Raw genomic sequence first — 115343 nt, 5'->3', positions numbered from 1 at the left:
CGACCTTCGTTCCGCCGAGTGCGGGCAGCAGGTCGGTGGCGTCGTGCCAGCTGGGGGCGAAGTCCTCCGCGGTGAACGGCAGCGCGGACGGCATGACGGGCGCGTCGTCGAAGGCGGGCACGGTGTGCGGGTCGACGGGCATCGGGCGGTGGGCGTACGAGCCGATGCCGAGGCGGTCCGCGTGTTCGCGGAAGTAGAGGTCGCGGTCCTGGAAGCGCAGCAGCGGGCGGACCGCCTCGGCCCGCGGACCGCCGCCCGCGACGGCGAGTTCGGGGAGCGGCGCGGTCGTCGCGTACTGGTGGGCGAGGGGCAGCAGCGGGACGCGGACCCCGGCCATCGCGCCGATCACCGGGCCCCAGAATCCGGCGGCGGTCACGACGTGGTCGGCGGGGAAGGTGCCGCGGTCGGTGACGACGGCGGTGACCCGGCCGCCGCTCCGCTCGATGCCGGTGACGGTGTGCCGGTCGAGGAAGCGGGCGCCGCGGGCGGTGGCGCGGGCGAGCTGTGCACGGCAGGCGGGCACCGCGCGGGCGATCCCGTCGTCGGGGGTGTACCAACCGCCGTACAGCAGCGAGGTGTCCAGCATCGGCCAGTGGCGGGCGCACTCCTCGGGGGTGATCAGTGAGCCGCGGATGCCCCAGGAGGCGGCGAGGCGGGCCTTGCGGTGGAGGTCGGCCCAGCGCTCCTCGGTGGTGGCGACCTCCAGCCCGCCGACGGCGGTGAAGCAGGGCGCGCCGTCGGCCTCCAGCGCGGTGAACTTCTCGATGGTGTAGGCGGCGAAGCGGGTCAGGGTCCGGGAGGGGCCGGTGGCGAAGACCAGCCCGGGGGCGTGCGAGGTGGAACCGCCGGGGGCCGGGAGGGGGCCCTGTTCCAGGACGGTGACGTCGCGCCAGCCGCGGGCGGTGAGTTCGTCGGCGAGTGAGCAGCCGACGATGCCGGCGCCGATGACGACCACGCGGGCGTCGGTCGGGGATGCGGAAGGCATGTCCCTCCTTGGGGAGGTCGGGGCGGACGGTGCCGAGGCACGCCGAGGCGGCGGGGACGGACGGAGAACGCGGGGCGGAAGCGACCCGTGGTGTTGCGCACTGCACTATCGGTTGCGCGATGAGAGACATAGTGGGAACGCCGGACCGGCACCGTCAAGGGGCGCGGAGGGCGCGGCCGGGAATCGCCGAAGGGCCCTCGAAGGAACCCGGGGAACCGCTTGACGGGCCCGCGCCACGCCGGGATTCTGTTGCGCAGAACGCTCCGTCGTGCGCATCGCGAAACGCCGCCCGAGTGCCGGGCGGCGCGGCGTCCGCACGTCCGCACCGGCGCGACCGGCCGTCACACAACCGCCGCCACCACGGCCCCAGCTGCGCGGGACCTCGCGTCGCCGCAGGTGAGCCCCTGGTCACACGGCTTTGAGGAGGACGCCCCATGCACACCGTCACGGTCATCGGCGCGTCACTGGCGGGGCTCGGCGCCGCCCGTGCGCTGCGCGCCGAGGGGTACACCGGCCGGCTGATCCTGGTCGGCGAGGAGAGCCACCGGCCGTACGACCGGCCGCCGTTGTCGAAGGCGTTCCTGACCGGCGCGGCGGACGCCGCCGCCCTCGCGCTCGCCGACGACGAGGAGACCACCGCCCTCGACCTGACGCTGCGGACGGGCGTCCGGGCCGTCCGCCTCGACCCGCGGGCCCGGTCGGTGGCGCTCGCCACCGGCGAGGAGATCCGCACCGACGGCGTCGTCCTCGCCACCGGCGCCACGCCCCGCACCCTGCCCGGACCGGTACCCGGCGGGGTACACACCCTGCGCACCCTCGGCGAGGCGCGGGCGCTGCGCGCCGCGCTGACCGCCGGGCCGGTGCGGGTGGTGGTGATCGGCGGCGGGTTCCTCGGCGCGGAGACCGCCTCCTCGTGCGCCGCGCTCGGCCATGACGTGACGGTGGTGGAGGCCGCGCCGCTCCCCCTCGTACCGCAGGTGGGCGAGGCGATGGCGGAGGTCTGCGCCGCGCTCCACGCCGACCACGGGGTGCGGCTGCTGACCGGCACGGGGGTGGCGGAGCTGCGGGCGGACGGTGCGGCGGACGCCGTCACCGGTGTCGTGCTGGCCGACGGGCGGCTGCTCCCCGCCGAGGTGGTCGTCGTCGCCGTCGGGGTGCGCCCGTGCACCGGCTGGCTGGCGGACAGCGGGCTGCCGCTCGACGACGGGGTGTGCTGCGACGCGGGCGGGGTGACGCCGTTGCCGCAGGTGGTGGCCGCCGGGGACGTGGCGCGGGCGGCGGGCGCGCGCAGTGAGCACTGGACCGCCGCCACCGAACAGGCGGCGCTCTGCGCCCGCAACCTCCTCGCGGGCCGCACCGTCGCCACCTGCCGGTCGCTGCCGTACTTCTGGTCGGAACAGTACGGTGTCCGCCTCCAGTTCGCCGGCCGCCGGGCCCCCGGGGACCTGCCGCGTATCGTCGAGGGCTCCCCCGACGACCGTTCCTTCCTCGCCGTCTACGAACGCGACGGCCGCCCCACCGCCGCCCTCGCCCTCAACCGCCCCCGGCCGTTCGCCCGGCTGCGGCGGGAACTGGGGCGGGCGGCGGAGACGGTGGGGTGAGGCGAGCGGTCAGGCGTCGGCGCCACCGATCCGCATGTCCCGGCCCGCCTGGTACACCCGGGCGTTGCCGGAGGCGGTGGCGTGCTGGGTGACGGCCGGGGCGGGCGCCTCGGGCGGGGTGAGGTCGGCGACGAGGGCGCGGAGTTCGCCGGCGAGTTCGGGGTGGGCGGTGAGCAGGCGGCGCAGGCGCGACTGCCATTCCGTGCCGCTGTCCGCGGCGACGGCGTCCCGGCCCGGCCCCTCCGGCGCGGCGAGCAACTCCTCGCGGGTGTCGTCGAGGTCACCGGCGATGCCCGGTGCCCGCTCGGGGCGGGTGCGCTGCCACAGCGCCAGGACGCGGTCGCGTACGCCGTGCCAGGCGTCGGTGGCCAGCGCCCCGACCAGTGCCGTTCCCGCGCTGCTCGCCAGCGCCGCGATCTCCGGATCCACAACTCCCCCTCATGGTTGAACGGTTCGGACTCCCAGCGTACGGGGCGCCTGCGGCGGGCCGGTCGCCTTCGGCGGGCCGCGTAGTTCTTCGGCTTGCCCGCCGCAGGGCTTCGGCGCCGTTGCGCCTGCGGCGGGCTGCGTAGTTCTTCGGCTTGCCCGCCGTGATGGCTTGGCGCCGTTGCGCCTGCGGCGGGCCGCGTAGTTCTTCGGCTTGCCCGCCGTGATGGCTTGGCGCCGTTGCGCCTGCGGCGGGCGTGGGTTGTTCGGGAGCGGGGCCCCTCCTGCGGACTCCGTCCTCCGGAGGGACCCCTCCCGTGGGTGGGTGGTGAGGGCCGGTGGGGGTTCGCCACCGTCGTCACTTTCCCTACAAGCAAGGGGCCGACGGGCGCGCCACCCCCTCCGCACTCCACCACAGACCGTTCGAGCGACCCCACCCACTCAGGCGCGCCTACCCCACCACCCCAGCCCCCACCGTCTTTCCCCACCACACACGGAAGGGGCCGGACCGCAGGACGAAGTCCGGAGGTCCGGCACCGCAGCCGAAAAGCCTCGCGCAGCGACCACGCCCGCCGCAGGCGCAACAAAGGAACAGCAAGCAACGGACCGCACCGACGGGCGCCGCCCAGCGGCAGAGCGACAGGCGGGCCGCAGGCAACACACCCGCACCGCACAGCGGACCGGCACCGCGCAGCGGACCCGCGCAGCGGACCCGCGCAGCGGGCCCGCGCAGCGACCGGGCACGCGATCCGTCAGGGGAACGCGACGGGGTGCCCCCTTGCCAGCGGCCGATCGTACGTGTTCGGATTAACTCGGTCGGTGGCCCCGGATTTCCCCCGGGTGTCACCACTGATCAGCGCGTTTCCGCAGACAGCAGCCCGCCGTTCCCGGGTCCCGCGCGGCCCGGCCCCGCGTCATCCGCCCCGTACGCACACCCCCTCCGCACCGGCCCGCTCCGCCGCCGGCGGGCCGGGCCGTCCGAACAGGAGAGTCATGAAACCCGCCGCGTTCCGCTACCACCGGGCCCGTGACGCCGACGGCGCGGTCCGGCTCCTCGCCGAGTTGGGTGAGGAGGCCAAGGTGCTCGCCGGGGGACAGAGTCTGGTGGCGATGATGGCCTACCGGCTCGCCCGGCCCCGGCACCTCGTCGACATCGGGGGGCTGCGCGGCCTCGACCACCTCCACGTCGACGCCGACGGGGCGCTGCGGGTGGGGGCGCTGACCACCCATCACACGGTGGAGCGCGCCCCGGACTCCGTCCTCGGCGCCGGCTTCGCGGTGGTGCGGGAGACGATGCGGTGGATCGGGCATCTGCCGATCCGCACCCGGGGCACGGCCGGCGGCAGCCTCGCACACGCCGACGCGACGGCCGAGTGGTGTCTGCTCGCGGTGGCCCTCGACGCCGAACTCCACGTCCTCGGCCCCCGCGGGGTGCGCCGCATCGCCGCCGCGGAGTTCTTCCTCGGCCCGTACACCACCGCCCTGGAGCCGGACGAACTCCTCGTCGAGATCGTCTTCCCGCGCCCGGCTCCGTACGCCACCGTCACCGAATTCGCCGAGCGGCGCGGGGACTTCGCGCTCGCGTCGGCCGCCGTCGTGCTGGACCGGGACGGCGGGAGGGTGCGCGGCGGGCGGGTGGCGCTCGGCGGGGTCGGGCCGGTGCCGCTGCGGGCCGCCGCGGCCGAGCGGGTGCTCGCGGACGGCGGCACCTTCGCGGAGTGCGCGCAGGCGGCGGCCGGTGTGCTCCCGGAGGACGGCCCCGGGGGCGGCGCGGCGTACCGGCGGCAGTTGATCCGCACGCTGGTGCGGCGGGCCTGTGAGGAGGCGGACGCACGATGACGGCGAGGACACCCGAGGAGCGGCACGACGGACACCGCGGGCGCGACGGGCACGGGGTGCCGGACGGCGGCGGCCACCGGCCGGGCGGCGCCGGGCACCCCGACGCGCCGCCCGGGGACGGGCCGGGGCCACTGGTCGGCCGGTCGGTGGCGCGCAAGGAGGACCCGCGGCTGCTGAACGGGCGCGGCCGGTTCGTCGACGACCTGACCGAACCGGGGATGCTGCACGCCCAGTTCGTCCGGTCGGCCGTCGCGCACGGCGAGGTCACCACCCTCGACCTGGACGCGGTGCGGCGGGTGCCGGGCGTGGTCGCCGCGTTCGACGCCGCGGAGCTGGGGCTGGGCGACATCACCGCCCGGCTGCACCGGCCGCCCGAGGAGTTCGCCGAGACCGCGATGCCGGTGCTGGCGCGGCGCAGAGTGCGGTACGTCGGAGAGCCGCTGGCGATCGTCGTCGCCCGGGACCCGTACGCCGCCGAGGACGGTCTGGAGGCCGCGCGGGTCGGGTACGACGAGCGGGAGCCGGTGGTGAGCGAGGCGGCGGCGCTGGCCGAGGGGGCGCCGCTGGTGCACGAGGCGGCGTCCCGCAACACCCTGGTGGACGTCGCGCCGTTCGCGACCGAGGGCATCGACGACGTCTTCGCCGCCGCGCACCGCGTGGTGCGCGTCGAGGCGCGCACCGGACGGCAGAACGCGCTGCCGCTGGAGACCCGCGGCGCGCTGGCCTGCTGGGACGACCGGGCCGAGCAGCTGGTGCTGCGGACCTGCACGCAGGTGCCGCACCAGGTGCGGACGGTCGCGGCGGACTGCCTGGGTCTTGACGAGCGGGCGGTGCGGGTCGTGGTGCCGGACATGGGCGGCGGCTTCGGGCTGAAGTGCGTGGTGGGCCGGGAGGAGATCGCGACGGCCGCGGCGGCGCTGCGGCTCGGCCGCCCGGTGAAGTGGATCGAGGACCGCAAGGACGCGCTGACCGCCTCCTTCCTCGCCCGTGAGCAGCGCTACGACGTGCGCGCCGCGTTCGCCGCCGACGGCCGGATCCTGGGGCTGGACGCCGACATCGTCTGCGACATGGGCGCCTACTCCTGCTATCCGTTCACCGCCGGGATCGAGCCGCTGATGGCGGCGGCGGAGCTGCCGGGTGTCTACCGGGTGCCCGCCTACCGGGTGCGCGGCCGGGCCGTGACCACCAACAAGGCGCCGAGCGCGCCGTACCGGGGGGTGAGCCGCCCGCAGTACGTGATGGTGATGGAGCGGCTCTTCGAACGGGCCGCCCGGGAGCTGGGCATCGACGCGGTGGAGCTGCGGCGCCGCAATCTCATCACCGACTTCCCGTACACCGGCGTCAACGGCATCACGTACGACCCCGGTTCGTACCGTGAGTCGCTGGATCTGTGCGAGCGGACGCTGCGTGAGGAGGGCTGGTACGAGCGGCGGGACGCGGCGGCGGCCGGCGGGCGGCGGCTGGGCATCGGCTACGCCTGTTTCAACGAGCGCACCGGCTACGGTTCCGCCGCGTTCGCGCAGCGCCGGATGGACATGGTGCCGGGTTACGACCTCGCCGAGGTGCGGATGGACCCCGGCGGCGCGGTGAGCGTCACCACCGGCACGATGAGCCACGGCCAGAGCCATGAGACGACGCTCGCGCAGATCGCCGCCGACACGCTCGGGGTGGAGCTGGCGCGGGTGAAGCTCCATCAGGGCGACACGGACCGGGTGCCGTACGGCTGGGGGACGTTCGCCAGCCGGTCGGTGACGATCGGCGGCAGTGCGGTGCGGCTGGCCGCGGAGCGGCTCGGTGAGAAGCTGCGGCGGCTGGCGGCGGCGCGGTGGGACGTCCCCTGGGAGGAGACGGAGCTGCACCGCGGCACGGTGCGCCGCCGCGACGCCCCGGGGACGGCCGTCGGCTACCCGGAACTGGCCGCGCTCGCCCACTTCCGGGCACATCTGCTGCCCAAGGACGTGGAGCCGGGGCTGACCGCGACGGCGTCGTTCGACGTGTTCCACGACGGGACGTTCTCCAACGCCACCCACGGCGTCGTCGCCGAACTCGACGAGGAGACCGGCGGCATCACGCTGCTGCGGTACGTCTGCGTCGAGGACTGCGGGGTGGCGATCAACCCGCGGGTCGTCGAGGGGCAGTGCCGGGGCGGCATCGCCCAGGGGATCGCGGGCGCGCTGTTCGAGCAGATCACCTACGACGAGCGGGGCGAGCCGTCGGCGACCGGCTTCCTCGACTACAAGGTCCCCACCGCCCAGGAGATCCCCGACATCACCCTCTTCCACCTGGAGACGCCGTGCGCCTCCAACGCGACCGGCGCCAAGGGGGTCGGTGAGGGCGGCACGATCGGCGCGCCCGCCGCCGTCCTCAACGCCGTCAACGACGCGCTGCGCGCCACCGGCACCGAACTGGACACGCTGCCCGTCACCCCCGAGGCGGTGCATCGCGCCCTGCACGGCGCCTGACCCGCGCCGCCTCCCGTCCCACCGCCGACCCGACCCAGGAGCCCGCCGTGAGCGACCATCCGCCCGACCTGCCGCTGACCGAACCGGCGGACGCCGGGACCGATCCCGCGCTGGAGCGCCAGTTGCTGGTGCTGGACGTCAACGGCACCGCGCACGAGGTGCTGTGCGAGCCGCGCCGCACGCTGGTGGACGTGCTCCGCCACGATCTGGGGCTGACCGGCACCCATGTCGGCTGCGAGCACGGCGTCTGCGGCGCCTGCACGGTTCTGCTCGACGGCCGACCGGTGCGGGCCTGTCTGCTCTTCGCCGTCCAGGCGGAGGGCGCGGCGATCCGGACCGTGGAATCGCTCTCCGACGGGCGGGAGCTGAGCGATCTGCAGCGGGCATTCGCGGAGCACCACGCGCTCCAGTGCGGATTCTGCACCCCCGGGTTCCTGATGCTGGCGGAGGGCTTCCTCGCCGAGCGGCCGGAGGCGGACCGGGCGGAGATCCGCGAGCTGGTGGCGGCGAATCTCTGCCGCTGCACCGGCTACCAACCGATCGTCGACGCGATCCACGACTGCGCCACGGCCCGGCGCGCCGTAGGGAGGGAGAACTGATGCGGATCGGCAACAGCGTGCCCGTGGCGGCGGCGCCGGAAGCGGTGTTCGCGCTGCTCAACGACGTACACCGGGTGGCGTCGTGTATGCCGGGCGCGACCTTGGACGGCCAGGACGGCGAGGCGTGGCGGGGCCGGGTGACGGTCCGTGTCGGCCCGGTCGCCGCGGCGTACGGGGGCACCGTGCGGTTCCTGGAGTCGGACGCCGGGCAGGGCCGGCTGCGGCTCCAGGCGCGCGGCGCCGATGCGCACGGCCGCGGCAACGCCGAGGCGGAGGTGGTGCTGACGGTGACCGGTGACCCGGCGGGCGCCCGGCTGGACGTCGCCACCGACCTCGTGATCAGCGGCAAACTCGCCCAGTTCGGGAAGGGCGCGCTGGATGCCGTCTCGCAGCGGCTGCTCCAGCGGTTCGCGACGAATCTGGGCGAGTTGCTGGCGGCGGAGCGGGCGGGGGACGCGGAGGCCGCCGGGGCCGGCGCGGGCACCGCCGTGGCGAGCGGACCCGCGACCGCCGTGCCGGGCGCCCCCGCGGTCACGGTGCCGGGCGCTCCCGCCGCCGCACAGTCCCCCATGCCGGTCGCCACCGCCCCCGCCCCGCCGCCGACCGGAGCCGCCCGGTACGGCCCGCTGGTCGCCGCCTTCGCCTTCGGGGTCTTCGAGGGCTGGCTGCTGACCCGCCTGGGCCAGCTGCGCCGGGAGCTGGCCGCGGCGCGGCGCGGGTGAACGCGTGGGGCGAGCCGCCTCCGGAGGGCTCGCCCCGCGGCGGGGCCCGGCCCCCGCCCGACGCCCCCGGGCCAAGGGGCGCGCACCCCGGCCGCACGCGCCCCTCCCCACGCCCCGTACATCTCACCCCCACGCCGTTCGCGATCACCGTGATTGAGTGACCCCATGGCTGACGAGACCCCTGCGGGCACCGCACCCGCGCCCGGGCCCGCGATCCCTCCGGCGCTCACCGACGCCCCCGGCTATCAGGTGCGCCGGCTCCACCAGGCGTACCTCGCGCTGTGGGCACGCGAGGTCGATCCGACCCTCACCGGGCCGCAGTTCGCGGTGTTGACGGCGGTGCGGGCGGCGCCCGGCCGGGACCAGCGGTCGATGGCGACGGCGGTGGCGCTGGACACCTCGACCATGGCGGACGTCGCCCGCCGCCTGGAGAGCCGGGGCCTGCTCGTCCGCCACACCGCCGCGGCCGACGGCCGCCGCAAGCTGCTCTACCTCACCGAGGAGGGCGACCGCGCGCTGCGCACCGCCCGCGGCCACCTCGACCGGCTCGACGACCGGCTGCTCGCCCCGTACGGCACCGAGCGGCGCGCCGAGCTGATACGTCTGCTGACGTCCCTGGCCGACCACTGGGAGGACCTGATCCAGGATCCCTCCCGGTAATCGGCCCTTCCGGACGCGGGTCATTCCTCCATCGATACCGAATCGTGTCATTGAGGTGCGATCCGGCGGACAACCACGGAAGCCGACAAACCGTCTCTTGTAATGGCGGAACGTCCGCACGGTGCACCGTGCCCACGTTCCGCACCCGACTGTTTGCGCTCTGTGTTCTGGAGGAACCCTTGCTCGCCGCACCACGCCGTCATGCCGTCCGCTGGATACCCGTTCTGCTCGCGGCGGCCCTGGTGACCTCGTGCGGTACGGGCGCGACCGCCTCCCAGGCCCAGGAGCAGCCCGCGGCCAAGGTCACCGTCACCCCGGCCGCCGGCGGGAAGTCCGCGCCGCTCGGCGATCCGATAGCGATACGCACCGAGGGCGGAAAGATCACCTCCGTCGAGGCGAAGGACGACAAGGGCGCCGCGGTCCCCGGGAAGCTGGCGTCCGGCGGCACCACCTGGACCTCCGACAGCAGGGTCCGGCCCGGCACCACGTACACCCTCACCACGCACACCACGTCGGACGGCGGGCGGAAGGCCACCAAGAAGTCCGTCTTCACCACCGCCGAGGCCGACCGCGTCAACAAGCTCACCAACACCCCGGTCAACGGCCAGACCGTGGGCACCGGGATGCCGGTCTCGATCCTCTTCGACAACCCGGTCGACAAGAGCCGCCGCGCCGGGATCGAGAAGGCCCTCAAGGTCACCACCAGCCCGAAGGTCGAGGGCGCCTGGGGCTGGGTCACCGACTGGTCCGGCAAGGACCGCATCGACTGGCGTCCCAAGACGTACTGGCCGGCCGGCACCAAGGTCACCGTGAAGGGCGCGCTGACCGGCGTCCCGTCAGGCAAGGGCGGCTGGTTCGTCCGTGACTACGACTTCGGCTTCTCCGTCGGCGCCGACCACCGGGCCGTCATCGACGTCCCGTCGCACACCCTGACGATGTACGAGAACGGCAAGGCCGTCGGCACCGTCAAGGGCTCGGCCGGCTCGCCCGAGGCGCCCACCCGCGGCGGTGTGCACACCGTCCGCAGCAAGAACGCCGACGAGACGATGGACTCCTCCACCATCGGCTACGGCGACCAGTGGATGCTGGACGCGAAGTGGGTCACCCACCTCACCGCCTCCGGCACGTTCCTGCACTCCGCGCCGTGGAACAACTCCATCGGCGTGGTCAACAACTCCCACGGCTGCTTCGGCATGACCACCTCGGACGCCAAGCGGGTCTACGACTTCCTGCCGGTCGGCTCCACCGTCGAGGTCCGGGGCACCAGCAACACCGAGCGCACCGACGTCGGCAACGGCCTGGAGGTCTGGCAGGAGAGCTGGCCGCAGTGGCAGCAGCGCTCCGCCCTCGGCTGAGCCCCGCCCCTCCCCCGCATCCGGCCCGGCGCCGTCCCTCAGGAACTCCCCGATGCCTTTCGCGGAGTCCGGGTGGGGCGGTGCCGGTGTGCGGCACCGAGTTGGTGGTCAGAGGGGCTCGGGGTGACCGAAGAGGAGGTCGTAGCCGGCGGGGAGCTGGAGCAGGATCTGCCCCAGCAGGTCGTCGCCGGCGGTGTCGGCGACCGTGGACAGTACGGCGCTGACGTCCCAGGTCGCGGTCTGCTCGGTGGCGCCCTCGATCCAGGCTGCGGTCGCCCGCACGAACCGCTCCGGCGACAGCGGTTCGGCGCTCTGGAGCGGGTTGAGGAGGATCAGCGCGAAGTCCTCCGGCAGGCGTGCCGCGAGCTGGGCGCGGACTTCGCCGACCAGGTGCGCGCCGAGCAGGGCCAGCACCACGCGAGCCGCGCGCTCGGCTTCCTCCACGGTGCCGTACTCGCCGCGTTCCTTCACATGGTTGAGGAACGCCTCGCGTCGCAGAGTCATCTCAGCCGCCACCCCTTCCTGTCCTTCGGACCGCCCATGGGGTGCGGAGGGCGGGGCATGGGGGAGATCAGGTGCCCTCCGCACCCGTCCGGCCGGCGTCAGCCGGAGATCTCCTTGTGTCCGGATCCGACGCCGATGGAGATCTTGCGGGGCTTGGCGCGCTCGGCGATCGGGATGCGCAGGGTGAGCACGCCCGCGTCGTAGTCGGCCTGGATGCGCTCGGTGTCGAGGGTGTCGGCGAGCACGATCTGGCGGGAGAAGACGCCCAGCGGCCGCTCGGACAGCTCCATCTGCACCTCGTCGGCCTTCGCCACCGGCCGCCGCTCGGCCTTGACGGTGAGCATGTTCCGCTCGACGTCGATGTCGATCGCGTCCGCGGTGACGCCGGGAAGGTCGAAGGCCACCACGTACTCGTCGCCATCACGGTAGGCGTCCATCGCCATCGCCGACGGCTTCGACCAGGTACCCGGGCCGATCAGCGTCTGCGCCAGCCGGTCCAGCTCACGGAAGGGGTCGGTGCGCATCAACATCGTGAAAACACCTCCAGCAGGTTCAGGCAGTTACTGCCAATGCGCCTCACTGACACTGTTGTAACATGTCATCCAATGGATGACAAACCTGATGTCATCAGCCTGATGACAAACCCGAGGGAGGTGTCCGTGACCCCGGCCGACCAGCCGTCTCCGTCCCGCGCCGACGCCCACAGTCCGGTGTCGTTCCTTGCCGCCGCGGCAGCTCTTGACGCCATAGACGCCGCCCTGCGCGAAGCCCGGCACAAGGCCCCGAACGCCCCCGCCCCCGGTCCGGAACAAGCCCTGGCCTCCTTGTCGCTGCTGCGGCAGGTGCGCGAGCAGCTCGCCGGATGGGAGACCGGCCTGATCGAAACGGCCCGCGACGCGGGCGCCAGCTGGGCCGACCTCGCCCACCCCCTCGGCGTCGCCAGCCGCCAAGCCGCCGAACGCCGCTACCTGCGAGGCCGTCCCGGCCCGGCCGGGACCACCGGCGAGCAGCGTGTCCAGGCCACCCGTCAGGCCCGGGCCGCCGACCGCTCCACCGCCGCCTGGGCCCGCCGCAACGCGGCCGACCTGCGCCGCCTCGCCGGCCAGATCACCGCACTCACCGGCCTTCCCCCCGCCGCCCGCCGCCCGGTCAACCAGCTCCACGCGGCCCTCGCCCACGATGATCCCGCCGACCTCATCGCCCCCCTGACCGCTGCCCGCCCGCACCTGGCCGCCGCCCACCCCGATCTCACCGCCCGGCTCGACGCCCTCACACCTCCCTGACCCCGCCCGGCGCCCCGCAACAGCAACCCGTTCCCCATCCGCCCCCGGGCCCACGAGGGGAGACCTGGAGACCCACGCGGCCGGCCTGCGGGCCCACCTGGCCTGCTCCCTCCCCAAGCGGTGCCTGGACCCTTCTGGGCTCACCTCGGCGATACCCCCTCACGGACGGCGCCGGGCCGCTGTGTACGAGGCGTAACGCCACAAGATCGACCGGTGTGACACCGGGGAAACCTGAGCTCCCTACCGTCGTCGGCGTACCACGTCCGAGCACGGGAGGAGCCGCACATGACCGCACCCGAACCGCAACCGCGTCGCCTCCCGCCGGTGCGGACCGTCTGTTCGTACTGCGGGGTGGGGTGCGGCGTCGTCCTCGACGTGGCGGCCGGTCCCGACGGGCGGCGGACGGTCCGCCGGGCCTCCGGCGACAAGGCGCATCCGGCCAACTCCGGGCGGCTGTGCGCCAAAGGTGCCACCGGCGCGGAGCTGATGGCCGCGCCGGGACGGCTCACCGGGGCACTGCGCCGCCCGCGCCGCGGAGCGGCACCCGAGCCGGTCGCCATGGAGGCGGCGATCGCCGAGACCGCCCGGCGGCTGCGCGCCGTCGCCGAGACGCACGGCCCGGACGCGGTGGCCCTCTACGTCTCCGGGCAGCTGACGCTGGAGGCGCAGTACCTGGCGAACAAGCTGGCCAAGGGCTTTCTGCGCACCGGGTGGATCGAGTCCAACTCGCGGCTGTGCATGGCGAGCGCGGGCAGCGGCTACAAGCTGTCGCTGGGCGCCGACGGGCCGCCCGGTTCGTACGACGACTTCGCGCGGGCGGACGTGTTCCTGGTGATCGGCTCCAACATGGCCGACTGCCATCCGGTGCTGTTCCTGCGGATGATGGAGCGGGTGCGGGCCGGGGCGAAGCTGATCGTCGTCGACCCGCGGCGCACCGCCACCGCCGACAAGGCCGACCTCTTCCTCCAGATCCGGCCCGGCACCGACCTCGCGCTCCTCAACGGGCTGCTGCACCTGCTGGCGAAGGACGGGCACACCGACCCGGACTTCATCGCCGCACACACCGAGGGCTGGGCGGCGATGGAGGGCGTCCTCGCGGACCATCCGCCGGACACCGTCGCCGCGCTGACCGGCCTGGCGGAGGCCGATCTGCGGCGGGCGGCGGAGTGGATCGGCACCGCCGGGGCGTGGCTGAGCTGCTGGACGATGGGGCTCAACCAGTCGACGCACGGCACCTGGAACACCAATGCGCTGATCAATCTGCATCTGGCGACCGGCGCGATCTGCCGCCCCGGCTGCGGCCCGTTCTCGCTGACCGGGCAGGCCAACGCGATGGGCGGCCGGGAGATGGGCTACATGGGCCCGGGGCTGCCCGGCCAGCGATCGGCGGAGGTGGCCGAGGACCGGGCGTTCACCGAGGAGTTGTGGGGGCTGCCGCCCGGGACGATCCGGGCCGGCAGCGGCGGCCCCGGCACCGTCGAGATGTTCCGGCGGATGGCGCGCGGCGAGATCAAAGCGGCGTGGATCCTGTGCACCAACCCGGTCGCGTCGGTCGCCCACCGCCGCACCGTGATCGAGGGTCTGGAGGCCGCGGAGTTCGTCGTCACCCAGGACGTGTTCGCGACGACCGAGACACAGGCGTACGCGGATGTGCAGCTGCCCGCGGCGATGTGGGCGGAGACCGAAGGGGTGATGGTCAACTCCGAGCGGAACCTCACCCTGATGCAACAGGCCGTCACCCCGCCCGGCGACGCCTGGCCGGACTGGCGGATCATCGCCGCCGTGGCCCGCGCCATGGGGTACGAGGAGGCGTTCGCGTACGACAGCGCCGAGGAGGTCTTCGCGGAGCTGTCGCGTGCGCACAACCCGCGGACCGGCTACGACCTGCGGGGCGTCAGCCACCGGCGGCTGCGCCGGGGCCCGGTGCAGTGGCCCAGCGCCGATCCGGCCGGGCCGGACCGCAACCCGGTGCGCTACCTCAACGACGGTACGGCGCAGCCGCCCCGGGTGCGGGCGGACGGCAGCCGCCCCCGGTTGTGGTTCCCGACGCCCACCGGGCGGGCCGTCTTCCACGCCCGGCCGTTCCTCCCGGCCGCCGAACTGCCCGACGACAGCTATCCGTTCCTCCTCAACACCGGTCGGCTGCCGCACCAGTGGCACACGCTGACCAAGACGGCGAAGATCGCCCGGCTCGACGCGCTGGACCCGGGGCCGTTCGTGGAGATCCACCCGCGGGACGCGGCGTCCCTGGGCATCGCGGACGGCGACGCGGTGGAGGTCGCCTCGCGGCGGGGGCGTGCGGTGCTGCCCGCGAAGGTCGACGACCGCGTCCGGCCCGGCGACTGCTTCGCACCGTTCCACCGGAACGATCTGTTCGGTGAGTATCTGAGCGTCAACGCGGTGACGCATGACGCGGTCGACCCGGTGTCGTTCCAGCCGGGGACGAAGGCGTGCGCGGTGGCGCTGACGAAGGTGGCGACGGCGGCGGACGCGGGGCGGGGCGCCGACCCCGGTACGGCGCACGGTGCCGGGGCCGCCGCGGCGGTGGGCGCGGCCCGTGCGGAGGCGGCGGTGGGCGCGGCCCGCGGCGGAGCGGCCGGGGGCGAGAGCGTCGCCGGGGCGGTCGGCGGCGGGCGGGCCGGGGCTGCCGGTCCGGCCGGTGCCGTGGCCGCCGTCCCGTCGCCGCTCGCCGCGGTGGCGGCCGAGGTCTTCCACACCGGCGGTATCGCGCCGCCGGCCCTGGCCGAACCGGAGCGGCGCTATCTCGCCGGATTCCTCGCCGGGGTCGGCGCGGGCGCGCCCGGCGCCCCGGTACTGCCGGAGCGCACCCCGCTCACCCCGGACCACGCCCTGTGGGTCAACGGCTGGCTGGCCGGGGCGTTCTCCCGTACGACGCCGCCGGAACCGGAACCGGAACCGGAGCCGGAGCCCCCCGCCGCCCGGGAGGTGCTGGTGCTGTGGGCCTCGCAGACCGGGAACGCCGAGGCGGCGGCGGCCGAGGCGGCCCGCGGGCTGACCGGGCGCGGGCGCCCGGCGCGGCTGCTGCGGATGGACGACGGCACGCCCGCGGCCCTGCCGTCCGACGCCGTGCTGCTCCTGGTGACCAGCACCTTCGGCGACGGCGACGCCCCCGACAACGGCGCCCGCTTCTGGGCCGCGCTCAACGCCCCGGACGCACCCCGCCTGGACGGCCGGTCCTATTCCGTCCTCGCCCTCGGCGACTCCTCCTACGACGACTTCTGCGGCCACGGCCGCCGCCTCGACGACCGCCTGACCGCCCTCGGCGCCCACCGCCTGGTCCCCCGCGCCCAGTGCGACGCGGACGACACGGAGCCCGCCCGGGGCTGGCTGGAGGCGGTGTGGGCTGCGTTGGAAGGGGCGGACGGTGCCGCCGGGGCGGGCCCCGGCGGCACCGGATCCGGGCGGACCGTCCCCCGGCCGGACACTGCCGGTTCCGCGCCCGAGCCCCGGTCCGGGCCCGCGCCCACGGCCCCCCGGGGCGCGACCCGCCACGCCCCCGCCACGGCCCGCCTCACCGTCAACCGCCTGCTGAGCGGCCCCGGTTCCGGCAAGGAGGTCCGGTCCTTCGCGCTCGACACCCGCGACGCCGAGGTCCCCGTCCGCTACGAGGCGGGGGACGCGCTGGGCGTGCTGCCACGTCAGCGTCCCGAGGTGGTGGCGGAGTGGCTGGCGGTGACCGGCGCCGACCCGGCTGCCCCGGTCCAGGTCACCGGCGCCGGCACCGTCCCCCTCGCCACCGCGCTGGAGCACCACCTGGACCCCACCCGGATCACCACCGACCTGCTCCGGCTGATCGCCGACCGCACCGGGGACCCCCTCCTGGCGCGTCTGCTGCGCCCCGAGGCGAAGGAGGAGCGCGCCCTGTGGGCCTGGGGCCGGCAGGCGCTCGATGTGCTCGCCGCGTATCCGGTACGGGCGTCCGCCGCCGAGTGGGCCGCGGCCCTGCCCCGGCTGCGGCCCCGGCTGTACTCCATCGCCTCCAGCCCGCTCCAGGACCCGCGGCTGATCCGGCTGACGGTCTCCGTCGTCCGCTTCGACGGCCACCGCGGCCGACCGCGCCACGGAGTCGCCTCGGCACACCTCGCCGACGCCGAACCCGGCGCGCCGGTGCGGGTGTTCGTCCAGCGTTCCCCGCACTTCCGGCCCCCGGCCGACCCGGCGGCGCCGCTGGTGATGGTGGGGCCGGGCACCGGTGTCGCCCCGTTCCTCGGCTTCCTCCAGGAGCGGCGCGTCCGCGGGCACACCGGCCCCAACTGGCTGTTCTTCGGCGAACGGCACCGCGCGAGCGACTTCCACCACCGCGCCGAACTGGAAGCCCTCCGCGACGCGGGGACGCTCACCCGGCTGGACACCGCGTTCTCCCGCGACCAGCCGCAGAAGGTCTACGTCCAGGACCGGATGCGCGAACACGGCGCACTGCTCTGGTCCTGGCTGTCCGACGGCGCGCACTTCCGCGTCTGCGGGGACGCGTCCCGGATGGCCGGGGACGTCGACCGGGCTCTACGGGACATCGCCGTCACCCACGGCGGTCTCGACGAGGACGGCGCGGCCGCGTATGTCGCCCGCCTCGCCGCCGAGCGGCGCTACCTCCGCGACGTCTACTGACGTCCCGCGCCGCCCGGCGGCGGACGCCCCTACCCCAGCTCCAGGCTGGTCGTCCCGTGGATCCGCTCCTGCCGGACGGGCGGTACGGCGCCGGTGTACATCCGGGTGGACCGGGAGACCGGCACAAGACCGCGAGCCAGCGCCAACTCCTGGGTGGCAGGGGCCGTTTCGGGGACGTCGACGACGATCTCCGTCCCGGGCCCGGCGGCCGCGGCGAGTGCGTCGAAGAGCGCGGCGGCGTCCTCGGCGGTGTCGGCGAAGAGCGGGCCGATGCGGTGTCCGCTGCGGGCCGGGCGGATCACTCCGTAGCCGGTGAGGGCGCCGTCGCGGAGCACGACGCGGACGGTGTGGCCGGGCGCGGCCAGCCAGCGGGCGAGGAAGTCACGCCGGTCGGCGGGGAAGCAGGTCCGGTCGTAGGCGAGGACCGCGTCCCGGTGGCCGGCGGTGAACGGCTCGGCGGACGAGGGCCCGTCGGCCGGAGCGGGGCGCCCGGCGTAGCGGACGGACTCGTAGGCGGCTGCGAACCCGGCGCGCTCGTAGGTGGCCTTCTGGGCGGGGACCGCGTCGAGTCCGATGGTGCGGGTCCCGGCGTGCGGGACGGCGGCGCGCCAGGTGGCCAGGCCCAGGCCCTGTCCGCGGTGTTCGGGGTGGACGAGGTAGTAGCCGAGGAAGGCGTAGTCGTCGGAGTAGGTGACGACGGAGACGGCGGAGACGGTGCGGTCGCCGAGGCGGCCGGTGAAGAAGCCGGCCGGGTCGGTGGGGTGGAAGCACCCGGTGTCGGCGAGTCCGGGGTTCCACTCCTCGTCGGCCGCCCACTGCTCGACGAGCCGCCACTCCTCCACGGAGGCGGCGGCCACGGCGAGTTCGTGTGCGGGGGCGGAGGTGCCGGAGGTGGGCATCGGGGGCGTCCCTTCGGTCGGGGCCGGTGTGCGGCGGGGGTACGCGGCGGCCGTCCGGCGCACCGCGTACCCCCGGGGCGGGTCGGACGGGGTGTCAGATGAGGTCCATGGCGGCGACCTCGTCGGGGCGACCGTAGCTGACCGGCCCCTGGAAGCGGCGACGGGCGGTGGCGAACCACCAGACCGTGGCGATGACGAGGACCACCGCAAGGGCGATCGGCGCGTAGTTGAACGATGCCGGGGTGATCGGGGACGCCTGCGGGAGCATGAACAGCACATTGCTGATCACGATCCAGGTCACCGCGATGAAGGCGACGGGCTTGCCGAATCGGCCGAGGTTCCACGGGCCGGGCTGGAAGTCGTCGAGACGCAGCCGGAGGAATATCGGCACCCCGTACGCGAGGAAGAGACCGACGACATTGACGCTGACGACGGCGGTGAACGCGGTGTGTGACCACCAGCCCGGCAGCACCAGCACGAGCGGGCAGGCGGCGGCGAGCCATACCGCCTTGACGGGCGTACGGGTGCGCGCGGAGACCGAATGCCACCAGCGGGAACCGGGCATCGCGCCGTCGCGGGAGAAGGCGAAGATCTGCCGGGTATTGCTGGTCATGTTGGCGAGCCCGCAGAAGAGCATCGCGCCGATGACGATCAGCAGGAGCAGCTTGGCGATGCCCGGTCCGAGCGCGTCGATGAGAATCTGCACGGGCGGCGCGTCGGCGCTCGCCGCATGGCCGTAATCCTTGATCGCGTACACCAGTGCGAGCATGAGGATGAGACCGGTGAGCGCGGAGTAGCCGATGGCACGCATGATCCCGCGCGGGGCGTTGACGGTGGCCTTCACGGTCTCTTCCGACATGTGAAAGCTGCCGTCGAAGCCGGTGAACGTCCAGCTGGTGACCAGCAGTCCGAGCATTCCGCCGTAAATCGCGTTGGTGAAACCGGTGTTGTTGGCGAAATGGGTGACGAACGACGCCGGTTGGTGACTGCCGGGGATGATCATCAGGGCGGCGACGATCACCACCATGCCGATGAGCAGCCACCACACGGAAATGCGGTTGAACACCGCGACCAGCCGCACGGTGTACGTGTTGGCCAGCGCCTGGAGCAGCAGTATCACGGCGGTGATGGCGACGGTCTGCTGCGGGGTGGCGACGTAGGAGGGCCACTGCATGGCGAGGAACGCCTGGATGAAGGTGGCGGCGGCGAAGTTGGTGGCCGCGGTGCCGCCGACCTGTCCGACGAAGTTGAGCCAGCCGGTGTACCAGGACCAGGCGCCGCGGTGGCGCTTGGCGAGCTTTCCGGCGGAGAAGTAGAGGGCGCCACTGGTGGGGTAGGCGGAGGCGATCTCCCCCATGGCGGCGCCGACGAACAGCACCATGATCGAGACGCCGATCCAGCCGAACACCAGAACCCGCGGGCCGCCCGCGTTCATTCCGAAACCGAAGGAGGAGAAGATCCCGGAAATAATATTGATGATGGTGAAGGAGATCGCGAAGTTGTCGAAGGCGCGGAATCTTCTGGTGAGTTTCCGCGGATATCCCATCGCATGGAGCGTGGCATCGTCATCGAGCGTTGCGGAATCCGCCGGCTCAGGTGTATTCGCACGGGGCGGCGCAATGCGTTCGGACACTACCGCATCCTTTCTGACAGAGCTGATAGGGGGACTTCGGTGGGGGCGAACAGTCGCACTTTCGGCGCTATCGGTACACGTCGGATCTGACGCAGGTGTCCGCAGCAGAAGGGGAATTGCGCTCAGGCGGCTCCGGGGGTCGGGAGACCGCAGGAACGCCGGGCCTTCGTCAATTGTTCTTCGGGCGGCCCGAAAGCACTCCACGGCATACGGGCCGCATAGGGCCCCATCGCCGTGAAGACCTCACGCGCCTCGAATTCACGCTTCGCCATGAACAGCGCATGCGCGAGATAGGAGAGGTCGACCACCGGCACGAAGCGGTAGTCGGCCACATGGGGGAACCAGTGGCGGTGGATGCTCAGCGCGGTGCTGGTCCACTGCGGCTGCTCCCAGGTGCGGTCTGCCAGCAGCGCCGTCGGATCGTACTCGTCGACCAGCGCGACCAGCGGCAGCAGCCGCAACGGCGAGGAGGCCGCGGCGCGCTGCCCCAGGAAGGCGGCGACATCCCAGCTGGCGCTCGCCGAGCCGCCGTTGCGGCTGAAGAAGAAGGCGAGGAAGCGGTGGTGGGCCTCGCGGTGCCAGGGGTCGATCCGCAGGATGTGGGCGAAGAGGTACCACGGCCCGGTGGGCGCGGTGAGCAGGCCCTGCGGCGCCGGGTCGCGGGGGCGCTGGAAGCGTGAGAGTGCCAGCCGGCAGACCCATGGCGTGGGGTCGTCGGGCAGCAGTTGGGCGGCGCGCTCCGCCGCCGTCCGCGCGATACGTACCAGGGCTTCGTGCCGCCGGTCGTCGGTATCCGCCATGCGCAATGCCCGGATCATCGCGACCCGCGCCCACATGAGCGCGGCTTCCGGGCCGGGTTCTTCGGCTATCCAGCGTTCCGACAGATCCGAGTCGGCGGCTTCCGATGCCAGCACCAGCGACCTGTGTGCCCGGACCTCGAAATCCCCCCGAGCCTCTTTGAGTACCTCATGTGCGCTGAAGTACCGGCCGGCCCTGACATCCATGCACGCCTGCGCCAACTGCCGGTCATTGGCCGCCGGACTCCACACGTACTGCCCTTCGAATGAGCCAGCCGCCATGAGCCCCTCCTGGTCCTGAAGGCGTCATCGTCCCCCCGTTCACATTCCCTACGCGCCGAATTAAGCCGGATCGTTTCCCCCGATCCGGCTGTGGCGGGGCACACCCTACTCACCTCCAAGTGAGAGCGAAAATAGTCGCCGGGTATATCGACTTCCGTACCTTTTGCCCCACCCATTCGAGGGGTTATCCCGTCACCCTTCGAACCGTCGGACCACCCTTCTTCACCATTCAAGGAAGAAGCGCATCCACGGATTGGCATATGCGCTTCTTTTCAGACTCATCACATCTGATGATGCGTCACACCAGGTCGTCACCCCGACGCGGCGACGGACGCCCCGGCGCGCCGGACCACTCGACGAGCACGCAGGCCGGACGCCCCCAACGCACCGCGGCCATCACCCCGTTGATCTACGCGCACCCGCCGCGCCCGCGAGGCGGGGTCCGCCGCCACCCCTCCCGTCACACCGAGTGGCGGAATTGCGCCAAAGATGGCGCACCGAGCGGCATTCACCCGCCCGCCAGATTGCCGTTCATTGACACTCGCTTGGTGATCCTTTTACTTTCGAGTGGTGCGACGGCATCCCGCGCCGTCCGCTCCCACCCCACCCACGAACGCCCTGGAGGCCGACATGGAGCAGCTCATCAAGAAGATGGCGCAGGACGACATCTGGCAGAGCTGGCTGGCCGCCAACTCCGCGACCGCCGCGGCCAAGAACGGCTGTGTCAGCGCCACGCCGAAGACCGGCTGCATCAGCGCCGCCCCCAAGGCCGGCTGCATCTCCTGACCGCCCCCACCGCCCCGGGAGGCGACGGCCCCGCGCCCGTCGCCTCCCGCCGGGCGCCCGTTTCCGAGCACGAGTGAAGGTACGCAATGGAGTTGGACGGCCAGCCGACGGCCGAGGTCCGCGCGCAGATCAAGGACATCCCGATCTACCGCGCCTCGCTGGAGCGGGGGCACTTCCCGCTGCTCGACAAGCCGGAGATCGCCCGCGGCTTCCCCGACAACTGGATGACGCCCGCGCTGGCCACCGCCCTGGAGAACGGCGACGCCGAGTTCGTCCTGTCCACCGGCACCCACCACGCCCGGATGCAGATCATCCGGCCGCCCTACTTCCTGCTCCGCTCCTACTACCAACTGTGGAGCGAGCACCCGGACATCGCGCACACCTGGCAGGAGGGCTGCCGCCGGGTGTCGCTGACCACCGTCCTCGCCACCGAGCACGTCGCACGGGTCAACGCCGCCAAGCGCGGCACCGCGCCCGACCCCTCCCCCGGCCCCGACGACCGGCGGCTCGATCCCCGTACCTCGTACGTCAATCTCCGGCTCGACCCGGCGCGCTGGGAGCGCGACGAGGTCCTGCGGATGCTCGGTGAGATCGACGCGGCCCGGCAGGCGCATCCGCGCGGCTGGTACCACCTCGACTGCTCCGGCTACCACCTGGCGCATCTGCTGCTGAAGATCGGCAGGTGGGGCCTGTGGGACGCGTTCCCGCCGCCGGCCAGCATCATCCACGCGTACGAGTACACGCCGGTGAACGTCCGCCGTTTCCTGGCGCAGCACTTCGCCTGCCCGGTCATCGACCTCTTCGGCAGCACCGAGCTGGGCTACCTCTACTCCGGCGACCGCCGCGGCCGCTACCGCCCGCACCTGGACAAGATGAGCATCGAGCTGCTCCCCGTCGCCCCGGGCAGCGAGATCTACCAGCTCATCGTCACCAGCATCCGCAACCCGTACATGCCGCTGGTGCGTTACCGCTCCGGGGACTGCGTCCGTACCGAGGGCGGCGTGCCGGACCCGGAGCGGATCGTGCGGTTCTGCGGGCGCGAGAAGGAGCTGCTGGCCACCGCGCACGGGCCGGTGGCGCAGGGCGATCTCGACGACCGGATGGGCGCCGCCAGCCCGCGGATCTTCCTGCACCAGCTGCGGACCGGCGGCGACGGCCCGGCCCGGCTCGCGTACACCACGTTCGACGGGGCGCCGCTGAGCGACACGGAACGCACCGCGCTGGCGGACGGTGTCCGCGATCTGACCGGCCGCGACTGCCGTCCCGAGCACCACGACCATCTGCCGATCGGCGCCTCCGGCAAGTACGCCTGGCTCGCCACCGGCGCCTGAGCACCGACCGCCCCACGGGAGAACCATGACCGGCACCGCTCCCCCGCCCGCCGTCCTGACCGCCGACGACCTCACCGCGCTGCTCGGCGCGGAGCTGCACACCGAGGTGGTCGCCCACTTCACGCAAACCACCGGCGCACCGCGGGAGTTCGTCGAGCGTCAGGTGACCGAGTGCCTGCGCTACCTCTTCCTCGTCTCGCGCCACCACGACCGGCTCGGCGGTCTCTTCCTCCCCGTGGAGCAGGAGATCGACGAGATCTGGCACTACCTGATCCTCCAGACCCGCGAGTACCGCGCCCTGTGCGAGGAGCGGCTGCCCGGCCGGTTCCTCATCGAGCACCGCTCGATCGCGTACGAGGACTACCGGCGGGAGCCCGGCCGGGAGCAGGTGCTGGAGGAGGCGTTGCGCTGGATCCCGCTGTACTGCGCGGCGTTCGGCGCGTTCGACGAGGGCGCGCTGCCGCACTGGACGATCGTGCGCTTCCTGCACCGGCGGCTGGGGATGTCGCCGGCGGAGATCTCCGCCCTGGAACCGGCCGCCGCCTGACCCTCCGGGGCCGGGCACCCCGGCCTCGGAGTCACGGCGGCGCGCACCCTTCCGCCCGTTCCTCCGTTGATCCGTACATCCGACCCCGCTCGGCCGACCGGCCGACCGAAGACCGAGAGGCGATGATGCGCCGGGACAAGAACACGCCGGGCCGACACCGGCCGGCCGTACGACCGATGACCACGCTCACCGTGCTCCTCCTCTTCCTGCTGGGCGCCGCCGTGCCGACCGCCACCGCCGCGGTCGCGGCGCCCGCGACCGGCACCACCACGGCGGCACCGCCCGCCCTGGTCTCCCCGAGCTACACCAACGGCGAACTCGCCGAGCGCGAGACGGAACGCGGCCACGGAGTGCGACGCGGCCCCCGCCACGCCGTTCCGCTGCCGCCCCCGGGCGCCCCCGCCGCGCCGGACCGCGCCCCGGCCGTCCGGGTACCCGCGGCGAACGGACCCGGTGTGCCGCCGCGGACCGACGACGGCAGAGCGCAGCCGTCCGCACTCTCCGTCCTGCACTGCGTCTTCCGCTGCTGAGCGCCACGGACCGACCGCACCACGCGTTGCCGCCGCCCCCCGGGCGGCGTTCCACGGCCCACCCTCATCAGCAGGAGCCCTGTCCTCATGGACACCTTCATCCAGCACGCCCGGGGCCACAGCGCCCGTATCGCCGATCTCCAGGAGGAACGGGAGAGCTACGGCCGGCTCGCCGCCGGGCAGTCACCGCTCGCCCTCTTCATCACCTGCTCCGACTCCCGGGTCATCCCGTCGCTGATCACCGGCGCGCGCCCCGGGGAACTCTTCGAACTGCGCACGGCGGGCAACGCCGTGCCCCGCTACGCCCCCGGCCGGGCGGCGAGTTCCGAGGCCGCCACGATCGAGTACGCCATGCGGGTCCTGGAGGTCGCCGACATCGTCGTCTGCGGCCACTCGCACTGCGGCGCGGTCGGCGCGCGGTGCCGCGGGGAGGACCTGACCGCGGCGCCGGACGTCCGCGACTGGCTCAGCCAGGAACTCTCCGACTCGCTGCCCCATGACGCGGAACCGGCCGCGGCCAACGCCGTCCGCCGCCATGTCCGCGAACAGGTCGAGCGGCTGCGCGCCTACCCCAGCGTGCGCGAACGGCTGGCGAGCGGCTCCGTCGGGCTGCACGGCTGGTTCTACGAGGTCCACACCGGCCGGGTCACCGTGCACGACCCGGCCACCGACGCGTTCCTCCCGCTGTGAAGGCGGCTCCTCCCACCATGAATCGACTGACAGTGAACCGACTCCCGTCCCTCCGGGCGGACTTCGCCGCATCCCTCGTCGTCTTCCTCGTCGCCGTACCGCTCTGTGTGGGCGTCGCGGTGGCCTCCGGTGTCCCCGCCGAACTGGGTCTGGTCACCGGCATCGTCGGCGGTCTGCTGACGGGCCTGCTGCCCGGCAGCAGCCTCCAGGTCAGCGGCCCGGCGGCCGGACTGACCGTCCTCGTGTACGAAGCGGTGCAGGCGTACGGGCTGGGGACGCTGGGCGCTCTCGTGCTGGCGGCCGGCGCCCTGCAACTGCTCATGGGCGCGCTGCGGCTGGGGCGGTGGTTCCGGGCGATCTCGGTCGCCGTCGTCCAGGGCATGCTGGCCGGGATCGGGCTGGTGCTGATCGCCGGGCAGCTCTACACCCTCACCGACGCCGAGGCGCCCGGTGACGGGCTCAGCAACCTCGCCGGGCTGCCCCGGCTGGTCTGGGAGACGGCCCGGGACGGCGGCGCCGCCACCGCCTTCGCGGTCGGTGCGGCCACCGTCGCGGTACTGGTGCTGTGGCCGCGCTGGAAGCGGGCTGCGCGGCTGCTCCCGGCGCCGCTGGCCGCCGTGCTGCTCGCCACCGCCACGGTGTTCGTCCTGGATCTGCCGGTGGCGCGGGTCGAGGTCAGCGGGCTGCTGGCGGCCGTGCAGCCGCCAGGTCTCGCCGACATCGGGCGGCTGACCGAGCCGCTGGTGCTGGGCACGGTCCTGTCGTTCACCCTGATCGCGTCGGCGGAGTCGCTGTTCAGCGCGGCGGCGGTGGACCGGCTGCACGACGGGCCGAGGACCGACTACGACAAGGAGCTGATGGCGCAGGGCGCGGGCAACGCGGTGTGCGGGGTGCTCGGCGCGCTGCCGATGACCGCGGTGATCGTGCGCAGCGCCGCCAATGTGCAGGCGGGCGCGCGGACGAAGGCGTCACGGGTGCTGCACGGGGTGTGGATCCTGCTGTTCGCGGCGGCGTTCCCGGCGGCGCTGGGCGTCGTACCGGTCGCGGCGCTGGCGGGTGTGCTGGTGCACGCCGGGTGGAAGCTGCTCCCGCTGCGGGAGCTGCCGCCGCTGTGGCGCGAACACCGCGGTGAGGCACTGGTGTTGCTGGTGACGGCGGTGGCGATCGTCACGGTCAACATGTTCGAGGGCGTGCTGATCGGTCTGCTGCTGGCCGTCGCCAAGACCGCGTGGGACACCTCCCAGGTGCAACTGGAGATCACGGTGCCGGACGGGGACGCGCCGATCCGGGTGCGGGCCGTGGGCAACGCGACGTTCCTGCGGCTGCCGAAGCTGCTGGACCAGCTCGCCGAGCTGCCTCCGGACCGCGAGGTCGAACTGGACCTGAGCGCCCTGCGCCATCTCGACCACGCCTGTGCGACCGCGCTGCACAGCTGGTCGGAGCAGCGTCGCCGGGCCCGCCCGGAGCCGGTCCTGGCGTCCTGACCGCACGCGCCGGTGCCCCGGACCTCTCCGCGGAGGGTCCGGGGCACCGGCGCGTGCGGTCAGTCGCGGTCGCCGTCGACGGTGGTGAGCCGGGCGTACGCGGTCCGGTCGCGGCGGCGGATGCGCAGCGCCAGGGCGATCCCGGCGGCGCCGACGGCGGGCAGCGGGACGAGCAGGGCGGCGTTGACGCCGGACGAGGCGCCGGTGAGCAGGGTGAAGTTGCGGCAGACGAGGACGGTGAGCGCGGTCAGCCCGGCGCACGCCACCAGCGGCGCGGCCACCACCCGCCACCGGGGCAGCCCGCGCCGGTCGCCCCGGAAGAAGCCGAACACCGCCGCCGCGGCGAGCGCCTGGAGCACCATGACCCCGACGATGCCGGTGCCGCTGGTCCACAGGAACGTCACCGTGTACGGATCGGCCCCCGCCGTGGCGGTGACGGCCACGGTGACCAGCGCGCAGGCGGACTGGGCGAGGACGGCGACGGCGGGTGCGCGGGTGCGGGCGGCGACGGTGCCGAGGCGGCGGGGCAGCAGTCCCTCGCGGCCGAGGGCGTAGCCGTAGCGGGTGGCGGCGTTGTGGAAGGCGAGGGTGGCGGCGAAGGCGCTGGTGACCAGGAGGAACCGCATGGTGTCGGCGGCCCAGGGGCCGACGAAGCGGGTGGCGGCGGTGAAGAACAGGTCGGTGCCGCCGGGGCCGCGCGCGAGGTCCTGGACCCGGTCGGCCCCGTAGGCGCTGATGATCAGCCAGGTGGTGAGGGTGTAGAAGAGCGCGAGGAAGGCGACGGCGAGGCAGGTGGCGCGGGGGACGGCGCGGGCCGCGTCGCGGGTCTCCTCGGCGTAGAGGGCGGTCGCCTCGAAGCCGACGAAGGCACCGATCGCGAGGACGAACATGCCGCCGGTGCCGGGGGCGGCGAGGTGGGCGGGCGCGAGGACGGTGAGGTCCGGTCCGGCCGGTCCTCCGCCGTGCGCGAGGATCCCGGCCTCCAGGACGAGGAGGACCAGCACCTCCAGGACGAGGGCGGCGCCGAGCACCTTCGCGCTGAGGGTGACCCGGAGGTAGCCGAGGACGCCGATGGCGACGAGCCCGCCGAGCGCCCAGACCCACCAGGCGACGCGGACTCCGGTGAGGTCCGTGAACGCGCCCGCCGTGAAGTGCCCGAACGCGGCGAGCAGCCCGACCTCCAGGGCGTTGTAGGCGAGGAGCGCGACATAGGCGGCACCGGCCCCGGCCGGGCGGCCCAGCCCGCGGCCGATGTAGGCGGAGAAGGCTCCGGCGTTGCGGACGTGGCGGCTCATCGCGGTGAAGCCCGCGGCGAAGACGATGAGGAGGAGGCCGGCGGAGAGGTAGCCGAGGGGCACGGCCGGGCCGGCCATTCCGAGGGCGACGGGGGCGGCGCCCGCCATGACGGTGAGCGGCGCGGCCGCGGCGACGACGAAGAAGACGAGGTCGCCCGTGCCGATGGCGCCGCGTTCGAGGGTGGGGGCGGCCGGCGGGTCGGGGACGGCGGTGTGCGGCGCGAGCATGTGCGGTCCTCATCGGGCGTCGTCGGACGGCGTGCGGGGTGACCGTACGGGTTCGGCGGCGCCGCGCGGAAGAGCGCGGGGCAGGGCAACGGCCGTACACCCGCGGGAAATCGGGTGTGCCGGGCGGCCCGGTGAGCGATCATGGACCGCCGTCCGCCGTCCGCTGCCGAGGAGCCGCCCGCCATGCCCGTACCGCCCGATCCGACGACCCGCCACCCGATGCCCGGGCAGCCGCGGGTGGTGCTGCTGAAGCCGCTGGTGACGTCCCCGCTGATCGAGGTCGGGGAGTTCACGTACTACGACGACCCCGAGGACGCGACGGCGTTCGAGACGCGCAACGTGCTCTATCACTACGGGCCGGAGAAGCTCGTCATCGGCAAGTTCTGTGCCCTCGGCACCGGTGTGCGGTTCCTGATGAACGGCGCCAACCACCGGATGGACGGCCCCTCGACGTTCCCGTTCCCGACGATGGGCGGCACCTGGGCCGACCACTTCGACCTGCTCACCGGGCTGCCGAACCGCGGCGACACCGTCGTCGGCCACGACGTCTGGTTCGGCCACGGGGCGACGGTGCTGCCCGGCGTCCGCATCGGTCACGGGGCGATCATCGGCGCCGGTGCGGTCGTCACCTCCGACGTCCCCGACTACGGCATCGTCGGCGGCAACCCGGCGCGCCTCATCCGCACCCGCTACGGCGACGCGGACATCGCCCGCCTGCTGGCCGTCGCCTGGTGGGACTGGCCCACCGCGCACCTCACCGCACATGTCCGCACGTTGATGTCGGGCAGCATCGAGGAGTTGGAGGCGGCGGCGCCGCGGGGGTGAGGGTCCTTACCCCTTCTCCCACACCACCGCGTCGAAGGTGGCGCCGCCGTCGCCCACGTCGTACCAGAACTTGGTGACCTTCAGGCGGCCGATGCGGTGGTCGCTGGTCTGGAAGCAGATGACCTTGCCGGTTGCGAGGGGGAGATCTTCGGTGCCCCCGCCGCCCACGGCGTCGGCGCACTGCTGGGCGGTGGGGAGCCCGTCGCCGGTCCATTCGGCGACGACCGCGTGATGGGAGGTCTTCAGGAGGCCGTCCATGTCGTCCCAGAACCAGAGGTCCGCGCCGGGGTCGCTGTTCTCGACCACCGCCGGCGGCTTCGTGTCCATCTCCTTGCTCACGTCGGAGTTGTCCAGGCGCAGCGGCCCCTTCCACCGGACGGTGCCCGGCGCGGGTGAGGTGGGGCCCTTGCTCGGCGGCGGCGTGGTCGGGGCGGTGGTGGTGGGAGTGGTGGTGGTCGGGCCCGGGGTGGGGCCGTCGTCGGTGCCGTGCCCGCCGCCGGAGGTGGTGAGGCTGGAGAGCACCACGGCGAGGACCACCGCGCCGACGACCCCGCCCGCCGCGGCCAGGACGGAGGTGCGCGGACCGCGGCCGCCGCCCGGCGGCGCGGGTGGTGAGGTGGGCCGGGGCGGCGCACCGTAGTAGTTGTGGTGGTTGTTGATGACCGTCTGGTCCCGGCCGGCCTGGTTGGTGACACCGTGATCGCGCGCCGAGGCGCCCTGGTGGACGCCGGGTCCGCCCGGCTCCCCCGCTCCGGCCGACCGCCCGTTCCCCGCCTGCTCGTTGACCACTGCCGCTCCATCCCCCGTACCCCGTCGGCTCCGTCACCCCGAGGTTACCGTCCGGCGCCGGGGCAGCGGGGCCGGGCCCAGGTCCCACGGCGCGACACGACCGCCCGGTTGGGGAGTGAATCGCGGGGCCCCGGTGTTGAGTGGGACGGGCCGCCGTGCGGCGGCGCGAGTTGGCTGTGACGACGAGGACGAGGAGCCCCGATGCCTCTTGAAGGCGAGTACGAGCCGAGCCCGACGCCCTGGGTGCGCGAGCAGGTGGAGTTGATCGAGAGTTCCGGCGGGCAGCAGGGTACGTCGCTGCGCGGGATGCCGGTGGTGGTGCTGACCACCCGGGGCGCGAGGAGCGGGAAGCTGCGCAAGTCGCCGGTGATGCGGGTGGAGCACAACGGCCGGTACGCGGCGGTGGCGTCGCTCGGCGGGGCGCCCAAGCACCCGGTCTGGTACCACAATCTGGTGGCCGATCCCCGGCTGGAGCTGCAGGACGGCCCGGTGCGGCAGGACATGACGGCGCGTGAGGTGCACGGCGCCGAGAAGGCCGAGTGGTGGGCGCGGGCCGTGGACGCGTTCCCGGACTACGCCGACTACCAGAAGAAGACCGACCGGACCATCCCGGTCTTCGTCCTGGAGCCGGCCGAGCGCCCGCACTGACCGGACGGGCGGGCGGCGTCACAGGGCGACGAGGGAGACCTCCGTCGCCTTGACGCTCGTCCACACGGCGACGCCGTCGGCCAGCTCCAGGTCGGCGGCGGCCTGCGGGGTGACCTCGGCGACGAGGTCGGGGGTGCGGGGCGAGGCGATCTGGATGCGCAGCCGGGAGCCGGCGGCGGTGATCTCGCGTACGGTGCCGGGCCAGACGTTGCGGGGGCTGCCCCCGGGCCGCTCGCGGTGGACGGAGACGGCTTCGGGCGCCAGGATCGCGAGCGCCGCGGCTCCTGCGGGCAGCGGGTCGGCGGCGATGACATGGCCGCCGCCGTCGAGGGCGAGACCGTCGGCGGTGGCGGTGCCCGCCCAGGCGTTGCGGCCCAGCATCCGGGCGACCCACGGGGAGCGCGGGCTGCGGGTGACCTCGGCGGGCGGCGCGTCCTGGAGGGCCCGTCCGGCGTCCAGGACCAGCACCCGGTCGGCGAGCGACACCGCCTCCACCGGGTCGTGGGTGACGATCAGACAGACGCCGCCGAAGCCCGCGAGATGGCGGCGCAGGGTGTGGCGGACGTGGGCGCGGGTGGTCTGGTCGAGGGCGGCGAGCGGTTCGTCGAGGAGCAGCAGCCGGGGGCGGGCCGCCAGCGCCCGGGCCAGGGCGACGCGTTGGGCCTGGCCGCCGGAGAGCTGGCCGGGGCGGCGGTGGGCGAGCGCGCCGACGCCGAGCCGGTCCAGCCACTCCTGGGCCGCGCGGCGGGCCGCGGCGCGCGGTACGCCGTGGGCGCGCAGTCCGTACGCGGTGTTGCTCAGGGCGCTCAGGTGCGGGAAGAGCGCGCCGTCCTGGGGGACCCAGGCGACGCCGCGGCGGTGCGGGGGCAGGGCGGTGGCGTCGCGGTCGCCGAGGCGCAGGTCGGCGCGGGCGCGCGGGGTGAGGCCGAGCAGCGCCCGCAGCAGGGTGGTCTTGCCCGCGCCGTTGGGGCCGACGACGGCGAGGGTGGTGCCGGGGCCGGCGTCGAGGGTGAGGGTGGTGAAGCCGGTGACGTCGGCGTGGAGGGCGTGGCGGTCCTCGGGGTCCGGGAGCGTGGCGGCGCCCTCCTCGCCGGTGGCCGGGGGCCCGTCGGGGGTGGCGGTGGCGCCCGGCCGGTCGGCGGGGGCGGTGCGGCGGGGTGTGCGGCGGGCGGGGGTTCCGGCCCAGCGGCCGCGCAGGGCCACCAGGACGGCCATGGCGGTGGCGAGGAGCAGCAGGGAGACCGAGGTGGCGGCCTCCGGGGAGTCCTGGAGCAGCAGATAGACCTGGAGCGGCAGCGTCTGGGTGGTGCCGGGCAGGTTGCCGGCGAAGGTGATGGTGGCGCCGAATTCGCCGAGCGCCCGGGCCCAGGTCAGCGCGGCGCCCGCGGCGAGGCCCGGCGCGATCATCGGGAGGGTGACGGTGACGAAGACCCGTACCGGTGAGGCGCCGAGGGAGGCGGCGGTCTCCTCGTAGGCGGGGCGGAGTCCGGCGAGGGCGCCTTCGAGGCTGATGACCAGGAACGGCATGGCGACGAAGGTGGCGGCGACGACGGCGCCCGAGGTGTGGAACGGCAGGGTGAGCCCGAAGGCGCTCTCCAGCCAGGGGCCGAGGACGCCGCGGCGGCCGAAGCCGAGGAGCAGCGCGACGCCGCCGACGGTCGGCGGCAGCACCATCGGCAGCAGCACCAGCGACCGCACCAGCGCCTTCCCGGGGAAGGTGACGCGCGCCAGCAGCCAGGCGAGCGGTACCCCGAGCAGCAGGGACAGGCCCAGCGCCCAGCAGGAGACCAGCAGCGAGAGCCGCAGCGCCTCGGTGACGCCGGGGCTGGTGAGGTGGGTGCCCAGTTCGCCCCAGGAGGTGCGGGCGAGGATGCCGACGAGCGGCATCGCCAGGAACGCCACGGCGACCAGCGCGGGCACCGCGAGGGCCACGGGGGTACGGGCTCCGGGCCGCCGGGACCACGGCGGGCGGCGGGGGGTCATCGCGGCTCCTGTGCTGGGACGGGTGCGGGGGTTCGGTGGCGGGGTGCGTGCCCGGTCGGCCCCGCCCGTCACCGTGCCACGGAACCGCCGCGCCGCGGGCCGGGACCTGCCGTGGTCCCGGCCCGCGGCGGCGGTCAGGGCTGCTGGAATCCGGCCTTGCGGAGGATCTGCCGGGCCTCGGGGCCGGCGAGCCACTTCACGAACGCGGCGGCGCCGGCGGTGTGCTGCGAGGACTTCAGGGTGGCGGCGGGGTAGTCGGCGACGGCGTTCTGCGCGTCGGGCAGGGCGATGGCGTCGACCTTGCCGGGGGCGGTGGCCGCGTCCGTCCGGTAGACGATCCCGGCGTCCGCCTCACCGAGTTCGACCTTGCTGAGCACCGCGCGGACGTTGGGCTCCTGGGAGACCGGCCGCACCGCCAGGTGCTGCTTGCCGAGGACCTGCTCGCTGTACCGCCCGACGGGCACCTCGGCGGCGGCGAGCACCACCTTCACACCGGAGCCGGTGAGGTCCTTCAGCTCGTGGATCTTCTTCGGGTTGCCCTTGCCGACGGCGATGACCAGCCGGTTCTTGGCGATGACGGTCGGCTTTCCGGTGTCGGCGCGGAGCCCGTCCATCGTCTTGGTGTCGGCGGTGACCAGGGCGTCGGCGGGGGCGCCCTGGCGGACCTGGGCGGCCAGTTCCTGCGAACCGGCGAAGGAGAAGTGCACCGTGGTGCCGGGGTGCGCCTGCTCGTACGCGGCGCCCGCCGTCTTGAAGACATCGGTGAGGGAGGCGGCGGCGAGGACCGTCAGTTCGGTCTTGGCGGCGCCGTCCTCCGTGCCCTTCCCCTTGTCGTTGCCGCAGGCGGCGAGCGGGACGAGCAGGGCGGCGGTCACGAGTGCGGCGGCGGCGCGGCGGCGGGTCACGGCGGGCGGCATGGCGGACTCCTCGGGAGGCGGGGCGGGACGGGGCGCCCCGGGCGGGCGGCGCCGGGTGCGGGCGGGGCTCAGGCGCGGTCGATGTGCACGCTGGTGGCCTTGACCCGGGCGGTGGCCTCCGTGCCGACCGCCAGGCCGAGTTCCTCGACGGCTTCGCGGGTGAGCAGGGAGACCAGGCGGTGCGGTCCGGCCTGGATCTCCACCTGGGCCGCCACATCGCCGAGGGTGACGGCGGTGACGATGCCGGGGAAGGCGTTGCGGGCCGAGGTGTAGGACCCCTCCTCGGGGGTGTCGCCGCGGCCGTTCTCGACGGCGAAGGCGGCGAGGTCACGGCCGTCGATCATCCGGCGGCCGCTCTCGTCGCGGTGGGTGGTGATCCGCCCGGCGTCGGCCCAGCGGCGTGCGGTGTCCGGGCTGACGCCCAGCAGCCGCGCCGCCCGGCCGATGGTGTAGGACTGCATATGCGGAAAGATATGCGGGATTCTCACGCATCTGCAATCCCTTCGGGTGATCGACCAGGGCAGCTGCGAGGTTGTTCGGAGGTTTCTCCGGCGGCTGCCGGCGCGCCTGCCCCGGAGCCCGTACCTCCCGTTCCTACCGGCGGTCGAACCGGCGCCGGGTCTCCTCGTCGGCGGGCAGGAAGGTTTCCAGATGGAGCCCTTCCAGGGCGGCGTCGGTGGCGGTGCTGAGGGTGGCGGAGGTGCTGAAGAAGCGGAGCGGGTGGCCGTCGACGTCGATTTCCAGGGTGATGACCGGGCCCGTGGAAGCGGCGGCGCCGGAGGTGCCGCGGTATCCGGCGATCTCCGTGGCCAGCGCGCGGTGGCGCGGGTCGTGGGTGCGCTCGGCGCGGTGGCCGACCTGCTGGAGCAGATGGCCGCCCCACTCCGCGAGGTTGTGGATCCGGCGGGCCAGCCCGTCGGGGTGGAGGCAGACCCGGACCACGTTGACCGGCGGCTCCAGCAGCTCCGGCGCGCAGCCGGCCAGCAGCCGGTCGACGGCGGCGTTGGCATCGACGATGTCCCAGTGGTCGTCCAACAGGAGTGCGGGGTAGGGCAGATGGGCGTCGAGGAGGCGGCGCAGCCCGTCCATCACCACCGTGATCGAGGCGTCGTCCCAGGCGCGGTCCTGGTAGCGCGGGGCGTACCCGGCGGCCAGCAGGAGGCGGTTGCGCTCCCGCAGCGGCACGTCGAGGTTGTCGGAGAGGCGCATCAGCATCTCCGGTGTCGGGTGCGCCTTACCGGTCTCGACCCGGCTGAGGTGCCGGGTCGAGACCCGCGAGCGGTTGGAGAGCTCCTGCTGGCTGAACCGGCGGCGCTCACGCCAGGTACGCAACAGCGTACCGACCGGGGGAACTTCGACTGCGACGCTCATACCAGGAGAGTAGGCGTTCGTGTCCGGACGGCCATGACCTCCGAGGTCATGGCCCGGGCGACCGGACCGGGCCAGGATTTCGGTCATCAGCCCCACGGAACGAACGGGAGAAACACCATGCAGGCTGTCGTGCAGCAGTACCTGGCCACCTGGAACGCCACCGGTGCCGAGCGGGCGGAGCTGCTCGCCGCGCACTGGTCGCCCGAGGCCACCTACACCGACCCGCTGGCGGAGGTCGCCGGCCACGACGGGATCACGGCGGTCGTCGACGGCGTCCACGCGCAGTTCCCGGGGTTCGTGTTCACGCAGGTCGGCGAGGTCGACGCGCACCACCGCCAGGTCCGCTTCCGCTGGGGCCTGGGCCCGGAGGGCGCCGAGCCGCTGGTGATCGGCTTCGACGTCCTCGTGCTGGACGCGGCGGGCCGGATCCAGGACGTGCACGGCTTCCTGGACAAGGTGCCGGCGTAAGGGCGACGCGACGGGGTGGCGGCGGCCGCCCCCTCGCCGAACTCCTTTCACGGCTGCGCTCCTGACGTGGCCTCACCAAGTCGGGCGGCTCGTTCACCGCACCGGAGCAACGGCCGTCGGCAGGACGGCGGCAGCAGGCCCCGCACCCCGCGGTGGCCTGCTGCCGTGCGTCCGGGGCCCGGACCGGGGCCGTGGCGGGGCGGGCCTGACGCGTCGTCGCTCTTCCCGCCTTCCGGAACCCGAACGGGCGAATTGCCCGTTTCTTCGGATTGCGGGCGATTAAGGGCGATGTAAGAGTTGAGGCACTGCCGTAGAAGGAGATGATCCCATGAGCATGGATCGCACAGCTTCGGTCGAGTCGGTGACCCTCGCCGTGGAGGTCGAGGACCTGCTGGACTCCACCGAACCGGACGGCGTCTTCCGGGACACGCGCGAGTGTGCCGGGGCGGCGTTGCTCGCCGGCCTCCTGCTGGCGTCGCCTCCCACGCCCCGTCCCAAGCCGGACGCACGCTGAAAGGTAGTGCGTTGGTAGATCAGGCCGAGGGATCCGGATCCCTGAGCACTGTGATCGCCGATGCCGCATCAGGGGTCGCCCTCGCCCTGCGGGGTGAGGGCGGCCCTTATGCGCTCTCCCGTGTGCTGCGGCAGAGTGATGCGCTGGCACCGGCGGCCGTCCGCGTCCTGGGCGCCGACGCGCTCGCGCCGTACGCGGCGGACCACCACACCCCGGCCGCGGGGCACGAGGACCGCGGCGTCGTCCAGGCGGCGCTGGCCGCCTTCCCGCCAGGCGCCGACGCCTCGGCGGTCTCGGTCTGGAGCTACCGGGGCCTGGTCGAGGCGTCCCATGCGTTCCTGCCCGGCGGCCCCGACCGCTGGCCGCAGCCGCCGGACGCCGCATCGGGCTGGATCGACGCCGACCCCTGGCCCAAGCTCGCGCACCGCGCCTCCCAACTCGCCGCCCTGGCACTGCCGGGCCTCTCCCCCGTACTCGCCGACGCGCTGACCACCCGCACCGACGATCTCGCCCGCGGCTTCGTGCGCGCGGTACGCCGCCGGGACTGGCTCCAGGCGGCGGGGCTCGGCCGCTGGCTGGCGCGGCTGCCCGGGGTACCGCCGACGCTCGGGCTGGACGCCGGGCTCGCGTTCATCGGGCACATGGGCGGCGGTGACGCCCGGGTGGCGCTGCACCTCGTCGCCGCCCGGTGCTTCTACGGGCGGGGGGAGTGAGCGGCCCGCCGCCGGCGGCGGCCGACCCCGCGCTGCTCGACTCCGTCACCACGGGCGCCCTGGGCTGGCTCGGCGCGTACCGCGACCGCTTCCGGCTGCCCGCCGACGTCACCACCGACGCCGACCCCAACCTCACCCTCAAACCCCTCGGCGAACTGGCCGAACTCGCCCGGCTGATCCAGGAGCTGCACCCGCGCGCGGACGTGCGGGAGGCGGCCGCGGAGCTGTTCGCATTCGCCTGGGAACAGTTCGACCGGGGCGCGCTGCACGTCGCGTTGATGCGCAACGAGCCGCAGGCGGTGTACCCCGTGGAGCTGTACGGCGTCTTCGCCCGGGCCGGGCTGCGCCATCCGGCGGCCGACGCCCTGCTCACCACCGTCACCGGACTGCGCCGCTGGCGGGTGGCGGGCGGCGATCACACCCGTACGCTCAGCGTGCTGGGCGCCGAGCGGCGGATCGGGCTGCCGCTCCACGCCGACCCCGGCGCGGTGTTCGCCCTGACCGGTCTGGGAGTACGCGCCGAGCCCTGGCTGCTGGACCTCCGGGCCGCGTACGGCCTCACCCACGACGTCTTCCACCTCACCGACTGGGGGCGCGCCCGCCACCGGATGGCCGCGCCGTGCGCCGCGTATCTGCGGCTCTGGCTGCCCTGCTGGCTGGAGGGCGAACTGGAGCGGGAGCTGTGGGACCTGGTGGGGGAATTCCTCGCGGTCGCCGCCTGTCTGCCCCGGCCCTGGTACCCGGCGGACGTCTGGCGGCAGCTGGCCGCCGCACAGCGAGCCGACGGCGGTGTGCCGGAGCGGGGCGACACGGCGGACGGCCCGTACCGCGACGATCCGTTCCTCACCTGCTACCACTCGACCCTGGTGACCGCGTTCGCCGCCACGCTCGCCCGCGTCGGCACGGACACCGCCCCCGACGACTCCACCGGCGCGGCGTGCACCACCGCTCCCGGCCGGGAAAGCGAGGCAGCACCGTGACCGTTACGGCCGCGCCCCCGGCGCTGCTGCACCGCGTCGGCGACCGGGCCCTGGCCTGGCTCGACGCCCACCGTGAGCACTTCCGGCTGACGCCCGAGGACCGCGCCACCAACCGCGCGCTCCTGGAACGGCTCAAGCCGGTCGGCGAGCTGGTGATCAACATGCGGGTGCTGTTCCGGGAGGGCGTGGCCGGCTCGCAGCAGCGCGCCCGCGCCGGGCAGCTCCTCGACTTCGCCTGGCGTGAGCTGCTCGACGGCGGCAACGTCCTGGCCGCGCTCCAGCACGACGAGCCGTTCTCCCCCGTCCCGCTGGAGATCTACGGCAGCTTCCACGAGCTGGGCCACCGTCACCCCGGGCTGGAGCGGGCGATCGCGACGGCGCGGCAGACGCAGAGCTGGTCGGCGCTGGAGATGGTGCCCAACCGGCGCCTCGGCGTGCTCAACGCCGAACGTAAGCTGGGGCTGACGCCGAGCGGCGACTTCGGCCGGGCGTTCTCCCGCACCTGGCTGGCGCAGCGCCCCGAGCCGTGGACGGTGCAGCTGCACCTCGCCTACGACGTGACCCACACCGTCTTCCACCTGACCAACTGGGGCGCGGTGCCCGAGCGGATCCCGCCGCAGATCGCCGACTACCTCACCCGCTACCTCCCGGCGTGGCTGGAGGACTGGGCGGACCTGGGCCACTGGGATCTGCTGGGGGAACTCCTCGTCGTCGACGCCTGTCTGCCGCGTCCTTCGCTGGACGCGCAGGTGTGGGAGCGGTTCGCGGCGGCGCAGGACGCGGGCGGGGCGATGCCGCTCCAGCGGGAGATGCCGGACGGCGACGCCGCCGCGGTCTTCGACATCGTGCACCACCCGACGCTGGTCGCCGCGTTCGCCTCCGCGATGGCCACCTCACGGGCGCTGGCGGACGCGCTGTGACGGTGGCGCTCACGGACCGGGTGGCGGACGCCGTCGCCGCCATCAGGGCGCCGGACGTGGTGGTCGCCGTGACCCGCCACGGCGCCCGCACCGTGCTGAGCGGCGGCACCGCCCCGCCCCCGCCCGGCGGCCGCCACGCGCTGCGCTACGAACTCGGTTCGCTCAGCAAGACGTTCACCGTGCTGCTGCTGGCGGCGCTCGCCCACGACGGGATGCTCGGCACCGACGACCGGCTCACCGACCGGCTCCCCCGCCTCCCCCGCCACGCCTCACCGCACCCCACCGCGCACCGCATCACGCTGCGCCATCTGGCCACCCACACCTCCGGGCTGCCGCGGTTGCCACGCGAACTGCTGCCCGCCGGGCTGTTCCAGCCGTACGCCAACGGCTACCGCGGCTACGGCACCGACCGGCTGCTGCACAGCTTCGCCCGCACCCGGCCGCGGCCGCCCGGGACCCGCTGGCACTACTCCAACTTCGGCCTGGCGCTGCTGGGCTGCGCCCTGGCCCGCGCCACCGGGACCGCCTTCCCCGCACTGCTGACCCACCGGGTGCTGGCCCCGCTCGGACTGACCGGGACGACGCTGGAGCCCGGCACCACCGGCACCGACGCCATGGGACACCGGGCGGACGGGCGCACGCCCGTACCGGCCGGTCCGATGGGCGCGTTCGCCCCGGCGGCGGCGGTCCGCGCCACCCCCGGCGATCTGCTCACCTACCTGGAGGCCCATCTGGCACCCGGCACGACGCCGCTGGCCGGCGCGGTGCGCGCGGTGCAGGTGCCGCAGCTGCGGCGGGGCGCGGGACGCCCGCACACCCATACGCTGACGTGGTTCCGGCATCCGGCGCCGGGCGGCCCGCTCCTCTTCCACCTGGGGGCGACGTTCGGGCAGCAGGCGTTCCTCGGCTTCCATCCGGCGAGCGGCACCGGCGTCGCCGCCGTCGCCACCCGGCGCGGCCGCGCCTGCCGCCTGACGGAGACCGCGTACGAGTTGCTGTACGCGCTGGGCGGCGACGCGGCCGGCGGCTGAGCGGGCGTCAGCCGCCCGCGAGGCCCAGTTCGTCCGGGCCCAGCGAACGGAAGTGCCGGGCGACCTCGCCGTCGGTGACGTCCTTCAGGCACGCCGGTGACCAGCGGGGTGCGCGGTCCTTGTCGACGATGCGGGCGCGGATGCCCTCCACCAGGTCGGGCGAGGCGAGCGCCGCGCAGGCGATGCGGTAGTCCTGGTCGAGGACGCGCTCCAGCGAGCCGAGGCGGCGCACCCGGCGCAGCGCGGCGAGGGTGACCTTCAGGGAGGTCGGCGAGAGTTCCAGCAGGGACTGCGCGGCGCTCTTCGCGGCCGGTTCCCCGCTGCGCTCCAGCCGGTCGACGATCTCCTCGACGGTGTCGGCGGCGTAGCAGGCGTCGATCCAGCCGCGGTGGGCGTCGAGTTCGGCGGCGGGCGCGGGCCCGGCGAACCGGGCCACGGCCTCGTCCACGTCACCGGTGGCGAGGGCACCGGCCAGCTCCGGGAGACGGGCGGCGGGCACGTAGTGATCGGCCAGGCCGCAGAGCAGGGCGTCGCCGGCGGTCATCGGGGTGCCGGTGAGGGCGAGGTGGGTGCCGAGTTCGCCGGGGGCGGCGGCCAGCAGGTGGAGTCCGCCGACGTCGGGCACGAAGCCGATGGCGGTCTCCGGCATGGCGACGCGGGAGCGCTCGGTGACGATCCGGACGGCGCCGTGCGCGGAGACGCCGACGCCGCCGCCCATCACGATGCCGTCCATGAACGCGACGAACGGCTTGGGGTAGCGGGCGATCTGCGCGTTGAGGCGGTACTCGTCGCGCCAGAAGGCGCGGCTGGCGGCGCCGTCGCCGTCGCGGGCGTCGTCGTGGATGGCGCGGATGTCGCCGCCCGCGCAGAGCCCGCGCTCCCCCGCCCCGGAGAGCACCACGGTGGCGACGGCCGGGTCGTCCCGCCACGCGTCGAGTGCGGCGGACAGCCGGCGCACCATGCCGTGGGTGAGGGAGTTGAGCGCCCGGGGCCGGTTGAGGGTGAGGTGTCCGGCGTGGCCCTCGGTGCGGCGCAGTACGGCGTCGTCGGCGGCGGTCATCGGGCGTCTCCGGTGCGCTGCGGGGTGGTGAACGGCATCTCTCGTCGGTCCTTCCAGCGGTACGGCGCCCGCGGGCCGCGGACGGTCGGTGACGCCCCCACTCCATCAGACGGCGCAGGTCCGCGGGCGGGTGCCGGACGGATTCCGTGGCCGGGAGCCGCCGCCCGCGGGAGCGGCGGACCGTGCCGCCACCGGGACCCGATACCCCTTTCCCGTCCAAATCCGGCCATTTACGGCTGGGTTAAACTTCCGGGGCCGACAACGCACTGTTGTACGGCCGTCACCCGTTCCGCGGTCGGCGGCCGTACGTCCGGGACGACGGGAGGGACGGACATGCCGACCACCGCCGCTCCCCCCGTTGCCCCCGCCGCTCCAGCTGCTCCCGCCGCACCCGCCGCCTCCGGCGCCCGCCCGCACGGCGCCGGCTCCGACGCGGTCCGGCCGCGCCGGGTCCGGCGGACCTCCGCCCATGCGCACGGTTTCGTCCCGCACCGCAGGCCGCGCCTCGCGCCCTGCGCACGCAGCGGCATTCCCGATATGTCCTGCGCCGGCTGACGCCACCTCACCTCCTTCGGGGCCCGCTCCGCCCGGCCCCGGTCACCGGCGCCGGATGCTGCACAATGCCTGACCAGTGACGGCCGGTCCCACCGGCCCGTCCGGCCAGGGGCCTCACGCGCCCGCACGCTGTACGCACCCCCGCAGGAGCACCTCCATGGAGCCATCGGCCCACGTCGGCAAGACCGCCCTACCCGGGGTCGGCACCCGCTACGACCTCGACACGGACGGCGGACGGCACATCTCGGTCGTCGCCCACCAGGACGGCCGCCGCATCCTCGCCTTCCACGACCCGCAGGACGAGGACAGCTGCCAGGACTCCGTGGCGCTCGCGCCGCAGGAGGCGAGCGCACTGTCCAAGCTCCTCTTCCCCGACCCCGTCGCCCATCTCCACCAGCATCCGGAGATCGACCTGGTCACCGAGCACATCCCGGTCACCAAACGATCCCCGTACGCCGGGCGGACCCTGGGGGCCACCGCGGCCCGCACCCGCACCGGCGCGTCCATCGTCGCCGTTCTGCGCCGTACCGACGCCGTGCCCTCGCCCACCCCGGACTTCCGCTTCGCGATCGGCGACACCCTCGTCGTGGTCGGCACCCGGGAAGGCGTGGACGCCGTCGCCGCATTGATCACCGGAGGGTAACCGCCCGTGCACGACACCACCGCGCTGCTCATCGAACTCGGGGCCATCATCCTCGGCCTGGGCATACTCGGCCGGCTCGCAGGGCGGGTGGGATTCTCACCGATTCCGCTCTACCTGCTCGCCGGACTCGCCTTCGGCCACGGGGGGCTGTTGCCGCTCAACGCCAGTGAGGAATTCGTCTCCACCGGCGCCGAGATCGGCGTCATCCTGCTGCTGCTCCTGCTGGGGCTGGAGTACAGCGCCTCGGAGCTGGTCACCAACCTCAAGACGCAATATCCCTCCGGGATCGTGGACTTCGTGCTGAACGCGGTGCCGGGCGCGGTGGCCGCGCTGGTGCTCGGGTGGGGGCCGGTGGCCGCGGTGGCGCTGGCCGGTGTCACCTGGATCTCCTCGTCGGGCGTGATCGCCAAGGTGCTCGGCGATCTCGGCCGGCTGGGCAACCGCGAGACGCCGGTGATCCTCGGCGTCCTGGTCATCGAGGACCTGGCGATGGCGGTCTACCTGCCGCTGCTGACCGCGCTGCTGGCCGGGCTGAGCCTGGCGGGCGGCAGCCTGACCCTGCTGATCTCGCTCGGTACGGTGGGTGCGGTCCTGTACGTGGCGCTGCGGCACGGCAGACTGATCAGCCGGGCGGTCTCCTCGGACAACCCGGAGATGCTGCTGCTGGTGGTGCTGGGCCTGACGGTGCTGGTCGCCGGGGTCGCGCAGCAGCTCCAGGTGTCGGCGGCGGTCGGTGCGTTCCTCGTCGGCATCGCGCTCTCCGGTGAGGTGGCCGAGGGCGCGCACCATCTGCTGGCGCCGATGCGGGACCTGTTCGCCGCGGTGTTCTTCGTCTTCTTCGGCCTCAACACGGACCCGGCGGCGATCCCGCCGGTGCTCGTCCCGGCGCTGATCCTGGCCGTGATCACCGCCTGCACCAAGATCGCGACCGGGTGGTTCGCGGCCCGCCGCGCCGGGGTCCGCACGGCGGGACGCTGGCGGACCGGCGGCACGCTGGTGGCCCGCGGCGAGTTCTCGATCGTCATCGCCGGGCTCGCGGTCGGCGTGGAGCCCCGCATCGGCCCGCTGGCCACCGCATACGTCCTGATCCTGGTGATCATCGGGCCGCTGGCCGCCCGCTTCACGGAGCCGGTGGCGCGCCGCGCGACCCGGCTGCTGGGCCGCGCCCCGGCCACGGCGGGAGCGGTGCCCGCACCCGCGGCGGCGGCCGCCGAGGAGTCCCCGGCCACTCCGGGTGACACGGCCCGTACCCGCGGCTGACGGGTCCGCCCACGACGCCGGCCGGCGCCCGCGAGGGGTGCCGGCCGTCGGGCCGTCCGCACGGTCACGGCCGTGCGCACGGATCAGGTGCGGTGGCGGCTCCTGCCGGACACCGCGACGCAGATCAACCCCAGCAGACACGTCAGACCGCCGATGACGGCGTTGGTCCAGATCACGCCGCGGTCCGGGCCGCTGCCGACGATCCAGGGCGCGATGATCATCCAGACGCCCATCGCGCACATCGCCCAGCTCAGCCCGTACATCCGCGCCGGACGGGCGGTGAAGCCGAGGCCCAGGGCGGCGATGGCGATGCCCATGATCAGGTTGTGGGTCATCAGCGCCGGCTGGGAGGCCGTGAAGTGCACGATCCACGGCGAGACCGCGCAGAACAGGCCGACGAGGAACACCGGTCCGTCCACGAGGGCCACGTCGCGCCCGCCGAGCACCCGGTCGTACCGGGCCTGCATCTCCGATACATCGGGGTGACCCGCAAGGTCTCCCCTGTGGTGTGAGACGTCGGCCATCCGACTCGCCTCCTTCGTCCGCAAGCCTGGCCGTATCGCGTGGCACAGAACCACACACCCCTATTCTGCGCTTATGTCGGCTTTATGTGTAGGGGTGGCGGGCGGGCGTTCCGGCGGCGGGACGGCGGGACCGGGTCAGGAGCGTCCGAGCAGACCGTCCAGATGCGGCAGATCGTGGGCGAGCCGCTCCCGCTTGGCGCGGAGGTAGCGGATGTTCTCCGGGCACGGCTCCATCAGCAGCGGCACCTGCGCCGCGACGCCGATGCCGTGGGCCACCAGCGCCTCCCGCTTCAGCGGATTGTTCGACAGCAGGCGCACGGAGGCGACACCGAGGTCGTGCAGGATGTCGGCGGCCACCCGGTAGTCACGGGCGTCGACCGGCAGCCCGAGCGCGAGGTTCGCCTCGACGGTGTCCAGCCCCTCCCCCTGGAGTTTCATCGCCCGCAGTTTCGCCAGCAGTCCGATTCCGCGGCCCTCATGTCCTTGGAGATAGACCAGAATTCCACGGCCTTCGGCGACGATCTCCCGGAGCGCGGCCGCCAATTGCTCACCGCATTCGCAGTGCCGCGAGGCGAAGACATCTCCGGTCAGGCACTCGGAATGCAATCGGGTCAACGTCCGCCCCCCGGCGACCTCGCCGTGCACCAGCGCCAGCTGTTCCTCACCGGATATCCGGTCGCGATAGCCGACCGCCGTGAATTCCCCGTAGGCAGTGGGCAACCGGACCTCCACCACGCGTTCCACACCGGAGCGTTGAGCGGAATCGCGGGACACGACATCGTGTTCGGTCATGCCGGGATCGTACCTCCCGGAAGGGGAATTCCGCGGGGTGCACATGAACAGCGGCCGACAACTTCACCGCGGGGTACGGAAGATGCCCGGGCGCCCCTGCCGCCGTGTTCCGGCGGCGCGTAACCTGCGGGCGTACGGGCGCCCCGACACCCCTTCACCACACGCCTCCCGCGGGGCGGAGCGCGCCGCCGAACGGACGGAGAGAGGCCGCACGGCATGGACACACCCCGGCCCCCGGCGGGCCCGCTGCCCGCCGACACCACCGGCGACTGGGCCGAGCGGCCCGCCCAGGTGGCGCTGCTGCCCGTCGGCAGCTTCGAACAGCACGGCCCCCACCTGCCGCTGACCACCGACACCGTCATCGCCTGCACCGTGGCGCAGGAACTCGCCGCCGCCCACCCCGTCCGGCTGCTGCCGCCGCTGGCCTTCTCCTGCTCGCAGGAGCACGCCGCCTGGCCGGGCACGGTCAGCCTCTCCGCGACGACGCTGTACGCCGTCGTCCGGGACATCGCCCGCTCCCTGGCCGCCGCCGGGGCCCGCGGGCTGGTCCTCGTCAACGGGCACGGCGGAAACTACGTACTGCGCAACGCCGTTCAGGAATCGGCCGGCTGCGGGCTGCCGATGGCGCTCTTCCCCGGTTCGGCCGACTGGGGCGCCGCGACGGCACACGCCGGGGTGGAGACGTCGGGCCACAGCGACATGCACGCCGGGGAGCTGGAGACCTCGATCCTCCTGCACGCCCGGCCGGAGCTGGTCCGGCCCGGGTACGAGGACGCCGACCACCTCGCCGACGACCGCCGTCATCTGCTGACCCTCGGCATGGGCCCGTACACCGCCTCCGGTGTGATCGGCCGGCCCTCCCTGGGGACGGCCACGAAGGGCGCGCGGGTCCTGGACTCGCTGGTCGCGTCGTTCGGGGAGTACCTGGCGGCCGTCGAGGGGCGGAGCGCCGGCCCCGGGCGTACGCCCGGGGCCGCACGGTGACAGCGGGCCGCCCCGCTTGGTAGACAGCAGCAGTTCACCGACCGCAGCCGGTGGCGCGCCCCACCGGGCGCGGCCGCCGCTGCCCGACGAGGGGCGGGCATGACCCGAACGAACCGAAGCGGCGCACCGGACACCGGCGCCGCATGGCGGCGGCTGCTCACCGTGCGGTCCGCCGCCGACGCACGGGGCGCCGGGCTGCGCCGCGGCGCGGACGGCGGCTGGGCCTGGCCGGAGCCCGCACCGGCCGGGGCGGCGGCGCTCGCGGCGCGGTACCTGCCACTCTGCCTGGCCGGGCCGCACACCGCGTTCGCGCAGCTGGGGCAGAGCGCGGACGGGTTCATCGCCACCCGCACCGGCGACGCCGACTTCGTCACCGGCGCGGAGGACCGGCTCCATCTGCACCGGATGCGGGCGCTGTCCGACGCGGTCCTCGTCGGGGCGGGCACCGCGACCGCCGACGACCCCCGGCTGACCGTCCGCGCCTGCGAGGGCGCCCACCCGGTGCGGGTGGTGCTCGACCCGCGGGGCCGGGTGCCGCGCGGCCGGGGCGTCTTCACCGACGGGGCGGCGCCGACGCTGTGGGTGGTGGGCGCGGACACCGCGGCGGCCCGCGGGCGGCCACCGGGCGACGGGGTGACGGTGCTGCCCCTCGCCGACCGGGCGGCGTTCGCGCCGCGCCCGCTGCTGTCCGCCCTCGCCGCCCGCGGCCTCGGCCGGGTGCTGGTGGAGGGCGGCGGCGACACCGTCTCGCGCTTCCTGCGCGCCGGGGCGCTGGACCGGCTCTACCTGACGGTCGCACCGGTGCTCATCGGCGACGGCGTACCGGGGCTGCGGTTTCCCGGTACGGGCGTGATGCGGCGGGCGCTACGGCCCCCGGCGCGCCGCACCCTCCTCGGCGAGGACACGCTCTGGGAGTTCGACCTGCGCGGGTGCGGACCGCAGCCCGGCGACACCGCGGACGATCAGCACGCCGATGCCGGGCAGGCTGGCGACGAGGGTGAGCACGCCGTAGACCACGGCCACGGCCAGGCCCTGGGCGGCGCCTAGCCCGGCGGCGCCGAACGACCAGGCGGCGACGCCCTCGCGCGGGCCCCAGCCGCCGACGTTCAGCGGCAGCGCCATCGCCAGCAGCGCCAGGACCATCAGCGGGACGAGGACGCCGAGCGGGGCGGTGGAGCCGGCCACGCGGGCGGCGAGCAGGAACATGCCGAGGTATCCGGCGAGCACCGCGACGGACGAGAGGATCACACCGTGCCAGCCGCCGTTCGCCAGCAGGCCGTCGCGCGCCTCGGCGCAGGCGGCCAGCACCGCGCGGCGCCGCCGGGAGGTGGCCGGGCCCCAGCACAGCCAGGCGACGGCGGCGAGCAGCAGCAGACAGAGGACGAGGGCGGCCGCGTCGGCACCGGAGGTGCGGACCAGCCGCTGGGTCTCGGCGAGCGCCAGCGACGGCTGGGCGAGCAGCACCAGCACACCGACGGCACAGAGCACCACCTGCCCCGCGGCCCGCTCCAGGACGACCGCGCGGACGCCGCGGGCGAGGTCACCGGCGCTGCGCCCGTGGCCCACCGCGCGGTGCACATCGCCCAGGACGCCGCCGGGCAGCGCGGCGTTGAGGAAGAGCGCGCGGTAGTAGTCGGCGAGCGCCCGGCGCAGCGGCAGCCGCAGCCCCAGACCGCGGGCGACCAGGCACCAGCGCCAGGCGCTGAAGGCGGTGGTGAACAGGCCGATGGCGAGGGCGCCGAGCAGCGCCGGGGCGTCGATGCGGCGCAGCCCGTCGAGGAACGGGCCGGTGCCCAGCCGCCACAGCAGCACCGCCAGGATCGCCGCACCGGCCAGGGTGCGCAGCCAGGCGGCGAGGGCGCGCGGCATCAGGACGCCCCGGCGGGCAGCACGAGGAGATCGTCGTGGCCGAGCGTCACGCCCAGCGTCCCGGCGGCGAGTTCGGCCTCCCGGCCGCGCAGATACCCGGCCGCGGCCCCGGCCAGCTCCGGCCGCTGCTCCACGGCGGCGCCGACCCAGCCGCGCAGCCAGGCGGCGGTCAGCTCACGCTGCCCGGCGCCCAGCTGCCAGTCGGCGGCGTACGTGGTGACCGAGGCGCCGCGGCGCGCGAAGGCCGCACGGGCGGTGGCGGCGGCATCGGGGCCCAGCAGCCGGCGGCCGGCGGTGGTGCGGCGCTGATGGTCGTTGAAGGCGGCGGTGAGATCGGCGTCGAGCGGGTCGTACGAGGTGAACGCCGGGCGGCCGGTGACGCTGAGGGTGAGCAGCGCGGGGCAGCCGGCGGCGACGCAGGCCGCGGCGAGGGCGTCGATCTCGCCGGGGGTGAGCATGTCGAGCAGCGCCGAGGCGGTGAGCAGATCCGTTCCGGCGAGGTCGGCCGCGGTGAGCCGGGTGAGGTCGGCGCACGCGGTGGCCGCCGTGACGGGCGCGCCGTCGGCTGCCGCCGGCGGCAGCGATCCGGTGGCGAGGGCGAGAAGCCGCGGATCGTGGTCCTGGAGGATCCAGTGCTGGGGGCCGGGCAGCCGGGGCGCCAGCCAGCGGGCCATCGAGCCGGTGCCGCACCCGAGGTCACGGACGGTCAGCGGCGTCTTCGGCGGCAGCTTCCGGCGTCTCCGGGCGAGGAGGTCACGCAGCGGGCCGAGCGGCGCGGTGGCGCGGGCCGCGGCGTCGGCCGGTTCGCGCAGCGTCAGCCAACCGGGCGCGTATCGGGGGGTGTCGGTCACGCTCACATCGTCCTCCGGGGCTCCCGCGAGAGGGTTTCCAGTACACCGGCCAGGGCGCGGGAGGTCGTCTCCCACCCGGTCAGCATGGCACGCCGCGCATGCGCCGCGGCGCGCAACGGGCGCCGCACGCCCGGGTCGCGCAGCCAGGCGTCCAGCGCGCCCCGCAGCGCGTGCGGCGGCCCTTCGGGCACCAGCACACCGGGCACCGCCCCACCGGGCGCCCGGCCGACGGCCTCCGGGACGCCGTCCACTGCGGTGGCGACGACGGGGATGCCGCGGGCCAGCGCCTCGGTGAGGACCATGCCGTACGGCTCGGCGTACGACGGGAGGACGACGAGGTCGGCGGCGGCGTAGCGGGCGCCGAGGGCTTCGGGGGTGAGGGCGCCGGTGAGGTGGAAGCGGTCGCCGAGTCCGTGCCGGGCGACGAGGGCGCGGACGCGGGCGGTGTAGGCCGGGTCGCGGTCCAGGGCGCCCGCGCAGACGCACTCCCAGGGCAGGTCGGCGAGGGCGGCGAGGGCTTCGGCGAGGCGGAGCTGGCCCTTGCGCGGGATGACGGCGGCGGCGCACAGCAGCCGGTGACCGCCGTCCGTGCCGGTGGTGAGGGGCGCCGGGTCGGTGCCGGGGGCGGCGATGTGGACGCGGTCGGGCGGCAGGCCGTGGTGGGTCACCAGGCGGCGGGCGGTCCAGGTGCTGGTGGCGACGGTGGCGTGGGCGGTGTGCAGGGCCCGGCGTTCGGCGGCGTCCAGCTCCGCGGCGAGCGCGGGGTCCAGGCCCGTCTCGTCGGCGAGCGGGAGGTGCACCAGCACGGCGAGGCGCAGCCGGTACGCCCGGTCGGCGAGCACCTCGGGCGCGGCGCAGGCCACCAGGCCGTCCAGGAGGACGGTGGCGCCGTCGGGCAACGCCGCCAGGAGGCGGGCCAGTTCCGCGCGGTCGGCGGCCGTGGGGCGGGGCCAGGAGCCGGCGGCACGGTGGTCGGTGACGTGCCATCCGGCGCCCGGCAGCTCCCGGGCGATGCGCAGGTCGTAGCGGTTGCCGCCGCTGGGTGCGGCCGGGTCGTCGACGCCGGCGGGCAGGACGAGGTGGACGGCGCGCGGGGCGTGCTCCGCCGTCACAGGGCGCGCTCGTAGCTCGCCCAGGCGATGTGCGATTCGTGCAGGGTGACGGTGAGGCCGGTCAGGCCGTGGCCGCCGGGGCCGAGGTGACCTGCGTGGACGCGGTCGGCGAGCCGGTCGGCGATGATCCGGGCGAGCGCCTCCGTCGAGGTGTTGATGCCCGCGAGGTCCGGTTCGTCGTCGAGGTTGCGGTAGTTCAGCTCACCGACGACGGCGCCGAGTTCCCGGGTGGCGAGGCCGATGTCGACGACGATGTTGTCCTCGTCCAGCTCCGGGCGGCGGAAGGTCGCGTCCACGAGGAAGGTCGCGCCGTGCAGCCGCTGGGCCGGGCCGAAGACCTCGCCGCGGAAGCTGTGGGCGATCATCAGGTGGTCGCGGACGGTGATGCTGAACAACGGTTCCCCTTCCGGGAGGTCGGCCGCCGCGCGGGGCGGGCGGCGGGGTGGTGGCCGGGGCGCGGTGGCGTCTCAGACGGGGTCCGCGTCCGGGTAGACGAGGCGGTGGCAGAGGGCCGGGAGGGTGCCGTCGGCGAGCCGCGGCATCAGCTGCGGCAGGTCGTCGAAGGGGCTCTCGCCGGTGATCAGCGCGTCGAACGCCGGGTCGGTGAGGAGGTCGAGGGCGAGCGCGAGCCGGTCGGCGAAGGTGCGGCGGTCGCGGCGGGCCGGGGAGACGGCGCCGACCTGGCTGGAGCGGACGGTCAGCCGCCGGGAGTGGAACTGCTCCCCCAGCGGCAGGGTGACCTGGCGGTCGCCGTACCAGCTCAGTTCGAGCAGGGTGCCCTCGGGGGCGAGGAGTTCGAGGCCGCGGGCGAGTCCGGCGGAGGTGGCGCTGGCGTGGACGACGAGGTCGCAGCCGTCCGCGGCGTCCTCGGGGGAGGCGAAACCGGCGCCGAGCGCGGCGGCGGTGGCCGCGCGGGCCGGGTCGGTGTCGACGAGCTGGACGCGGACGCCGGGGAAGCGGGCGAGGAGGGCCGCGACGCTGCAGCCGACCATGCCGCCGCCGATCACCGCGATGCGGTCGCCGATCAACGGGGCGGCGTCCCAGAGGGCGTTGACGGCGGTCTCGACGGTGCCGGCGAGGACGGCGCGGGCGGGTGGCAGGCCCTCGGGCAGCGGGGTGACCGCGGCGGCCGGGAGCACCAGGCGGGTCTGATGCGGGGCGAGACTGAAAACCGCGCGGCCCACCAAGGAGTCGGGCCCCTCTTCGACCCTGCCGACGTTCAGATAGCCGTACTTGACGGGGCCGGGGAATTCACCTTCCTGGAACGGGGCGCGCATTGCGGTGCGTTGGCTTTCCGGGACCTCGCCACGGAACACCAGCGTCTCCGTTCCGCGGCTCACTCCGGAGGCCAGGGTGCGTATCAGGACGTCATCGGGGCCGGGTAACGGCAGACCGACCGTCCGGATTTCACCGCGCCCCGGAGAACGCAGCCAGAACGCACGGGCGGTGCGTCTCATCGGCATCCTCCTGAACATTCGCGTGATGGTTCATGATGCTGGAGATCACGAGGCCGCGGACACGATACGCGGCCCTTATCGACTGTGCCACACAGTCCCGGGAGGCACGGTGGCCGTACAGGACAGGCCGCAGGAACGCGAGAAAGCACGGCCGTTGGAACAGGAAACGACGGCGGGAATGGGGGTGCAGATACTTCTGCTCGTGGCGCTGTGCGCCGCGGTGGGGCTGGGGCCCGCCGGTTGGCTGGCGGGCGCGGCGTTCGCGGTGGGCACCTGGGCCGTCCTCACCCTGGCGCTGCGCCGCTCCTGGGCGCGCGGGTTCGGCGCCGCGAACCGGGTGACGCTGGCCCGCGCGACGCTGGTGGGCGGCGTGACGGCGCTGGTCGCCGACTCGTTCGGGCGGCACGCGCCGGTCGCGGTGCTGGTCGCGCTGGCGTCGGTGGCGCTGGTGCTGGACGCCGTGGACGGCAAGGTCGCGCGCCGCACCGGCACCGCGACGGCGCTGGGCGCACGGTTCGACATGGAGGTCGACGCCTTCCTGATCCTGGTGCTGTGCGTCTTCGTGTCGATGTCGCTGGGCCCGTGGGTGCTGGTGATCGGCGCGATGCGGTACGTGTTCGTGGCCGCGGCACGGTTCGCGCCGTGGCTGCGGGCGCCGCTGCCGCCGAGTACGGCGCGTAAGACGGTGGCGGCGTTGCAGGGCATCGTGCTGGTCGCGGCCGGTGCGGACCTGGTGCCGCGGCCGGTGTCGGCGGCGGCGGTCGGGCTGGCGCTGGCGGCGCTGGTCTGGTCGTTCGGCCGGGACGTGCGGTGGCTGTGGCGCACCCGGCGGCGCCCGGCCACGGCGGGCTGAGCCCGCGGGAGGGCCGGGGCGTTCCCGGGGGGCCTGGGCGTTTCCGGGGCCGATTCACTTACGGGGGCGGTGTGTTCACCGCCCCCGTACCGGCGGCGCCTTTTCCGCTTCCTCATTTCCCGGCGTACCGCTCCCGTGCATCACGGCGGCGCGCATTTCGTGGATCCGGTGCGTGCGCGTTTTCCCGTATGCGCCGGATCCGTGCCGCCGCGCATCCGCCCGTTCCGGGCTCAGGGCAGCCGGACGACCTGGGCGGCATAGCTGAGACCGGCGCCGAAGCCGATGAGCAGGGCGAGTTCGCCGGAGAGGTGCGGGCTCTCGTCGAGGAGCGCCGTCATGGCGAGCGGGATCGAGGCGGCGGAGGTGTTGCCGGTGTGGGCGACGTCGTGCGAGACGGCGACGGTGTCCGGCAGCCGCAGCGCCGTGGCGAGGCCCCGGACCATACGGTCGTTGGCCTGGTGCGGGATGAAGGCGCCGAGGTCCGCGACGGTGATCCCGGCCCGGCGCACGGCGGCCCCCGCTACCTCCGGCACGTGCCCCATCACCCAGCGGTACAGCTCCGGTCCCTGCATCCGCAGGAAGCCCGGCTCCCAGCCGTCCTTCTCGTCGGCCGGGTCGGCGCGGCAGGTCAGCAGGTCGGCCCCGGAGCCGTCGCTCCCCCACGCCGGGGCGGCGATGCCGGGCTCGGCGGCGACGGTGACCAGCGCGGCGCCGGCGCCGTCGGCGAAGATCGGGCTGGTGGAGCGGTCGCCGGGGTCGACGATGTCGCTCATCCGCTCCGCGCCGACGACCAGCACCCGGTCGAAGGTGCCGCCGGCGATCAGACACCGCGCCATCTCCAGGGCGGCGCAGAAACCGGCGCAGGCGGCGTTGACGTCGAACGCGGCGCGCGGCCGGCCCGGCAGGCGGTCGGCGACGGCGCGGGCGACGGAGTGCTCCGGGTCGCGGTGGCTCATCGAGGCGACCAGCACACAGTCGACGTCGCCGGTGTCGACACCGGCCCGCCGGGCGGCCTCCAGCGCGGCGTGGGCCCCCATCACCTCCAGGGTCTCGGCGCTCCCGGCGAGGCGCCGGCTGATGATGCCGGTGCGGCGGCGAACCCAGTCGTCCGACGAGTCGAGGTCGCGGGAGCTGATGAGTTCGGAATTGGAGAGGGAATTCACGGGACGGTAGCCCGCCACTCCCGTTACCGCAGCATGACGACTTTCCCATTCCACGGACATGAATTGACTCCTGAGCGCAGCAAGGATGACCGCCCGTAATTTCTCCGATGTGTAGCTAACCTCATCGGCGGCGGTTGAACAAGGAGTTCACTTTCCGGCCGGAAGACTTACCGCCGGGTAAGGAATGGAAATCGGTGCGGCCGCAGAAATATTGGCCTCATACGGCGACGACCCGTGCGGCGGGCAGCTCGGCGCGCAGCGCCTTGCGGTCCACCTTGCCGTTGGTCCGCGACCGCGGGACCGCGGCCACCGCGACCGCGCCGGCCAGCCGTTCGTGCGGCCGCAGGGCGGCGTTGACGTCGGCGACGAGCGCGGCGAGCCGGTCGTCGGAGAGGTCGTGCGCGGTGGCCAGGAAGGCGACGGGCGCATGGCCGCGGTCGCCGTCCGGCCGTTCGACGACGGCGGCCTCGCGGACGTCCGGGTGCGCCTCCAGGGCCCGTTCGAGCAGCGACGGGGCGATCAGCTCGCCGTCGCGGTGGAAGACGTCGGCGGTGCGGTCGAGGACGTAGAGGTAGCCGTCCGCGTCGAGGCGGCCGACGTCGCCGGTGGCGAACCAGCCGTCCGCGTCGAAGGGGCGCAGGTCGGGGCGGTTGGTGTAGCCGGACATCAGCTGCGGTCCGCGGATCTGGAGTTCGCCGGTCGCCCCGGCGGGCAGCGGGCGGCCGGTGGTGAGGTCGACGATGCGCGAGCTGCTGCCGGCGACGGGCGGGCCGACCGAGCCGGGGCGCGGGCCGACGGGCCCGTCGGTGTGCGCGAGGTGGGTGGACTCCGTCAGGCCGTACCCCTGGAAGACGGGGACGCCGAGGCGGTCCGCGAGGGCGGCGATGACGCGCGGGGCGAGGGTCTGGTTGCCGGCCGCGACCATGGTGACGGTCTTGAGCGTCACCCCGTCGAACTCCGGCGCGGTGGCCAGCCGGGTCAGCCGTACCGGCAGGCTGTAGTAGTGCGTGGCGCCGTGCGCGTCGGCCAGCCGCAGGGACTCCTCGATCGCGGGGTCGGGGCAGAGCAGCTGGCAGGCGCCGGCCCGGACCGCGGCGTTCATGTGCATCGGCGAGACGATCGGGATGTGGCACAGGACGGCCGAGTCGGCGCCGATGCGGTGGGCGTCGCCGAACTGCGCGGCGTTGGTGCGGATCGCGCGGTGGGAGACGGCGACGCCTTTGGACGGGCCGGTGGTGCCGCTGGTGAACATCACCGCGGCGACGGCCTCCGGGTCGTGCGGGGCGCGCGCGGGGCGGGCGCCGCGGGGCGCACCGTCGGTGAGCACCTCGGCTGCCGGGTCGTCCCCGGCCCACAACGCGAACGTGCGGACGGGCCGCGGCAGCCGGTCGCGCAGCCCGGTCAGGACGGGATACACCTGCGGGGCGAGCAGGGCGAGGGTGGCGCCCGACTCGGCGGCGACGCGCGCCACGGCGGCGGGCGGCAGCATCGGGTTGAGCGGCACGACGACCGCACCGGCGCGGATCGCCCCGTAGTAGGCGGCCATGAACGCGGGGTGCGGGGCGGAGGACACCAGCACCCGGCCCCGGGCGCCGTCCTCACCGGCGGGCAGCAGCGGGGCGAGGGCCGCGGCGTAGGCGTCGGCCCAGGCGTCGAGTGCGGCGTAGCTCCACCGGCCGGCCGGGCCGATGACGGCGGTGCGGTCGGGGCTGCGCCGTGCGGCGTCGGTCAGCAGCGCGTCGACGGGCGCGGCGGTGGCCGGGCCGGGGTCGTGGACGGGCGGGGTGGGCTCGTCGTACATCGCGGTTCTCCCGTTCGCTGAACGGCCGCCGCCGCGGTTCGCGGGCGGCCTCGCCGTGGACGCTGAGGCACCGGGGTCAAAGGCCGGTCAGGAACCGCTCAAGCCCGCCCGCCGCGGTCCGGTGGGGGCCGCGGGCGTCTTGTGCGGACTTTGAGCGGGCCTTGAGACCGGGACCGAAAGCTTCGGCACCCGGCCGGATCCGGCCAGGGACACAACCGGACGAAGGAGTCGGCGTGCCCGAGACCGTCACCACCCCCGCGGCGGTGTCCGCGGACCTCTACCAGGAGATCCACCAGTTCTACGCCCGCCACATGTACGCGGGCGACAGCGGCGACCTCGACGGCTGGGCGGCCGGATTCACCGAGGACGCGGTGTTCGTCTCGAACGGTCTGCCCGAGCCGCTGGAGGGCCGCGACGCCATCGACGCGGCGACCCGGGCCGGCCACGCGGCGCGGGCCGACCGCGGCGCCGTGCACCGGCACATCGTCACCATGCTCGACGTCCGCCCGCAGGACGCCGACTCCGTCGCGACGCGGTCGTACGTCCTGGTCGTCGAGTCGGTCCGGGAGGCCGGGGCGAAGCTGCACGTCTCCACGGTGCTGGAGGACCGGCTCGTACGGGCGGACGGCGGCTGGCGGGTGGCGGGGCGCTGGGTGAGCCGCGACGACCTGCCGGCGGCGCCGGCCACCTCCTGACCGGGGAGGCGGCCACCGTGTCCGGTTCCGCGCACCTCGCGGCCACCCGGCTGCAGCTGTTCTACGCACGCCAGGTGCACGCCCTCAACCACGGCGACTTCGACGCCTACGGGCGCACCTTCACTCCCGGCGCCCGCTTCGTACTGTCCGGGCGGGCGCAGTCGCTGTGCGGCGCCGAGGCCATCGCCGCGCACAGCCGGGCGCTGGCCCGGGCGCGCGCCGCCGACGGCGCCGTCCAGCGCCACCACGTCACCATGACCGCCGTCCTCGCCGGTCCGGACGGGGCGCTGCGGGCACGCTCGGCCACGCTCATCGTCACCACCGGCCCCTACGGGGTGCCGCAGCTGACCGCGAGCACCGAGTGCGAGGACGTCTTCGAGGAGTACCCGGGCGGGCTGCAGATCGCGGAGCGGCGGGTGCTGCCCGACGGCGCCCCGCGCCCCGCCACCGTCTGAACCCGGCGGCCGCGCCGGCCGGCGATCCCGGCGGACCGGCCCGGCCGCCCTCACGAAAGGCACTGTCCATGACCTCTGCACATCCTGCCGCGCCGGCTCCCGGCGCGGCCGCACCGCCCCGCGCGGTCTCCGGGCCCGGGCGCCGGGTGGTGCTCACCGGCATCGGCGTGGTCGCGCCGGGCGGTGACGGCGTCCCGGCCTTCTGGGAACTGCTCACCTCCGGGCGGACCGCCACCGGCCCGATCTCGTTCTTCGACCCGTCGCCCTACCGCTCCCGGATCGCCGCCGAGTGCGCCTTCGACCCTGCGGCGCACGGCCTGACGCCGCGGGAGATCCGGCGGATGGGCCGGGCCACGCAGTTCGCGGTGGTCTGCGCCCGCCGGGCGCTGGCCGACAGCGGGCTGGCGGACGGGGTGCCGCACCCGGAGCGGACCGGCGTCACGATCGGCACCGCGGTCGGCGCCACCACCGAACTGGAGGAGGAGTACGTCGTCCTCAGCGACAGCGGCCGCCGGTGGCTGGTCGACAGCGCCTACGGGGTGCCGCACCTCTACGGCCACTACGTGCCCAGCAGCATGGCGGCGGAGGTCGCGACGGCGGCGGGCGCCGAGGGCCCGGCCGCGGTGGTCTCCACCGGCTGCACCTCGGGCATCGACGCCGTCGGCCACGCCTGCGCGCTGATCGCGGAGGGCTCGGCCGAGGTGATGGTGGCCGGGGCGACCGACGCGCCCATCTCCCCCATCGCGGTGGCCTGCTTCGACGCGATCAAGGCGACCTCGCCGCGCAACGACGACGCCGCGCACGCCTCCCGGCCGTTCGACGGCAGCCGCAACGGCTTCGTCCTCGGCGAGGGCGCCGCGGTCTTCGTCCTGGAGGAGTACGGGCACGCCCGGCGGCGCGGTGCGCACATCTACGCCGAGATCGCCGGGTACGCCTCGCGCTGCAACGCCTTCCACATGACCGGACTGCGGCCGGACGGGCGGGAGATGGCCGCGGCGATCGACGCGGCGCTGGCGCAGGCCCGGACCCCGGCGGAGGCCGTCGACTACGTCAACGCACACGGCTCCGGCACCCGGCAGAACGACCGGCACGAGACCGCCGCCTTCAAGCGGAGCCTGGGCGCGCACGCGTACCGGGTGCCGGTCAGCTCCATCAAGTCGATGATCGGGCACTCCCTGGGCGCGATCGGCTCCCTGGAGATCGCCGCCTGCGCGCTGACGATCGAGCACGGGGTGATCCCGCCCACCGCGAACCTGCACACCCCCGACCCCGAGTGCGACCTCGACTACGTACCGCTGACCGCGCGCGAGCAGACGGTGGACACGGCGCTGACGGTCGGCAGCGGCTTCGGCGGCTTCCAGAGCGCGATGGTGCTCAGCCGCCCGGCGGAAGGAGCGGCCGCGTGAGCGGACGGAGAACCGGGGCGCCGGCCCCCGACGACGCGGTGATCACCGGCCTGGGCGTGGCGGCAGCCACCGGGCTGGGCACCGAGGAGCACTGGAACGCGACGGTCAAGGGCGCGAGCGGCATCGGGCCGATCCGGCGCCACGACGCGAGCGGCTATCCCTGCCGACTGGCCGGTGAGGTCCCCGGGTTCGACCCCGCCGACCATCTCTCGGGCCGGCTGCTGCCGCAGACCGACCGGATGACGCAGCTGGCGCTGGCCGCCTCCGACTGGGCGCTGGCCGACGCCGGTCTCGACCCGGCGACGCTGGACGAGTACGGCATGGGCGTGGTGACCGCGAGCGCCTCCGGCGGCTTCGAGTTCGCGCAGAAGGAGCTGCAGAGCCTGTGGAGCAAGGGGCCGCGCCATGTCACGGCGTACCAGTCCTTCGCGTGGTTCTACGCCGTCAACTCCGGCCAGATCTCCATCCGGCACGGGCTGCGGGGGCCCAGCGGGGTGCTCGTCACCGGCCAGGCCGGGGGGCTGGACGCGCTGGCGCACGCCCGGCGGCAGCTGCGGGCGGGTGTCCCGGCGATGCTGACCGGCGGGATGGAGGCCCCGCTGTCGCCCTGGGGGCTGGTCTCCCAGCTGACGTCGGGGCGGCTGAGCACCTGTGACGACCCCGCGCGCGCCTATCTGCCGTTCGACGCCGCGGCGTGCGGCCATGTGCCGGGCGAGGGCGGCGCATTGCTGGTGATGGAGCGTGCCGAGGCCGCGCGGGCGCGGGGGGCGCGCGTGCTGGGGACGTTCGCGGGGTACTGCGCCACCTTCGACCCGGCGCCGGACACCGGGCGGCCGCCGGGTCTGCGCCGGGCGATACAGGGCGCGCTGGACGACGCCGGGACGGCGCCCGACGCCGTCGATGTGGTCTTCGCGGACGCGGCGGGGGTGCGTGCGCAGGACACTGCGGAGGCCGAGGCGCTGGCGGCGGTGTTCGGTGACCGTCCGGTGCCCGTGACCGCGCCGAAGACCATGACCGGGCGGCTCGCCTCCGGCGGCGCCGCACTGGATGTGGCGAGCGCGCTGCTGGCGATGCGGGACGCGGTGGTGCCGCCGACCCCGCACGTCACCGCGCCCGCCGCGGACGCGCCCGCCGGGCTCGTCCGGGACACCGCGCGGCGGATGCCGGTGCGCTCCGCACTGATCGTCGCGCGCGGCCACGGCGGCTTCAACGCCGCGGCCGTCCTGCGGGCCGCCGGATGAACCGGCCCGCCGACCGCACGCCACCCACCCTGGAGGAGACCGAGATGCATCCCACCGCACTGACCCTGACGGACCTCACCCGGATCCTGCGCGACTGCGCCGGCGAGGACGAGAGCGTCAACCTCGACGGCGACATCCTGGACACGCCCTTCGCCGAGCTGGGCTACGACTCGCTCGCGCTGCTGGAGACGGCGGCGCGGCTGGAGCGGCAGCTCGACGTCTCCCTCTCCGAGGAGGAGGTCGGCCGGGCCACCACCCCGCGGCTGCTGCTGGAGCTGGCCAACACCACCGCGGGCGCCGAGCCGTCGGAGGCGGCGGAGACTGCGCCTCGGGGCCCGGCGGGCGGTCCCGGGACCGTGCTGGTCACCGGCGGTACCAGCGGCATCGGTCTGGCCGTCGTCGAACTGCTGGCGGGCACCGGGCGCCCGGTGTTCCTGTGCGCCCGCGACGGGGAGCGCCTCGCGCTGACCCTCAAGACGCTGCGCGGGCGGGGTCTGGAGGTGGACGGCGCGGTGTGCGACGTCCGCTCCCGCGCGCAGGTCACCGCGTTCGTCGCGGCGGCGGTGGCGCGGTACGGGCCGGTGGAGGTGCTGGTCAACAACGCGGGCCGGAGCGGTGGCGGGGTGACCGCGGAGCTGTCCGACGAGACCTGGTACGACGTCATCGACACCAACCTCCACGGCGTCTTCCTGATGACGCGTGAGGTGCTGACCGCCGGCGGGATGCGCGAGCGGGGCCACGGCCGGATCGTCAACATCGCGTCCACCGGAGGGAAGCAGGGCGTGGTGCTGGGGGCGCCGTACTCGGCGTCGAAGCACGGCGTGGTGGGTCTGACCAAGGCGCTCGGTCTGGAGCTGGCCGGGTCCGGGATCACCGTCAACGCGGTGTGCCCGGGGTATGTGGAGACGCCGATGGCCCAGCAGGTGCGGGGCAACTACGCGCGGATCTGGGGCATCGACGAGCAGGCGGTTCTGGACCGGTTCGAGGCGAAGATCCCGCTCGGCCGTTACACCACCCCGCAGGAGGTCGCCGCGCTCGTCGGTCACCTCGTCGGCGATCTCGCCGCCGCCATCACCGCGCAGGCGCTCAACGTCTGCGGCGGCCTCGGTAACTACTGAACCGCCGGGCGACGGTGCCCGTAGGACGGATACGGCATGAACGGACACAACATGAAGAGCGTGGAACACCGCATCACCGTGGAGGCGCCCGCACCGACGGTGTACGCCCTCCTGGCCGACGTCTCCCGCTGGCCGGTGTGCTTCCGGCCGACGGTGTACGTCGACCGCCCCGAGAGCGGGCCGGGCACCGAGCAGCTGCGGATCTGGGCGGTGGCGGGCGACACCGTCAAGGCGTGGACGTCGCGGCGGGAGCTGTTCCCCCGCGAGCTGCGCATCACCTTCCGCCAGGAGGTGTCGCAGCCGCCGATCGCCTCGATGGACGGGTCCTGGACGGTGCGCCCCAGCGGCGAGAACCGGTGCGAGGTGGTCCTCGGCCACCGGTTCCGCGCGGTCGGTGACGACCCGGCGGCGCTGTCGTGGATCGACGAGGTCACCGACCGCAACAGCACCGCGGAGCTGGCGGCGCTGGCAGAGGTGGCGCGCGATCCGGCCGGGCACGCGGCGGCGAGCCTGACCTTCGACGACACGGTCACCGTCGACGCCCGCGCCGAGGAGGTGCACGGCTTCCTGTACGACGCCGCCCGGTGGCCCGAACGGCTGCCGCACGTCGGCCGGATGGAGCTGTCGGAGCCGTCGGAGGGGGTGCAGATCATGGAGATGGACACCGTCACGGCGGACGGGTCGGCACATACGACGAAGTCGGTGCGGGTGTGCCCGGACGCCCGCCGGATCGTCTACAAGCAGGTGGTGGTGCCGCCGCTGCTGCGGGCGCACACCGGTGAGTGGATCCTGGCGCCCGACGGCGACCGGCTGTCGGTGACCTCGCGCCACACGGTGGTGATCCGGCCGGAGGCGGTCGAGGACGTGCTGGGGCCGGGACAGGACCTGGCGGCGGCGCGGGCGTACGTGCGCACCGCGCTGGGGACCAACAGCCGGGTGACGCTGGAGCACGCCAAGGCGTTCGCCGAGGGCCGGGCGGCCGGAGCGGTGTGACGGGTACGGGCCGCGCGCCGGGTGCCGGTGCGCGGCCCGTACGGCAACGGAGGTGCGGATCAGGCGGGTTGGCGGGTACCGGGCCGCGTCCGGGCCGACCGGCCGCCCCGTCCGGCGGCGGTCCCGGTCTCCGCAGCGGTCTCCGCGGCTTCCGCCGGCGTCCCGTCCCCGGCCGCGCGGGCGGCCTCGGCCTGCCGGGCGGCGGCGCCGAGGAGGACGGTGCTCGGGGTGCTGGGGACGCCGTCGTCGCCGCCCGCGTAGTGGGCGGTGACCTTGCCGAGGATGCGGACCAGATCGGCGTGGTCGCGGTCGTCGAGCAGTCCGGAGAAGCAGTCCTCGACGTTGGCGACCTGCACCGGCAGGGCCTCCTCCAGGGCGGCGCGGCCGTCCTCGGTGACCGCGGCGAACACGGCGCGGCGGTCCTCGTCGGAGGTCTCCCGGCGGACCAGCCCGGCGCGCTCCATCCGGTCGATCAGCTTGCTGACGCTGGCCTTGGAGACGACGAGCAGCCGGGACAGCTCCAGCAGCCGGCGGCGGCCGCCGGGGGCGGTGTGCAGCAGGACGAGGACCTCGAACCAGGCGAGGGACATCCCGAGGTCGCGCATCAGGCGGCGGTCGAGGGTCTTGGCGACCGAGCCGTAGGAGTGCACCAGCGCCAGCCAGGACTGGAATCCGGGCCGCAGAACGGCGGGCGGGACGGTTCCCAGCGGCACGGTCTCACCATCCGTTGACATGCTAACCATCTTCCCTCTAGCCTCGATGACATGAAGTTTCCTTGCTAACTGTGCCATGCGGGAAGGGTGTTGTCACCGCGCCGTACCGCAGCACACCGGCCGCCGTGCGGCCGCCTCCCGTACCGCGGCGCCCGGTTCCCCCGGCCGGGCGCCGCACGGAAACTCAGAGTTCCATGGGGAAAAGCCGCGAGGCGACGCGCGGTTGCAGCGATTCGTCGGCGGTCAGTACGGCCTGCTGAAGGCGCCACATGCGCGGCGACGGATCGATGCCCAGCTCCTCGCGGAGATTGCGGCGCAACAATTGAAAAGAACTCAGCGCCTGCGCCGGACGACCGGCCCGGTACAGAGAGATCATGAAGAGGGCATGCAGGTTTTCGTGCAGCGGATATTGCAGGGTCAGGCCGGTCAGTTCACCGAGCAGTTCATGGTGGTGCCCCAACCGCAGATCGGCCTCGATGCGCTGCTCCAGAGCGGTCAGCCGGTCCTCGGCCAGGGTGGTGCGGTGCGCGGTCAGCTGCGGGCCGGCCTTGACGTCGGCGAGCACCGGACCGTGCCACATGCCCAGCGCCCGGCGGAGCAGCACCGCCGCCCGGCCGTCCTCACCGGCCGCCAGGGCGCGCCGCCCGGCCGTGGCGCAGCGCCGGAACTCCTGGGCGTCATGCGTGCCGCCGCCGGTCGCGAGCCGGTAGCCCCAGCCCTCGAAGGGCAGGACGTCGCGGGCGACGACGGCGCCGGCGATGCCCAGTGCCCGGGTCAGCTGACGGCGCAGCAGCACGATGTACGTCTGCACGGCGGTGATCACGCTGCTCGGCGGACGGCTGTCCCACAACTCGTCGACCAGCGCGTCCATCGAGACGGTCTCGTCGGGGCGGGTCGCCAGCAGGGCGAGCAGCTGACGGGGTTTGGGGGCGCTCGGCGCGACCTCGCCGCCCGCCGTGGACACACGCAGCGGGCCCAGCACACGGATATCAACGGTCATTCTCTGCCTCCCCGTTATGTCCTGCGGACCCGGCAATTCCGTTCCGATGACGGATTTTCTGCCGGGTGGTGGCGGTCACGGGCGTTCACGCACCGCAACCGCGCGACGGGGACGCCGGGCGTCCCTTAAGGTCTTCGCGCAGGAGGAAATAACACGCTCAGTGTAGGTCAGGCATGGCTGGATACGAGATTGGGAAGGCTGAAAAAAGTGCTCACACTCGTCAATTCATTCGAGGTGCACGGCGACCCCGCGCGTTTCGAGGAAGAATTCCGGAAAGTCTCCGACTGGATGCGCGGACAGCCGGGCTTCCACCGCCATCAGCTGTGCCGCTCCGCACACGATCCGCGACGTTTTGTGAATATAGCCGTGTGGGACGACCAGGCCGCGCTCGACGCCGCGATCGGCGACGAGGGCTTCCAGAGCCGGGTCGCGGTGCTGCGCACCATGGCGACCGCCACCCCGCACACCTATGACCACGTCCTCGACGTCGTCGGCACCGCCGCCGGGGCCACCCCGTGACCGCACCGGTCGCACCGGCGGCGCAGCTCGTCACGGTCGACGAGGACGTCCACGCCTATGTCCAGCCGGACGGCGGCTGGTGCGTCAACAACGCCGGGATCCTGGGAGGTCCGGACGGCGCGGTGCTCATCGACACCGCCGCCACCGAGGCACGGGCCCGGCGACTGCACGAGACGGTGCACACGCTGGTGCCCGGCCCGGTCCACACCCTCGTCAACACCCACAGCCACGGCGATCACACCTTCGGCAACGCGCTGTTCGCGGACGAGGCGACGGTCATCGCCCATGAGCGGGCGGCGGCGGAGATCGCCGAACACGGCCTCGCGCTCCAGGGGTTGTGGCCGGATGTGGACTGGGGCCGGATCGAGGTGACGCCTCCTCAGGTCACCTTCCGCGAGCGGCTGGTGCCCCGGACCCGCGGCCCGCGCTACGAGCTGCTGCACCTGGGGCCCGGCCACACCGCGGGCGACACCGTGGTGTGGCTGCCCGACCGGCGGGTGCTGTTCGCCGGTGACCTGGTGTTCTCCGGCGTCACCCCGTTCGTGCTGATGGGTTCGGTGGCCGGCGCGCTGGAGATCCTCGACCGGCTGCGGGCCCTGGAACCGCTGCACGTCGTCCCCGGCCACGGCCCGGTCGGCGGCCCCGAACTCCTCGACGCCAACGCGGGATATCTGCGCCGGGTACAGGAATTGGCCCGCGCCGGGCTGGCCGAGGGCGCCACCCCGGCGGAGGTCGCCCGCGCGTCCGGGCCCGGTCCGTACGCCGGGTTGCTCGACAGCGAGCGGCTGCTCCCCAATCTCGTCCGGGCCTACGCGGAGCTGTCCGGGGCCGGGCGCGCCGCGCCGCTCGATGTACCGGCCGTCTTCGGCGAGATGGTCCACTACGCCGGCGGGCTGCCGCACTGCGCGGCCTGACCGGCCGCTCCCCCGCACCACCGCACCACCGCCGCCCGGCCCGTGCGCGCCGGGCGGCGTCCGCACCTTCGACCACCCGACCCAGGAGTCCGCACCATGCTCGCCGTCCAGTCCCCCCGCAGCGCCTCCGGCGCCCTGTTACTCGTCCACTTCGTGGCGGTGCTCTACACCACCGGATTCGTCTGGACGCTCCAGCTGATGGACTATCCGATGGTCGCCCGTCTCAAGGGCGCCGCCTCGGCGGCCTACATGGACCAGCACAACCACATGTTCTGGCGGGTGCTGGCGCCCGGCCTGTTCACCGCGGGCCTGACCGGGCTGGTGATGCTGGTCGTCCGGCCGGCGGTGGTGCCACTCGCCGTGGTGGTGGCGTTCCTGGTGCTGATGGCGGCGATCATGGTGCTGTCGGGCGCGGTGGCGACGCCGGACCGCAACGCCCTCGCCCAGCACTTCGACGCCGCCACCCACGCCCATCTCCTGAAGGTCAGCTGGATCCGTACCCTCGCCTTCACCGGCTGGTCCGCGCTGAGCGGCTGGATGGTCTGGCGGCTGATCGCGGAGAGGCGCTGACCGTCCGACGCGCGAGGGGCGCCGAACCGGCCGATCGGCAGGTACGGCGCCCCTCTTCCGTGGTGCTCCGTCAGGAGAGTTCCACGACCTTCAGCTCGGGCGAGGCGAGGATGTCCTTCTCGCAGTAGCGGCCGGTGGCCCAGCGGCCGGCCGAGAACAGCTTGGTCTGGTCACTGTGGTGCGGCGACGTCGGGTCCGCGGACTGTGACGGCGCCACCAGCGTGGCCGCGTCCGGGCACGGCCCGTCGCCGAACGCCACGACCTGGATGTACGAGGAGCCGGTCCGCACATCGGTGTTGCCGGCGGCCGGGTCCCACTGGCCCTTGATGAGGTTCAGCACGCCCAGCGCCTCCGGGGCGCCCGGCATCGGGATCTTCTCGCCGCCCCGCAGCGCGTACTGGTGGTCGCCCAGCTCGGCGTCCAACGGGATTCCGGCGGCGTGCAGTTCGGCCGCGGCGTCACCGAAGGCCTGCTGGACGCCGGCCGCGCCGGTGTCCAGGGTGTTCGGCGTGGCGACCGGGTCGGCGGCGTCGAACGGGTGCCGCCACAGGGCGACCTTCCGCTCGTCCAGCTTGAGGGCGAAGCGCTGGAAGAGCATCGAACCGCGGGTGTGGATCGTGTAGGTGTGGTCCCAGGCGGCGAGCGCGGCGCAGCCGGCGGCGACGTCGACCGGGCCGTTCGAGGACGGGGCCTTGCCGTCGGGGAAGGCGGAGCACATCGCGGCGGTGTCGGCGGCGGCCAGTTCGGCGAAGCGGCTGCGGTCGGCGAAGAGCATCTGCTGCATCGAGGCGCGGCTGAACCCGCCGTTCTTCAGCCCCTCCTGGACGCTGGTGAGCGACTCGCGGGTGCGCAGGGTGCGGGCGGTGCCGGTGTCGCCGATGATGCGCGGGTAGCCGGTCAGCGGGGCCTTGAGATTGGCGAGCCAGGCGCTGTCGTTGGAGTTGAGGACGTAGTCGTCGCGGGTGAGCGACGGCATCCGGGACGGCCCGAAGAGGCCCGGCTCCAGGGCGTCGGGGTCGCTCCCCCAGGCGCAGGCCGCCTTCGAACCGTCGAGGACGGGCACGCCGGTCTTCGGGAAGATCTGGTGGCCGAGGTCGGTGCCGCACCGGTCGGCCTGGTCGTCGGTGACGTGCGGGACCACCTGGATGTCGGCGTAGAGCGCCTTGCCGGACCGGTCGACGGCGATGGTGTTGACCCACGGCGCGCCCTGGGTGTCGCTCAGCGTCTTCTTGATGTCGGCCGTGCTCTTGGCGAGCCCGAAGCCGAACCAGGTGTTGAGACCGCGCAGGTTGGTGGCGTTGGCGTCGCGCAGCGCATGGCCGGTGGTGGCGTTCCAGGGCAGATCGATGCCGGCGGCGGAGGAGACCATCGGGCCGTAGCGGGTCTCGTAGAGGGTGCGGTGGACCTCACCGATGCTGCCGTCGTCCTGACGGACCTGGACGGTGACGGTGCGGGAGGTCATCTTCTCCTTGACGCCGTCGACGAGGTACGAGGTGGGGTCGCCCGGCGCCGGGTGGACCTCGTAGAGGCCGAAGGTGCGGGGTGTGGCGAGGGTGTGGGTCCAGGCGACGTCCGCGTTGTAGCCCTTCTCGACGACCGGGGTGCCCAGCAGTCCGGCGCCGGTGACGTCGAGCTTGCCGGGGACGGTCAGCTGCACCTGCCAGAAGCGGTTGGCGCCGCGCCAGGGGAAGTGCGGGTTGCCGAGCAGGACGCTCTTGGCGCCGGAGGCGCCCTGGGAGCCGATGCCGATGCCGTTGCTGCCCAGCGCGCCGGAGCCGGGGGCGCCCAGGCCCTCGGCGAAGCGGGCCGCGGTGCGGGCGTCGGCGGCCGGGGGCCGGACGGTGGAGCCGGGCTGCGCGGTGACGATGCCGTCGGCGAGCGCGCCCGAACTGCCGATGGTGCTCAGGGCGTAGAAGAGGCGGTAGAGGTCGGTGGAGCTGATGTCGCGGACCCAGGGGGCGCCCTTGCAGCCGGGGTCGGTGATGCCGTCCCGGCCGGTCTGCGCGAGGTAGCGGTTGAAGCCCTGGGCGTAGCCGTCGATCAGCTGCTTGACCTCGGTGCGCGGGCCGAGGGGCGCCGGCTGGGCGGCGAGCCGTTCGACGACACCGGAGTCGTTGATCCGCCGGAAATGCAGATCGCTGTTGAGATTGGTGGTGGCGGCGCTGAGGGTGTCGTTCCCGGAGCCGCCGGGGCCGTGGTAGCGGGAGCGTTCCCCGGCGACGGTGAGAAAGGAATCGGCGAGCAGACAGATGTTGTCCTTGGCTATCGCATAGCCGTATCCATATCCCAGGTCGGTGTAATTGTCGGCGAGTATGTGCGGGACGCCGTATTCCGTGTACCGGATCGTCGCCCGGGTCGGGCCGTCGTTCTCCGGCGCCGCCGCCGCGGTCGTCGCACCGGGGACGGCGACGAGCAGTGCTGCGGCGAGAACCGTACGGAGCGCCGATCTGAAGCGCTGACGGAGCATGGCCACCACCTTTACCTTTCTCGAATTCCGTGGATCGCGGGTGAACTTACGGGGCACGGCGGGTTCCGGCTACGGCGTTCGGAATGCCTTCCGGCAGCCCGGCCGTCCGGTGTCCGGCGCCGGGAACGCGGACGCACCGCGCCCGGAAGGGGGATGTCCGGGCGCGGTGCGCGTTCGGGCGCGGCCGGGCCGCGGGGCGGGTCAGTGCGCGGCGGGCTCCACGAGTTCGACGAGGATGCCGCCGGCGTCCGCCGGGTGCACGAAGTTGATCCGGGAGCCGGCGGTGCCGCCGCGCGGCTCCTCGTACAGCAGCCGCGCACCGCGCTCGCGCAGTGCGGTGCAGGTCGCGTCGAGGTCGGCGACGGTGTAGGCGAGCTGCTGGACGCCGGGGCCCGAGCGGCCCAGGAACTTCGCGATGGTGGAGTCGGGGTTGAGCGGCGCGAGCAGCTGGATGCAGCCGCCGGAGGCGTCCGGGCCGACGGTCATCATCGCCTCCCGTACGCCCTGTTCGACGTTCTCCTCGGTGTGGCTGCAGCGCATGCCGAAGGTCTTCTCGTAGCGCTCGATCGCCTCGTCGAGGTCGGCGACCGCCACCCCTACGTGGTCGATGCGGAGCAGGCCGATGCCTTCGGCGAGACCGGTGGTTTCCGTCATGGCTGGTCGGGCCGGCGCGCGCGGCGCCGGTCCTCCCCCTTTCGCGTGGTGTGCGGTGGGTGCCACCGGAGGGCTGACCGGGGCGGGCCCGGTGGCGGGCGGCCCGCCCCGGGGCGGGTCAGACCATCACGGCGCCGTTGCCGGTGCGGTGGCCTCGGGTGCGGCGGTTGTCGAGATGGACGAAGATCCGCTGGAGCCAGCGGTCCCGGCCGTCGTAGCGGGGGGTGAAGTGGTCCCGGCCGTGCAGGACGACGCGGTTGTCGACGAGGACCATCTCGCCGGGCGCCAGCCGCACGGACTGCGCGACCTCCCCGAAGGTGCGGCGCAGCCGCTCCAGGACCTGCGCCGCCTCGTCGTCGAGCGCGGTGGTGGCGTGGAAGTCGACGCAGATGTTGGGGTCGTCGGGGCTGCCGTCGAGGACCGGGTGGGCCCAGGCGCCCTCGCCGGAGCGGAAGGACGGCGGCGGCGCGGTCACGAACCGGGACTGGAGCAGCACCTTGGTGTCCGCCTCGTCGATCAGCGGCAGCGCCTGGCGGACGCAGGCGACGCGGGTGCCGGCGCGGGTGACGGTGTCGCTGCGCAGGCAGAGCAGGCCGACGAAGTCCGGGCGGAAGGGGTGGAAGGCGTTCTCCACGTGGAGTTCCAGCTCGGCGGCGGAGCCGGCGTTGCTCTGCGAGGACTCCAGGCCGCGCACCGGCACGACGTTCTGGACCAGCGCGCCGGACTTCTCCTCGCGGTAGGCGACGAGTTCGCCGAGGGCGAGGCCGATCAGTGCGCCGGTGGCGGCTGCCACGGTGGCGGTGCGCTCGACGGAGTCCTTGACCGAGGGGGTGTCCGGCAGCGCGTCGCCGCCGGTGGGCAGGTTGCGCAGGAGCAACGCGCCCTGCACACCGGGATCGTGGCGGTAGTCCCGGACGGCCTCGCGCAGCCGCGGCGGCAGCTGCGCGCCGAGCTGCCGGGCGCGCTCCAGCCAACTGGGGTGGTCCAGCAGGCGCGGGGGCGTGGCGGCGAGTGCGGTGGCCAGCTCCTCGACGGCGCGGTGTTCGCTTCCGGTCAGCTCCAGGTCGTGCGTGCGTCCTTCCTTGGCCAGGGGGGCGGAGAGATCGTGGACGGTCATCGTGCTTTCCCTTTCGGCAGCGTGAGCGGTACGCGGCGGGTGTTCCCGGGGACGGGTGGACGCGGCGCGGTCTTCTCAGCAGGGCGCGGGCGGCAGGGCCCGGACGTCGACTTTTCCGTTGGCGGTCAGCGGAATGGCATCGAGGGCGATGCAGTCCGCCGGAACCATGTACGGCGGGAGTTCTCCGGCGAGCCGGTCACGAATGCCCGCGGAATCCAGGACGCCCCGCTGCACGGGAATGACATAGGCGTAGAGCCGGGGATTTCCCGGGGTGGCCTCGCGTACGACGGCGACCGCGTCACGTACCTGCGGATGCCGGCGGAGCGCCGCCTCGATTTCGCCCAATTCCACGCGGTAGCCGCGGATCTTGACCTGATTGTCGATGCGTCCGAGAAATTCGAGGCTACCATCGGGCGCCCATCGCGCCAGATCTCCGGTGCGGTAAAGACGGCCGTCCGGGGCGCCGAAAGGATCGGGCAGGAATCGCTCCGCGGTCAGGTCGTCGCGGCCGAGGTAGCCGCGGGCCACGCCGTCGCCGCCGATGTACACCTCGCCGGGGACGCCCTCGGGCACCGGCTCCAGGCGGTCGGTGAGGACGTACATGGTGGTGTTGGGGATCGGGCGGCCCAGCGGGACGAGTTCGCCCGCCGGGACCTCGTCGACGATCTGCCCGGAGTTGCCGATGGTGATCTCGGTCGGTCCGTACTCGGTGGCGACCAACGTGCCGCCGGGTCCGGCCAGCTCCTGCCATCGGGCGGCGAGCGCGCTGGAGAAGGAGTCGCCCGCCGCGATGCAGATCCCGGCCAGCGAGCGGATCTGCTCGGCGGTCAACTGGTAGGTGAGCAGGTCGAGATGGCCGGGCGTCATCTTGATGAAGCTGTACGGCGCCCCGGCGGCGAGGTGGGCGCCGAGGTCGGCGGTGTCGAACGGGTCGGGCAGCAGATGGACGGGCTGACCGGTCAGCAGCGGGGTGAAGAGGTTGGGGATGCCGAGGTCGAAGGAGAGGGAGGAGAAGACGGGGGCGCCGCCGGTGCCGTGCGCGGCGTACGCGCCGACGGTCCAGCCCAGGTAGTTGAGCAGCCCGCGGTGCTCGATCTGGACGCCCTTGGGGGCGCCGGTCGAACCGGAGGTGTAGATGATGTACGCCAGGTCGCCGGGGGCCGGGGCGGTGTCGGGCGGTGTCGCGGGCAGCGCGTCGATGGCGGCGCGGTCGGTGTCCAGCTCCACCAGCGGGCCGTCGTAGAGGGCGGTGAGCCGTGCGCGGTGGTCGGCGGCGGTCAGGACGGCGGGGCAGCCGGTGGCGTCCAGCATCTGCCGGAGCCGTTCGGTGGGCAGCGACGGGTCGAGCGGCAGATAGCCGGCGCCGGACTTCCACACGCCGAGGAGGGCGGGCAGCAGGTCGGGGGTGCGGCGCAGGCAGACGCCGATGAGGGCATCGGGCCGGGCGCCGCGACCGAGGAGGTGGTGGGCGATGCGTTCGGAGCGCTCGTCGACCTCCCGGTAGGTGAGGGTGGTGTCGCCGACGCGGACGGCGACGGCGTCGGGGGTGCGGGCGGCCTGGGCGCGCAGCAGGTCGACGACGGTGCCGGGGCCGCGGTCGGCGGCGGGGGCGGTGGCCCAGGTGGTGAGGACGGCGGTGCGTTCCTCCGGGCCGAGGTGGGCGCCGGTGGCGGCGCCGTCCGGATCGGCGGCCATGGACTCCAGGACGGAGCGGTACATGCGGGCCAGCCGGTCGGCACGGTCGGGGGTGCAGGCCCCGCCGTGGGCGCGGAGGTGGAGGAGGCCGTCGCCGGCGACCACGGACAGGCCGTGCCCGGTGGGTGCGGTGTCCTCGTCGAGGGCGGTGACCTGGGTGTCGGAGACGGTCCGCTGCCGGTCCTCGACGGCGAAGCGGGCGTGGACCGGCGGTTCGGTGGCGGCGTCGGCGGGCGCGGGGGCCGGACGGTGGGCGTGGCGGTGGCGCCAGGCGGCCCGCTCCCGCTCGTGCACGTGGGCGGCCAGCTCGCGCCAGGTGGTGGCGGGGCGGTCGACGGCCACCGGCAGGGTGGTGCGGTGCAGGGCGGCGGCGCACCCCTCCTCGCCCTCGCCCGCGCGCACCACGACGTCGGTGTGGAAGGCGGTCTCGGCGGTGAGCCGGCTGAGCACCGTCACATGGGCGGCGCAGAGCACCGCGGTGAGCGGCACCCGGGCGGCGGTGGCGAGGGCGGTCAGGCCCGGTTCGAGGTCGGCGTACGGCACGGTGGCGGCGGCCGGGGCGGGGGTGCCGGAGCGGTCGGCCCAGGCGCGGGGCAGCGCGAACGGCGGGTGCGCGGTGGTGGCCTCGCGCCAGTGGGCGCGGCCCGCGCGGTCGAGGCGGCCGGTGCGCGCGGCGGCGGCGCAGGCGGCGTGCCGCAGTGGCCCGTAGGGCGCCGGGGCGCCGGTGAGCTGCCGCTCGTAGGCGCGCAGCACCTCGGTCAGCAGGGCGTCTGCGCCGACGAGGGCGGCGAGGTCGGGGTGGAGGGTGACGAGCAGGACCCAGGCGTTGTCCGGTTCGAGGACGGCGTGCAGCCGCAGCAGCGGCGGACGGTCCGGGTCGAAGCGGCGGGTGCGTTCGCTCTCCCGCAGCGCGTCGAGCAGGGTGGCGCGGGTGGCGGCGGTGACCTCGCGGTGGTCGTGGAGGGCCGGTTCGGCGGCGGCCGCGGCGTGCACGACGTGCAGCGGGGCGCCGCCGTCCGGGGTGGTACGGGCCAGGCGCAGGAGTTCGTGGCGGGCGAGGACTTCACCGGCGGCGGCGCGCAGCGCGTCGGCGGCGAAGGGTTTGCGGTGGGTCAGGCGCCAGGCGGCGGTGTGGTTGTCCGCCGCGTCGGCCGACGGGCCGGACGGTTCACCGCCGGTGAGGGGGAAGGCGTCGACGGCGTCGGCGGGCAGGGCGGCGCGCTCGCCGGGGCTCAGGAGCGCGAAGGGTTCCGGGGCGGTGGGCGCCGCCGGTCCGGGCGTGGTCATGGGCGTCTCCTGGCGGGTGGTCCGGCCGCGGTGCGCGGTGAGTTCCCGGTCGAGGGTGCGGGTGAGGTGGGCCAGCAGTTCGGTGCGGGCGGAGTGCAGGAAGAAGTGGTCGCCGTCGACCGAGGTGAGGCGGGCGCGGGTGGACTGCTCGCGCCAGCCCTGGAGCGCCGACAGCTGGACGGAGGGGTCGGCGGTGCCGCCGAACGCGGTCAGCGGCACGTCGAGCGGCGGTTCCTGGCGGTACTCGTACGTCTCCAGGACGGAGAAGTCGGCGCGCAGGGTGGGGATCATCATGTCCATCAGCTCCTGGTTCTCCAGGAGTTCCCTGGGCGTGCCGCCCAGGAAGCGCAGCTCCTCGCGGACCTCGGCGTCGGTGGCGCTGTGCAGGACCGGCCGGGTGCGGGTGGTGCCGGGGGCGGCGACCGCGGAGACGAAGAGGTGGCGCGGCGCCGGCAGGGAGCGGCGGCGCAGCTCCCGGACGACCTCGAAGGCGATGAGGCCGCCCATGCTGTGCCCGAAGAGGGCGTACGGCCGGTCCAGTTCGCCTTCGAGGGCGCGGGTCAGCGAGCGGACCAGGGGGCCCATGCGGCTGAACGGGGCGCTCGCCATCCGTCGGCCGCGGCCGGGGAGTTCGAGGGGGCTGAGGTGGATACGGCGGGGCAGCGCGGCCCGCCAGTCGCGGAACGCGGCGGCGCCGCCGCCCGCGTACGGCAGGCAGAAGAGCCGGATCTCCGCCTGCGGGTCGATGGTCTCGTGGCCCAGCCAGTCAGCGTCCACCGGCGGTCTCCTCCTGTCGCAGTTGGCCGTAGTCGAGCCGTACGAGGCGGTCGGCCACGTGGAAGTACTGGTCGTCGTGGCTGATGACGACGACGGTCTTGCCCCGGTCGCGGAGTTCGGCGAGGAGTTCCTCGTAGAAGAACTCCTTGAAGACCGGGTCCTGGTCGGCGGCCCATTCGTCGAAGAGGTAGACGGGGGCGTCGGCGAGGTAGGCGGTGAGCAGCGCGAGGCGTTTGCGCTGGCCCTGGGAGAGGGCGGTGGTGGAGAAGCGGTCGTCGACGATGGAGACCTTGTGGTCGAGCTGGAGACGGCGCAGGTACTGCTCGGCCTTCTCGGTGCGGGCGTCGCCCGGCAGCCCGGTGAGGGTGTCGAAGAGGTGGAAGTCGGAGAAGACGGTGGCGAACAGCTGCCGGTAGGCGTCGCGGTTGCGGGCGGTCAGCTCGGTGCCGTCGACGCCGATGGTGCCGGCCTCGGGCAGGTAGAGGCTGGTGAGGAGCTTGGCGAGGGTGGTCTTGCCGCTGCCGTTGCCGCCGACGACGAACAGCACCTCGCCGCGGCGGAAGGTGAAGTCGAGCGGGCCGAGGCGGAACTCCTGTCCGGCGGCGCCGGTGTAGGCGTGGGTGACGCCGCGGAACTCGATGGCCTGCCAGTCGCCGAAGACGGCCTGCGGCAGCCGCCCGTCCGTACCGCCGTCGGTCTCGCGGCCGGCCTGTTCCAGGGAGGCGAGGCGCTCCTCGATGGTGCGCAGCGCGACCGCGGCGCGGCCGAGGACCGGCAGCCAGGTCAGGACGCCCTGGAGGCTGGAGACCATGAACAGCAGGATCAGTACCGAGTCGGAGAGGGTGGTGGCGTCGAGCGCGAAGGCGGCCGGGAGGACGAACAGCAGCACGCCGATGAGCGCGAAGAAGACGGCCTGGCCGCTGCCTGCGGCGCCTTCGAAGACGGTGAGGCCGGTGACGGAGCGGCGGCGGTAGGCGTCGGCGGTGGCGTCGAGGGCGTCCCCGGCGAGCGCCTCGCGGCGCGGGCGGCTGAGCTTCAGCTCCTTGACGCCCTCGGTGACCGCGCGGAAGTGGCCGAAGAGGCGGTCCTGTTCGGCGCGGGCGGCGGTCAGGGCGCGCATCCCGCGGGCGGCGAAGAGGCGGTAGAGCCCGATGCCGAGGAGCGTGGTGAGCAGTCCGGCGAGCGCCACCACCGGGGAGACGGTCACCAGGTAGACGATGCTGACGACGGCGAAGGTGGCGCTGAAGCAGAGCAGCGGCAGACCGGGCAGGGCGTCGGCGATGACGACGACGTCGTCGGAGAGCGCGGCGTAGAGCTTGGAGGTGCCGAACTTCTCGACGGTGCGCAGCGGGGCGCCGAGGACCGCGTCGATCAGGCGGCGGCGCAGGTCCTGGATGACGCCCTGGGAGAGGCGGAAGAGGAGGCTCTGCGCGAGGAAGCGGGTGACGACGGTGGTCAGGCAGAGCCCGGCGAAGGCCCAGACGAGGGCCGCCGGGCTCGTGCCGGGGCGGGCCAGGGCGAGGTTGACGACGGCGATGAAGCCGGCGCCGGCCGCGCCGCTGGCGACGCCGGCGGCCATCGCGAGCAGGAAGGGGCGGCGCGAGGACCGCAGCAGATAGCGGAAGAGTCCCATGTCAGGCACGGTCCTTGGGCTGGTCGTCGGTGTCGTCGGCGGCGTCGGTGCCGTCGAGTTGTCGCGCGCCGCGCAGGGCGGTGATGAGGGAGGCCGTGGAGCGGTCCGGGTCGGCGGCGACGGCGGTGAGCAGTCCGGGCCAGGCGCGCATCATGGCGCCGACCGCGCGGGCGTCGAGCCGTTCCAGGGCGTAGAGCCACATGCCGCGCAGTGCGCCGTCGTCGTCCTCGCGGACGATGAGGGCCAGATCGACGGCGGACGCCTCGAAGTTGACGACGACCTCGGAGAAGACGTAGTCGTCGCCGACGCCGAGGTCGAGGGGGGCGGCGGTCAGGCCGTGCAGGTCCCGGGAGGGGACGTCGGCGTTGAGCAGGTTGAAGGAGATGCCGGAGGGGCTGTGGCCTTCGGGGATCAGGCCGTCCAGGGCCCACAGGGGTGCGCTCTGGTGGGTGTAGGCGGCGAGGGTGCGTGCGCGGACCTGGTCGACGAGGGCGCCGAAGGCGGGGTCGCCGGAGAGGTCGGAGCGGACCACCAGGTGGTTGACGAAGTAGCCGATCAGGTGCTCGGTCTCGGGGCGTTCGCGGCCGGCCAGCGGGAAGTCGACGGGGATGTCGTCGCTGCCGGAGTAGGCGGCGAGGAGCACGTCGAAGGCGGCCAGCAGGACCATGAAGAGGGTCGCGCCGCGGGCCCGGCCGATCTCGGCGAGGGCGGTGGCGGTGGCGGCGTCGACGGTGAAGCCGCGGGTGGCGCCGGTCGCGGCGGAGTGCGCCTGGTGGTCGGGGGCGGTGAAGCGGAGGGTGGGCGGCAGGTCGGCGAGCGTGGTGCGCCAGTGGTCGAGGTGGACGTCGAGGCCGCCGTCGGCGAGGCGGCTCTGCTGCCAGGCCGCGACGTCGCCGAACGGCACGGTGATCTCGGGCAGTTCGGCCGTGCGGCCCTGGACTGCGGCGGCGTACAGCTCGCGCATCTCGTGGAAGAGGACGCCGTAGGACCAGTTGTCGGTGACCAGGTGGTGCATGACCTGGATCAGGGCGGTCTCACGGTCGGTGAGGCGGACGAGGAAGCCGCGGACGGGCGGCTCGGCGGCGAGCCGGAAGGGGCGCCGCTCCTCGGCGGTGACCAGCGCGCGCAGCTCGGCGGTGCGGGTCGGCTCGTCCTTCGCGCGCAGGTCGACGGTGGTCATCGGCCAGCCGCCGTCGGCCTCGAAGGTCTGGCGGGGGGCGGTGGTGTGGCCGGTGATGCGGGAGCGGAGCGGTTCGTGGCGCCGCACGATGGTGTCGAGCGCCGTGCGCAGCGCCTGCTCGTCGAGGTCGCCGGTGAGGACGACGGCGGTCAGCACGTTGTGGAACGGCTCCTCGGCCGGGACCGGTTGGTGCAGGCACAGCTCCTCCTGTGCGAAGGAGACCGGCAGGGGGGCGGAGCGGTCGGCGGCCGGGATGGGGGCGGCGGCGGGGCCGGCGGCGTGGGCGGTGATCTGCTCGGCCATCCCGGCGACCGTGGGGTGTTCGAAGAGGTCGCGCAGCGGGATGTGGACGCCGTGGGCGGCGCTGAGCTGGGAGGCGAGCTTGGTGATCAGCAGTGAGTGGCCGCCGAGGTCGAAGAAGTCGTCGTGGGCGCCGGCCCGGGCCACGCCCAGCAGCCCGCGCCAGGTGGCGGCGACGGCCTCCTCCAGCGCGGTACGGGGCGGGGTGAAGGCGCGGGGTGCTTCGCTCTCCTCGTCGGGGCCGGGCAGCGCGCCGCGGTCGACGGTGCCCGCCTCGGTGAGCGGCAGCGCGTCGAGGACGACGAAGGCGGCCGGCACCAGGTACTCCGGCAGCCGGGCGCGGGTGTGGTCGGTGAGCGCGGCGGCGTCGGGGGCGCCGTCGCCGCCCGGCGTGACGTAGGCGACGGGGCGGCGGATGCCGGTGGTGTCGGGGCGGGCGAACAGGAACACGTCGGTGACCTGCGGATGGTCGCGCAGGACGGCCTCGACGGGGGCGGCGTCGTGGTGGAAGCCGCGGACGGTGAGGCGGTCGGTGGTGCGGCCGGTGAACTCCAGGGTGCCGTCGGGGCGGACGCGGACGAGGTCGCCGGTGCGGTGCAGGACGGTCGCCGGGTCGTGCGGGTCGGGCGCGAACCGTTCGGCGGTGGGTCCTGGCCGGTCGAGGTAGCCGTCGGCGAGGCAGCGGCCGGAGACGTACAGCTCGCCGGGGGCGCCGTCCGGGACGGGGCGGCCGAGGCGGTCGCGGAGGTGCAGCCGGGCGTGCGGGAGGGGGCGGCCGAGCGGCGCGGTGGCCTCGGGGGCGTCGGGGCGGCAGGGCCAGGTGGTGAGTTCGCCGGTCTCGGTGGTGGCGTAGAGGTGGTGCAGCTCCGCGGCGCAGGCGGCGAAGAACCGCTCCTGGAGGGCGCGGGGCAGGGCTTCGCCGCTGGTCAGGACGGAGCGCAGGGTGGTGCAGTCGGCCAGGCCGGGGGTGTCGAGGAGGGCGGCGAGGCGGCGGGGGGTGGTGTGCAGGGCGGTGATGCCGTGCGCGCGCAGCGCCGCCGGACCGGCGTCGGGGACGGTGACCACGGTGGCGCCCGCGGCCAGCGGGCGCAGGAGGTCGCGGACGGTGGTGTCGTAGGTGACGGGGCCGGTGTGCAGGACGCGGTCGGCCGGGGTGAGGGGGTGGCTGTCCTGGAGCGCGGCGAGCCGGGCGCGGAGCGCGGTGTGGGTGATGCGGACGGGCTCGGGCCGTCCGGTGGTGCCCGTGGTGTGGGCGACGCAGGCGAGATCGGAGCCGGTGACGGCCGTCGCGGGGGCGGCGCCGGATTCCCCGTCGAGCGCGGCGGCCAGCTCGTCCAGGCACCAGATCTCGGTGTCGGTGGCGGGCAGCCGGTCGGCGAGGGCGCGGTGCGTGAGCAGCAGCGGGACCTCCGCGTCGTCCAGGCGGCGGGCGAGGGCGGCGGTATCCACGTGGTCCCCGCCGTCCAGCGGTACGTAGGCCGCGCCGGACTTGAGGACGGCCGGGACGGCGACGGCGAGGTCGGCGGAGGGCGGCAGGGCCAGGCCGACGAGGACGCCGGGGCCGGCGCCGTTGCGCAGCAGGCGGTGGGCGAGCTGGTTGGCGCGGCGGTCGGCGGCGGCGTGGCCGATCCGGGTGCCGTCGGCGCCGAGCACCGCGTCGGCGTCCGGGTGGGCGGCGGCCGCGGCGGCGGTGGCCTCGTGCACGGTGGCCTGCGGCGGCGCCGCGGGGCGGGCGGCGGCCGGGAGGGGGGTGCCGGTGGCGGGCGGGAGGGCGCCGAGGCGGGTCGCCGGGTCGGCGGTCGCGGCGGTCAGGGTGCGGACGAAGAGGTCCGTCAGGGCGCGGGCGGACTCCTCGTCGTAGAGGTCGGTGCTGTACTCCAGGCGGCCGCGGACGGTGTCGCCGTCCTCGAAGAGGTCGAGGAGGAGGTCGAACTCGGCCTTGTGGCCGGTCAGTTCGAGCGGTTCGACGCGCAGCCCGCCCTCGTTCCAGGTGGGGAAGGGGACGTTCTGGTACGAGACCATCACCTGGAAGACGGGGGTGTGGGCGAGGGAGCGCTCCGGCTGGAGCTGCTCGACGAGGCGCTCGAAGGGCACGCTCTGGTGGTCGTAGGCGTCGAGGCAGACGGCGCTGACGCGGCGGACGGTCTCGCGGAAGGTGGGGTCGCCGGAGAGATCCACGCGCAGCGCCAGGGTGTTCACGAACAGCCCGACCAGCGGCTCCAGTTCGACCTGGGTACGGCCGGCGACGGGGGTGCCGACGACGATGTCGTCGTGGTCGCAGAGCCGGGCGAGGACCGACTGGAAGGCGGCGGTGACCACCATGAAGGGCGTGGCGCCCTCGGCGCGGGCCAGGTCGCGGACGGCGGCGGTCAGCGGCGCCGGGAGGGCGAGGGGGACGGAGGAGCCGCGGTAGGTCTTCTCGCGGGGGCGGGGCAGCGGGGTGGGCAGGCCGAGGTCGGCGGGGGCGCCCTTGAGCGTCCGCAGCCAGTGGTCGGTGTCGGCGTCCCAGGCGGCCTGGGCGTCGTCGCCGTTCTGCCAGTGCGCGAAGTCGGCGTACTGCACGTCGAGTGCGGGCAGTTGCGGGTCGGTGCCGCGGGTGCGGGCGCCGTAGAGGGCGATGAGTTCGCGCATCAGGACGCCCATGGACCAGCGGTCGCAGACGATGTGGTGCAGCGTGACGAGGACGGCCGCGGAGTCGTCGGAGAGGTCGAGGAGTTCGACGCGGAAGAGCGGACCGGCGGCGAGGTCGAAGGGGCGGGCGATGAGCGCGGCCTCGCGGCGGGCGATCTCCTCGTCCACCGCGTCCGGGGCGAGGCCGCGCAGCTCGACGGTGCGGATCTCCGGCGGCAGGGTGTCGCGGACCTCCTGCACGGGACCGTCGGGGCCGTCGCGGAAGACGGTGCGCAGCGCCTCGTGGCGGCGGACGATCTCCTCGCAGGCGGCGGCGAAGGCGGTCAGGTCGCAGGCGCCGTGGACGCGCAGTCCGGCGGAGATGACGTACGAGGCGCCGTTGCCGGAGAAGCGGTCCCAGAACCAGAAGCGGCTCTGTGAGAACGCCAGCGGGGCGGGCGCCGACGGGTCGGGGCGCCGCGGCACGGTGCGGGCGGGCCGGCGGTCGATGCCTTCGGCGCGCAGCAGGCTCTCCAGGAGTTCCCGGCGCTGCGGGGAGAGGTGGAAGCGACCGGTGGTCACTGGTGCGGCCCCTTTCGTGCGGTGGTGTGCGGGCGGTGCGGTGGCTGCTGCGGCGCGGTGCCGTGGCGGGCAGGGCCGGGGCGGTCCGGGCCGGTCATGCGTCGCTCCCGGCGGCGCCGAGGGCCGCCGCCACCTGGTCGTCGCTGAGTTCGGCCATCCGGATCAGCAGGGCGGCGGTCTTCTCGACGACGGCGCGGTCGCCGCTCTCCTGGAGCAGGACCTCGGCGAGCCCGGCGACGGTCGGCTCGCGGAAGACGCGGTGCAGCGGGACGTCGGCCTGGAAGGTGTCGCGGAGCCGGGCGACGATGCGGGTGGAGAGCAGCGAGTGGCCGCCCAGGGCGAAGAAGTCGTCGGTGACGCCGACCCGGTCGAGGCCGAGCGCCTCGGCCCAGATCCCGGCGATGACCTCCTCGACGGGGGTGCGGGGCGCCGTGTAGCCGTCGCCGGTGCCGCGCCGGGTGTCGGGGGCGGGCAGCGCCTTGCGGTCGATCTTGCCGTTGGGCGTCATCGGCAGCGCGTCGAGGGCGACGTAGGCGGTGGGGACCATGTAGTCGGGCAGCCGCACGCCGAGCGCGGTGCGCAGCTGCGGGACGAGGGGGGCGAGGCGGTCCGCGGCCTCCGTGCCGTCGCCGTCGGCGTCCGGGGTGAGGACGACGTAGGCGGTCAGCCGCTGGTCGCCCGCGGTGTCCTCGCGGACGGTGACGACGGCCTGCTCGACGGGGTCCTGGGCCTCCAGGACGGTTTCGATCTCGCCGAGTTCGATGCGGTAGCCGCGGAGTTTGACCTGGTGGTCGAGGCGGCCGAGGAAGGTGATCGCGCCGTCGGGGGTGCGGCGGACGAGGTCGCCGGTGCGGTAGATCCGCTCGTCGGGGACGGTCGGGAAGGGGTGCGGGGCGAAGCGTTCGGCGGTGAGTTCGGGGCGGCCGAGGTAGCCGCGGGCCAGGCCGGCGCCGCCGATGCACAGTTCGCCGGGGACGCCGGGGGCGGCGAGACGGCCGTGGGCGTCGAGGACGTGCAGCTGGGTGTTGGCGATGGGCGTGCCGAGGGTGACGGGGCCGTCGCCGACGCGGGCGACCGACGACCAGATCGTCGTCTCGGTCGGGCCGTACATGTTCCACACCGCGGCGCCGGTCGCCACCAGCCGGTCGGCGAGTTCCTGCGGCAGTGCCTCACCGCCGGCCAGGATCCGGAAGCCGTCGGCGGGGTGCCAGCCCGCGTCGAGGAGCATCCGCCAGGTCGAGGGGGTGGCCTGCATGACGGTGGCGCCGGACGTGTCGAGGGTGGCGGCGAGGCGGGCGCCGTCGGCGGCGGTCTCCCGGTCGGCGAGCAGCACCCGGGCGCCCTCGGTCAGCGGCAGCAGCAGCTCCAGCATCGAGATGTCGAACGCGAGGGTGGTGACGGCGCACAGGGTGTCGCCGGCGGCGAGACCGGGCCGCTCCCCCATCGACGAGAGGAAGTTGCCGAGCGCGGAGTGCGGGATCTGCACGCCCTTGGGGCGGCCGGTGGAGCCGGAGGTGTAGATGACGTACGCGAGGTCGTCGCCGCCGATCGGGCCGGTGGCGGGCGGCTCGGTGGGCTCGGCGTCGAGCAGTCCGTCGGCCTCGTCGAGGCAGAGGGTCTCCGCGACGGGCAGGGCGGTGCCGTCGGCGGTGAGGGCGGTCAGCACGGCGCGTTCGGTGAGCAGCAGGGCGAGGCCGGAGTCCTGGAGGGTGAAGGCGATGCGGTCGGCGGGGAAGCCGGGGTCCAGCGGGACGTAGGCGCCGCCCGCCTTGAGGACGGCGAGCATCGCGATCAGCATCCGAGGGGTGCGCTCGACGCACAGGCCGACCAGGACGTCCCGCCCGACGCCCTTGGCGCGCAGCACACGGGCGAGTTGGTTGGCGCGGCGGTCCAGCTCGCCGTAGGTGAGGGTGTGGGCGCCGTCGGCGGTGCGGACCGCCTCGGCGTCGGGGGTGCGGGCGGCGCGGGCGGCGATGCGGTCCGGGACGGGCAGGTCGGCGGAGCGGTCGCGGGCGGTGTCGTTGCCGGTGGCCCGCAGCGCGGTCTCCTCCGCGGCGGTGAGCATCGCGGCGTCGCCGATGGGCGCCTCGGGGGCGGCGGCGAGGGCGGTGGTGAGGGCGGTGAGGTGACCGGCCATCCGCCGCACGGTCGCCTCGTCGAAGAGGTCGCTGTTGTACTCCAGGGAGCCGCTGAGGCCGTCGGAGCCCTCGAAGACCTCCAGGGTGAGGTCGAAGCGGGCGGCGGCGCCGGGCACCTCGACGGGCTCCATGCGCAGGCCGACGCTGCCGAAGTCGGGCAGCGTGATGTTCTGGTAGATGAAGGAGACCTGGAAGACCGGCGGGCGGGACAGGTCGCGCTGCGGGTGCAGCTCCTCGACCAGCCGCTCGAACGGCAGCTCCTGGTGGGCGAAGGCGCCGAGCGCCGCCTCCTTCACCCGGCCGATCAGTTCGAGGAAGGTGGGGTTGCCGGAGACGTCGCCGCGCAGCGCGACCATGTTGACGAAGAGGCCGATGAGCCCTTCGACCTCGGGCCGGGTGCGGTTGGCGACGGGCACACCGACGACGAGGTCCTCCTCGCGGCTGTAGCGGTGCAGCAGCACGTCGAAGGCGGCGAGCATCCCCATGAACGGGGTGCCGCCCGCGCGGCCGCTCGCCTCGCGCAGCGCGGTCGCCGCGGCGGCGGGCAGCCGGAAGGGGACCGAGCCGCCGCGGGTGGACTGCACGGCGGGGCGCGGCCGGTCGGTGGGCAGCTCCAGCATCGGCGGGGCGCCGCGCAGCGTCTCCTGCCAGTACGCGAGGTCGGCGGCGGTGGCCTCGCCGGCGAGCCGCTTGCGCTGCCAGAGGGTGTAGTCGGCGTACTGGACCGGCAGCGGCGGCAGGTCCGGTTCGCCGCCGGTGCTCCAGGCGCCGTAGAGGGCGATGAGTTCACCGAAGGCGACGGAGGTGGACCACAGGTCGCCGGCGATGTGGTGGAGCGTCATCAGCAGGATGTGCTCGTCGTCGGCGAGGCGCAGGAAGCGGAAGCGCAGCAGCGGGCCGGCGGCGAGGTCGAAGGGGCGGGCGAACTCCTCGCGGGCCAGCCGGACGATCTCCGCGTGCTGCTCGGGGCCGTCGCCGCGCAGCTGCGGGCAGTCGGCCACGGTGATCTCGGGCTCGCCGTCCGGGGCGATGACCTGCACCGGGGAGCCGTCGGCCGCCTCGAAGGTGGTCCGCAGCGCCTCGTGACGGCGGACCAGTTCGCGGGCGCAGCGCCGCCACACGTCGAGGTCGAGCCGCCCGTGCACCCGCATCGCGCCGGGGATGCTGTACGCCGCGTTGCCGGGCGTCAGCTGCTCCAGGAACCACATGCGCGACTGTGCGAACGACGCGGGGAAGCGGCGTTCCTTCCTGCGGCCGCGTAGCCGCTCGGCGAGCAGGGCGCGCTTCTCGGCCGGCGACAGGCTTCCCAGATCGGTGGTGCTCACGGGCGCATCATCCTTGTGTCGTAGAGGTGGGGCGGCGGGTGCGGCGGCGGGCTTCGGGCGGGCTTCGGGCGGGCGGCCGGTGCCGGGCACGGGGCCCGGCTCCGGCCGTGGTTCAGCTGCGGTCCTCGTCCGCCTCCTCGGCGAGCAGCCGGGCGAGTTCCGCCTCGACCTCGTCGTCCGTGAGGTCGTCGAGCCGGTCGGCGTCGGGCAGTCCGTCGTCGCGGCTGAGCGCCTCGATGGTGTCGGCGGCGGCGCCGTCGGCGGGGGCGGCGGTGAGGAGGGTGACGGTGCGGGCGATCGTCGGGTCGTCGAAGAAGGCCCGCAGGTCGAGTTCGGTGCCGAAGTGGCTCTGGAGTTTGGTGCCGATCTGGACGGCGGCGAGCGAGTGCCCGCCGAGGGCGAAGAACGGGTCGTTGACCCCGGCCCGGTCGACGCCGAGCACCTCCTGCCAGACCGCGGCGACCGCGCGTTCGTCGTCGGTGGCCGGGGCGACGTACGGGATGTCGAGGTCGGGGCGCGGGTGGGTGCCGGCGAGCGGGGCGAGGGCGGCGCTCTCCAGGGCGAGGGTCTCGGGGGTGAGGGCGCGGGCGAGGCGGCGTACCTCGTCGAGGTCGTGGTGGGTGACGACGAGGTGTGCCGGGAGGCCGGACTCCTCGGGGACGGAGAGGATACGGGCGAACGCGGCGCGGCCGTCGGCCTCGGAGATCCCTTCGCCCAGCAGCTGGAGCGTTGTCGGGGCTGCCGGGGCGGTCGGGGCGGCGGCTTCCGCGGCGCCGGGGGCGCTCTGTTCGCCGACGGCCCGTTCGATCTGCTCGATCATCCCGTCGACGTCGTTGATGCGCTTGAGGGTGAAGTCGCCGATGCGGACGAGGAGTTCGCCGCCGGGGCCGAGGATGTCGATGTCGCAGGTGAGGGTGGAGCCGCCGTCCGGGGAGCCCTTGAGGGTGACGTCGCAGGTGAGGGCGGCGGTGAGCGGGGCGGCGATCTCCAGGCTGCGGTAGGTGAACGGCAGGTAGTAGCCGTCCTCCATCTGGATGCGGGCGGAGACCCCGGCGACGTCGAGGAGCGCCGGGTGCAGCGGGTAGCCGTCGAGGTCGGCCAGGAAGGCGTCGTCGAGGCGGAGTTCGACCAGCAGCCGGCCGTCGCCGACGTGCACGCCCCGCAGGCAGCGCCAGCGCGGGCCGAGGGTGAAGTCGATGCGGCCGCCCTGCTCCATGAGGTCGAGCTTGAACAGCCGCTTCAGCTCGTCCTGGTCGGTGACGGTCCGGGCCCCGGCCAGCTCCCGGCGGAGCGCGGTGAGGTCGCGGACCGGGGCGTCGGTGCGGTCGTGGAAGGCGACGGTGCCGACGGCGTGGGTCTGCCAGCCGTCGCCGCCGGGCTCGGCGGTGCGGCTGCGGACGGTGAAGCGGGTGGTGCCGTCGCGCTCCTCGACGGTGGTGTAGAGGTCGCGGCTCTGGCCGTCGGGGACGATGACGGGCAGCGCGAACAGCACGTCCTGGAGTTCGACGACGCGGCCGGCGGCCCGGTCGGCGACGGCGGCGCGGACCAGTTCGAGGTAGGTGGTGCCGGGGACGAGGCCCTGGCCCATGATCCGGTGGTCGTCGACGATCCAGCTGTCTGCGGTGGTCAGGGTGGTGAGGTGGGTGCGGCCGGTGTCGGTGGTCTCCAGCAGGCGCTGGAGGAGCGGCTGTCCGGTCGGCTCTCCCCGGTGCCCGCCGCCGAGCTGCTCGGCGAGTCCGGCGGCCATGCCGACTCCGCGCCAGGTGTCCCAGCCGACGGAGACGACGGCGGTGGTGCCCTCGGCCCGCTTGTGCTGGGCGTAGGCGTCGAGGAAGGCGTTGGCGGCGGCGTAGTCGCTCTGGCCGGGGCCGCCGAGGACGGCGGTGAGCGAGGAGCAGAGCAGGACGAAGTCGAGCGGGTCGGCGCCGCAGACCCGGTCCAGGACGAGGGTGCCGCGGGTCTTGGCGGCGAGGACCGCGTCGGCGTCGGCGCCGGTCTTGTTCATGACCATGCCGCGGGAGGGCACTCCGGCGGCGTGCACCAGGCCGTTGAGCGGGCCGTGGCGGTCGCGGAACGCGGCGACGGCGGCGGCGGTCGCGGCCTCGTCGGTGACGTCGGCGCGCAGCACCATGACGCGGGCGCCGGCCTCCTGGAGGCGGCGCAGGCGGCCGATGCGGACGGCGGTGGGGTCCTGCGGGCCGTGGGTGGCGAGGTAGGTGTCCCAGGTGTCCTCGGCGGGGAACTCCGCGCGGGTCAGCAGGCCGAGCGCCGGGCTGTCGACGCTCTGCGCCAGGTGGTCGGCGAGCGCGAGGCCGATGCCGCCGAGGCCGCCGGTGAGGAGGTAGACACCGCCGTCGCGGAGCCGGGCGGGCGGCTGCGGGGCGCCGTCCGGGCCGGTGGCGCCGGGGGCCGTGAGCGGCACGGCGTCGAAGCCGCGGGCCCACCAGTGGGTGCCGCGCAGCGCGAGGTCGCGGGCGTCGGTGGGGCGGCGCACCAGCGTGAGCAGGGCGCGCAGCGCCGGTTCGGCCGGGCCGTACGGATCGGTGCCGGTGATGTCCAGGGTGCGGCAGGTGACGCCGGTGATCTCCTGCGGGAGGACGGTGCTCGCGCCCAGCAGCAGGGCGTGTTCGGGCTGGAGCACCTCGTCGCCGGTGACGGCGTGCACCCCGCGGCAGACGGTGTCGAGGGTGACGGGGGCGGCGCCGCGCCGGTCGGCGAGGGCGCGGCCCAGGGCGAGGAGGCTGTCGAACCCGGCGCGGCGGCCGCGGTCGAGGCGGGCCTCGTCGAGCGGGCCGTCGGGGCCGCAGCCGGTGCTCCACACGTGGACGAGGCGCAGCTGTCCGGCGCCGGTCGCGTCGAGCGCGGTGAGGAGTGCGGCGACGTGGTCGGGGTCGGCCGGGTCGAGGGTCCAGGCGTCGCCGTCGTGGTGGAGCGCGGCCCCGGCGGCGACGCCGATCACGCGGGCGCCGCCGTCGCCGAGGCGCTGCGCCAGGTCGCGGCCGAGCGGCAGGTCGGTGCCGAGGACGGCCCAGACCTCGTCGGTGTCCCGCGGCGGGCGGGCGGCGTCGGGGGCGAGGCGGGTCCAGCCGGGGGTGTGGAACCAGTCGTCGAGCGGGGCGGCCGCGGTGGTCTGCCGGGCGGTGGGGGCGGGTGCCTGGTCGGGCTCGACCCAGTAGCGGTCGCGGGCGAAGGCGTAGGGCGGCAGGGGCAGCGGCGGACGGTCCTCCTTCGCGGCGGCGGACGGCCGGGCGGCGGGGACGCCGGCGCTCCACAGGGCGCCGACGCCGGCGAGGAGGTGGGCGCGGTCGTCGACCGGCTCGTTGGGGTGGCGCAGCGAGCCGCGGACGGTGCGCCCGTCGTGCCAGGCGCGGTGCTGCCGTACGAAGTTGCCGAGCGTCTGGCCGGGGCCGACCTCCAGGAGGACGAGGTCGGGGTCGGCGAGGAGGACGTCCAGCGCGTCGGCGAAGCGGACCGGGCGGCGCAGATGGGTGCCCCAGTAGACGGGGTCGGTGGCCTCGGCGTCGGTGATCCAGGTGCCGGTGACGTTGGAGAGGTAGGGGATGCGCGGCGGGTGGAGGGTGACCTTGCGGACCTCGTCGACGAACGGGTCGACGGCGCCGTCCATGCTCGGCGAGTGGAAGGCGTGGGAGGTGTGCAGCCGGCGGCAGGCGACGCCGTCGGCGGTCAGGGCGGTGCGCAGCCGCTCGATCGCGTCCTCGGGGCCGCTGACCACGCTCAGTTCGGTGGAGTTGGCGGCGGCCAGGCAGAGCGCGTCGTCGCCGGCGATGCGGGCAAGGGTCTGCTCCTCGGAGAGGAAGACGCTGAGCATCGCGCCGGACGGCATGGCCTCGACGAGGGCGCCGCGGGCCGCGACGAGCCGGACGGCGTCGCTCAGCGAGAGAACCCCGGCCAGGCAGGCGGCGGCGAACTCGCCGATGCTGTGGCCGACCATCGCCTTGGGGGTGACGCCCCAGGCGTTCCAGAGGCGGGCGAGGGCGTATTCGACGGTGAAGAGCACCGGCTGGGTCAGGGCGGTGCGCTCCAGCCGCGCGGCGGCGTCGGCGGCCTGTGCGTCCGGGGCGAAGAGGACGGTGCGCAGGTCCGTGCCGAGGTGCGGGGTGAACAGCTCGGCGCAGCGGTCGAGTTCGGCGGCGAAGGCCGGTTCGCTCTCGTACAGGCCGCGGGCCATGGCGACGTACTGGGAGCCCTGGCCCGGGAAGAGGAACGCGACGGGGGCCGGTCGCTCGGGGGCGGTGGTGGCGTCGGCCGGGGTGAGGGCGCGCAGCGCGGCGACGGCCTCGGCGGCGGTGGCGCCGACCACGGCGGCGCGGTGGCCGAAGGCGCGGCGGCGGTGGGTGAGGGTGTGGGCGAGGGCGTCGAGGCAGGTGTCCGGGTGGGCCTCCAGGTGGTCGGCGAGACGGGCGGCGTTGTCGGCGAGGGCCTGTGGGGAGGCCGCGGACAGCGGCAGCAGCCGGGGCGTACCGGCCGGGGCGGCGGGCGGCGCGGCGGGCGCGGGCGGCGCCTCCTCCAGGATGACGTGGACGTTGGTGCCGCCGATGCCGAACGCGCTGACCCCGGCCCGGCGGGGCTCCTGGCCGCGCGGCCAGGGCGTCAGGGTGCCGGCGACGCGGAAGGGGCTCTTGTCCAGGTCGAGTTCGGGGTTGGGGCTCGTGAAGTGGGCGGTGGCGGGGATGGCCTCGTGGCGCAGGGCGAGGGTGGCCTTGATGAGCGCGGTGATGCCGGCCGCGGCGTCGAGGTGGCCGACGTTGGACTTCACGGCGCCGAGGGTGCAGTAGCCGGTGGCGTCGGTGTGTTCGCGGTAGGCGCGGGTGAGGGCGGCTATCTCGATGGGGTCGCCGAGCGCGGTGCCGGTGCCGTGGGTCTCGACGTAGCCGACGGTGGCCGGGTCGACGTCGGCGACGGCGAGCGCCTCGGCGATCACCTCGGCCTGGCCGTCGACGCTGGGCGCGGTGTAACCGGCCTTCAGGGCGCCGTCGTTGTTGACGGCGGTGCCGCGGATGACGGCGTCGATGCGGTCGCCCGCGCCGCGCGCGTCGTCGAGGCGGCGCAGGACGACGAGCCCGGCGCCGTTGCCCGGGACGGTGCCGCCGGCCTCCGCGTCGAAGGGGCGGCAGTGGCCGTCGGCGGAGAGGATGCCGCCGGGCTCGTGGACATGGCCGCTCTTGAGGGGCGCGGAGACGGAGACGCCGCCGGCCAGGGCGATGTCGCACTCGCCGTTGAGCAGGCTCTGGCAGGCGAGGTGGACGGCGGTGAGCGAGGTGGAGCAGGCGGTCTGCACGGTGACCGCCGGTCCGGTGAGATCGAACTTGTAGGCCACGCGGGTGGCCAGGAAGTCCTTGTCGGAGGCGAGGAGGGTGCGGTAGATGCCGGTGGCTTCGAAGTACCGGCGGTTCTGCAAGATGTTGAAGAGCAGGTACGAGTTGAGGCTGGCGCCGCCGAAGACGCCGATGCGGCCCCCGGCGGCGGCCGGGTCGATGCCGGCGGACTCCAGGGCCTGCCAGGCGCATTCGAGGAACACCCGGTGCTGGGGGTCCATGAGTTCGGCCTCGCGGGGGCTGTAGCCGAAGAACCCGGCGTCGAAGCGGTCGCCGTCCTCCAGTACGCCCTTGGCCTTGACGTAGTGGTCGCCGTCCAGCTCCTCGGGGGTGACGCCGGAGGCGAGCAGCTCCTCGTCGGTGAGGGCGGAGACGGTCTCACGGCCCGCGGCCAGGTGCTGCCAGAAGGCGTCGATGTCGGGCGCGCCGGGGAACCGCCCGGCCATCCCGATGATCGCCACCTGGTTCGTCTCGTCCGGAGTGTCCGGCACTGGGGTCACCTACCGTTCCGTGAGCGCGACCGGCGGTCGGCCGCTTGCCGGCGCCGGTTGTGGGACTGACGGCGGCTCTCGGCGCGGCGCTGCGCGTCGAGGGCGGTGCCGCCGGAGGACATGGGGCCATCGAGGTACCGGGCCAGCGAGCCGACCGTGGGGTACTGGAAGAGTTCGACCATGGTCAGGTCGGTGCCGAGCCGGTCGGCGATCTTGCCGCGGACCTCGGCCATCAGCAGCGAGTGGCCGCCGAGGTCGAAGAAGTTGTCGTGGACGCCGACCCGTTCGACGCCGAGGGCCTCGCGCCAGAGGGCGGCGAGGGTGTCCTCCAGGCCGGTGTCCGGGGCGACGTAGGACGTCGCGAGGTCGGGGCGGTCGGTGTCGGGTTCGGGCAGTGCCGCGCGGTCGGTCTTGCCGTTGGGGGTGAGCGGCAGCTCGGGCAGGACAAGGAAGGCCGCGGGCACCATGTGGGCCGGCAGGTACTCCTTGAGGTGGGTGCGGAGTTCGCCGGCCTGCGGGGCGGCGGCGCCGTCGGCGGTGAGGTAGGCGGTCAGCCGTACGTCGCCGGGGCCGTGTTCGCGGGCGGTGACGACGGCCTCGCGGACCTGCGGGTGGGCGGCGAGGCGGGCCTCGATCTCACCGAGTTCGATGCGCAGGCCGCGGATCTTGACCTGGTGGTCGAGGCGGCCGAGGAACTCCAGGGCGCCGTCGGCGCGGTGGCGGGCGAGGTCGCCGGTCTTGTAGAGGCGGGCGCCGGGTGCGGTGACGAACGGGTCGGGGACGAAGCGTTCGCCGGTCAGCTCGGGGCGGTTGAGATATCCCCGGGCGACGTTGCGGCCGCCGATGTGGAGTTCGCCGGGGACGCCCGCGGGGACCGGCCGCAGATGGCGGTCGAGGACGTACATCCGGGTGTTGGCGATGGCGTGGCCGATGGGGACGGGGCCGCTCTCGTCGGGGCGGCAGGTCCAGGCGGTGACGTCGACGGCGGCCTCGGTCGGGCCGTAGAGGTTGTGCAGATCGGCGTCGAGGGTGGCGAGGAAGCGGTCCCGCAGCTGTGCGGGCAGGGCCTCGCCGGAGCAGACGACGCGGCGCAGCCCGGTGCAGCGGGCGGCGTCCGGTTCGGTCAGGAAGAGCTGGAGCATCGACGGCACGAAGTGGACGGTGGTGACCGCCTCGGCACGGAGGGTGGCGGCGAGGTAGCGGGCGTCCTTGTGGCCCTCGGGCCGGGCGACGACGAGGGTGGCGCCGGTCATCAGCGGCCAGAAGAACTCCCAGACCGACACGTCGAAGGAGAACGGCGTCTTCTGCAGGACGCGGTCGGTGGCGTCCAGACCGTAGGCGTCCTGCATCCACAGCAGACGGTTGCGGATCGCCGCGTGGACGTTCATGACGCCCTTGGGGCGGCCGGTGGAGCCCGAGGTGTAGATGACGTAGGCGAGGTCCTCGCCGTCGACCGGCACGTCCGGGTCGTGGTCCGGTGCGGCGGCGAGGGCGTCGGCCGCCTCGTCGAGGCAGAGGGCGCGGGTCCCGGCGGGCACGGGCGGCAGGGTGTAGAGGACGGCGCGGTGGGTCAGGAGCACGGGGACGGCCGCGTCGTCGAGCATGTCGGCGAGCCGGTCGGCGGGCAGCCCCGGGTCGAGCGGTACGTAGGCACCGCCCGCCTTGAGGACCGCGAGCAGGGCGGTGACGAGGTCGAGGGAGCGCTCCATGGCGACGCCGACGAGGACGTCGCGGCCGACGCCGAGCCCGATGAGGTGGTGGGCGAGGCGGTTGGCGCGGGCGTTGAGTTCCCGGTACGTCAGCGAGGTGCCCTCGAAGCGCACCGCCTCGGCGTCGGGACTGCGCCGGACGCGCTCCTCGACGTCCTGGTGGATCCAGCCGTGGCCGGGCCACTCGGCGTCGGGGCCGTGGCCGAGCGCGAGGGTACGGTCGCGGGCCTCGTCGTCGAGGAGCGGGAGGGTGCCGACGGGGGCGGCGGCATCAGCGACGATTCCTTCGATCAGCCGCCGGAAGGCGTCGGCCATGCGGACGACGGTCGGCTCGTCGAAGAGGTCCCGGTCGTACTCGAACCAGCCGGCGAGCCGGTCGCCCTCGGCGAAGAACTGCAGCTCCAGGTCGAAGCGGGCGCCCTGGGCGGAGAGCGGGACGCGGGTGATGCGCAGCCCGTCCAGGGCGAGGGCGGGCAGCGGGTCGCTCTGGTAGGAGAGGCTGACCTGGAAGACCGGCGGGCGGCTCAGGTCGCGGGGCGGGCGCAGGTCCTCGACGACCTTCTCGAACGGGATGTCCTGGTGGGCGTAGGCGCCGAAGCAGGCGTCGCGCACCCGCTCCAGGACGTCGTGGAAGGAGGGGTCGCCGCCGAGGTGGGCGCGGACCGGCAGGGTGTTGACGAAGAAGCCGATCAGCGGTTCCACCTCGCGGCGGGCGCGGCCCGCGGTGGGCACGCCGACCACCACGTCGTCCTGGTTGGCGTAGCGGTGCAGCAGGACGTGGAAGGCGGCGAGGAGCGCGGTGTAGGTGGTGGCGCGGTGCTCCTTGGCGAGGGCGGTCAGCGCCCGCATGACGGAGGCCGGCAGGGCGAACGGGACGGACGCGCCGTTGAAGCCCTGGACGGCGGGGCGCGGCCGGTCGGTGGCGAGGTCCAGGGAGCGCGGGGCACCGGCGAGGTGGCCGCGCCAGTACGTGAGGCCGTCGGAGAGGTCGCGTTCGCGCAGGTCCTGCTGTTGCCAGGTGGCGAAGTCGCCGTACTGCACGTCGAGTTCGGGGAGTTCGGCCGGGCGGCCCGTGGTGCGGGCCGCGTAGTGGGCGGAGAGTTCGGAGACCAGGAGGCCGACCGACCAGCCGTCGGCGACGAGGTGGTGCAGGGCCAGGGCGAGGACATGGTCGTCGGGGCCCAGGCGCAGCAGCCGGAAGCGGAGCAGCGGCCCTTCGGCGAGGTCGAAGGGGTCGGCGAGCGCCGCGGTGATGTGCTCCTCCAGCGCCTGGTCGGCGGGCGGTTCGACGCTCAGGTCGGTCGCGGGCAGGTCGAGGGTGAGGCGGTCGCGGACGAGCTGGACGGGGCGTCCGTCGCGCAGCGGGAAGACGGTGCGCAGCGCCTCGTGGCGGGCGACCACGTCGTTGAGGGCGTCGCACAGCACCGCGGCGTCGAGGCGTCCGCGCAGCCGCAGGGCGGCGGGGATGACGTAGGCGGGGTTGTGCGGGCGGAGCTGTTCGAGGAACCACATGCCCTGCTGGGTGACGGAGAGAGGGAAGGTGGTCTCCGCGCCGGCGGCGCCCTGTTCGGCGAGGAGCTTCTCGAAGAGGGCGCGCTTCTCCGGGGAGAGCGCGGCGAGGGTGGCGTCGAGGTCGGTCACCGCTGGTCCTCTCCCCCGAGCGCGGCGCGCGCCTGGTCGTCGGGGAGGTCGGCGAGCTGGGCGAGGAGGCGGGAGGCGACGTCGCCGGCGCGGTCGACCCGGCGGATGGCGCCCGCGGCCGGTCCGGTGGAGGCGTCGGCCCCGGAGTCCAGCTCCTTGAGGATCAGGTCGGCGAGGCTGCTGACGGTGCCGCCCTCCAGGAAGGCGGAGATCGGCAGGGAGACGCCGAGGCCCCCTTCGACGGCGTTCTTCAGCTCGACGGCCATGAGGGAGTCGACGCCGAGGTCGATGAGCGGCTGGTCGGGGCCGAGCCGGTCGGCGGAGGTGTCGAGGGTGGCGGTGACCCCGGCGAGCAGCGCCTCGGTGAGCGGGGCGCGGCGTTCGCGCGAGGCCAGCGCGAGCAGGTCGTCGCGGGTGATCCGCAGCCGGTTGCGGCGGGCGGCGGCGCGGGCGGCGGGCACCTGGCCGCCGCCGTCGACCAGTTCGGCCAGCAGCGACGAGCCGGAGACCTCGCGGTAGCGGCGGCCCCAGTCGGCCCAGTCGACGGGGGCGACGGCGATCTGCGGGGCGTCGTGGGCGAGCAGCCGGTGCAGCACCCGCAGCGCCTGGGCGGGCCGCAGGGTCTCCATGCCGCGGCTGACGCCGGGGGTCGCCTCGGCCTCCCGGGCGGCCATACCGACGTCCTGCCAGATGCCCCAGTTGATGCTGAGGGCAGGGGTGCCCTGGGCGCGGCGGTGGTGGGCGAGGGCGTCGAGGAAGGCGTTGGCGGCGGCGTACGCGGCGAAGAACGGTGAGCCGAGGACGGCGCTGGTGGAGGAGAAGAGGGTGAAGAAGTCCAGCTCGCGGTCGGCGAACGCGCGGTGCAGATGCCAGGCGCCGAGGGCCTTGGGCCGCAGGTGCCAGGCGAGGGCGTCCGCGTCGAGTTCGGGCAGCGGGATGACGTCGCCGACACCGGCGGCGTGCACGATGCCGCGGATCGGCGGGCGGCCCTCGGCGTCATAGCGGGTGAGGAAGGCGGTCAGTGCCGCCTCGTCGGCGACGTCCAGCGCCTCGGTGCGGACCCCGGTGCCCAGGGCCTCCAGCTCCCGTACGGCGGCGACGCGCGCGGCGGCCGGGTCGGCGGGGTCGAGGGTGGCCCAGGTGTCGCGGGGCGGCAGCGGGGTGCGTCCGGCGAGGATCAGATGGCGGGCGCCGGCGGCGGCCAGCGAGCGGGCGACGGCGAGGCCGAGGCCGCCGAGGCCGCCGGTGACGAGGTAGGCGGCGTCGCGGCGCCAGGCGATGCCGGACAGGGGCAGGGCGTCGGCGTCCTCGCGGACCAGGCGGGCGGCGTAGCGGGTCCCGCCGCGCAGCGCGAGCTGGTCCTCGGCGTCGCGGTGGGTGACGGCACCAGCCAGCCGGGCGGCGGCGTCGGCGGGCTCGGCGGCCGGGTCGAGGTCGATGAGGCCGCCCCAGATCGCGGCGTGCTCCTGCTGGATGGAGCGGCCCAGTCCCCAGAGGGTGGCGGGCAGCACGGCGACCGGCTCGGGCTCCGCGGGGGCGACGGCGCCGCGGGTGACCAGCCAGAGGCGGGCGGCGGTGTCGCCCGCCGCGCGGTTCAGCGCCTGGGCGGTGTGGACGGCGCTCATGCAGGCGGCGTCCTCGGCGGCGAGCAGCTCCGCGCCGGAGCCGGGGTCGGCGGGCGCGTCCAGGCTCCAGAGGTGGACCACCTCGGCGCCGGTGCCGTGCGCCGCTTCCGTCAGGAGGCGGGTGAGGTCGGCCGGCTCACCGCGGCGGACGGTGGCCTCGGCGCCGCCGTCGTAGGCGTAGGCGGCGCCGGGGCGGACCTGGACGGCGCGGGTGCCGCCCGCGGTGAGGGCGGCGGTGAGGGCGGTGCCGACACCGGTCGTGTCGGCGAGCACCAGCCAGGTGCGGTCCGCCGCATCGGAGGGCGTGGCCGGGGCGTCGACGGGGCGCCAGTCGAGGCGGTGCAGCAGGTCCTCGTCGGGGTGGGCGTCCTCGTGGCCGTCGGCGGCGGCGTCGGTGAGGGCCGCGGCGTCCTCCCAGGCGGCGCCCGAGCCCGGGGTGTGCCCGGAGGTGCGCAGGCAGGGGACGCGCTGGAAGGGGTAGGTGGGGACGGCGACCTTGGTGCGGGTGTAATCGGCGTCGAAGCCGCGCCAGTCGGGGTCGCCGCCGTGCGCGTGGAGTTCGGCGACGGAGCCCAGCAGCACCTGCCAGTCGTCCTGCTGGGGGCGGAGGCTCGGCAGCAGCAGCCCGTCGTGGTCGGCCGGGAGCATGTCGGTGACCAGGCCGAGGAGGGTGGGGGCCGGGCCGACCTCGATGAAGTTGCGGTAGCCCATGCCGAGCAGGGTGGCGATGCCGGTGGCGAAGCGGACCGGGCGCCGGGCGTGGCGGCACCAGTAGTCGGCGTCCGGGGCGTCCTCCCACGACCACAGCTTGCCGTCGACGTTGGAGATCAGCGGGATGCGGGGCGCGGAGAAGGTGACCTCGGAGGCGGCGCGGTGCAGCTCCGGGAGGATCGGGTCGACGAGCGGGGAGTGCGAGGAGGTCGTGATGTGCAGCGGCTTGGCGCGCACACCGCGGTCGTTGAAGGTCTTGCAGACCGCTTCGACGATCTCCCGTTCGCCGGAGATGGTGGTGCTGGTGGGCCCGTTGACGGCGCCGATGGCGATGCGGTCGGCGGAATAGCGGGCGATCTCCTCGGCCACCACCAGTTCGGGGGCGGCGATGGCCGCCATCGCGCCGGTGCCGGCCAGCGACTGCATCAGCCGGGAGCGGGCGACGGCCATCTTCAGGCCGTCCTCCAGGCTCATCGCCCCGGCGACGCAGGCGGCGACGTACTCGCCGAAGCTGTGGCCGAGCACGGCGACCGGCTCCACGCCCCAGGAGCGCCACAGCTGCGCCAGCGCGTACTCGACGGCGAAGACGGCGGGCTGGGCGTAGCCGGTCTCGTTGAGCGCGGTGGCGTCGCCGTCCTCGGGGTGGAGGACGTCGAGGAGCGGGCGTTCCAGGTGGGGGCGGAGGAGTTCGGCGCAGCGGTCCATCTCGGCGCGGAAGGTGGGCTGGGTCTCGTAGAGGCCGCGGGCCATGCCGACGCGCTGGACGCCCTGGCCGGTGAAGAGGAACACCACGTCGGTGGGGCGGGCCCGGCCGGTGGCGGTGCCCTCGGGCAGCTCGGCGCCGTCGGCGAAGGCGGCGAGCCGCTCGGCGAGTTCGGCCTTGGAGGTGCCGGTGACGGCGAGGCGTTCGGGGAAGGCGGCGCGGCCGGTGTTGGCGGAGTGGCAGATGTCCGCGGCGGTGTCGGGGGTGTCCGCGGTGAGGCGGTCGCGGTAGCGGGCGGCGAGTTCGGTGAGCGCCGGGCGGTTCTTCGCGGACAGTGCCAGGAGCTGGACGGGGCGCCGGGTGTCGGCGTCCGGCACGGGCCGCTCGGGCGCCGCCTCCAGGATCATGTGGGCGTTGGTGCCGCTGAAGCCGAAGCTGGAGACACCGGCGAGACGGCGGGGGCGCCCGGCGGGCCAGGGCGTCAGCTGGGTGGGGACCTCGAAGGTGGTGCCGTCGAAGGAGATGTCGGGGTTGAGGCGGGTGAAGTGGACGGTGCCGGGGATCGCCTCGCGGTGCAGCGAGAGCACCACCTTGATGAGGGCGGCGATACCGGCCGCTGCCTCGGGGTGGCCGATGTTCGTCTTCGACGAGCCGAGGTAGACGGGGGCGCCGTCGGGGCGGCCGTAGACCTCGGCGAGCGCCTCGACCTCGATGGGGTCGCCGAGGCGGGTGCCGGTGCCGTGCGCCTCGATGAGCGAGACGTCCTCGGCGGCGACACCGGCGGCGGCGAGGGCGCGGCGCAGCACGTCGCGCTGGGCGGAGCCGTTGGGCGCGGTGACGCCGGCGCTGCGGCCGTCCTGGTTGACGGCGCCGCCGCGGAGCACCGCGAGGACGGTGTCGCCGTCGCGCTGAGCGTCCGTCAGACGCTTGAGGACGACCATGCCGCAGCCCTCGGAGCGGACGTAGCCGTTGGCGGAGGCGTCGAACGCCTTGCAGCGGCCGTCGACCGACACCATGCGGCCGAACTGCGAGAAGGAGACGCTGGGCAGCGGGGAGAGGACGACGTTGACGCCGCCGCTGAGCGCCATGTCGCACTCGCCGGAGCGCAGGCTCTGCGCGGCCTGGTGGAGGGCGACGAGGCTGGAGGAGCAGGCGGTGTCGACGGCGACGCTGGGGCCGCGCAGGTCGAGGGTGTAGGAGAGCCGGCCGGGGACGACGCTGTGCGCGGAGCCGGTGCTGGCGTGGGCGGTGAAGTCCAGCGGATGGTGGAGCGTCTCGGTGGCGAAGTCGAAGCTGGAGACGCCCATGAACACGCCGGTGCGGCTGCCGGCCAGGGCCGACGGGGACTGTCCGGCGTTCTCCAGCGCCTCCCAGGCGACCTCCATGGTGAGCCGCTGCTGCGGATCCATGAAGAGGGCCTCGCGGCGGGAGATGCCGAAGAACTCGTGGTCGAAGAGGTCGACGCGGTCGAGGAAGCCGCCGGCGCGGGTGGAGACCTTGCCGGGCGCGGGCTCCGCGCTGAAGAAGGCGTCCTTGTCCCAGCGGTCGGCGGGGATGTCGGTGACGGCGTCGACGCCGTTCTTGAGGAGGTCCCAGTAGCTGTCGGCGTCATCGGCACCGCCGGGCAGGCGGCAGCCGAGGCCGATGATCGCCAGGGGTTCGGATGCCGCCTTCTCGTAGGCGTCGAGCCGGCGCTGCATCCGCTCCATCGTCAGGTACGCGCGCTTCAGCGTGGAAGCGGAGGTCTGCGTGGTGTCCGGCGGGGTCATCCTTCACGCCCTTCGTCGATCTGCTGCGTCTTGGCCAGGAGGAGTGCCTCGATGTCGCTGTCATCGAGGTCGTCGAGGTCCCGTGCGAGGTCCTCGGTGGACGGCTCGGCGGACGGCTGCGGCGCGCTGTCGCGGGCGGCGTCCGGTGCGGCCTCCAGGGCTGCTTCCAGTGCGACGTTCATCCGTTCGGCGAGGAACGGGACGAGGACGTCGAGGGTGGGATAGCGCCAGGTGAGGGTGGCGGGGAGGGTGACGCGCAGCGAACTCTCCAGCCGCTTGCGCAGTTCGAGGGAGAGCAGCGAGTCGAAGCCCATGCTGGTCAGCGGTGCGGTGGTGTCGATGCGGTCCTCCGCGGTGCCCAGCACCTGGGCGGCTTCGCCGCGGCAGTGGGCGACGAGGACGGCGCGGCGGCGGCGTCCCGGTTCGACGGCGAGCAGGGCGCGGCGGACCTCGCCGTCACCGGCGGCCGGGGCCGCGGTGTCCGGCGCGTCGAGCAGCCCGGTGAGCAGCGGCGGCAGCAGTCCGCCATCGGCCGAGGCGCGCAGTGCGGTGCGGTCCAGGGGCAGGACGCAGGCGTGGGTGGCGGCGCCGCGCAGCAGCCGGTCGAGGGCGGCGATGCCGTCCTGGGGGCGGATGCTCTCGATGCCGCGGGCGGCCAGGGCGCCGCCGCGGTCCGGCCTGGCGGCGAGGCCGACCTCGGCCCACGGGCCCCAGCTGATGCTCAGGGCCGGCAGCCCGCGGGCGGTGCGGTGGCGGGCGAGGCCGTCCAGATAGGCGTTGGCGGTGGCGTAGTTGGCCTGGCTCGCGGAGCCGAGGAGGGCGGCGGCCGAGGAGTAGAGGACGAAGAAGTCCAGCGGCCGGTCCTCGGTGGCGCGGTGCAGATGCCAGGCACCGGCGGCCTTGGGGGCGGCGACGGTGCGGAAGCGGTCCGCGTCGAGGCCGGTGAGGAGGGCGTCGTCGAGGACACCGGCGGCGTGGACGATGCCGGCGAGCGGGCGGTCGGGGCCGATGCGGTCGAGGGCGGCGGTGACGTCCTCCTCGCGGGAGACGTCGCCGGTGTGGACGGTGATCTCGGCGCCCTGCCCGCGGAGTTCGGCGAGGGTGCGCTCCGCGGTTTCGCCGGGGGCGCTGCGGCCCATCAGGACGAGGTGGCGGGCGCCCTGTCCGACGAGGTAGCGGGCGGTCTCCAGGCCGAGGCCGCCGAGGCCGCCGGTGACCAGGTAGGTCGCGGCGCCGTGCACCGGTCCGGTGGCCCGTTCGGCGACGGTGGCGGGCGGTGCGGCGTCCGGGTACAGCACGATCTTGCCGGTGTGCCGGGCCTTGGCCATGTGCGCGAAGGCGGCGGGCGCCTCGGCGTACGGGTGGGCGGTGACCGGCAGGGCGGTGAAGTCGCCCTGTGCGAAGCCGCGGGTGACCTCGTCGAGGAGTTCGGCGATGAGCGCCGGGCGGTCGGCGAAGGTCTGTTCCAGGTCGACGGCGAAGAACGCCCGGTTCTTCCGGAGGAAGCCGAGGCCGAGGTGGCTGTCGTCGTAGACGTCCTGCTTGCCGATCTCGACGAACCGGCCGCCGGGGGCGAGCAGTTCGAGGCTGCGGACGAGCGCCTCACCGGCGAGGGAGTTGAGGACGACGTCGACGCCGTAGCCGTCGGTCGCCTCCCGGATCTCGTCGGCGAACCGCAGTGAGCGGGAGTCCATGACGTGCTGGACGCCGAGGTCGCGCAGGAGGGCGCGCTTCTCCTCGGTGCCGGCGGTGGCGAAGACCTCGGCGCCGTTGCGGCGGGCGATCTGGAGGGCGGCGAGGCCGACGCCGCCGGTGGCGGAGTGGATCAGGACCTTCTCGCCCTTGCCGAGGTGGGCGAGGTATTCGAGGCCGTAGACGACGGTGAGGAAGGCGATGGGCAGTGCGGCGGCCTGCCGGTCGTCGAGCCCGTCGGGGCTGGGGGCGGCGAGGGCCGCGTCGGTGGTGGCGTACGCCGCCATGCTGGAGCGGGCGACGGCCATCACCCGGTCACCGACGGCGAACCGGTCGACGCCGGCGCCGACGGCGGTGACGGTGCCCGCGCACTCGCCGCCGAGCGGGACGGTGCCGGAGGGGACGCCGGGGCAGATGTCCATCGCCTTGAGGACGTCGTTGAAGTTGAGTCCGGCGCCGGCGACGGCGATCTCGATCTCGCCCTCGGCGGGTGCGGTGCGCTGCCAGCGGGTGGGGGCGAGGCTGTCGAGGAGGCCGGGGCGGGTCGCGAGGATGCGGTGGTTGGCGTCGCCGGTGAGGGCGAACGGCCGCTCCTGCCAGGCGGCGCGGTCCGGCGCGGCCGGGGCCGTCCAGGGCGCGAGGCGCGGGACGAGGCGGGCGCCGCCGCGCAGCGCGAGCTGGTCGTCACCGGCCGGGTGCAGCAGTTCGGTCAGGAGCGCGTCGAGGTCGCCGCCGGCCGGGTCGAGGTCGATGAGGGTGGGGCGCAGCTCGCCGTGTTCCAGTCCGGCGACCCGGGCCAGGCCCCACAGGGCGGCCTGGGTGACGGCGTCGGCCGGGGCGGTCTCCGTCCCGGTGTGCTGGGCGCCGCGGGTGAGCAGATGGAGCCGCGGGGTGCCGTCCTCGGCGGCGAGCGCCTGGATCAGGTGGAGGGCGCCGACGGGGCCGCCGTCGCGGGCGGACCAGAGCGCGGTGGCGTCGGCGGTGTCCGCGTCGAGGGCCCAGGCGTACACGACGGCGGTGTAGGGGGCCGCCGGGTCGCGCAGCTCGGCGAGGAGGGTGGTGAAGTCCTCGGGGCGGGCCGGGTCGACGGTGTAGTGGGTGGCGTCGGCCTTGTGGTAGCGCTCCCCCGCCGTGACGGTGACGCAGCTGTCGCCGCGCGCCTCGGCGGCGGCGCGGATGCGGTCGGCGGTGCCGTCCCGGTCGGCGAGGAGCAGCCAGCGGCCGGCGGGGGCGTCGGCGCGCTCGGCCTCGGCCGGGTGCCAGCCCAGGTCGAGCAGGGCGTCGGCGACGGCGTCGCGGGGGCCGTCGGCGTCGAGGCGGTGCAGGGCGATGCCGTCGACGGTGCCGAGGTGGCCGCCGTCCTCGCCGTACAGGTCGACGCGGGCGCCGGTGAGTTCGGTGCCGTCGTCGGTGGCGGTCCCGGCGCGGGCGCGGGCCCAGCGCGGTGCGGCGCGGTCGGCGGTGAGGGTGTACCGCGCGGCGCCGACCGGGAGGTAGGTGCCGGACTCGCCGACGGCGGCGGCGAGTGCCTGGAGGGCGCTGTCGAGGACGGCGGGGTGGACGAGGTAGGGGTCGCGGTCGGCGGTGAGGCCGGCCTGCGGGCGGAGGCGGGCGACGGCTTCGCCGGGCCCGCTCCACAGCGCCTCGACGCCCTGGAAGGCGGCGCCGTACTCCAGGCCCGCGCCGCGCAGCGCGGTGTAGTGCGCGGCGCTGTCGAGGGCTGTGGTGCAGCGGGCGCGGGCGGCGGCCAGGGTGTCGGCCCGGTCGGGGGCCGCGTCGCGGGCGGGGAGGCGGTAGCGGCCGTGGGCGGCGGGCTCCCAGCCCGGTCCGTCGGCCTCGTCGCCGCGGCTGAACAGCCGGAACGTGCCGGTGTCCGCGGTCTCGGGGACGCAGACGAGCTGGAGGGTGGTGTCCTCGGCGCTCTCGCGGACCACGGTCATCCGGGCGAAGTGGACGTCCTCGACGACGGCGCGGACGTCGCCGAGCGCGTCGCGGGCCCCGGCCAGCGCGGCGTCCAGCAGGAAGCTGGCGGGCAGGACGGCGCTGCCGCCGACGCGGTGGTCGCGCAGGTAGGGGTGGCCGTCGAGGTCGATCCGGGCGGTCCAGTACGCGGCCCGGGGCGCGAGCGCCGAGCGGACGTGGTGCTGGAGGGCCGGGTGGCCGCGGTGGGGCGCGCGGCGGGAGCGGGCGGCGCTCTCGTCGATCCAGCAGCGGGTGCGCTGCCAGGGGTAGGTGGGCAGCGGGGTCATGGGGCCGTCGGTGCCGTAGACGCGGCTCCAGTCGACGGGGTGGCCGGCGGTGTAGAGGCGGCCCAGCTCCCCGAGGATCTCGGCGCGTCCGGAGCGGTCGCGGCGGAGGGAGGCGACGACGACTCCGGCCGCCTCGTCGCCGTCGGCCGCCTCGGCGAGCCGTTCGGCGACGGCGTCGCCGAGCATCGGGTGCGGGGAGATCTCGACGAAGGCGTCGTGACCGGTCTCGGCGAGGGCGGTGATCGCGCCGTCGAAGAGCACCGGGCTGCTGAGGTTGTTCGCCCAGTACTCCGCGTCCAGGCGGGTGCCGTCGACGGTCTCGCCGGTGACGGTGGAGAGCATCGGGAGGGCGCAGGCGCGCGGCCGCAGGTCGGAGAGGAGGCGCCAGAGTTCGGCGGCGACCGGTTCCATCTGCGGGCAGTGCGAGGCGAATTCGACGGACTCCAGGACCCGGCAGAAGACGCCGTCGGCCGTGAGGTCGCGGGCCAGCTGCTCGACGGCCGCGCCGTCGCCGGAGAAGACGGTGCTGGTCGGGCTGTTGTTGGCGGCGATCCAGACGGCGCCGGGGCGGCGCTCGTCGAGGATGCGGCGGGCCTCGTCGAGGGAGATGCCGGCCATCGCCATCCGGCCCTTGCCGACGGCGGCGCGGATGACCTTGCCGCGGTGGACGGCGATGCGCAGCGCGTCCTCCAGGCCGAGGGCGCCGGACAGGTGCGCGGCGGCGACCTCGCCGACGCTGTGCCCGACGACGGCGGCCGGCTCGATGCCCCACGAGCGCCAGAGGGTGGCCAGGGCGATCTGTACGGCGCAGAGCGCGGGCTGGCCGACGTCGGTGGTCAGCAGCCGGGAGGTGGCCTGGTCACGGCCGAGTTCGGTGAGCAGGGACCAGTCGACGTACCGGGACAGCAGCGCGTCGCAGCGCTCCAGGGCGGCGCGGAAGACCGGTTCGGTGGTGGGCAGGTCGGCGGCGAGCGGCCACCAGCGGGCGCCCTGCCCGGAGAAGACGAAGACGGGGCGGGGCCGGTGCCCCAGCGTGCGGGGTCCGGCGGTCAGGCCCGGCGCCTCCTCACCGCGGACGAACGCCTCCAGCTGCGCGCGGAGTTCGCCGGTGTCGGCGGCGACGGCGGCGAGCCGGTGCTCGTGGTGCGGGCGGCGGACCCCGGCGGCGAAGGCCAGCGCGCGGGGCGTGGGGTGCGGGCCGTCCTGGGCGAGGCGGTCGGCGTGGCGGGCGGCGAGTTCCTTGAGCGCCTGCGGGTCGCGGGCGGAGACGGTCAGCGCGTACGCGGCGCCGTCCGCGGGCTCCTCGGCGACGGGCCGGGGCGCCTCCTCGAGGACGACGTGGGCGTTGGTGCCGCCGAAGCCGAACGAGCTGACGCCGACGAGGGCGGGCCCGTCCGCGACCGGCCAGGGCTGGAGCTTGTCGGCGACGCGCAGCGCGAGGTCGTCGAAGGGGATGTGCGGGTTGGGCTCGGTGTAGTGCAGGCTCGGCGGCACCGTGCGGTGGCGGACCATCAGCGCGGCCTTGATGAGCCCGCCCATCCCGGCGGCGGCCTCCATGTGGCCGATGTTGGACTTCACGGAGCCGATGAGGCACGGCTCGGCGGAGTCCCGCCCGGCGGTGAGGACGGCGGCGAGCGCCTTGGCCTCGATGGGGTCGCCGAGCACGGTGCCGGTGCCGTGCGCCTCGACGTACTGCACCCGCTCGGGGCGGACCCCGGCGTCGGCGTACGCGGCGCGCAGCACGGCTTCCTGGGCGTGCGGGTTGGGTGCCATCAGCCCGTTGCTGCGGCCGTCCTGGTTGACCGCGCCGCCGCGGATGACGCCGTAGACGGTGTCCCGGTCGGCGAGGGCGCGGCTGAGCGGCTTGAGGACGACGACGCCCGCGCCCTCGGAGCGGACGTAGCCGTTGGCGCTCGCGTCGAAGGTCTTGCAGCGGCCGTCGGGCGACATCACGCCGGCCTTGCTGAAGTTGACGGCGAAGGTCGGCGCGAGGATGACGTTGACGCCGGCGGCCAGCGCGGTGCCGCACTCGCCGCGGCGCAGCGCGGCGCACGCCTGGAGGACGGCGACCAGCGAGGAGGAGCATGCGGAGTCGACGGCCATGCTGGGGCCGCGCAGGTCGAAGAGGTACGAGAGCCGGTTGGCGGCGATGCTCAGCGCGCTGCCGGTACCGGTGTACGCGTCGATCGCCTCCAGGTCCTGGAGCTGGAGGTTGGCGTAGTCGAAGGAGGAGATGCCGACGTAGACGCCGGTGTCGGAACCGGCCAGCTCGCCGGTGGGGATACCGGCGTCCTCCAGCGCCTCGTACGCGACCTCGGCGAGCAGCCGCTGCTGCGGGTCCATCCGCGCGGCTTCCTGCGGGGAGATCCCGAAGAACTGCGGGTCGAAGGTGTCGATGCCGTCGAGGAAGCCGCCCCAGCGGGCGTTGGTGCGGCCGGGCGCCGAGGGGTCCTCGTCGAAGAACTCCTCGACGTCCCAGCGGTCGGCCGGCACCTCGCGTACCGCGTCGGTCCCCTCGGTGAGCAGGTCCCAGAAGGCCTGCGGGCCGTCGGCGCCGGGGAAGCGGCAGCCGATGCCGACGATGGCGACGGGCTCGGCCGGTCCGGCGGCGGGCTCCGGCGCGGCGGCCACGGGCGTGGGCACGGTGGTCACGGCCGGCGCCGCGGCGGCCGGTCCGGCGGGGGCGACGGGCGCCGCGGGGGCGGCGGGCTCGGTGCCGAGGCGGCGGGCCATCGCCTCGACGGTCGGGTACTCCCAGGCGAGGGTGGCGGGCAGCTTCCGCTCCAGCCAGCGCTCCAGGTCACCGATGACGGAGACCATGTCCATCGACCGCAGGCCGTAGTGGGAGAGCGGCTGCGTCCGGTCGACGGCCTCGGGGGCGATGTCGAGCAGGGTGGCGAGCTCCCGGCTCAGCCGCTCCTCGACCTCGGCGGGGGTGACGGTGCGGCCGGTGCCGGCGCTCGCGTCCGGAGCGGCGGGCGCCGCGGCGGCCGGGGTGGTGGCGCGCTCGGCGAGGGTCCAGTGGGCGACGGTGTCCAGCGCGCCGCTCGCGTAGGCGTCGAGGCAGGCGGCGCGCTGGAGCTTGCCGCTGGAGGTCTTGGGGACCTTGCCGCGCCGCACCAGCGCGACGGCGTGCGTCTCCAGACCGCACTCCTGCGCGACGCGGGCGCGGATGGCGGTGATGATCCGCTCGGTCTCGGCCGCCGGCGGCTTGCCGTTGAGCTCCTGGATGACGATCAGCCGCTCCTCGCCGTCGATCTCGCGGGAGCCGGCGACGCCGCAGCCGGCCCGCAGCGCCGGGTCGGCGTCCTCCACGGCCCGCTCGATGTCCTGCGGGTAGTGGTTCTTGCCCGCAACGATGATGACGTCCTTGATACGGCCGTTGATGAACAGTTCGGTGCCGTCGAGGAATCCGAGGTCGCCGGTGCGCAGAAAGGGGCCCTCGCCGGTGTCCTCGACGGTGGCGCGGAATATCTCGTCGGAGAGTTCGGGGCGCTCCCAATATCCGTGCGCCACGCTGGGGCTGGCGAGCCAGATTTCCCCGACCCGGCCCTCGGGAACCCGCCGCCGGGTCTGCGGATCGACGATGGCGATCTCCTGGTCCTCGATGGACCAGCCGACGCCGACCAGGGTGCGGGATTCCTCGTCCGGGGCCGCGTCACGGGCCTCGCCGGCTGCCAGGGCGGCGTTGGCCAATTCCCTGGTGACAGGTTCCGCTTCGCGTCCGCCACCGGCCACCGCGAGGGTGCCTTCGGCGAGTCCGTAGGCCGGGAGGAAAACACTGCGGCGGAATCCGGAGGCGGCGAAGGCGGTGGAGAAACGGTCCATGCTCTGGAGCCGGACCGGCTCGGCGCCGTTCAGGGTGACCCGCCAGCTGCTGAGGTCGAGCGCCGCACGCTCTTCCTCGGTGCTCTTGGCGACGCAGAGTTCGTACGCGAAATTCGGTGCGCCGCTGACGGTGGCCCGGTGTGCGGATATCGCCTCCAACCAGCGCAACGGGCGCTTGAGGAAGGCGAAGGGCGACATGAAGGTGACGGGATATCCCTCGAAGGCGGGCGCCAGCAGACCGGCGATCAGCCCCATGTCGTGATAGGGCGGCAGCCACGTCACCATGTGGTTGTCGTCGGCGATGCCGAAGAACTGCTCGTTGAGGGCATTCAGATTGTGGATCAGATTTCCGTGCCCGACCATCACGCCCTTCGGGCGGCTGGTGGAGCCGGAGGTGTACTGGAGAAAGGCGAGGGAATCCGAGGTGAGATCCGGTTGGCGCCAGGATCCGGCGGCCGCGGCGTCGTCGAGGGTGTCGACCTCCAGCCAGGCGATCTCCCGCAGCGCGGGGGCCTGTTCGGCGAACCGGTCCGCCATCGCGACGATCGAGGACGGCGCGAGGATCACGGCGGGCCGGGCGTCCTCGATGATGCCGATCAGCCGCGGCAGGGTCCGCTTCAGGAACGCCGGGTCCGGCGGGTAGACCGGGACCGCGATGGCGCCCGCGTACAGGCAGCCGAAGAAGGAGGCGACGTAGTCGAGGCCGGCCGGGCAGACGATCAGGGCCCGCGCACCGGCCGGAAAGCGCTCCTGCAGCACCGCGCCGATGGCCCGCGCGCGCAGGTCCATCCCGGCGTTGGTGAGGCTGAGCGGCTCGCCCTCCCCGTCCACGAGGTAGCGGTAGGTGCGCGCGTCGGGCTGCGCGGCGAATACCGACCTGAAATGGTCGACGAGGTTTTCCGGTACCTGCCCGGCCATTGCTTCCTTTGAGGTGCGCGGAAGATTTCGCAACGCTTTCAGCCCCTTCATGGCCGGATCTCTTCGAAGTCGATCGGACTGTAGTTCCCGTCCGGCGACCGTCACAAGGGTTACTTGTACGACGCATTCACCGGGGTTACACACCGAGAAACCGACGGCCGGCACACAGGATTTCCGTGCACCGACCGTCGGCCGGAATTTCCTTCGGCGGGCGTCGGAGAAGACGCCGGCGCTCACTTGGAAATGGGCTCTATCCGCGGTTTGGCGAGCGCCACCAGGGCGCTCGGGCTCATCCCGATGGAACGGTCGAGCCGGGCCGCGTTGAAATAGACCTGATCCTGCCCGAGCAGCATCGGATCGAGTACCACCGAGAGGTGTTCCTCGAAGGAGAACGGAATGATGCAGCCGCTCTCACAGGCGGCCAGCCGCTCGGCTTCCGCCCGGTCGGCCATGACCACATCGGTTCCGCCGTAAAGCCTTTTGATCTTCCGGTAGTCGACCTTCCGGTCACCCGGGATCACAGCGAGAACATACCTGCCCTCGGCGTCTTTCGCACGCACCGAGACAATCATGCACTTGGCGGCGCTGCCCAGCGCATGACCGCGTAGTTTGCTGGCCCGTTCGGTATGCCCTTCGGCGGCATGGTTGATGACGCGGTAGTCCACCGAGGAATCCGCCAGAACCGTCATCAGCCGGCGGTACATGGAATTCGACATGACCTCGCCCTGCACTTCGGTAAGCGGCCTGCTGGAATTTTCACGGCGCGAGGCCACCACATCACACCGGAACGGGCGGCGGGGCAAGTTCACCCGGAAGGAAATCGGAACCGAAGGTGACGGAATACGGAATTCCAGCGGGCGCGGACGGAGATCGGGGCGGGCGCGCACCGGGCGGCCTGCCCGCCGCACGCACGACGGGCCGGCCCCCGCGCTCCCCGCGCGGCGGCCGGCCCGGACCCACGGCGTTCAGCCCACGCGACCGCGGGTGTCGACACCCCGCAGCTCGATCTCCTTCGCGAACTGCAGCCAGTGTTCGGCGCATTGGCGGGCGGCGCGGGCCACATCGGCGTTGCGGTGCGCCGGCACCCCGTCGATGAGCCATTTGCGCTTGTCGGACGCGAGCGCATGACTGCCCAGCAGCTGGAGCAGCGCCCGTCCGGCCTCCGTGAACCGGAGCGAGGGGTCCTTGCGCATGTTCGTGAAGGGCGCGTCGGACAGCAGCGCCGGCGTCGACGCCATGGCGGATTGCGCCACGTCCGGCTCGCAGCGCACCCGCGCGGGGGCGACGGGCGCCGGAAGAGGCTCATCGAACGCCTCTCCGGTGACCTCGGTGGCCGCGTCCCGTTCGTGCCGCCGCAACTTGGGCGGGACGGGGTCCTGCCCCTGCCGCATCCGTTCGCGGACGTCCCGCGCGGTGGCGAGCGCCACCCCGGCTTCCTTGGCGATCTCCCGCAAGGAGGCTTCCGGCCGTTCGATGATGACCCGGCTCGCGGTTCTCCGGCCCTCCGCGCTGTTCACCGGCCGGCTGCGGCCGTCCCGGCCCGTACGCATGTTCAACTGTGCGATTCGGCCACTTGAACGGCTGCGCAGCGCCGCCACCGCGCTCGGCGACAGCCCGGTCACCGAGCCGATGCGCCGGTCCGACCAGTGCGGATGGCTCTCCATGATGCGGGTCGCGGCGGCCGTACGGTCCTTGCGGGACAGCGGCATCCCATGCTCGGCATTCAGCCGCACCGCGAGGACGAAGGCGTCCTTCTCGTCACCTTCGACGAACCGCACCTCGATCCGCGGCGCCCCGCGCAGCAGTGCGGCGCGCAGCCGGTGCATGCCGTCGACGATCCGCATCGTGGGGCGGTGCACCACGATCGGCGGGAGATCCGCGCCGGATTCGGCCAACGCCTGCGCGTGCTCGGCGATCTCGCCGGCCAGCCGCGGCGAATCGGACGGTAACAGCGCGCTGACGGGGACGAATTCCGTCGCGATGGAGGCGATTTCCAACTCGCCCAGGGACTGTGGTTCTTGGCCGGTCAATACATCGGACATGGGCACCTTCCTCTGCGCACCGAGGGATGATTCGCGCTCAGACACACGAGAGTTCAGATGTCGGAAGGCCACGGCACCGGAGCAGACGACCGGTTCGGGCGCGGGGCGCACCGAGCATCCATAACGCGCACGGGCTGCGGGTCAACAACGCCCAACGCAAGGGCGAACAGCTGGGGTTCCCCATCCGGCGGCCGCCCCGTGCGGGTGCGGCAGGCCGGTGCGCCCGGCTGCGCGGAAGGCAGCGGCGCGGTAGCCCTCCGGCCTCGGCGCACGGGGGCGGCACATAGCGTGCGGCAGCCCGTTCTGCGCATGGCCGGGAAGGCGCTGGACACCCGTGGCGCGCAAACATCCCTCATCGAAGAGGATTTGCAGATCGTTCATGATGTGCTGGTTCCCCCTGCAGCGATCAGCGCGATGAAATGGCGGTCCGGATCCCGTTCACGGAAACCGACGCTCGTCCACGACAGTGGACGCCACTTCACCTCTGTCCATCTCTGCTAACAAGACGCACACGCTAGGTTCCCCGCTACACACTGTCAACTAGCATGGACGGCAGCATGACGCCGGACCATCCAGGCGTACGCGAGGAGCCTTACATGTCGTCACTGGCGGAGAAGATCGACAAGCTGTTCACCACGATCCGGCCCGACGGACGGGAGTACTCGTACGAGAAAGTTGCCGCGGAATGCGCCGAGTTGAGCGGCTCGACCTTCTCCAAGACCTACGTGTGGCAGCTGCGCACGGGACAGCGCGACAACCCGACGAAGCGTCATCTGGAGGCACTGGCCGCCTTCTTCCGGGTACCGGCCGCGTACTTCTTCGACGACTGCACCACCGAACGCATCGACTCACAACTCGCCATTGCCTCAGCCATGCGTAATGCTGATGTTCGTGACATCGCGCTGCGCGCCATGCGGATGGACGACAACGGCCGCAGGTCGCTGGCGCGCATCATTCAGGAAGTCAGCGCACTGCAGGACCAGTCACGCGCGAAGGCGCACCGCAGCAAGCCGGTCGAGGCCGAGGAGTAACGCTCAGCATGCCCACCGTCCCACGTGGCCGTCGCGCCGAACGGCGACACATGCAGGCACTGCGCCGGTCCTGTGGGCTGCGGCTGGAGGCACTCGGCCTGCCGCCGACGTACGACCTGGCGACGCTCCTCAACCACCTCACCGCCGTCCGCGGCCGGCCCGTCCTGCTGCTGGCCGCCCCGATGGACGCGGCCGGCCCGTGCGGTCTGTGGCTGCCGCTGCCCGACACCGACTGCATCCTCTACGAGGAACAGACCAGCCGGCACCACCAGGAGCACATCATCGCCCATGAGGTGAGCCATATCGTGTGCGGACACGAGGGCAGCGGCACCCTGGAACCGTCCGCCATGGAGCAGCTCTTTCCCGATCTCGATCCGTCCCTGGTCAAGGATTTGCTGTTCCGCAAGGACTACGGCGATGCGCAGGAACAGGAAGCGGAATTAATGGCCTATCTCCTCGGGGAACGGCTGCGGGCCACGCCGGAGCGGACGGAAGCGCTGCCGAGTCCCGGGACCGTACTCGACCGGATCAACAGATCCTTCGGCCGCTCGCACGGGGACTGACATTGACGAGCCTCCGCTATCCGCTGGCCGGTCTGGCGTGCATGATCGCCTTCTTCTACGCGCTGTGGCCCATTGCCCGCGGGAGATGGCGGGACCCGGCATTCATGGTGCTGTGCGCTTCCTTCGGCTGCCAGGGTGTCTATATGGCCCTTTCCACCCCGGCGGCCTGGGCGGGAAGCCTCTTCGGCAATGTCACGTGGTACAACGTCGTCGTCCAGCTGTGGATTGTGGCGGCCCTCGCCTGCCAGCAGGTGCTGCTCATTCTCTGGATTCATCCGCCGCACCGGGCGCGCCCCCGGGTGAGACGCAGAATCGCGCTCTTCGGCGCCATCGGCGCCGCAATGGCGCTGCTCTTTCTTCTCGCCGGTCGCCACGGCCCGCCGCTGAATCACTTTTCCCACCCCGGCGACCAACCCTATTTCTTTGTCTACCAGTTAATTTATCTGACAACTTTCAGTTGCAGCAAGGTGATTCTTGGCCACGCCTGCCTGCGCTACTCCCGCCTCACCCACAGCCGCTGGATACGCCACGGTCTGCGTATCGCCGCCGCGGGGGCCGCCGTGGACCTGCTGTATCCCCTCGGCCGGTTCGCCGACATCCTGCTGGTCCCGCTGGGATGGGACCCGCCGTCCTGGGCGAACGTCTCGCGCACCGGGCTGACCGTCGGCATCACCCTGAACGTCATCGGCTGGACCGCACCGCTGTGGGGCCTGCACCTCGCCGACGCACGCCGCTGGTGCACCGATTTCCGGCGCTATCACCGCCTGCGCCCGCTGTGGCTCGCCCTCCACCGCGCCCTCCCCGAATCCGTCCTGCTGCCGACCGTCCGCAGCGACGTCTACGCGGTGCGGGACCTCCGCTTCCAGCTCCACCGGCGGGTCATCGAGATCCGGGACGGCTGTCTGGCGCTGCGGCAGTGGATCGATCCGGTCACCGAACGTGAGCTGGCCCGGCGGTACGCGGGCCGCCCGCGCGCCGACCACGAGGCGGCCCGGATAGCGGCGGCGCTGTCGGTCACCCGCCCCACCGGACCACGCCCCCCCGCCCGGGCGCCCGACGCCCCGTCCGCGGTGCTCACCTGCCCGCTGGGGCCGGACTACGTCGCCGATGTGGTGTGGCTGGTCGAGGTGTCGCGCGCCTTCGGCCGGGTGCGGCGGCCGGCGGCCGGGCGGTCCGCCCGCTGACCGTCCGCCGGTGCCGCCCCGTCGGTGCATCCGTTCAGCGGCGGGCGCCGCACGGCCGGCCGAGCGCCTGCCACACCGCGTCGGTCAGCACGCCGGGTCCGTCCGCGTCCAGCACATCGGCCACCGGCAGTCCCAGGTGGCGCAGTTGCCGCACACTCTCCGCGCCCTTGGTCGCCAGGGCGACGACCGGGGCCCCGCCCAACTGCTCCACCAGGGCGATCTCCTCCTCGACGGCTCCGACGGCCAGGTGCTCCCAGTGGTAGCGCGCCTTGCGGCCGGGGTCGTGCGCGAACACCACGGCGTCGGGCTGGGAGCCCTGGAGTATCGCGGTGGCGAGCCCGCCGAACGCCGGGTGCAACACCGACGCCTGCCCCTTGATGATCAGCAGGTCGTGGTCGGCCTCCGCCTCCTGGACGAGGTGCTCGACCAGTCCCGCCGCCTGGAAGACCGGCGTGCGGTCGACGATCGCGCCGGTGACACACCCCGTCAGCAGACAGGTCTGCCCGGTGCCGACATAACCCGCCACGACGCCGCGCGCCCGTGCCTCGCGGTGGATCTGGAGGGCCGCGGTGCGCTTGCCCACCACACAGTCGCTGCCGGCGACGTGCACGACCCGCGCCCGTGAACGCGGGGCCCGCCCGGAGTACTTCGGCAGCGTGGGAGACGGCCGCCGTACGTCGATGATCTGCCGCCCTTCGGCGAGCAGACCGGCGAGGGGTGTTTCCCGCAGTTGCTGGTGCAGGCAGGAGATGAGGTGCAGTCCGGCGCGGGCCGCCTGCCCCAACGCGTCCCACCAGAATTCCGGTATGTCGCCCGGTTCACGGGGGTCGCGCACGAATCCGTCCGGCCCGGATTCCCCGAAATCGGATTCGGTCATCGCCATGACCAGGGCGTCGGGCCGGTACCGCAGCGCTTCGGCCACGGAATCGACGACGGGGACGTCGGTGCCGGGCACCATGGCGGCGGTGGTTTCCGGGCGGTGCGAGCGGTCGACGACGGCGACCGGGTCGATGACGGTGCTGTGCCGCAGAATTCCGTGCGCGGTTTTTCCTTCGAGGTGTCCGAATACTCCGTCGGCGAAGAGGACGGCACGGACCGGGGAGGCGGCGAACGAAGACGTCAACATGCGGGCGAGAATACCCACAACTCCTTTACATTCTCCAGGAATTACCCATACGTTCACGGTCACCGAAATCCCCCGGGAATGCGCCTCGCCCGGACGCTCGCACCGGCACCACCGCACGGACGCCTCCCGGCAACCGGAGTACACCACTCCTACCGGCACTCCCGAACTCCCGCCACCCGTCGGCCTGTTCAACCTGACACCACCTACGGCCACTTGGTTGACGTGCTAACGACATGCGCCCTAATCTCCCGGCGAAGAAGTTTCCACGCTAACTCTCCGGTTCGCGGGCCGCTGTACGCCGCCACGGCCCGGCGCTCCGCCCTGTCCTCGGACGGCCGCCGAGCCCCCGCGACCGCACCGTTCCCCGTCTCCTTGAGGAGCCGCACCATGGCCACAGTCACGGCCGAATCGGCACCGCCGGACACCATCGGCCGACCGGGCCCCACCATGGCGATCACCTCGCTGGCCGCGTTCATGGTCTCCCTGGACCAGCTGGTGGTGACCACCGCCCTGCCCACCATCAGGGACGAACTGCACACCGACATCACGGGCGTCGGCTGGGTCGTCAACGCCTACACCCTGACCTTCGCCGTCCTGCTGCTCACCGCCGCCGCGGTCGCCGACCGGTTCGGCCGGCGGCGGCTCTTCTGCCTCGGCCTCGGGCTCTTCACCGCCGCCTCCGCGGCCGCGGCGCTCTCCACCGGCATCGGCGCGCTGATCGCCGCCCGCGCCCTCCAGGGACTGGGCGCCGCCATCGTGCTGCCGCTCACCCTGACCATCCTCTCCGCGGCCTTCCCGCCCCAAAAGCGCGGTGCCGCGCTGGGCGCGTGGGGTGCGGTCGCCGGACTCGCGGTGGCCTGCGGCCCGGTCGTCGGTGGCTTCCTCACCGGCATCGCGTCCTGGCAGTGGATCTTCTGGATAAATGTGCCGATCGGCGTGGTCCTGCTGGCGTTCGCCGTCCGCGGGCTGACCGAGAGTCACGGCGCGAGCGGCCGGCTCGACCTGGTGGGGACCGGTGCCATCAGTCTCGGCCTGCTCGGTGTGGTGTTCGCGATCGTCCGCGGTCCCGACGAGGGCTGGGCCTCGGCCGAGGTGCTCGCCAGCGGCCTGGCCGGGCTCGTCCTGATCGCCGGATTCTTCGCCTGGGAGGCGCGTACCGCCTCGCCGATGCTGCCGCTGCGGCTCTTCCGCAACCGCACCTTCTCCGTCGTCAACGCCCTGTCGCTGCTGATGTTCTTCGGCATGTTCGGCTCGATCTTCCTCGTCACGCAGTATCTGCAGACGGTGCAGGGCAGTTCGCCGCTGGGCGCGGGCGTGAAGATGCTTTCCTGGACCGGCATGGTGCTCTTCGCCGCGCCTCTGGGCGGCGCGCTCTCCGACAAGATCGGCGGTCGTCCGATCCTGCTGGCCGCCCTCGGCCTCCAGTCCCTCGGCCTGCTGTGGCTGGCGCTGTTCGTCGAGGCCGACACCTCCTACGCCGCGCTGGTCCCCGCGTTCGTCTGCAACGGCATCGGTATGGGCCTGTACTTCGGGCCGACCGGCAACATCGTGATGGGCGCCGTCCAGCGCGCCGAGGAAGGCATCGCCTCCGGCGCCAACAACGCCATCCGGGAGTTGGGCGGCGTCCTCGGCGTCGCCGTGCTGACCTCGGTGTTCGCCGCGTACGGCAGCGTCGACACCGACCAGCAGTTCGCGGACGGACTCGTACCGGCGCTCTGGCTCGGCATGGCCGTCGTGGCGGCCGGAGCCGTGACCGCGGCCCTGCTGCCCGGCAGACGCGCCGCGGATCCCGCGACCGGAACCGCCACGGAGCCGACCGCTCCGGCCGCCGCGGAGCACAGCGCCGTGTGATCCGTACGTACTCCCCCGCCGTCCGGCACGGCCGCCCGCCTGCGGCGCGGCCGCCCGTCCCGCCGGGCCCCGGCCGGCAGCCCCCGCTCAGGGCTGCCGGCCTCCGGCATACCGTCCGTCAGGTGCCCGCGTGGCGCCCCAGGTAGATCACCAACACCAGGAACCCGGCGACGAGATGGCCGACGGCTATGTAGAGCAGCACCTGGCGGGTGGTCGCGTGTTCCTTGCGCCGGGAGATCAGCGCGAGGACACGCGGCGGCGCCGACGGCCGGACCAGCGGGCGGCCGATGGGCCGACCGGTGCGCCGCCTGACCGGCACGGCGCGCCGCCGCACCCCGCACCGGGGCGCGGTACGCCCGCCGGGCGGGCGCCACGGGCAGGGGCGCGGCCCCCGTGAGGCGACCGCGCCGTCGTCGTACGGGTGGTGGTGCGGGCCGGCGCAGGGGCGACGGGAGTCCGGGGCACCGGTGACCGGCAGGCAGGTGCGCGAGTGGACCGCGCGCCACGGCGGCGGTCCCTTGCGCCGGGCGGCGCCGGGCACGGCGCTCATCCGACGAGGCCGCCGGGCGGCCTGCCCCGGTCGCGGTGGACGGCCGTCGCCCGGCGGACCGCTCGGGCGGTCCGCGGCGCGGCGCCCCCGGCCACGTCCGCCGCGGGTGAACCGGCGGCCTGCCCGCGGCGCCACGTCCCGCGCATCTCTGCTCCGGCCACGTCCGCTCCGCCCACTCCCGTTGCGCTCATGACGCCTCCCGGACGCGGGGCTGCTCGGCCGGTGCCCGCCGAGGATCGGCGGCGAGATCGCCGCGGCCGGTCAGGACCACGGGGAGGGTCCGGCGGGCGGCGCCCAGCAGACCGGGCACATCGCCGCCGGCCAGTTCGTAGACGACCGTGGTGCCCGTGCGGGTGGCGGTGACGATGCCGGAACGGCGCAGGACCGCGAGCTGCTGGGAGAGCGCGGCCGGTCCGACGCCGATCGCGCCACGCAACTGCCGCACCGGCAACGGGCCCTCCTGGAGCAGCTCCAGCACACGGATACGCACGGGGTGGCCGAGCACCCGGAAGAACGCGGCCTTCGCCTCGTACAGCGGCATCCGGGCGTCGTTCATGAGCGGGCTCCCGCCACGGCGGGGCGTCGGTGGTGCGGTGCCCGCGCCGTGCGGCGCCGGGCATCCCGGGTCCGCTCCCCTACCGCTCCGGCCCATCCGCCCACGCATGCCTCCGCTCACGGTCCGCCGACAACCACACCAACTGTTGAATTGCAGACTTCTGCAACTGTAGACGACATCCGCCCGCCCATGGGCAGGCAGGGTCCGATCGGGACACCTTTCCGACGGGGGACATCCCACACATCGGACATGTTCACGACACCCATCGCGCCGCACGGACGGGACACACGCCCGTACGCCGGAGGAATCGCCGCTCCTCCGCCGCCGGCCACCCGGGGGCGGACCGGCTGAAGATCGCCTTGACAGCATGTGCACCCCTCTCCCGCGGTCCCGCTTCCCGCCGCCTGTCCCGCGTCGCACTCCGCCTGCCGGACCGGCCCCGCCCCGCACGTCCGGACCGGGGCGGCAGTGGGCCGCCTGCCCGGCGGGGAGCCATGTCAACCGCGGCACGCGCGGGAACGTATCTTCTGGCCGTCACCGGCGCAGGCGCATCTGCGGCGGTCCGGGTGGCGTGCCCGCAACCCGCGTGCGGGTCGGCTGGTTGAGTCCGGTCATGGACGCCAAGCAGAACGCCGGGCCCCCGTTCCGGCACCGCGCTCTCCCCCTGTCACCCCCCACAGTCCCGGCGCCGCAGGCCGGGCGCCGGGAGGAGACCACGCCGATCTTCGACCAACTGCTGCGGGAGTGGCGGTCCGGTGCGCCGTCCCCGGTCGCCTGGCCCCCGACCGACACACCGCCCCAGCCCGCGGACCGGCGCCCGCCCACCACCACGGACGACGAACGCGTCATCCCCCGCTCCCGCCGCCACGACGCCCCACCGAAGGGCCCCGGCGCCAGACGCGCCGAGGAATGAGGCTTCGGCATCCACGCCACCGACCCCGGTCCACCGGGGGCTCCTCGGAGCGGCAACACCCTCCCGGGCGCGCGCCCGCTGCGGCAGACGCGCGCCAAACCGTCATCCAGGCAGCTGCTCCTCAAGGGCCGCGACGAGCTCCGGGGCGTCCGGTTCGGCCTGCGGGACGAAGCGGGCCGCGACGGTGCCGTCGGGGGCGATGAGGGCCTGAGGGGCGGCGCTTCGGGCGTGCCCGGAAGCGGTTCCACGCCCTGCCAACGCTCCCCCGATTGACGGGACGAAGCCGAAGACGCGCTACGCGGCCACCTGCTCAACCGGCAGGCCGAGGCCGACGGCGTCGACCCGCAAAGCCTGTTCCCGGCCCCGCGCGCATCTCCTGCGCCCGCGCTGAGGGGGCGGCGATGGGCACCAGGGGTGATCTCGTCCGCGCCCTGAACGCGGGCGCCGATGCCGGCCGGACCGGCGACCCGGTGACCGCCTGCCCGTACCCGTCCGGAGATCTGCGCCGCTCGGAGTGGGTCCGCGGCTACGCCAAGACGGCACGGTTCGCCGACGAGCAGCACGACCAGGAGCGCGCCGCCGACCAGGGCGTGTATCGAAAGTGCTGGTCACCGGCGTGGCACCGCCTAAAATGACATGCGTTCTTCGTCCGGTCGTGGTGGGATCAATCGCTATGAATGATCATTCCTTTGATGAAGCCGACTTGACGGACAGGATGGAGCGGAACCTGGCGGAACACGCCTGTCATCTGCACCGGAGTATGTCTGGCGCGACCGTCACAGAGGGTGGTGACCTCCTGGTCGCGGACAGTGGCCTGGACGACGACACGTTCAACATCGTTGCCTCGGCCCGCTTCACCGCCGCCAGCGCCGCGGCCCGCATCACCGAGACCGCTGGGACACTGGCCGGCACCGGCCGCCGTTTCTCCTGGTGGGTGGGGCCGGCCTCGACACCGCTGGACCTCACCGCCCGCCTGACGGCGGCCGGTCTGCCGGTGTCTGAACGCGAGACGGCGATGTGGGCCGAAGTGGACGACACCCTGCCTCCTCCCGCCGTCCCGGGACTGGACATCCGAACCGTGACCACGCCCGAGCAGCTCGCCGACTACGCCACGGTCCTCGCCGCGAACTGGAACCCGCCCGCCGAGACCGTCCGCGGCTTCTTCGCTCGAGCCGCCCCGCAGGCGCTGGCCGCGACCTGCCCGGCCCGGTACCTGGTGGGCTACGTGGAAAACCGTCCGGTCTGCTCCGCCGAGGTGTTCCACCACGCGGGAGTCGCCGGCATCTACAACATCTCCACCCTGGCCTCCCACCGCCGGCGCGGCTACGGCGGTGCCATCACGCTCGCGGCCCTCCGCACGGCCCGCGAGCGAGACCACCGCATCGCAGTCCTACAGGCGTCGGCCGACGGCGAGCCCGTCTACCGCCGCCTGGGGTTCCGCGCTTGCGGCCAGTTCGTCGAACATGCCATCACCCCCTGACCGCCAAGACTCCACGGGCGTCCGTCCGCCATCCCTGAATGGGCCGGTCACAGCCACTCATTGATGGCCGCTACGAGGACAGTGGCCTCGTAGCGGCCCGCGATCTTGTCGTATCTCGTGGCCACAGCTCGGTTCCTTTTGAGGCGGTTGATGCCGCACTCGACGGCATGCCGGGCCTTGTAGTCCTCGGCGTTGAACTTGGGCGGCCGACCACCGCGGGAGCCGCGCTTCTTGCGGTTGTGCGCCTAGGTGTGTTGTCCCGGGACGTTGGTGACACGCGCGTGGGGTGCTTGAACGGGTGAGGGCCTTCTGGCTCGGTGTGGATTGCGACATCTACGC

Annotated in this window: 85 protein-coding genes and 2 pseudogenes (1 of these 87 running past the window's edge); 45 read left to right on the top strand and 42 right to left on the bottom strand. The window is 74.1% G+C overall.

What is annotated here, in order from left to right:
* Positions 1-985: the start of an FAD-dependent oxidoreductase gene (locus ACF1BH_RS24290; protein WP_391645516.1), read on the bottom strand. It extends 1472 nt beyond the left edge of the window; the window shows 985 of its 2457 coding nt (coding positions 1-985); the start codon lies at positions 983-985; its stop codon lies off the left edge, out of view.
* A gap of 434 nt (positions 986-1419) precedes the next feature.
* Between ACF1BH_RS24290 and ACF1BH_RS24285 the strand changes: the two genes are divergently transcribed.
* Positions 1420-2586, top strand: coding sequence for an NAD(P)/FAD-dependent oxidoreductase (locus ACF1BH_RS24285; RefSeq protein WP_391645514.1), 1167 nt, complete (start codon positions 1420-1422; stop codon positions 2584-2586).
* 9 nt (positions 2587-2595) lie between these two features.
* Here the strand turns inward: ACF1BH_RS24285 and ACF1BH_RS24280 are convergent, their stop codons facing one another.
* On the bottom strand, positions 2596-3015 hold the full coding sequence (locus ACF1BH_RS24280; protein WP_391645512.1) for a hypothetical protein: 420 nt from the start codon (positions 3013-3015) through the stop codon (positions 2596-2598).
* A 990-nt stretch (positions 3016-4005) separates the two neighbouring features.
* Between ACF1BH_RS24280 and ACF1BH_RS24275 the strand changes: the two genes are divergently transcribed.
* The 6 genes from ACF1BH_RS24275 to ACF1BH_RS24250 all read left to right on the top strand — a co-directional run bounded on the left by ACF1BH_RS24275 (position 4006) and on the right by ACF1BH_RS24250 (position 10649).
* Positions 4006-4851, top strand: a complete 846-nt coding sequence (locus ACF1BH_RS24275) for an FAD binding domain-containing protein (protein ID WP_391645510.1) — start codon at positions 4006-4008, stop codon at positions 4849-4851.
* Positions 4848-7313: a xanthine dehydrogenase family protein molybdopterin-binding subunit gene (locus ACF1BH_RS24270; protein WP_391645508.1), complete on the top strand. Its 2466-nt coding sequence runs from the start codon at positions 4848-4850 to the stop codon at positions 7311-7313. Before ACF1BH_RS24275 ends, ACF1BH_RS24270 begins: the two co-directional genes overlap by 4 nt.
* Before the next feature lie 110 nt (positions 7314-7423).
* Positions 7424-7912, top strand: coding sequence for a (2Fe-2S)-binding protein (locus ACF1BH_RS24265; RefSeq protein WP_391645712.1), 489 nt, complete (start codon positions 7424-7426; stop codon positions 7910-7912).
* The gene (locus ACF1BH_RS24260) at positions 7912-8634 is read left to right on the top strand and encodes an SRPBCC family protein (RefSeq protein WP_391645506.1); all 723 of its coding nucleotides are present in this window, start codon (positions 7912-7914) and stop codon (positions 8632-8634) included. The genes ACF1BH_RS24265 and ACF1BH_RS24260 overlap by 1 nt, the downstream gene beginning before the upstream one ends.
* Before the next feature lie 165 nt (positions 8635-8799).
* Positions 8800-9294, top strand: coding sequence for a MarR family winged helix-turn-helix transcriptional regulator (locus ACF1BH_RS24255; RefSeq protein ID WP_391645504.1), 495 nt, complete (start codon positions 8800-8802; stop codon positions 9292-9294).
* 179 nt (positions 9295-9473) lie between these two features.
* Positions 9474-10649, top strand: coding sequence for an Ig-like domain-containing protein (locus tag ACF1BH_RS24250; protein ID WP_391645502.1), 1176 nt, complete (start codon positions 9474-9476; stop codon positions 10647-10649).
* A 108-nt stretch (positions 10650-10757) separates the two neighbouring features.
* On the opposite strand, the gene ACF1BH_RS24245 is transcribed toward ACF1BH_RS24250, so the two are convergent.
* Positions 10758-11153 (bottom strand): DUF2267 domain-containing protein, encoded by a 396-nt coding sequence (locus tag ACF1BH_RS24245; RefSeq protein ID WP_391645500.1) that lies wholly within the window; start codon positions 11151-11153, stop codon positions 10758-10760.
* A 98-nt stretch (positions 11154-11251) separates the two neighbouring features.
* A complete protein-coding gene (locus tag ACF1BH_RS24240) occupies positions 11252-11683 on the bottom strand; it encodes an Hsp20/alpha crystallin family protein (RefSeq protein WP_391645498.1) in 432 nt (143 codons plus the stop codon).
* Positions 11684-11812: 129 nt separating this feature from the next.
* Between ACF1BH_RS24240 and ACF1BH_RS24235 the strand changes: the two genes are divergently transcribed.
* Together ACF1BH_RS24235 and ACF1BH_RS24230 are read left to right on the top strand one after the other, a co-directional pair.
* Positions 11813-12436: a type III effector protein gene (locus tag ACF1BH_RS24235; protein WP_391645710.1), complete on the top strand. Its 624-nt coding sequence runs from the start codon at positions 11813-11815 to the stop codon at positions 12434-12436.
* Positions 12437-12721: 285 nt separating this feature from the next.
* The gene (locus ACF1BH_RS24230) at positions 12722-17062 is read left to right on the top strand and encodes a molybdopterin-dependent oxidoreductase (protein WP_391645496.1); all 4341 of its coding nucleotides are present in this window, start codon (positions 12722-12724) and stop codon (positions 17060-17062) included.
* Positions 17063-17091: 29 nt separating this feature from the next.
* On the opposite strand, the gene ACF1BH_RS24225 is transcribed toward ACF1BH_RS24230, so the two are convergent.
* The 3 genes from ACF1BH_RS24225 to ACF1BH_RS24215 form a co-directional block, all read right to left on the bottom strand.
* Positions 17092-17961, bottom strand: coding sequence for a GNAT family N-acetyltransferase (locus ACF1BH_RS24225; RefSeq protein ID WP_391645494.1), 870 nt, complete (start codon positions 17959-17961; stop codon positions 17092-17094).
* A gap of 94 nt (positions 17962-18055) precedes the next feature.
* Positions 18056-19507, bottom strand: a complete 1452-nt coding sequence (locus tag ACF1BH_RS24220; RefSeq protein ID WP_391645492.1) for an amino acid permease — start codon at positions 19505-19507, stop codon at positions 18056-18058.
* A 209-nt stretch (positions 19508-19716) separates the two neighbouring features.
* A complete protein-coding gene (locus ACF1BH_RS24215; protein ID WP_391645490.1) occupies positions 19717-20673 on the bottom strand; it encodes a hypothetical protein in 957 nt (318 codons plus the stop codon).
* A 630-nt stretch (positions 20674-21303) separates the two neighbouring features.
* Between ACF1BH_RS24215 and ACF1BH_RS24210 the strand changes: the two genes are divergently transcribed.
* The 6 genes from ACF1BH_RS24210 (at position 21304) to ACF1BH_RS24185 (ending at position 26041) form a co-directional block, all read left to right on the top strand.
* Positions 21304-21459: a hypothetical protein gene (locus tag ACF1BH_RS24210; RefSeq protein ID WP_391645488.1), complete on the top strand. Its 156-nt coding sequence runs from the start codon at positions 21304-21306 to the stop codon at positions 21457-21459.
* Between the two features lie 92 nt (positions 21460-21551).
* Complete coding sequence (locus ACF1BH_RS24205) at positions 21552-22790, top strand: hypothetical protein (protein WP_391645708.1); 1239 nt, start codon at positions 21552-21554, stop codon at positions 22788-22790.
* Between the two features lie 25 nt (positions 22791-22815).
* On the top strand, positions 22816-23337 hold the full coding sequence (locus tag ACF1BH_RS24200) for a hypothetical protein (RefSeq protein ID WP_391645486.1): 522 nt from the start codon (positions 22816-22818) through the stop codon (positions 23335-23337).
* 176 nt (positions 23338-23513) lie between these two features.
* Complete coding sequence (locus ACF1BH_RS24195) at positions 23514-23867, top strand: hypothetical protein (RefSeq protein WP_391645484.1); 354 nt, start codon at positions 23514-23516, stop codon at positions 23865-23867.
* Between the two features lie 87 nt (positions 23868-23954).
* Positions 23955-24557 (top strand): carbonic anhydrase, encoded by a 603-nt coding sequence (locus tag ACF1BH_RS24190; protein WP_391645482.1) that lies wholly within the window; start codon positions 23955-23957, stop codon positions 24555-24557.
* Between the two features lie 17 nt (positions 24558-24574).
* Positions 24575-26041 (top strand): SulP family inorganic anion transporter, encoded by a 1467-nt coding sequence (locus ACF1BH_RS24185; protein WP_391645480.1) that lies wholly within the window; start codon positions 24575-24577, stop codon positions 26039-26041.
* A gap of 59 nt (positions 26042-26100) precedes the next feature.
* Here ACF1BH_RS24185 and ACF1BH_RS24180 read toward each other — a convergent pair whose 3' ends face one another.
* Positions 26101-27564 (bottom strand): APC family permease, encoded by a 1464-nt coding sequence (locus tag ACF1BH_RS24180; protein WP_391645478.1) that lies wholly within the window; start codon positions 27562-27564, stop codon positions 26101-26103.
* Positions 27565-27747: 183 nt separating this feature from the next.
* Between ACF1BH_RS24180 and ACF1BH_RS24175 the strand changes: the two genes are divergently transcribed.
* Entirely contained in the window at positions 27748-28389 is a 642-nt protein-coding gene (locus ACF1BH_RS24175; RefSeq protein WP_391645476.1) for a CatB-related O-acetyltransferase, read from the top strand.
* A 6-nt stretch (positions 28390-28395) separates the two neighbouring features.
* Here ACF1BH_RS24175 and ACF1BH_RS24170 read toward each other — a convergent pair whose 3' ends face one another.
* On the bottom strand, positions 28396-29178 hold the full coding sequence (locus tag ACF1BH_RS24170; protein WP_391645474.1) for a hypothetical protein: 783 nt from the start codon (positions 29176-29178) through the stop codon (positions 28396-28398).
* A 201-nt stretch (positions 29179-29379) separates the two neighbouring features.
* On the opposite strand from ACF1BH_RS24170, the gene ACF1BH_RS24165 reads away from it, so the two are divergent.
* The gene (locus tag ACF1BH_RS24165) at positions 29380-29826 is read left to right on the top strand and encodes a nitroreductase family deazaflavin-dependent oxidoreductase (protein ID WP_391645472.1); all 447 of its coding nucleotides are present in this window, start codon (positions 29380-29382) and stop codon (positions 29824-29826) included.
* Between the two features lie 18 nt (positions 29827-29844).
* On the opposite strand, the gene ACF1BH_RS24160 is transcribed toward ACF1BH_RS24165, so the two are convergent.
* The 4 genes from ACF1BH_RS24160 to ACF1BH_RS24145 all read right to left on the bottom strand — a co-directional run bounded on the left by ACF1BH_RS24160 (position 29845) and on the right by ACF1BH_RS24145 (position 34097).
* Positions 29845-31809 (bottom strand): ABC transporter permease, encoded by a 1965-nt coding sequence (locus ACF1BH_RS24160; RefSeq protein WP_391645470.1) that lies wholly within the window; start codon positions 31807-31809, stop codon positions 29845-29847.
* A 134-nt stretch (positions 31810-31943) separates the two neighbouring features.
* Positions 31944-32726: a molybdate ABC transporter substrate-binding protein gene (gene modA, locus ACF1BH_RS24155; protein ID WP_391645468.1), complete on the bottom strand. Its 783-nt coding sequence runs from the start codon at positions 32724-32726 to the stop codon at positions 31944-31946.
* A gap of 68 nt (positions 32727-32794) precedes the next feature.
* Positions 32795-33187, bottom strand: a complete 393-nt coding sequence (locus ACF1BH_RS24150; RefSeq protein WP_391645466.1) for a molybdopterin-binding protein — start codon at positions 33185-33187, stop codon at positions 32795-32797.
* Positions 33188-33320: 133 nt separating this feature from the next.
* A complete protein-coding gene (locus tag ACF1BH_RS24145; protein ID WP_391645464.1) occupies positions 33321-34097 on the bottom strand; it encodes a helix-turn-helix domain-containing protein in 777 nt (258 codons plus the stop codon).
* A 117-nt stretch (positions 34098-34214) separates the two neighbouring features.
* Between ACF1BH_RS24145 and ACF1BH_RS24140 the strand changes: the two genes are divergently transcribed.
* The 6 genes from ACF1BH_RS24140 to ACF1BH_RS24115 all read left to right on the top strand — a co-directional run bounded on the left by ACF1BH_RS24140 (position 34215) and on the right by ACF1BH_RS24115 (position 38723).
* Positions 34215-34565, top strand: coding sequence for a nuclear transport factor 2 family protein (locus ACF1BH_RS24140; protein WP_391645462.1), 351 nt, complete (start codon positions 34215-34217; stop codon positions 34563-34565).
* Positions 34566-34893: 328 nt separating this feature from the next.
* Positions 34894-35079: a hypothetical protein gene (locus ACF1BH_RS24135; protein ID WP_391645460.1), complete on the top strand. Its 186-nt coding sequence runs from the start codon at positions 34894-34896 to the stop codon at positions 35077-35079.
* A gap of 122 nt (positions 35080-35201) precedes the next feature.
* The gene (locus tag ACF1BH_RS24130; RefSeq protein WP_391645458.1) at positions 35202-35792 is read left to right on the top strand and encodes a hypothetical protein; all 591 of its coding nucleotides are present in this window, start codon (positions 35202-35204) and stop codon (positions 35790-35792) included.
* Positions 35789-36772 (top strand): DUF6895 family protein, encoded by a 984-nt coding sequence (locus tag ACF1BH_RS24125; protein WP_391645456.1) that lies wholly within the window; start codon positions 35789-35791, stop codon positions 36770-36772. Before ACF1BH_RS24130 ends, ACF1BH_RS24125 begins: the two co-directional genes overlap by 4 nt.
* Positions 36769-37692 carry a DUF6895 family protein gene (locus ACF1BH_RS24120; RefSeq protein ID WP_391645454.1) on the top strand — a complete coding sequence of 308 codons (924 nt, stop codon included), beginning with the start codon at positions 36769-36771 and terminating at the stop codon, positions 37690-37692. Before ACF1BH_RS24125 ends, ACF1BH_RS24120 begins: the two co-directional genes overlap by 4 nt.
* Positions 37693-37694: 2 nt before the next feature.
* Complete coding sequence (locus tag ACF1BH_RS24115; protein ID WP_391645452.1) at positions 37695-38723, top strand: serine hydrolase domain-containing protein; 1029 nt, start codon at positions 37695-37697, stop codon at positions 38721-38723.
* Between the two features lie 7 nt (positions 38724-38730).
* On the opposite strand, the gene ACF1BH_RS24110 is transcribed toward ACF1BH_RS24115, so the two are convergent.
* The gene (locus ACF1BH_RS24110) at positions 38731-39783 is read right to left on the bottom strand and encodes an enoyl-CoA hydratase/isomerase family protein (RefSeq protein ID WP_391645450.1); all 1053 of its coding nucleotides are present in this window, start codon (positions 39781-39783) and stop codon (positions 38731-38733) included.
* 712 nt (positions 39784-40495) lie between these two features.
* On the opposite strand from ACF1BH_RS24110, the gene ACF1BH_RS24105 reads away from it, so the two are divergent.
* Both ACF1BH_RS24105 and ACF1BH_RS24100 read left to right on the top strand, forming a co-directional pair.
* Positions 40496-40981: a cation:proton antiporter regulatory subunit gene (locus ACF1BH_RS24105; RefSeq protein ID WP_391645448.1), complete on the top strand. Its 486-nt coding sequence runs from the start codon at positions 40496-40498 to the stop codon at positions 40979-40981.
* A gap of 6 nt (positions 40982-40987) precedes the next feature.
* Entirely contained in the window at positions 40988-42241 is a 1254-nt protein-coding gene (locus ACF1BH_RS24100; RefSeq protein ID WP_391645446.1) for a cation:proton antiporter, read from the top strand.
* Positions 42242-42324: 83 nt separating this feature from the next.
* Here ACF1BH_RS24100 and ACF1BH_RS24095 read toward each other — a convergent pair whose 3' ends face one another.
* Positions 42325-42765: an SPW repeat protein gene (locus ACF1BH_RS24095; RefSeq protein ID WP_391645444.1), complete on the bottom strand. Its 441-nt coding sequence runs from the start codon at positions 42763-42765 to the stop codon at positions 42325-42327.
* A gap of 135 nt (positions 42766-42900) precedes the next feature.
* Positions 42901-43557, bottom strand: coding sequence for a GTP cyclohydrolase II (ribA, locus tag ACF1BH_RS24090; protein WP_391645442.1), 657 nt, complete (start codon positions 43555-43557; stop codon positions 42901-42903).
* 216 nt (positions 43558-43773) lie between these two features.
* On the opposite strand from ribA, the gene ACF1BH_RS24085 reads away from it, so the two are divergent.
* Together ACF1BH_RS24085 and ACF1BH_RS24080 are read left to right on the top strand one after the other, a co-directional pair.
* Positions 43774-44541, top strand: a complete 768-nt coding sequence (locus ACF1BH_RS24085) for a creatininase family protein (RefSeq protein ID WP_391645440.1) — start codon at positions 43774-43776, stop codon at positions 44539-44541.
* Positions 44542-44640: 99 nt separating this feature from the next.
* A complete protein-coding gene (locus ACF1BH_RS24080; protein WP_391645438.1) occupies positions 44641-45588 on the top strand; it encodes a RibD family protein in 948 nt (315 codons plus the stop codon).
* Here the strand turns inward: ACF1BH_RS24080 and ACF1BH_RS24075 are convergent.
* The 5 genes and pseudogenes from ACF1BH_RS24075 to ACF1BH_RS24055 form a co-directional block, all read right to left on the bottom strand.
* Positions 45577-46410 (bottom strand): annotated as a pseudogene (locus tag ACF1BH_RS24075) (lysylphosphatidylglycerol synthase transmembrane domain-containing protein); the annotation flags it as partial. The gene ACF1BH_RS24080 and the pseudogene ACF1BH_RS24075 sit on opposite strands and share 12 nt — an antisense overlap.
* The gene (locus ACF1BH_RS24070; protein ID WP_391645436.1) at positions 46410-47267 is read right to left on the bottom strand and encodes a methyltransferase domain-containing protein; all 858 of its coding nucleotides are present in this window, start codon (positions 47265-47267) and stop codon (positions 46410-46412) included. The gene ACF1BH_RS24070 and the pseudogene ACF1BH_RS24075, both read right to left, overlap by 1 nt.
* Positions 47264-48373 carry a glycosyltransferase family 4 protein gene (locus tag ACF1BH_RS24065; protein ID WP_391645434.1) on the bottom strand — a complete coding sequence of 370 codons (1110 nt, stop codon included), beginning with the start codon at positions 48371-48373 and terminating at the stop codon, positions 47264-47266. The genes ACF1BH_RS24070 and ACF1BH_RS24065 overlap by 4 nt, the downstream gene beginning before the upstream one ends.
* Positions 48370-48768, bottom strand: coding sequence for a 6-pyruvoyl tetrahydropterin synthase family protein (locus ACF1BH_RS24060; RefSeq protein ID WP_391645432.1), 399 nt, complete (start codon positions 48766-48768; stop codon positions 48370-48372). The genes ACF1BH_RS24065 and ACF1BH_RS24060 overlap by 4 nt, the downstream gene beginning before the upstream one ends.
* A 72-nt stretch (positions 48769-48840) precedes the next feature.
* On the bottom strand, positions 48841-49830 hold the full coding sequence (locus ACF1BH_RS24055) for a zinc-binding alcohol dehydrogenase (RefSeq protein ID WP_391645430.1): 990 nt from the start codon (positions 49828-49830) through the stop codon (positions 48841-48843).
* A 178-nt stretch (positions 49831-50008) separates the two neighbouring features.
* On the opposite strand from ACF1BH_RS24055, the gene ACF1BH_RS24050 reads away from it, so the two are divergent.
* Entirely contained in the window at positions 50009-50683 is a 675-nt protein-coding gene (locus tag ACF1BH_RS24050; RefSeq protein ID WP_391645428.1) for a CDP-alcohol phosphatidyltransferase family protein, read from the top strand.
* A 230-nt stretch (positions 50684-50913) separates the two neighbouring features.
* Here the strand turns inward: ACF1BH_RS24050 and ACF1BH_RS24045 are convergent, their stop codons facing one another.
* Positions 50914-51906, bottom strand: coding sequence for a beta-ketoacyl-ACP synthase 3 (locus tag ACF1BH_RS24045; RefSeq protein ID WP_391645426.1), 993 nt, complete (start codon positions 51904-51906; stop codon positions 50914-50916).
* Between the two features lie 157 nt (positions 51907-52063).
* Positions 52064-53647: a class I adenylate-forming enzyme family protein gene (locus tag ACF1BH_RS24040; RefSeq protein ID WP_391645424.1), complete on the bottom strand. Its 1584-nt coding sequence runs from the start codon at positions 53645-53647 to the stop codon at positions 52064-52066.
* A 233-nt stretch (positions 53648-53880) separates the two neighbouring features.
* Between ACF1BH_RS24040 and ACF1BH_RS24035 the strand changes: the two genes are divergently transcribed.
* The 7 genes and pseudogenes from ACF1BH_RS24035 to ACF1BH_RS24005 all read left to right on the top strand — a co-directional run bounded on the left by ACF1BH_RS24035 (position 53881) and on the right by ACF1BH_RS24005 (position 59555).
* Positions 53881-54342 carry a nuclear transport factor 2 family protein gene (locus ACF1BH_RS24035; RefSeq protein WP_391645422.1) on the top strand — a complete coding sequence of 154 codons (462 nt, stop codon included), beginning with the start codon at positions 53881-53883 and terminating at the stop codon, positions 54340-54342.
* 17 nt (positions 54343-54359) lie between these two features.
* Positions 54360-54797, top strand: coding sequence for a nuclear transport factor 2 family protein (locus tag ACF1BH_RS24030; protein WP_391645420.1), 438 nt, complete (start codon positions 54360-54362; stop codon positions 54795-54797).
* A gap of 68 nt (positions 54798-54865) precedes the next feature.
* Complete coding sequence (locus ACF1BH_RS24025; RefSeq protein ID WP_391645418.1) at positions 54866-56203, top strand: beta-ketoacyl-[acyl-carrier-protein] synthase family protein; 1338 nt, start codon at positions 54866-54868, stop codon at positions 56201-56203.
* A complete protein-coding gene (locus ACF1BH_RS24020; protein ID WP_391645416.1) occupies positions 56200-57444 on the top strand; it encodes a ketosynthase chain-length factor in 1245 nt (414 codons plus the stop codon). The genes ACF1BH_RS24025 and ACF1BH_RS24020 overlap by 4 nt, the downstream gene beginning before the upstream one ends.
* Positions 57441-57707, top strand: a pseudogene (locus ACF1BH_RS24015) (acyl carrier protein); the annotation flags it as partial. The gene ACF1BH_RS24020 and the pseudogene ACF1BH_RS24015, both read left to right, overlap by 4 nt.
* Before the next feature lie 93 nt (positions 57708-57800).
* Entirely contained in the window at positions 57801-58562 is a 762-nt protein-coding gene (locus ACF1BH_RS24010; RefSeq protein ID WP_391645706.1) for an SDR family NAD(P)-dependent oxidoreductase, read from the top strand.
* A gap of 36 nt (positions 58563-58598) precedes the next feature.
* A complete protein-coding gene (locus ACF1BH_RS24005; protein ID WP_391645414.1) occupies positions 58599-59555 on the top strand; it encodes an aromatase/cyclase in 957 nt (318 codons plus the stop codon).
* Positions 59556-59614: 59 nt separating this feature from the next.
* Here the strand turns inward: ACF1BH_RS24005 and ACF1BH_RS24000 are convergent, their stop codons facing one another.
* Positions 59615-60289 carry a MarR family winged helix-turn-helix transcriptional regulator gene (locus tag ACF1BH_RS24000; protein ID WP_391645412.1) on the bottom strand — a complete coding sequence of 225 codons (675 nt, stop codon included), beginning with the start codon at positions 60287-60289 and terminating at the stop codon, positions 59615-59617.
* Positions 60290-60452: 163 nt separating this feature from the next.
* Entirely contained in the window at positions 60453-61268 is an 816-nt protein-coding gene (locus ACF1BH_RS23995; RefSeq protein WP_391645410.1) for a BTAD domain-containing putative transcriptional regulator, read from the bottom strand.
* Positions 61269-61475: 207 nt separating this feature from the next.
* Between ACF1BH_RS23995 and ACF1BH_RS23990 the strand changes: the two genes are divergently transcribed.
* The 3 genes from ACF1BH_RS23990 (at position 61476) to ACF1BH_RS23980 (ending at position 63271) form a co-directional block, all read left to right on the top strand.
* A complete protein-coding gene (locus tag ACF1BH_RS23990; RefSeq protein WP_391645408.1) occupies positions 61476-61787 on the top strand; it encodes an antibiotic biosynthesis monooxygenase family protein in 312 nt (103 codons plus the stop codon).
* A complete protein-coding gene (locus tag ACF1BH_RS23985; protein ID WP_391645406.1) occupies positions 61784-62701 on the top strand; it encodes an MBL fold metallo-hydrolase in 918 nt (305 codons plus the stop codon). The genes ACF1BH_RS23990 and ACF1BH_RS23985 overlap by 4 nt, the downstream gene beginning before the upstream one ends.
* A 96-nt stretch (positions 62702-62797) precedes the next feature.
* Entirely contained in the window at positions 62798-63271 is a 474-nt protein-coding gene (locus ACF1BH_RS23980; protein ID WP_391645404.1) for a hypothetical protein, read from the top strand.
* A gap of 70 nt (positions 63272-63341) precedes the next feature.
* Here the strand turns inward: ACF1BH_RS23980 and ACF1BH_RS23975 are convergent, their stop codons facing one another.
* The 13 genes from ACF1BH_RS23975 to ACF1BH_RS23915 form a co-directional block, all read right to left on the bottom strand.
* Positions 63342-65738: a penicillin acylase family protein gene (locus ACF1BH_RS23975; protein ID WP_391645402.1), complete on the bottom strand. Its 2397-nt coding sequence runs from the start codon at positions 65736-65738 to the stop codon at positions 63342-63344.
* Between the two features lie 201 nt (positions 65739-65939).
* Positions 65940-66392, bottom strand: a complete 453-nt coding sequence (mce, locus tag ACF1BH_RS23970; protein ID WP_391645400.1) for a methylmalonyl-CoA epimerase — start codon at positions 66390-66392, stop codon at positions 65940-65942.
* A gap of 118 nt (positions 66393-66510) precedes the next feature.
* Positions 66511-67509: a TauD/TfdA family dioxygenase gene (locus ACF1BH_RS23965; protein WP_391645398.1), complete on the bottom strand. Its 999-nt coding sequence runs from the start codon at positions 67507-67509 to the stop codon at positions 66511-66513.
* 75 nt (positions 67510-67584) lie between these two features.
* The gene (locus tag ACF1BH_RS23960; protein ID WP_391645396.1) at positions 67585-71268 is read right to left on the bottom strand and encodes an amino acid adenylation domain-containing protein; all 3684 of its coding nucleotides are present in this window, start codon (positions 71266-71268) and stop codon (positions 67585-67587) included.
* Entirely contained in the window at positions 71258-72901 is a 1644-nt protein-coding gene (locus ACF1BH_RS23955) for a cyclic peptide export ABC transporter (RefSeq protein ID WP_391645394.1), read from the bottom strand. Before ACF1BH_RS23955 ends, ACF1BH_RS23960 begins: the two co-directional genes overlap by 11 nt.
* Position 72902: 1 nt before the next feature.
* On the bottom strand, positions 72903-77573 hold the full coding sequence (locus tag ACF1BH_RS23950; RefSeq protein WP_391645392.1) for a condensation domain-containing protein: 4671 nt from the start codon (positions 77571-77573) through the stop codon (positions 72903-72905).
* A 94-nt stretch (positions 77574-77667) separates the two neighbouring features.
* Positions 77668-81036: an amino acid adenylation domain-containing protein gene (locus ACF1BH_RS23945; protein ID WP_391645390.1), complete on the bottom strand. Its 3369-nt coding sequence runs from the start codon at positions 81034-81036 to the stop codon at positions 77668-77670.
* A gap of 112 nt (positions 81037-81148) precedes the next feature.
* Positions 81149-86872, bottom strand: a complete 5724-nt coding sequence (locus tag ACF1BH_RS23940) for an SDR family NAD(P)-dependent oxidoreductase (RefSeq protein ID WP_391645388.1) — start codon at positions 86870-86872, stop codon at positions 81149-81151.
* Complete coding sequence (locus tag ACF1BH_RS23935) at positions 86869-90213, bottom strand: amino acid adenylation domain-containing protein (RefSeq protein WP_391645386.1); 3345 nt, start codon at positions 90211-90213, stop codon at positions 86869-86871. Before ACF1BH_RS23935 ends, ACF1BH_RS23940 begins: the two co-directional genes overlap by 4 nt.
* Complete coding sequence (locus ACF1BH_RS23930) at positions 90210-95021, bottom strand: SDR family NAD(P)-dependent oxidoreductase (protein WP_391645384.1); 4812 nt, start codon at positions 95019-95021, stop codon at positions 90210-90212. The genes ACF1BH_RS23935 and ACF1BH_RS23930 overlap by 4 nt, the downstream gene beginning before the upstream one ends.
* Complete coding sequence (locus ACF1BH_RS23925) at positions 95018-103708, bottom strand: SDR family NAD(P)-dependent oxidoreductase (protein WP_391645382.1); 8691 nt, start codon at positions 103706-103708, stop codon at positions 95018-95020. Before ACF1BH_RS23925 ends, ACF1BH_RS23930 begins: the two co-directional genes overlap by 4 nt.
* A 233-nt stretch (positions 103709-103941) precedes the next feature.
* Positions 103942-104517 carry a YbaK/EbsC family protein gene (locus ACF1BH_RS23920; protein WP_391645380.1) on the bottom strand — a complete coding sequence of 192 codons (576 nt, stop codon included), beginning with the start codon at positions 104515-104517 and terminating at the stop codon, positions 103942-103944.
* Positions 104518-104673: 156 nt separating this feature from the next.
* A complete protein-coding gene (locus ACF1BH_RS23915; protein ID WP_391645378.1) occupies positions 104674-105750 on the bottom strand; it encodes a ParB/RepB/Spo0J family partition protein in 1077 nt (358 codons plus the stop codon).
* Between the two features lie 545 nt (positions 105751-106295).
* On the opposite strand from ACF1BH_RS23915, the gene ACF1BH_RS23910 reads away from it, so the two are divergent.
* From ACF1BH_RS23910 to ACF1BH_RS23900, 3 genes are read left to right on the top strand one after another with little or no spacing between them, the layout of a single operon-like run.
* Complete coding sequence (locus tag ACF1BH_RS23910) at positions 106296-106781, top strand: XRE family transcriptional regulator (RefSeq protein WP_391645376.1); 486 nt, start codon at positions 106296-106298, stop codon at positions 106779-106781.
* A gap of 8 nt (positions 106782-106789) precedes the next feature.
* Positions 106790-107344, top strand: a complete 555-nt coding sequence (locus tag ACF1BH_RS23905) for a toxin (RefSeq protein WP_391645374.1) — start codon at positions 106790-106792, stop codon at positions 107342-107344.
* A 2-nt stretch (positions 107345-107346) separates the two neighbouring features.
* Positions 107347-108528, top strand: coding sequence for an MAB_1171c family putative transporter (locus ACF1BH_RS23900; protein WP_391645372.1), 1182 nt, complete (start codon positions 107347-107349; stop codon positions 108526-108528).
* 34 nt (positions 108529-108562) lie between these two features.
* On the opposite strand, the gene ACF1BH_RS23895 is transcribed toward ACF1BH_RS23900, so the two are convergent.
* On the bottom strand, positions 108563-109654 hold the full coding sequence (locus tag ACF1BH_RS23895) for a DUF1611 domain-containing protein (RefSeq protein WP_391645370.1): 1092 nt from the start codon (positions 109652-109654) through the stop codon (positions 108563-108565).
* A 387-nt stretch (positions 109655-110041) separates the two neighbouring features.
* Here ACF1BH_RS23895 and ACF1BH_RS23890 point away from each other — a divergent pair, with 387 nt between their 5' ends.
* Positions 110042-111505: a DHA2 family efflux MFS transporter permease subunit gene (locus tag ACF1BH_RS23890; protein WP_391645368.1), complete on the top strand. Its 1464-nt coding sequence runs from the start codon at positions 110042-110044 to the stop codon at positions 111503-111505.
* A 118-nt stretch (positions 111506-111623) separates the two neighbouring features.
* Here ACF1BH_RS23890 and ACF1BH_RS23885 read toward each other — a convergent pair whose 3' ends face one another.
* Both ACF1BH_RS23885 and ACF1BH_RS23880 read right to left on the bottom strand, forming a co-directional pair.
* On the bottom strand, positions 111624-112055 hold the full coding sequence (locus ACF1BH_RS23885; RefSeq protein ID WP_391645366.1) for a DUF6126 family protein: 432 nt from the start codon (positions 112053-112055) through the stop codon (positions 111624-111626).
* A gap of 187 nt (positions 112056-112242) precedes the next feature.
* On the bottom strand, positions 112243-112611 hold the full coding sequence (locus ACF1BH_RS23880) for an ArsR/SmtB family transcription factor (protein ID WP_391645364.1): 369 nt from the start codon (positions 112609-112611) through the stop codon (positions 112243-112245).
* 613 nt (positions 112612-113224) lie between these two features.
* Between ACF1BH_RS23880 and ACF1BH_RS23875 the strand changes: the two genes are divergently transcribed.
* Positions 113225-113524, top strand: a complete 300-nt coding sequence (locus ACF1BH_RS23875) for a hypothetical protein (protein WP_391645362.1) — start codon at positions 113225-113227, stop codon at positions 113522-113524.
* 102 nt (positions 113525-113626) lie between these two features.
* Here ACF1BH_RS23875 and ACF1BH_RS23870 read toward each other — a convergent pair whose 3' ends face one another.
* Complete coding sequence (locus tag ACF1BH_RS23870) at positions 113627-113782, bottom strand: hypothetical protein (RefSeq protein WP_391645360.1); 156 nt, start codon at positions 113780-113782, stop codon at positions 113627-113629.
* Between the two features lie 143 nt (positions 113783-113925).
* On the opposite strand from ACF1BH_RS23870, the gene ACF1BH_RS23865 reads away from it, so the two are divergent.
* Both ACF1BH_RS23865 and ACF1BH_RS23860 read left to right on the top strand, forming a co-directional pair.
* Entirely contained in the window at positions 113926-114159 is a 234-nt protein-coding gene (locus ACF1BH_RS23865) for an Rmf/CrpP fold protein (RefSeq protein ID WP_391645358.1), read from the top strand.
* Positions 114160-114239: 80 nt separating this feature from the next.
* Positions 114240-115004: a GNAT family N-acetyltransferase gene (locus tag ACF1BH_RS23860; RefSeq protein ID WP_391645704.1), complete on the top strand. Its 765-nt coding sequence runs from the start codon at positions 114240-114242 to the stop codon at positions 115002-115004.
* Positions 115005-115343: the final 339 nt, after the last annotated feature.

The organism is Streptomyces sp. NPDC014733 (assembly GCF_043083385.1).
Taxonomy (GTDB): domain Bacteria; phylum Actinomycetota; class Actinomycetes; order Streptomycetales; family Streptomycetaceae; genus Streptomyces.
Note: the sequence above shows the minus strand (reverse complement) of the source record. Positions and strands in the feature narration are given on the sequence as shown.

What these genes read in the sequence shown, in the direction of transcription:
- ACF1BH_RS24260 (WP_391645506.1), top strand. Translation starts at nt 7,912, where the DNA reads ATGCGGATCGGCAACAGCGTGCCCGTGGCGGCGGCGCCGGAAGCGGTG.
- ACF1BH_RS24190 (WP_391645482.1), top strand. Translation starts at nt 23,955, where the DNA reads ATGGACACCTTCATCCAGCACGCCCGGGGCCACAGCGCCCGTATCGCC.
- modA (WP_391645468.1), bottom strand. Translation starts at nt 32,726, where the DNA reads ATGCCGCCCGCCGTGACCCGCCGCCGCGCCGCCGCCGCACTCGTGACC.
- ACF1BH_RS23890 (WP_391645368.1), top strand. Translation starts at nt 110,042, where the DNA reads ATGGCCACAGTCACGGCCGAATCGGCACCGCCGGACACCATCGGCCGA.
- ACF1BH_RS24165 (WP_391645472.1), top strand. Translation starts at nt 29,380, where the DNA reads ATGCCTCTTGAAGGCGAGTACGAGCCGAGCCCGACGCCCTGGGTGCGC.
- ACF1BH_RS24025 (WP_391645418.1), top strand. Translation starts at nt 54,866, where the DNA reads ATGACCTCTGCACATCCTGCCGCGCCGGCTCCCGGCGCGGCCGCACCG.
- ACF1BH_RS24080 (WP_391645438.1), top strand. Translation starts at nt 44,641, where the DNA reads ATGACCCGAACGAACCGAAGCGGCGCACCGGACACCGGCGCCGCATGG.
- ACF1BH_RS23915 (WP_391645378.1), bottom strand. Translation starts at nt 105,750, where the DNA reads ATGTCCGATGTATTGACCGGCCAAGAACCACAGTCCCTGGGCGAGTTG.
- ACF1BH_RS24270 (WP_391645508.1), top strand. Translation starts at nt 4,848, where the DNA reads ATGACGGCGAGGACACCCGAGGAGCGGCACGACGGACACCGCGGGCGC.
- ACF1BH_RS24275 (WP_391645510.1), top strand. Translation starts at nt 4,006, where the DNA reads ATGAAACCCGCCGCGTTCCGCTACCACCGGGCCCGTGACGCCGACGGC.
- ACF1BH_RS23930 (WP_391645384.1), bottom strand. Translation starts at nt 95,021, where the DNA reads ATGACCCCGCCGGACACCACGCAGACCTCCGCTTCCACGCTGAAGCGC.
- ACF1BH_RS23880 (WP_391645364.1), bottom strand. Translation starts at nt 112,611, where the DNA reads ATGAACGACGCCCGGATGCCGCTGTACGAGGCGAAGGCCGCGTTCTTC.
- ACF1BH_RS23885 (WP_391645366.1), bottom strand. Translation starts at nt 112,055, where the DNA reads ATGAGCGCCGTGCCCGGCGCCGCCCGGCGCAAGGGACCGCCGCCGTGG.
- ACF1BH_RS23865 (WP_391645358.1), top strand. Translation starts at nt 113,926, where the DNA reads ATGGGCACCAGGGGTGATCTCGTCCGCGCCCTGAACGCGGGCGCCGAT.
- ACF1BH_RS24105 (WP_391645448.1), top strand. Translation starts at nt 40,496, where the DNA reads ATGGAGCCATCGGCCCACGTCGGCAAGACCGCCCTACCCGGGGTCGGC.
- ACF1BH_RS23975 (WP_391645402.1), bottom strand. Translation starts at nt 65,738, where the DNA reads ATGCTCCGTCAGCGCTTCAGATCGGCGCTCCGTACGGTTCTCGCCGCA.
- ACF1BH_RS24255 (WP_391645504.1), top strand. Translation starts at nt 8,800, where the DNA reads ATGGCTGACGAGACCCCTGCGGGCACCGCACCCGCGCCCGGGCCCGCG.
- ACF1BH_RS24005 (WP_391645414.1), top strand. Translation starts at nt 58,599, where the DNA reads ATGAACGGACACAACATGAAGAGCGTGGAACACCGCATCACCGTGGAG.
- ACF1BH_RS24150 (WP_391645466.1), bottom strand. Translation starts at nt 33,187, where the DNA reads ATGCAGTCCTACACCATCGGCCGGGCGGCGCGGCTGCTGGGCGTCAGC.
- ACF1BH_RS23925 (WP_391645382.1), bottom strand. Translation starts at nt 103,708, where the DNA reads ATGGCCGGGCAGGTACCGGAAAACCTCGTCGACCATTTCAGGTCGGTA.
- ribA (WP_391645442.1), bottom strand. Translation starts at nt 43,557, where the DNA reads ATGACCGAACACGATGTCGTGTCCCGCGATTCCGCTCAACGCTCCGGT.
- ACF1BH_RS24055 (WP_391645430.1), bottom strand. Translation starts at nt 49,830, where the DNA reads ATGAGACGCACCGCCCGTGCGTTCTGGCTGCGTTCTCCGGGGCGCGGT.
- ACF1BH_RS24200 (WP_391645486.1), top strand. Translation starts at nt 22,816, where the DNA reads ATGACCGGCACCGCTCCCCCGCCCGCCGTCCTGACCGCCGACGACCTC.
- ACF1BH_RS23965 (WP_391645398.1), bottom strand. Translation starts at nt 67,509, where the DNA reads ATGACCGTCCACGATCTCTCCGCCCCCCTGGCCAAGGAAGGACGCACG.
- ACF1BH_RS24085 (WP_391645440.1), top strand. Translation starts at nt 43,774, where the DNA reads ATGGACACACCCCGGCCCCCGGCGGGCCCGCTGCCCGCCGACACCACC.
- ACF1BH_RS24110 (WP_391645450.1), bottom strand. Translation starts at nt 39,783, where the DNA reads ATGACCGCCGCCGACGACGCCGTACTGCGCCGCACCGAGGGCCACGCC.
- ACF1BH_RS23895 (WP_391645370.1), bottom strand. Translation starts at nt 109,654, where the DNA reads ATGTTGACGTCTTCGTTCGCCGCCTCCCCGGTCCGTGCCGTCCTCTTC.
- ACF1BH_RS24285 (WP_391645514.1), top strand. Translation starts at nt 1,420, where the DNA reads ATGCACACCGTCACGGTCATCGGCGCGTCACTGGCGGGGCTCGGCGCC.
- ACF1BH_RS24195 (WP_391645484.1), top strand. Translation starts at nt 23,514, where the DNA reads ATGACCACGCTCACCGTGCTCCTCCTCTTCCTGCTGGGCGCCGCCGTG.
- ACF1BH_RS24245 (WP_391645500.1), bottom strand. Translation starts at nt 11,153, where the DNA reads ATGACTCTGCGACGCGAGGCGTTCCTCAACCATGTGAAGGAACGCGGC.
- ACF1BH_RS24185 (WP_391645480.1), top strand. Translation starts at nt 24,575, where the DNA reads ATGAATCGACTGACAGTGAACCGACTCCCGTCCCTCCGGGCGGACTTC.
- ACF1BH_RS23875 (WP_391645362.1), top strand. Translation starts at nt 113,225, where the DNA reads ATGGACGCCAAGCAGAACGCCGGGCCCCCGTTCCGGCACCGCGCTCTC.
- ACF1BH_RS24095 (WP_391645444.1), bottom strand. Translation starts at nt 42,765, where the DNA reads ATGGCCGACGTCTCACACCACAGGGGAGACCTTGCGGGTCACCCCGAT.
- ACF1BH_RS23910 (WP_391645376.1), top strand. Translation starts at nt 106,296, where the DNA reads ATGGACGGCAGCATGACGCCGGACCATCCAGGCGTACGCGAGGAGCCT.
- ACF1BH_RS24050 (WP_391645428.1), top strand. Translation starts at nt 50,009, where the DNA reads ATGGGGGTGCAGATACTTCTGCTCGTGGCGCTGTGCGCCGCGGTGGGG.
- ACF1BH_RS24225 (WP_391645494.1), bottom strand. Translation starts at nt 17,961, where the DNA reads ATGCCCACCTCCGGCACCTCCGCCCCCGCACACGAACTCGCCGTGGCC.
- ACF1BH_RS23905 (WP_391645374.1), top strand. Translation starts at nt 106,790, where the DNA reads ATGCCCACCGTCCCACGTGGCCGTCGCGCCGAACGGCGACACATGCAG.
- ACF1BH_RS24175 (WP_391645476.1), top strand. Translation starts at nt 27,748, where the DNA reads ATGCCCGTACCGCCCGATCCGACGACCCGCCACCCGATGCCCGGGCAG.
- ACF1BH_RS23980 (WP_391645404.1), top strand. Translation starts at nt 62,798, where the DNA reads ATGCTCGCCGTCCAGTCCCCCCGCAGCGCCTCCGGCGCCCTGTTACTC.
- ACF1BH_RS24145 (WP_391645464.1), bottom strand. Translation starts at nt 34,097, where the DNA reads ATGAGCGTCGCAGTCGAAGTTCCCCCGGTCGGTACGCTGTTGCGTACC.
- ACF1BH_RS24215 (WP_391645490.1), bottom strand. Translation starts at nt 20,673, where the DNA reads ATGGCGGCTGGCTCATTCGAAGGGCAGTACGTGTGGAGTCCGGCGGCC.
- ACF1BH_RS23995 (WP_391645410.1), bottom strand. Translation starts at nt 61,268, where the DNA reads ATGACCGTTGATATCCGTGTGCTGGGCCCGCTGCGTGTGTCCACGGCG.
- ACF1BH_RS24220 (WP_391645492.1), bottom strand. Translation starts at nt 19,507, where the DNA reads ATGGGATATCCGCGGAAACTCACCAGAAGATTCCGCGCCTTCGACAAC.
- ACF1BH_RS24140 (WP_391645462.1), top strand. Translation starts at nt 34,215, where the DNA reads ATGCAGGCTGTCGTGCAGCAGTACCTGGCCACCTGGAACGCCACCGGT.
- ACF1BH_RS24045 (WP_391645426.1), bottom strand. Translation starts at nt 51,906, where the DNA reads ATGTCCGTGGAATGGGAAAGTCGTCATGCTGCGGTAACGGGAGTGGCG.
- ACF1BH_RS24180 (WP_391645478.1), bottom strand. Translation starts at nt 27,564, where the DNA reads ATGCTCGCGCCGCACACCGCCGTCCCCGACCCGCCGGCCGCCCCCACC.
- ACF1BH_RS24000 (WP_391645412.1), bottom strand. Translation starts at nt 60,289, where the DNA reads ATGTCAACGGATGGTGAGACCGTGCCGCTGGGAACCGTCCCGCCCGCC.
- ACF1BH_RS23955 (WP_391645394.1), bottom strand. Translation starts at nt 72,901, where the DNA reads ATGGGACTCTTCCGCTATCTGCTGCGGTCCTCGCGCCGCCCCTTCCTG.
- ACF1BH_RS24040 (WP_391645424.1), bottom strand. Translation starts at nt 53,647, where the DNA reads ATGTACGACGAGCCCACCCCGCCCGTCCACGACCCCGGCCCGGCCACC.
- ACF1BH_RS24240 (WP_391645498.1), bottom strand. Translation starts at nt 11,683, where the DNA reads ATGTTGATGCGCACCGACCCCTTCCGTGAGCTGGACCGGCTGGCGCAG.
- mce (WP_391645400.1), bottom strand. Translation starts at nt 66,392, where the DNA reads ATGACGGAAACCACCGGTCTCGCCGAAGGCATCGGCCTGCTCCGCATC.
- ACF1BH_RS24160 (WP_391645470.1), bottom strand. Translation starts at nt 31,809, where the DNA reads ATGACCCCCCGCCGCCCGCCGTGGTCCCGGCGGCCCGGAGCCCGTACC.
- ACF1BH_RS24230 (WP_391645496.1), top strand. Translation starts at nt 12,722, where the DNA reads ATGACCGCACCCGAACCGCAACCGCGTCGCCTCCCGCCGGTGCGGACC.
- ACF1BH_RS24135 (WP_391645460.1), top strand. Translation starts at nt 34,894, where the DNA reads ATGAGCATGGATCGCACAGCTTCGGTCGAGTCGGTGACCCTCGCCGTG.
- ACF1BH_RS23860 (WP_391645704.1), top strand. Translation starts at nt 114,240, where the DNA reads ATGGAGCGGAACCTGGCGGAACACGCCTGTCATCTGCACCGGAGTATG.
- ACF1BH_RS24210 (WP_391645488.1), top strand. Translation starts at nt 21,304, where the DNA reads ATGGAGCAGCTCATCAAGAAGATGGCGCAGGACGACATCTGGCAGAGC.